The 111937-nt window shown below is 63.3% G+C and carries 107 protein-coding genes and 4 tRNA genes (2 of these 111 only partly in view); 59 read left to right on the top strand and 52 right to left on the bottom strand.

Annotated elements, in window-relative coordinates; all coding sequences use genetic code 11:
• Positions 1-1108, top strand: the end of a protein-coding gene (locus AC1D1Y_RS00905) for an autotransporter family protein (protein ID WP_477680676.1). It extends 1736 nt beyond the left edge of the window; only the last 1108 of its 2844 coding nucleotides appear in the window; the start codon falls outside the window, past its left edge; the stop codon is at positions 1106-1108.
• A gap of 27 nt (positions 1109-1135) precedes the next feature.
• On the opposite strand, the gene AC1D1Y_RS00900 is transcribed toward AC1D1Y_RS00905, so the two are convergent.
• Positions 1136-2479 carry a type II toxin-antitoxin system HipA family toxin gene (locus AC1D1Y_RS00900; protein WP_477680675.1) on the bottom strand — a complete coding sequence of 448 codons (1344 nt, stop codon included), beginning with the start codon at positions 2477-2479 and terminating at the stop codon, positions 1136-1138.
• Between the two features lie 52 nt (positions 2480-2531).
• Positions 2532-2921, bottom strand: coding sequence for a helix-turn-helix domain-containing protein (locus AC1D1Y_RS00895; RefSeq protein WP_477680674.1), 390 nt, complete (start codon positions 2919-2921; stop codon positions 2532-2534).
• A gap of 226 nt (positions 2922-3147) precedes the next feature.
• Between AC1D1Y_RS00895 and AC1D1Y_RS00890 the strand changes: the two genes are divergently transcribed.
• The 7 genes from AC1D1Y_RS00890 (at position 3148) to AC1D1Y_RS00860 (ending at position 8840) form a co-directional block, all read left to right on the top strand.
• A complete protein-coding gene (locus AC1D1Y_RS00890; RefSeq protein ID WP_477680673.1) occupies positions 3148-3684 on the top strand; it encodes an Lrp/AsnC family transcriptional regulator in 537 nt (178 codons plus the stop codon).
• Positions 3685-3734: 50 nt separating this feature from the next.
• Entirely contained in the window at positions 3735-4535 is an 801-nt protein-coding gene (locus AC1D1Y_RS00885; protein WP_477653108.1) for an ABC transporter substrate-binding protein, read from the top strand.
• 120 nt (positions 4536-4655) lie between these two features.
• Positions 4656-5324: an amino acid ABC transporter permease gene (locus tag AC1D1Y_RS00880; protein ID WP_477680672.1), complete on the top strand. Its 669-nt coding sequence runs from the start codon at positions 4656-4658 to the stop codon at positions 5322-5324.
• A gap of 11 nt (positions 5325-5335) precedes the next feature.
• Entirely contained in the window at positions 5336-5986 is a 651-nt protein-coding gene (locus tag AC1D1Y_RS00875) for an amino acid ABC transporter permease (RefSeq protein ID WP_477680671.1), read from the top strand.
• A 16-nt stretch (positions 5987-6002) separates the two neighbouring features.
• Entirely contained in the window at positions 6003-6728 is a 726-nt protein-coding gene (locus tag AC1D1Y_RS00870; protein WP_477680670.1) for an amino acid ABC transporter ATP-binding protein, read from the top strand.
• 68 nt (positions 6729-6796) lie between these two features.
• Complete coding sequence (locus AC1D1Y_RS00865) at positions 6797-8074, top strand: NAD(P)/FAD-dependent oxidoreductase (protein WP_477680669.1); 1278 nt, start codon at positions 6797-6799, stop codon at positions 8072-8074.
• 46 nt (positions 8075-8120) lie between these two features.
• Entirely contained in the window at positions 8121-8840 is a 720-nt protein-coding gene (locus AC1D1Y_RS00860) for an aspartate/glutamate racemase family protein (protein WP_477680668.1), read from the top strand.
• An 11-nt stretch (positions 8841-8851) separates the two neighbouring features.
• Here the strand turns inward: AC1D1Y_RS00860 and betA are convergent, their stop codons facing one another.
• The 3 genes from betA to AC1D1Y_RS00845 form a co-directional block, all read right to left on the bottom strand.
• A complete protein-coding gene (gene betA, locus AC1D1Y_RS00855) occupies positions 8852-10516 on the bottom strand; it encodes a choline dehydrogenase (RefSeq protein ID WP_477680667.1) in 1665 nt (554 codons plus the stop codon).
• Positions 10517-10689: 173 nt separating this feature from the next.
• A complete protein-coding gene (gene betB, locus AC1D1Y_RS00850) occupies positions 10690-12153 on the bottom strand; it encodes a betaine-aldehyde dehydrogenase (RefSeq protein WP_477680666.1) in 1464 nt (487 codons plus the stop codon).
• Between the two features lie 162 nt (positions 12154-12315).
• On the bottom strand, positions 12316-13350 hold the full coding sequence (locus tag AC1D1Y_RS00845) for a GlxA family transcriptional regulator (protein ID WP_477680665.1): 1035 nt from the start codon (positions 13348-13350) through the stop codon (positions 12316-12318).
• 253 nt (positions 13351-13603) lie between these two features.
• On the opposite strand from AC1D1Y_RS00845, the gene AC1D1Y_RS00840 reads away from it, so the two are divergent.
• From AC1D1Y_RS00840 to AC1D1Y_RS00800, 9 genes are all read left to right on the top strand, one after another.
• A complete protein-coding gene (locus AC1D1Y_RS00840) occupies positions 13604-14575 on the top strand; it encodes a choline ABC transporter substrate-binding protein (RefSeq protein WP_477680664.1) in 972 nt (323 codons plus the stop codon).
• A gap of 159 nt (positions 14576-14734) precedes the next feature.
• Positions 14735-15811, top strand: a complete 1077-nt coding sequence (locus AC1D1Y_RS00835) for an HAD family hydrolase (RefSeq protein ID WP_477680663.1) — start codon at positions 14735-14737, stop codon at positions 15809-15811.
• A gap of 66 nt (positions 15812-15877) precedes the next feature.
• On the top strand, positions 15878-16915 hold the full coding sequence (phnD, locus tag AC1D1Y_RS00830; RefSeq protein ID WP_477680662.1) for a phosphate/phosphite/phosphonate ABC transporter substrate-binding protein: 1038 nt from the start codon (positions 15878-15880) through the stop codon (positions 16913-16915).
• A 530-nt stretch (positions 16916-17445) separates the two neighbouring features.
• Positions 17446-18195: a hypothetical protein gene (locus tag AC1D1Y_RS00825; RefSeq protein ID WP_477680661.1), complete on the top strand. Its 750-nt coding sequence runs from the start codon at positions 17446-17448 to the stop codon at positions 18193-18195.
• A gap of 253 nt (positions 18196-18448) precedes the next feature.
• Positions 18449-20725, top strand: coding sequence for an RHS repeat domain-containing protein (locus AC1D1Y_RS00820; protein ID WP_477680660.1), 2277 nt, complete (start codon positions 18449-18451; stop codon positions 20723-20725).
• A gap of 24 nt (positions 20726-20749) precedes the next feature.
• On the top strand, positions 20750-24655 hold the full coding sequence (locus tag AC1D1Y_RS00815; protein ID WP_477680659.1) for an RHS repeat-associated core domain-containing protein: 3906 nt from the start codon (positions 20750-20752) through the stop codon (positions 24653-24655).
• Positions 24631-25119 (top strand): hypothetical protein, encoded by a 489-nt coding sequence (locus AC1D1Y_RS00810; RefSeq protein WP_477680658.1) that lies wholly within the window; start codon positions 24631-24633, stop codon positions 25117-25119. Before AC1D1Y_RS00815 ends, AC1D1Y_RS00810 begins: the two co-directional genes overlap by 25 nt.
• Positions 25120-25433: 314 nt before the next feature.
• On the top strand, positions 25434-25649 hold the full coding sequence (locus AC1D1Y_RS00805; RefSeq protein WP_477680657.1) for a hypothetical protein: 216 nt from the start codon (positions 25434-25436) through the stop codon (positions 25647-25649).
• Positions 25650-25950: 301 nt separating this feature from the next.
• The gene (locus AC1D1Y_RS00800; protein ID WP_477680656.1) at positions 25951-26880 is read left to right on the top strand and encodes a hypothetical protein; all 930 of its coding nucleotides are present in this window, start codon (positions 25951-25953) and stop codon (positions 26878-26880) included.
• 118 nt (positions 26881-26998) lie between these two features.
• Here the strand turns inward: AC1D1Y_RS00800 and AC1D1Y_RS00795 are convergent, their stop codons facing one another.
• The 10 genes from AC1D1Y_RS00795 to AC1D1Y_RS00750 form a co-directional block, all read right to left on the bottom strand.
• The gene (locus tag AC1D1Y_RS00795; RefSeq protein WP_477680655.1) at positions 26999-28219 is read right to left on the bottom strand and encodes a siphovirus Gp157 family protein; all 1221 of its coding nucleotides are present in this window, start codon (positions 28217-28219) and stop codon (positions 26999-27001) included.
• A 53-nt stretch (positions 28220-28272) separates the two neighbouring features.
• Positions 28273-29313 (bottom strand): nSTAND3 domain-containing NTPase, encoded by a 1041-nt coding sequence (locus AC1D1Y_RS00790; RefSeq protein WP_477680654.1) that lies wholly within the window; start codon positions 29311-29313, stop codon positions 28273-28275.
• 332 nt (positions 29314-29645) lie between these two features.
• Positions 29646-29720 (bottom strand) — tRNA-Arg (locus AC1D1Y_RS00785).
• Positions 29721-29787: 67 nt separating this feature from the next.
• A complete protein-coding gene (locus AC1D1Y_RS00780; RefSeq protein WP_477680653.1) occupies positions 29788-33747 on the bottom strand; it encodes a translocation/assembly module TamB domain-containing protein in 3960 nt (1319 codons plus the stop codon).
• Positions 33747-35687: an autotransporter assembly complex protein TamA gene (locus AC1D1Y_RS00775; protein WP_477680652.1), complete on the bottom strand. Its 1941-nt coding sequence runs from the start codon at positions 35685-35687 to the stop codon at positions 33747-33749. Before AC1D1Y_RS00775 ends, AC1D1Y_RS00780 begins: the two co-directional genes overlap by 1 nt.
• Positions 35688-35801: 114 nt before the next feature.
• Positions 35802-37016: a vWA domain-containing protein gene (locus AC1D1Y_RS00770; RefSeq protein WP_477680651.1), complete on the bottom strand. Its 1215-nt coding sequence runs from the start codon at positions 37014-37016 to the stop codon at positions 35802-35804.
• A gap of 25 nt (positions 37017-37041) precedes the next feature.
• Complete coding sequence (locus AC1D1Y_RS00765) at positions 37042-37629, bottom strand: GNAT family N-acetyltransferase (protein WP_477680650.1); 588 nt, start codon at positions 37627-37629, stop codon at positions 37042-37044.
• Between the two features lie 31 nt (positions 37630-37660).
• Entirely contained in the window at positions 37661-38437 is a 777-nt protein-coding gene (locus AC1D1Y_RS00760; RefSeq protein ID WP_477680649.1) for a hypothetical protein, read from the bottom strand.
• Positions 38438-38464: 27 nt separating this feature from the next.
• Positions 38465-38686: a hypothetical protein gene (locus AC1D1Y_RS00755; protein ID WP_477680648.1), complete on the bottom strand. Its 222-nt coding sequence runs from the start codon at positions 38684-38686 to the stop codon at positions 38465-38467.
• 15 nt (positions 38687-38701) lie between these two features.
• Positions 38702-39556, bottom strand: a complete 855-nt coding sequence (locus AC1D1Y_RS00750) for an AAA family ATPase (protein ID WP_436156569.1) — start codon at positions 39554-39556, stop codon at positions 38702-38704.
• Between the two features lie 135 nt (positions 39557-39691).
• On the opposite strand from AC1D1Y_RS00750, the gene AC1D1Y_RS00745 reads away from it, so the two are divergent.
• On the top strand, positions 39692-40351 hold the full coding sequence (locus AC1D1Y_RS00745) for a c-type cytochrome (RefSeq protein WP_477680647.1): 660 nt from the start codon (positions 39692-39694) through the stop codon (positions 40349-40351).
• 173 nt (positions 40352-40524) lie between these two features.
• Here the strand turns inward: AC1D1Y_RS00745 and AC1D1Y_RS00740 are convergent, their stop codons facing one another.
• Positions 40525-40959, bottom strand: coding sequence for a DUF1841 family protein (locus AC1D1Y_RS00740; RefSeq protein ID WP_477680646.1), 435 nt, complete (start codon positions 40957-40959; stop codon positions 40525-40527).
• 193 nt (positions 40960-41152) lie between these two features.
• On the opposite strand from AC1D1Y_RS00740, the gene AC1D1Y_RS00735 reads away from it, so the two are divergent.
• Positions 41153-41374 carry a hypothetical protein gene (locus AC1D1Y_RS00735; protein ID WP_436156572.1) on the top strand — a complete coding sequence of 74 codons (222 nt, stop codon included), beginning with the start codon at positions 41153-41155 and terminating at the stop codon, positions 41372-41374.
• Positions 41375-41506: 132 nt separating this feature from the next.
• Here the strand turns inward: AC1D1Y_RS00735 and AC1D1Y_RS00730 are convergent, their stop codons facing one another.
• Complete coding sequence (locus tag AC1D1Y_RS00730) at positions 41507-42310, bottom strand: IclR family transcriptional regulator (RefSeq protein WP_477680645.1); 804 nt, start codon at positions 42308-42310, stop codon at positions 41507-41509.
• A gap of 111 nt (positions 42311-42421) precedes the next feature.
• Here AC1D1Y_RS00730 and AC1D1Y_RS00725 point away from each other — a divergent pair, with 111 nt between their 5' ends.
• The 6 genes from AC1D1Y_RS00725 to AC1D1Y_RS00700 all read left to right on the top strand — a co-directional run bounded on the left by AC1D1Y_RS00725 (position 42422) and on the right by AC1D1Y_RS00700 (position 49422).
• Positions 42422-43138, top strand: coding sequence for a 3-oxoacid CoA-transferase subunit A (locus AC1D1Y_RS00725; protein WP_477680644.1), 717 nt, complete (start codon positions 42422-42424; stop codon positions 43136-43138).
• Positions 43135-43785, top strand: a complete 651-nt coding sequence (locus AC1D1Y_RS00720) for a 3-oxoacid CoA-transferase subunit B (protein ID WP_477653140.1) — start codon at positions 43135-43137, stop codon at positions 43783-43785. The genes AC1D1Y_RS00725 and AC1D1Y_RS00720 overlap by 4 nt, the downstream gene beginning before the upstream one ends.
• A 28-nt stretch (positions 43786-43813) precedes the next feature.
• A complete protein-coding gene (gene pcaF, locus AC1D1Y_RS00715) occupies positions 43814-45016 on the top strand; it encodes a 3-oxoadipyl-CoA thiolase (RefSeq protein ID WP_477680643.1) in 1203 nt (400 codons plus the stop codon).
• Positions 45017-45149: 133 nt separating this feature from the next.
• A complete protein-coding gene (locus AC1D1Y_RS00710; protein ID WP_477680642.1) occupies positions 45150-45905 on the top strand; it encodes a sulfite exporter TauE/SafE family protein in 756 nt (251 codons plus the stop codon).
• A 281-nt stretch (positions 45906-46186) separates the two neighbouring features.
• A complete protein-coding gene (locus AC1D1Y_RS00705; protein WP_436156578.1) occupies positions 46187-47077 on the top strand; it encodes an adenylate/guanylate cyclase domain-containing protein in 891 nt (296 codons plus the stop codon).
• Positions 47078-47250: 173 nt separating this feature from the next.
• Entirely contained in the window at positions 47251-49422 is a 2172-nt protein-coding gene (locus tag AC1D1Y_RS00700; protein ID WP_477680641.1) for a serine/threonine-protein kinase, read from the top strand.
• Positions 49423-49481: 59 nt separating this feature from the next.
• Here AC1D1Y_RS00700 and kefC read toward each other — a convergent pair whose 3' ends face one another.
• Positions 49482-51332, bottom strand: a complete 1851-nt coding sequence (gene kefC / locus AC1D1Y_RS00695) for a glutathione-regulated potassium-efflux system protein KefC (RefSeq protein ID WP_477680640.1) — start codon at positions 51330-51332, stop codon at positions 49482-49484.
• Positions 51332-52036, bottom strand: coding sequence for a glutathione-regulated potassium-efflux system oxidoreductase KefF (gene kefF, locus AC1D1Y_RS00690; protein WP_477680639.1), 705 nt, complete (start codon positions 52034-52036; stop codon positions 51332-51334). Before kefF ends, kefC begins: the two co-directional genes overlap by 1 nt.
• A 71-nt stretch (positions 52037-52107) precedes the next feature.
• On the opposite strand from kefF, the gene AC1D1Y_RS00685 reads away from it, so the two are divergent.
• Together AC1D1Y_RS00685 and AC1D1Y_RS00680 are read left to right on the top strand one after the other, a co-directional pair.
• On the top strand, positions 52108-52725 hold the full coding sequence (locus tag AC1D1Y_RS00685) for a nucleotide-binding protein (RefSeq protein ID WP_477653146.1): 618 nt from the start codon (positions 52108-52110) through the stop codon (positions 52723-52725).
• A 72-nt stretch (positions 52726-52797) separates the two neighbouring features.
• Positions 52798-53253 (top strand): MaoC family dehydratase, encoded by a 456-nt coding sequence (locus AC1D1Y_RS00680; protein ID WP_477680638.1) that lies wholly within the window; start codon positions 52798-52800, stop codon positions 53251-53253.
• A 20-nt stretch (positions 53254-53273) separates the two neighbouring features.
• On the opposite strand, the gene AC1D1Y_RS00675 is transcribed toward AC1D1Y_RS00680, so the two are convergent.
• The 3 genes from AC1D1Y_RS00675 to AC1D1Y_RS00665 all read right to left on the bottom strand — a co-directional run bounded on the left by AC1D1Y_RS00675 (position 53274) and on the right by AC1D1Y_RS00665 (position 54887).
• Entirely contained in the window at positions 53274-53594 is a 321-nt protein-coding gene (locus tag AC1D1Y_RS00675) for a hypothetical protein (protein WP_477680637.1), read from the bottom strand.
• Positions 53595-53774: 180 nt separating this feature from the next.
• Entirely contained in the window at positions 53775-54251 is a 477-nt protein-coding gene (gene trmL / locus AC1D1Y_RS00670; protein ID WP_477680636.1) for a tRNA (uridine(34)/cytosine(34)/5-carboxymethylaminomethyluridine(34)-2'-O)-methyltransferase TrmL, read from the bottom strand.
• A gap of 15 nt (positions 54252-54266) precedes the next feature.
• Positions 54267-54887: a ComF family protein gene (locus AC1D1Y_RS00665; protein WP_477680635.1), complete on the bottom strand. Its 621-nt coding sequence runs from the start codon at positions 54885-54887 to the stop codon at positions 54267-54269.
• A 215-nt stretch (positions 54888-55102) separates the two neighbouring features.
• Here AC1D1Y_RS00665 and AC1D1Y_RS00660 point away from each other — a divergent pair, with 215 nt between their 5' ends.
• The 8 genes from AC1D1Y_RS00660 to AC1D1Y_RS00625 all read left to right on the top strand — a co-directional run bounded on the left by AC1D1Y_RS00660 (position 55103) and on the right by AC1D1Y_RS00625 (position 61719).
• Positions 55103-56005, top strand: a complete 903-nt coding sequence (locus AC1D1Y_RS00660) for a methyltransferase domain-containing protein (protein ID WP_477680634.1) — start codon at positions 55103-55105, stop codon at positions 56003-56005.
• Between the two features lie 187 nt (positions 56006-56192).
• Positions 56193-56693 (top strand): DUF2244 domain-containing protein, encoded by a 501-nt coding sequence (locus AC1D1Y_RS00655; RefSeq protein WP_477680633.1) that lies wholly within the window; start codon positions 56193-56195, stop codon positions 56691-56693.
• Positions 56694-56830: 137 nt separating this feature from the next.
• The gene (gene coxB / locus AC1D1Y_RS00650) at positions 56831-58009 is read left to right on the top strand and encodes a cytochrome c oxidase subunit II (RefSeq protein WP_477680686.1); all 1179 of its coding nucleotides are present in this window, start codon (positions 56831-56833) and stop codon (positions 58007-58009) included.
• Between the two features lie 102 nt (positions 58010-58111).
• A complete protein-coding gene (ctaD, locus tag AC1D1Y_RS00645) occupies positions 58112-59746 on the top strand; it encodes a cytochrome c oxidase subunit I (protein ID WP_477653153.1) in 1635 nt (544 codons plus the stop codon).
• Positions 59747-59768: 22 nt separating this feature from the next.
• Positions 59769-59882: a cytochrome oxidase small assembly protein gene (locus AC1D1Y_RS00640; protein WP_477653154.1), complete on the top strand. Its 114-nt coding sequence runs from the start codon at positions 59769-59771 to the stop codon at positions 59880-59882.
• Positions 59883-59903: 21 nt separating this feature from the next.
• Positions 59904-60515, top strand: coding sequence for a cytochrome c oxidase assembly protein (locus AC1D1Y_RS00635; RefSeq protein ID WP_477653155.1), 612 nt, complete (start codon positions 59904-59906; stop codon positions 60513-60515).
• On the top strand, positions 60512-60724 hold the full coding sequence (locus AC1D1Y_RS00630; RefSeq protein ID WP_477675963.1) for a DUF2970 domain-containing protein: 213 nt from the start codon (positions 60512-60514) through the stop codon (positions 60722-60724). Before AC1D1Y_RS00635 ends, AC1D1Y_RS00630 begins: the two co-directional genes overlap by 4 nt.
• Positions 60725-60801: 77 nt before the next feature.
• Positions 60802-61719, top strand: a complete 918-nt coding sequence (locus AC1D1Y_RS00625; RefSeq protein ID WP_477680632.1) for a cytochrome c oxidase subunit 3 — start codon at positions 60802-60804, stop codon at positions 61717-61719.
• Positions 61720-61802: 83 nt separating this feature from the next.
• Here the strand turns inward: AC1D1Y_RS00625 and AC1D1Y_RS00620 are convergent, their stop codons facing one another.
• Positions 61803-62033, bottom strand: coding sequence for a twin transmembrane helix small protein (locus tag AC1D1Y_RS00620; RefSeq protein ID WP_436156594.1), 231 nt, complete (start codon positions 62031-62033; stop codon positions 61803-61805).
• 18 nt (positions 62034-62051) lie between these two features.
• Between AC1D1Y_RS00620 and AC1D1Y_RS00615 the strand changes: the two genes are divergently transcribed.
• The 5 genes from AC1D1Y_RS00615 to AC1D1Y_RS00595 all read left to right on the top strand — a co-directional run bounded on the left by AC1D1Y_RS00615 (position 62052) and on the right by AC1D1Y_RS00595 (position 66271).
• Entirely contained in the window at positions 62052-62813 is a 762-nt protein-coding gene (locus AC1D1Y_RS00615) for an SURF1 family protein (RefSeq protein WP_477680631.1), read from the top strand.
• A gap of 86 nt (positions 62814-62899) precedes the next feature.
• A complete protein-coding gene (locus AC1D1Y_RS00610; protein WP_477680685.1) occupies positions 62900-63532 on the top strand; it encodes a hypothetical protein in 633 nt (210 codons plus the stop codon).
• A 39-nt stretch (positions 63533-63571) separates the two neighbouring features.
• Complete coding sequence (locus AC1D1Y_RS00605) at positions 63572-64705, top strand: COX15/CtaA family protein (protein ID WP_477680630.1); 1134 nt, start codon at positions 63572-63574, stop codon at positions 64703-64705.
• Positions 64706-64714: 9 nt separating this feature from the next.
• Positions 64715-65635, top strand: coding sequence for a heme o synthase (cyoE, locus tag AC1D1Y_RS00600; RefSeq protein WP_477680629.1), 921 nt, complete (start codon positions 64715-64717; stop codon positions 65633-65635).
• Positions 65636-65641: 6 nt separating this feature from the next.
• A complete protein-coding gene (locus AC1D1Y_RS00595) occupies positions 65642-66271 on the top strand; it encodes an SCO family protein (RefSeq protein ID WP_477680628.1) in 630 nt (209 codons plus the stop codon).
• A gap of 18 nt (positions 66272-66289) precedes the next feature.
• Here AC1D1Y_RS00595 and AC1D1Y_RS00590 read toward each other — a convergent pair whose 3' ends face one another.
• The 14 genes from AC1D1Y_RS00590 to AC1D1Y_RS00525 form a co-directional block, all read right to left on the bottom strand.
• Entirely contained in the window at positions 66290-68089 is a 1800-nt protein-coding gene (locus AC1D1Y_RS00590) for a 7TM diverse intracellular signaling domain-containing protein (protein ID WP_477680627.1), read from the bottom strand.
• 212 nt (positions 68090-68301) lie between these two features.
• On the bottom strand, positions 68302-69237 hold the full coding sequence (gene rpoH / locus AC1D1Y_RS00585; protein ID WP_477680684.1) for an RNA polymerase sigma factor RpoH: 936 nt from the start codon (positions 69235-69237) through the stop codon (positions 68302-68304).
• Between the two features lie 410 nt (positions 69238-69647).
• A complete protein-coding gene (locus AC1D1Y_RS00580) occupies positions 69648-70637 on the bottom strand; it encodes a D-2-hydroxyacid dehydrogenase family protein (protein ID WP_477680626.1) in 990 nt (329 codons plus the stop codon).
• Positions 70638-70729: 92 nt separating this feature from the next.
• Positions 70730-71701 (bottom strand): Bug family tripartite tricarboxylate transporter substrate binding protein, encoded by a 972-nt coding sequence (locus tag AC1D1Y_RS00575; RefSeq protein WP_477680625.1) that lies wholly within the window; start codon positions 71699-71701, stop codon positions 70730-70732.
• Between the two features lie 117 nt (positions 71702-71818).
• Positions 71819-73198 carry an MmgE/PrpD family protein gene (locus AC1D1Y_RS00570; protein ID WP_477680624.1) on the bottom strand — a complete coding sequence of 460 codons (1380 nt, stop codon included), beginning with the start codon at positions 73196-73198 and terminating at the stop codon, positions 71819-71821.
• Positions 73199-73310: 112 nt separating this feature from the next.
• Entirely contained in the window at positions 73311-74282 is a 972-nt protein-coding gene (locus AC1D1Y_RS00565; protein ID WP_477680623.1) for a Bug family tripartite tricarboxylate transporter substrate binding protein, read from the bottom strand.
• A 91-nt stretch (positions 74283-74373) separates the two neighbouring features.
• Positions 74374-75129 carry an FCD domain-containing protein gene (locus tag AC1D1Y_RS00560; protein WP_477680622.1) on the bottom strand — a complete coding sequence of 252 codons (756 nt, stop codon included), beginning with the start codon at positions 75127-75129 and terminating at the stop codon, positions 74374-74376.
• A gap of 368 nt (positions 75130-75497) precedes the next feature.
• Complete coding sequence (locus AC1D1Y_RS00555) at positions 75498-75791, bottom strand: hypothetical protein (protein ID WP_477680621.1); 294 nt, start codon at positions 75789-75791, stop codon at positions 75498-75500.
• An 82-nt stretch (positions 75792-75873) separates the two neighbouring features.
• Complete coding sequence (locus tag AC1D1Y_RS00550) at positions 75874-76338, bottom strand: Mpo1 family 2-hydroxy fatty acid dioxygenase (protein ID WP_477680620.1); 465 nt, start codon at positions 76336-76338, stop codon at positions 75874-75876.
• 135 nt (positions 76339-76473) lie between these two features.
• A complete protein-coding gene (locus AC1D1Y_RS00545) occupies positions 76474-77448 on the bottom strand; it encodes a Bug family tripartite tricarboxylate transporter substrate binding protein (protein WP_477680619.1) in 975 nt (324 codons plus the stop codon).
• A 26-nt stretch (positions 77449-77474) separates the two neighbouring features.
• Positions 77475-78485 carry an Ldh family oxidoreductase gene (locus AC1D1Y_RS00540; RefSeq protein WP_477680618.1) on the bottom strand — a complete coding sequence of 337 codons (1011 nt, stop codon included), beginning with the start codon at positions 78483-78485 and terminating at the stop codon, positions 77475-77477.
• Positions 78485-79411 carry a hydroxyacid dehydrogenase gene (locus tag AC1D1Y_RS00535; protein WP_477680617.1) on the bottom strand — a complete coding sequence of 309 codons (927 nt, stop codon included), beginning with the start codon at positions 79409-79411 and terminating at the stop codon, positions 78485-78487. The genes AC1D1Y_RS00540 and AC1D1Y_RS00535 overlap by 1 nt, the downstream gene beginning before the upstream one ends.
• A 12-nt stretch (positions 79412-79423) precedes the next feature.
• Entirely contained in the window at positions 79424-80599 is a 1176-nt protein-coding gene (locus AC1D1Y_RS00530; protein WP_477653173.1) for a UxaA family hydrolase, read from the bottom strand.
• A gap of 149 nt (positions 80600-80748) precedes the next feature.
• Positions 80749-81030, bottom strand: coding sequence for a UxaA family hydrolase (locus AC1D1Y_RS00525; protein ID WP_007862870.1), 282 nt, complete (start codon positions 81028-81030; stop codon positions 80749-80751).
• Between the two features lie 113 nt (positions 81031-81143).
• On the opposite strand from AC1D1Y_RS00525, the gene AC1D1Y_RS00520 reads away from it, so the two are divergent.
• Genes AC1D1Y_RS00520 through AC1D1Y_RS00510 form a run of 3 tightly spaced genes read left to right on the top strand, consistent with a single transcriptional unit; the run spans position 81144 to position 83790 of the window.
• A complete protein-coding gene (locus AC1D1Y_RS00520; protein ID WP_477680616.1) occupies positions 81144-81944 on the top strand; it encodes a GntR family transcriptional regulator in 801 nt (266 codons plus the stop codon).
• On the top strand, positions 81941-82726 hold the full coding sequence (locus tag AC1D1Y_RS00515; RefSeq protein WP_477680615.1) for an inositol monophosphatase family protein: 786 nt from the start codon (positions 81941-81943) through the stop codon (positions 82724-82726). The genes AC1D1Y_RS00520 and AC1D1Y_RS00515 overlap by 4 nt, the downstream gene beginning before the upstream one ends.
• A 50-nt stretch (positions 82727-82776) precedes the next feature.
• Entirely contained in the window at positions 82777-83790 is a 1014-nt protein-coding gene (locus tag AC1D1Y_RS00510) for a YeiH family protein (RefSeq protein ID WP_477680614.1), read from the top strand.
• Between the two features lie 8 nt (positions 83791-83798).
• On the opposite strand, the gene ftsY is transcribed toward AC1D1Y_RS00510, so the two are convergent.
• Positions 83799-84917 (bottom strand): signal recognition particle-docking protein FtsY, encoded by a 1119-nt coding sequence (gene ftsY, locus AC1D1Y_RS00505; RefSeq protein ID WP_477680613.1) that lies wholly within the window; start codon positions 84915-84917, stop codon positions 83799-83801.
• A gap of 73 nt (positions 84918-84990) precedes the next feature.
• On the opposite strand from ftsY, the gene AC1D1Y_RS00500 reads away from it, so the two are divergent.
• From AC1D1Y_RS00500 to AC1D1Y_RS00480, 5 genes are all read left to right on the top strand, one after another.
• The gene (locus AC1D1Y_RS00500; RefSeq protein WP_477680612.1) at positions 84991-86487 is read left to right on the top strand and encodes a M16 family metallopeptidase; all 1497 of its coding nucleotides are present in this window, start codon (positions 84991-84993) and stop codon (positions 86485-86487) included.
• Between the two features lie 19 nt (positions 86488-86506).
• On the top strand, positions 86507-87898 hold the full coding sequence (locus tag AC1D1Y_RS00495) for a M16 family metallopeptidase (protein WP_477680683.1): 1392 nt from the start codon (positions 86507-86509) through the stop codon (positions 87896-87898).
• Positions 87895-88548 (top strand): 16S rRNA (guanine(966)-N(2))-methyltransferase RsmD, encoded by a 654-nt coding sequence (gene rsmD, locus AC1D1Y_RS00490; protein ID WP_477680611.1) that lies wholly within the window; start codon positions 87895-87897, stop codon positions 88546-88548. The genes AC1D1Y_RS00495 and rsmD overlap by 4 nt, the downstream gene beginning before the upstream one ends.
• 90 nt (positions 88549-88638) lie before the next feature.
• Complete coding sequence (gene coaD, locus AC1D1Y_RS00485; RefSeq protein ID WP_477680610.1) at positions 88639-89139, top strand: pantetheine-phosphate adenylyltransferase; 501 nt, start codon at positions 88639-88641, stop codon at positions 89137-89139.
• Positions 89140-89141: 2 nt separating this feature from the next.
• Positions 89142-89411, top strand: a complete 270-nt coding sequence (locus tag AC1D1Y_RS00480) for a YfhL family 4Fe-4S dicluster ferredoxin (RefSeq protein ID WP_477680609.1) — start codon at positions 89142-89144, stop codon at positions 89409-89411.
• An 11-nt stretch (positions 89412-89422) separates the two neighbouring features.
• On the opposite strand, the gene pth is transcribed toward AC1D1Y_RS00480, so the two are convergent.
• From pth to AC1D1Y_RS00445, 7 genes are all read right to left on the bottom strand, one after another.
• Positions 89423-90046, bottom strand: coding sequence for an aminoacyl-tRNA hydrolase (pth, locus tag AC1D1Y_RS00475; protein WP_477680608.1), 624 nt, complete (start codon positions 90044-90046; stop codon positions 89423-89425).
• 150 nt (positions 90047-90196) lie between these two features.
• A complete protein-coding gene (locus AC1D1Y_RS00470; RefSeq protein WP_477653184.1) occupies positions 90197-90892 on the bottom strand; it encodes a 50S ribosomal protein L25/general stress protein Ctc in 696 nt (231 codons plus the stop codon).
• 111 nt (positions 90893-91003) lie between these two features.
• The gene (locus tag AC1D1Y_RS00465; protein ID WP_477653185.1) at positions 91004-91978 is read right to left on the bottom strand and encodes a ribose-phosphate pyrophosphokinase; all 975 of its coding nucleotides are present in this window, start codon (positions 91976-91978) and stop codon (positions 91004-91006) included.
• A gap of 231 nt (positions 91979-92209) precedes the next feature.
• A tRNA-Gln gene (locus AC1D1Y_RS00460) sits at positions 92210-92286 on the bottom strand.
• An 85-nt stretch (positions 92287-92371) separates the two neighbouring features.
• The gene (locus tag AC1D1Y_RS00455; RefSeq protein WP_477680607.1) at positions 92372-93292 is read right to left on the bottom strand and encodes a 4-(cytidine 5'-diphospho)-2-C-methyl-D-erythritol kinase; all 921 of its coding nucleotides are present in this window, start codon (positions 93290-93292) and stop codon (positions 92372-92374) included.
• Positions 93293-93327: 35 nt separating this feature from the next.
• The gene (locus AC1D1Y_RS00450; protein ID WP_477680606.1) at positions 93328-93849 is read right to left on the bottom strand and encodes an outer membrane lipoprotein LolB; all 522 of its coding nucleotides are present in this window, start codon (positions 93847-93849) and stop codon (positions 93328-93330) included.
• Positions 93850-93864: 15 nt separating this feature from the next.
• Positions 93865-95646 (bottom strand): tetratricopeptide repeat protein, encoded by a 1782-nt coding sequence (locus AC1D1Y_RS00445; RefSeq protein WP_477680605.1) that lies wholly within the window; start codon positions 95644-95646, stop codon positions 93865-93867.
• Positions 95647-95782: 136 nt separating this feature from the next.
• Here AC1D1Y_RS00445 and mutM point away from each other — a divergent pair, with 136 nt between their 5' ends.
• From mutM to mutY, 3 genes are all read left to right on the top strand, one after another.
• Entirely contained in the window at positions 95783-96598 is an 816-nt protein-coding gene (gene mutM / locus AC1D1Y_RS00440) for a bifunctional DNA-formamidopyrimidine glycosylase/DNA-(apurinic or apyrimidinic site) lyase (RefSeq protein WP_477680604.1), read from the top strand.
• A 78-nt stretch (positions 96599-96676) separates the two neighbouring features.
• Complete coding sequence (locus AC1D1Y_RS00435; RefSeq protein WP_477680603.1) at positions 96677-98653, top strand: dynamin family protein; 1977 nt, start codon at positions 96677-96679, stop codon at positions 98651-98653.
• Between the two features lie 62 nt (positions 98654-98715).
• Positions 98716-99798, top strand: coding sequence for an A/G-specific adenine glycosylase (gene mutY / locus AC1D1Y_RS00430; RefSeq protein ID WP_477680602.1), 1083 nt, complete (start codon positions 98716-98718; stop codon positions 99796-99798).
• 16 nt (positions 99799-99814) lie between these two features.
• On the opposite strand, the gene rapZ is transcribed toward mutY, so the two are convergent.
• The 3 genes from rapZ to AC1D1Y_RS00415 are packed head-to-tail and all read right to left on the bottom strand — an operon-like array spanning position 99815 to position 103217.
• Positions 99815-100681, bottom strand: a complete 867-nt coding sequence (gene rapZ, locus AC1D1Y_RS00425) for an RNase adapter RapZ (RefSeq protein ID WP_477653192.1) — start codon at positions 100679-100681, stop codon at positions 99815-99817.
• Positions 100681-102324, bottom strand: coding sequence for a DNA repair protein RecN (gene recN, locus AC1D1Y_RS00420; RefSeq protein ID WP_477677598.1), 1644 nt, complete (start codon positions 102322-102324; stop codon positions 100681-100683). The genes rapZ and recN overlap by 1 nt, the downstream gene beginning before the upstream one ends.
• Before the next feature lie 17 nt (positions 102325-102341).
• Complete coding sequence (locus AC1D1Y_RS00415; protein WP_436156629.1) at positions 102342-103217, bottom strand: NAD kinase; 876 nt, start codon at positions 103215-103217, stop codon at positions 102342-102344.
• Between the two features lie 48 nt (positions 103218-103265).
• Between AC1D1Y_RS00415 and hrcA the strand changes: the two genes are divergently transcribed.
• From hrcA to greB, 5 genes are all read left to right on the top strand, one after another.
• A complete protein-coding gene (hrcA, locus tag AC1D1Y_RS00410) occupies positions 103266-104285 on the top strand; it encodes a heat-inducible transcriptional repressor HrcA (protein WP_477680601.1) in 1020 nt (339 codons plus the stop codon).
• 46 nt (positions 104286-104331) lie between these two features.
• Positions 104332-104408, top strand: a tRNA-Ile gene (locus AC1D1Y_RS00405).
• Positions 104409-104435: 27 nt separating this feature from the next.
• Positions 104436-104512: transfer RNA gene (locus AC1D1Y_RS00400), tRNA-Arg, on the top strand.
• Between the two features lie 139 nt (positions 104513-104651).
• Entirely contained in the window at positions 104652-104906 is a 255-nt protein-coding gene (locus AC1D1Y_RS00395) for a hypothetical protein (RefSeq protein ID WP_477680600.1), read from the top strand.
• 44 nt (positions 104907-104950) lie between these two features.
• Positions 104951-105520 carry a transcription elongation factor GreB gene (gene greB / locus AC1D1Y_RS00390; RefSeq protein WP_477653196.1) on the top strand — a complete coding sequence of 190 codons (570 nt, stop codon included), beginning with the start codon at positions 104951-104953 and terminating at the stop codon, positions 105518-105520.
• A gap of 8 nt (positions 105521-105528) precedes the next feature.
• Here the strand turns inward: greB and AC1D1Y_RS00385 are convergent, their stop codons facing one another.
• From AC1D1Y_RS00385 to AC1D1Y_RS00370, 4 genes are all read right to left on the bottom strand, one after another.
• Entirely contained in the window at positions 105529-107775 is a 2247-nt protein-coding gene (locus AC1D1Y_RS00385) for a RelA/SpoT family protein (RefSeq protein ID WP_477680599.1), read from the bottom strand.
• A gap of 109 nt (positions 107776-107884) precedes the next feature.
• On the bottom strand, positions 107885-108088 hold the full coding sequence (rpoZ, locus tag AC1D1Y_RS00380; protein WP_348046396.1) for a DNA-directed RNA polymerase subunit omega: 204 nt from the start codon (positions 108086-108088) through the stop codon (positions 107885-107887).
• Positions 108089-108129: 41 nt separating this feature from the next.
• Complete coding sequence (gene gmk / locus AC1D1Y_RS00375) at positions 108130-108750, bottom strand: guanylate kinase (protein ID WP_477677593.1); 621 nt, start codon at positions 108748-108750, stop codon at positions 108130-108132.
• 65 nt (positions 108751-108815) lie between these two features.
• The gene (locus AC1D1Y_RS00370) at positions 108816-109733 is read right to left on the bottom strand and encodes a YicC/YloC family endoribonuclease (RefSeq protein ID WP_477680598.1); all 918 of its coding nucleotides are present in this window, start codon (positions 109731-109733) and stop codon (positions 108816-108818) included.
• Positions 109734-109805: 72 nt separating this feature from the next.
• Between AC1D1Y_RS00370 and AC1D1Y_RS00365 the strand changes: the two genes are divergently transcribed.
• The 3 genes from AC1D1Y_RS00365 to rph form a co-directional block, all read left to right on the top strand.
• Entirely contained in the window at positions 109806-110813 is a 1008-nt protein-coding gene (locus tag AC1D1Y_RS00365) for a serine/threonine protein kinase (RefSeq protein WP_477680597.1), read from the top strand.
• The gene (locus AC1D1Y_RS00360) at positions 110810-111712 is read left to right on the top strand and encodes a PP2C family protein-serine/threonine phosphatase (RefSeq protein ID WP_436156659.1); all 903 of its coding nucleotides are present in this window, start codon (positions 110810-110812) and stop codon (positions 111710-111712) included. Before AC1D1Y_RS00365 ends, AC1D1Y_RS00360 begins: the two co-directional genes overlap by 4 nt.
• A 103-nt stretch (positions 111713-111815) precedes the next feature.
• Positions 111816-111937 carry the start of a ribonuclease PH gene (rph, locus tag AC1D1Y_RS00355; RefSeq protein WP_477653200.1) on the top strand. The gene runs 607 nt beyond the window's last position, so 122 of the gene's 729 nt are visible here — the first part of the coding sequence; the start codon lies at positions 111816-111818; its stop codon lies beyond the right edge, outside the window.

Raw genomic sequence — 111937 nt, 5'->3', positions numbered from 1 at the left:
CCAGCTGGCCGGTGGTTACGCGGCGGCCGGGCCCTACCAGTACCAGCTGCGGGTGTTCGGCCCCGCAAGCTCGGCCGCCAGCCAGGCGGACCCTTTGCTGGGGGCTGTGCCGTTTTATGACTACCGCCTGCAATCGGTGGTGGACGCCAGCGGCAGGCCTGTTGCCGTGCCGCAGATCGCCGGCTACCAGGCCATGCCCACGGGCGCCGTGCGTTATGGGTCGTCGCTGCTGGATTCCGTGCACAAGCGGCAGGGCGAGCTGCGCGATGTGGCGGCAAGCCGAGGCAGCAACGGTGAACCAGGCGAGCGTGCATTCTTCGTGCGTGTGAATGGCTCCCGCAGCGAAGTCGCCGGCAACCGCGCGTCGGGCTACGACCAGGACATCGACTACCTCCAGGCCGGGGCCTATGTGTTCGGGCGTGACATGGAAGACGGCGCCGCCTTGCGCATCGGTGGCGCGCTCAGCCGCGGAAAGTCCAAGCTCCGGGTTGCCGCATCCGGCGCCCAGGTGGACCTGAAGGGCACGACACTCGCCCTGACCTCGACCTACCAGACGCCGGCCGGCTGGTATCTCGACGGCGTCGCACAACTCACGGACTATTCCACCAGCATCCAGACCCGCGAGCGCGGCCGGGTGGGAGCGCCCGATGGACTGGGCTTGGGCCTGTCGGTTGAAGGCGGCTACCCCATGGATATCGGCGGCGGCCTGGTCGTCGAGCCTCAAGCGCAGCTGTCCTACCAGAAGATCAAATTCGACACCTTCGTCGACGTGGACCGCATCACGGTCGACCTGCAGGACGGGGAAAGTTTGCAGGGACGCGTAGGTGCCCGTATCAAGAAGGCCTTCAACCCCAACACCAGCCGTCAATGGACGCTGTACGCCGAAGGCAACCTGGTCCATGAGTTCCTCAAAGACCGCGGCATCACGGCCAGCGGCGTCTCGTTCGCCTCGGATTCCCTGGGCACCAGCATGCAACTGGGGGGCGGCATCAATGCCCAGCTTGGCACGAACACCACACTGTTTGCCAGCGTGAGCTACAGCAAAGGCTTGAGCAGCGGAGCCGCGGACACCTGGAGCGGAAACCTGGGCATGCGCTTCGCTTTTTAAGCAAGAGAAGCGTTCAGGTGCGGCGCATCAAGGCAACAGCTTGCGTGTATCCGCGGTGCTGATGTCGTCGAGGTGCCTGAACGCCGGTGCGATCCTGGCAATGTCGTCCGCCGTGGCGCCCGAGTGCTCGAACGACACCTTCCATTCCCGGACGACTCGCCAGACTTCATCGATCAATTCGCCGGCGCGGGTCTGGCTCAAGGAGAACGCCGCGTGCCCGTTGAGCGCGTTGTCGAGTGTCGCGAGGCGGCCCTGGGGTCCGATTCCCAGGTGAAGAAAGCGCTCGGTCGCGAGGCTCGGCCGCGGCAGCACGTCGTACAGGGGACTGAGCCGCCAGCCGGGCAAGCGCGGGTCCCATAAGAATCCGTGGTTGCGCAGGTGGTCGTCGTCGTTGCTGGCGAAGATGTTGAACACCATGCGCTTGAAGAGTTCTTCGTTGTCCGCGCGAATCACGTCCGGATGGCAATACCGGCGCACGGCGGCGGCCAGGTCGGCGTAGGATTTTGTCCGCGACTCCGTCTCGTCACATCCCACCAAGGTCAGGCCGCTCACGAAACCCATGCGGCGCTCGGTCAAGCCCTCTGCGGGTGCCAGCAGCAAGTCCGTTGCCGCGGTGGGAAGCGTTCCGTGTGCCAGCCAGTAGCGGTCGAAACGCCGGATCATCATGATGCGGCGATCGCCGAGGAGGCGCGTGGCCACAGGGGGCACGTTCAGGCCCGCCTCCCGTGCGAGCACCAGCGAAGCGCATTCGACCGCGGGAATGTCGAAGGCGTCGTTTTTGCTTGGAAACTTCGCGAGCCAGAGGGCGCCGCTCTCATCGCGCACGGACGCTTTGGGCCGGGCGCCGCCGAGTGCCGTGCCCCCCTCGAAGATGTACTCAAGGTTGGCGGGAACTTCCTCTCCGGCCTCGATGCGCTCCGCCGCCTCCATTAGGTAGGCGAGCGCATGAACGCCACCGGCGACCCCTGCGGGCCCGTCAGAGATGCTGGAACGGATGTCCAGCGCGCCCACCCTCTCGCTGCCCGCATGCAGCAGGTACTGCGATTCGGCCAGGCTGTTTGCGGGCACCTTGAGCTTGGCCTCTATGACCCGGCGCCCCCAGGAATCCGGTGCGGCATCGCGGATGCCGCCGAAACTCACGAGCTTGTTGACCGGCAGCAGCAGCTTGCCTTTGACGGGCTCCGGCCCACGGATCGCCAGGCTGACCGGGTCTACCTCCAGGGCATCGGTGCGAGCCAGGTAGTTCGTTCCGTAGGCGAAGCGCGATGCCAGGAGTTCGGAACCCTGCTCGGTCATCGTGAGCTGCCCGCAAGGCGCCCAGGCTTCGCTCAGGTACGCGAAGCTCATCAGCTTCAGTTCTTTGGCCGCCATAAAAATTCCGCTTTAGATGAAGATAAAAGGCACTGCCGGTGCGAGCGTGAATTCAGAAGTTCAGCTCGGCGAGCTCGGCGGCAGTCAGGTCACGAACGCGCTTGGTCGATTCGCGGGCTTGGAGGGCGGTCAGCGCGGGGTCGGCCTGTGTCAGCAGGTCTGCCAGCGTGGCCCCTGGCGCGATGGCATCGAGGTAGCGAAGCACTTGTCCAATCGCCAGGCCGGGGTCACCCTTTTCCAGGCGGTAGGCGGTATTGCGCGAGAAGCCCGCACGCAGCGCCGCATCGGCCTGCTTGACCTTGCGCGCCTGGCGCAAGCGCGCGAGAAGATGCCCGAGATTGGCCATCTCCCGCGCGAGCTGCGGGCTAAGCATTACGGATTGATCTACTTTCATATTCGTTAAATCATCCATTAAGTTGATAAAGATCGATTTAACGACCATTTTATCTGAAGGGCGGCTAGTAATCAATCAATGATCGATTAATCAATCCTTAACGTAATAATGATTTATTTAACGAGCATTTTTGCTGCAATGCGGAGACGCAGAGCACGGCCTCGCAGTAGGTATAAACGCCAATATATCGCAGTGAATTTACTAATAAAGTAATTAACATGCCATTTATTTTTCATTTGGAAAAATAGGCGATATTGGTTTTTCAATTAACTCTATGCGTGAACTCCTTGATTCCACCGATCGCCGGCTGACCCGGCTGCTTTCCGACGACGCGCAAGACGGCGTGAACCAGCTGGCCGAAAAAATGCAGCTGAGCCCGCCCACGGTCCGCACGCGCCTGAAGGCCTTGATCGAAAAAAATGCTCTCAAAATCGTCGGCCTGCTGAACCTGTCGGAGCGGCCGGAACTGATTGGCGCCATCGTCGGCATCAGCGCCAACGCGCAGGGGCATCTTGACGAACTCACGCAAAAGCTCGCGGAGCTGCCCTTCGTGACTTCCGTGAGTGTGGTGACCGGCCGTTTCGACCTGATCGTCGAAGTGCTGGTGGCCGGGGATGTCCAGGACCTCTACCGGTTTACCAGCGAGCTGCTTCCCCGGGTTGCCGGGCCCGGGATCATCAGCCGCAGCGAGACCTTTGTGGTCATGAAGTCGCGCAACAAATGGGTCAACCTGCCGCGCGGCTGCTGGGAGCAGGGCGCCGACGGCGGCGCTGAGCCGCCGCCCCCTCAGCCCGCAGCGGCTGAGAAATGAGCTCGTCCCCGGCGGATGTTCCTCCGGGGAGATTGTCAAAGGAGAAAGCAATGAAGATCTCGAATTCCCTGGCCACGGGGCTGCTGGCCTGCGCGGGTTTCCTCGGTGTGTGCGCCGCCGCCCATGCCGCCACCCTTGAAGACATTCAAAAACGCGGCGAGCTGCGCATTGCCGTGCAAACTCAAGGCCCTCCGTTTTCGATGATCGACAAAAACGGCGCGCGCACCGGCAGCTCGGTGGAGCTTGCCAAGTTGATGGCCCAGGAAATGGGCGTCAAGGTGGTGTTTCTCGACCTCGACTGGGACGGGCTGCTGCCGGCCCTGATTTCCGGCAAGGCCGATCTGCTTGCGGCCGACATGACGCCCACGCTGGCTCGTGCGACCAAAGTCGCCTTCACCAAGCCCTTTATGTATATAGGGCCCGTTGTGGCGTCTAAAGAAGGAAGCAAATTCACTTCCACGAATGCCTGCAAGGCGCCCGGTACCAAGATCGCGGTGCTCTTCGGCAGCACCGGCGAGAAGCTCGCCAAAACCGTGTTTCCCAAAGGCGAGATCAAGAGCTACAAGGGCGGCGGAACCTTGCTGCTGGACGCCGTGAAAAATGGCCAGGCCGACTGCCTGCTCAACGACAGCTCAGCGGTGGCCGGCCAGGCGGCCGGATATCCCAAGGGCACCTTCAAGGTCATGCCGGAACTGCTGGCCAAGGAACCCCTGGCCTACGCCACGCGTTATGACTCCATGGATCTTCTGAGCTGGATCAACCTGTTCATCGACCAGACCACACTGGACGGCCGCCTTCAGCAAAACCTCGACTACTGGGTCAACACGCCCAAGTGGAAAGAAGAGCACTGATTCCCGGATGTTCCCGGATATTCCAGGAACTGAGCACGGGCCCGGCCTCATGACCATGGCGTCGATTCCCGTGCCGCAAGGCCTTCAAGCCCATCAAGCGCTTTACCCCCGGGCTGGTCCATGCTGTTAAACCTGAACTTCAGGGTGATAGGGGAGACCCTGCCCGATTTCTTCGGGGGCTTTGTCTCCACCCTGTCCATTTCGCTGGCCGCGTTCGCGGGTGCCGTCGTTATCGGCGTGCTGGCCTGCGTGATGAGCCTCCAGTCTTCGCGGATTGTCCGGGCGCCGGCGGTCGTGTATGTGGATGTGATCCGGGCGACGCCTTTGCTGGCCCAGCTGTATTTTCTGTATTTCGGGCTGCCGAATTTCGGCGTGATCATGCCGGAAATCATGATCGGCATCATCGCCCTGTCCATCAACAGCGGCGCCTACGTCAGCGAGATCATCCGCTCCGGCATCCATTCAATCCCTAAGGGCCAGCTGGAGGCGGGCGCCAGTTCGGGGATGACGTACTGGCAGCAGATGCGCCTCATCATTCTTCCGCAGGCTGTGCGGCCCATGGTGTCGCCGCTGATCGGGCAGGCCATCGTGCTGGTCAAGGACTCGTCCCTGCTGTCGCTGATCTCGGTCCTGGAACTCACGCGTGTGGGGCAGACATTGGCCAATGACCGCTTCATGCCGGTCGAAGGCCTGGCAAGCACCGCCGTCGGCTACCTGATCATCTATTTCGGTCTCAAGCTCGCGGCCGCCGCATGGGTCCGCATCGGGCAGCAGCCCGGGCGATGCTGAAAGCCACGACCATGACTATATTCTTCGAGCAGCTGTACGGCATGGCCCAGTACTACCCGGTCGTGCTGAAGGGCGTGGGCGTGACGCTGGCGCTGTCCTTCATCGGGATTTTTGCCGGAACGGTGCTGGGCTTTGTGCTGGGCATAGGCCGCGCCAGCCCGCGCAAATGGCTGTCGTTCGCCGTCGGGGCCTACACCGACCTGTTTCGCGGAACACCCGTGCTGGTCCAGGTGTTCGTCGTCTTTTTTGTATTGCCAGAGGCGGGCATAGAGCTCGACTCCTTCACGGCGGGCGCCATTGCCTTGTCCAACATCGCGGCCTGCTTCATCTCGGAAATCGTGGCCGCCGGGATCAAGGCCGTGCCCACAGGGCAGATGGAGGCAGCTGCTTCCTCGGGGCTGAGCCGCTTCCAGCAACTGAGGCTGGTGGTGATGCCGCAGGCCACCCGCATGATCGTTCCGTCCCTGGTCGGGCAATACGTGTTGCTGGTGAAAGATTCGTCGGTGGTCTCCGCCATCGGGCTGCTCGACCTGACGCGCTCCGGCTGGGTGATCGTGCAGTCCGTTCCCAACGGGCTGCTGGTGTTTAGCGCGGTGGGTGTGGGCTACTTTTTGATCTGCTATCCGCTGCTTTACCTGTCGCGGCGGCTGGAGAAGGCTTGATGAAGGAATACCCAGGATGATCCAATTCAGCGAACTCAACAAATGGTATGGCGCGCACCACGTGCTGCAGAACATCAACCTTGATGTGGCAAAAGGCGAGGTGGTGGTAGTCTGCGGGCCCAGCGGCTCCGGCAAAAGCACGCTGATCCGCTGCGTCAACGGCCTGGAAAAATTCCAGGCCGGCGCGCTGACGGTCGACGGCATGCCGGTCGCCAGCGAGGCCAATCTGCGCAAGCTTCGCATGGAGCTGGGTTTTGTCTTCCAGCAGTTCAATCTCTACCCCCAAAAAACCGCGCTCGAGAACGTCACGCTGGCGCCGATTCACGTGCGCAAGCTCTCCACGAAAGAAGCCGTCGACCGCGGCCGCGAGCTCCTCGAGAAAGTCGGCCTGGCGGACAAGTGCGACGCCTATCCGCAGCAGCTGTCGGGAGGGCAGCAGCAACGCGTCGCCATCGCCCGCAGCCTGTGCATGCAGCCCAAGGTCATGCTGTTCGACGAGCCGACCTCCGCGCTTGATCCCGAAATGATCAACGAGGTGCTGGACGTGATGGTGGCGCTGGCGAAAGACGGCATGACCATGATTGTGGTCACTCACGAGATGGGTTTTGCCCGCAAGGTGGCCGACCGCGTGGCCTTTATCGACAAGGGCGTCATGGTCGAGGTGGCCAAACCCGAAGCCTTTTTTACTGCGCCGCAGAGTGAGCGCACGCGTGAATTCCTCGGAAAGATTCTTCATCACTAGCCAGGGCGGGTGATCAACAGTCATCACGGCTGCCGCACATGGCGGCAGAAACTTTAGAAAGACATTGGATGACTGACACGGGCAGGCAGGAAACACAGGGCGGGCGATCCATCGCCATCGTGGGGGGCGGCGTGGTCGGCGCGGCGACGGCCTTGGCGCTCGCGGCCCGGGGCCACGCCGTCACCGTCATAGACCGCGGGGAAGTCGGCGCCGGGACCAGTTCCGGCAACGCCGGTGCCGTCGTGACCGGCGCCGTCACGCCAAGCGCCACGCCGGGCGTGATCCGTTCCATTCCTTCCTACATCCTCGACCCGAACAGCGCCGCTGTGTTGCGACCGGCGCATTTTTTTCGCGGCCTTCCGTGGCTTCTCCGTTTTATGGCGGCAGGACGGCCCAAGCGGGTGGCGGGCATCGCGGCGGCCCTGCACCCGCTCGTGTCCAAGTCCCTGCAGGCCCACTTCGCATTGGCCGACATGAGCGGCGCCCGTGAGCTGATCCGGCCCGGCGGCTGGCTGAAACTCTACACATCCGCCGCCGGATTTTCGGCCAGCGCGCTGGAGCGTGAATTGATGACGCGCCACGGCGTTCATTTCTCCGTCCTCAAGCCCGCCGAGGTTGCCGAACTGGAACCCCGGCTTAATAAAAACGCCTACACCCGCGGTTTGTTCCAGCCCGACAGCGGCTTCGTCAACTACCCCAGGGCGCTGGCGCAGTCTTACTTTGAATGCGCGCGGCAGCGGCAGGCGCTTTACCTTCAGGAGACGGTGCTGGAACTGCGGCCCATCGACGGGGGCGGTGTGTCCATCCGGACGGACAAGGCCACGCGGCAGTTTGATGCGGTGGTCGTCGCGGCAGGCGCATGGTCCAAACAATTTGCCGCACAGGTCGGCGACAAAGTCAGCCTGGACACCGAGCGCGGGTATCACCTGTCATTTGCCTCGACCGGTAAATCCCTGCTGGGCCGTCCCGTGTGTTTCCCTGAAAAGCAGTGCGTGCTCTCGCCCATGCACGACGGCATTTCGCTGAGCAGCGGTGATGAACTCGCGGGCCTTGTTGCGCCGCCGGATTTCCGGCGCATACGCGCCCTGGTTCCCTTTGCCCGCAACGTGCTGCCGGCCATCATGGGCCAGGCTATACAGCGCGAATGGATGGGCTATCGTCCCTCCACGCCCGACTCCCTGCCCGTGATCGCGCGCTCACCGCGCTGCGCCAACGTGTTTTATGCCTTTGGCCACGGCCATCTCGGATTGACCCTGTCGGCGATCACCGCCCAGCTGGTCGCCGGAATGGTCAATGGCGACCCTGAACCCTTTGACCTGTCGCCCTACCGGATCGCCAGGTTTTGAATCGAAGAAACATGAACAACAACAAAAACATCCGCGAGAGCATCCCATGCCCGCTGTAACTGATGAAGCGGCAAAAATCGGCGTCCTGTGCTGGGAGACCGGGCAAGTGCCCCGAGGGCTGCAGCAACTTGAAACCCTGGTCGGCAACAGCACCAATCCCGCGTCCTACGCCTACCCCGTCAGCTTCCATCCCGTGCGCGGCGCCAACGTCCATACGATTCTGGAGAACCCGGACCCAGGAGTGCTAGCGACCATGATTACCGACGCCGCAGCCATGGTGTCCGAAAAAGGCATCAAGGCCATTACCACGAGCTGCGGCTTCAACGCCATCTTCCAGCGCGAACTGGCCCAGGCGGCCGGTGTACCGGTGCTGACCTCCAGCCTTCTGCAGGTCCCCTTCGTCAGGCTGCTCCACGGCCCGCGGAGCGAGATTGCCATCATCACCGCCAACGCGCGCGCCCTCGGCCCGCGGCACCTGAGGGCCGCCGGCATCGAGAGCATGGACGGCCTGCACATCCTGGGCCTGGAGCAATGCCCGGAATGGAACAGGATGTTCGCCGAACCGCAGGCCGAGATCGACCTGCATGTCATCGAGCAGGAAGTCTTGGGCACGGCGCTTGGCGCGCTTCAGAAGCATCCCGGCATCCGGGCTTTTGTCCTGGAATGCACCGACCTGCCGCCTTATTCGGAAGCGATCCGGCGCCGGTCAGGGCTTCCGGTGTTTGACTTCATCACCATGGTCAATTTTTTGCACTCGGCTATTTGAGACAGGCGTGATCAACGCTGGTGGGTCGCGTAGTTTGAAGCCATATAAACCGGCGCCGCCTGCGGCGGCAACGGTGATTTCCCCCGAATCAGGTCCGCGATTTTTTCCGCGATCATGATGGTCGGCGCATTCAGGTTGCCGCTGACGACATTGGGCATGATGGAGGCATCCACCACACGCAGGTTCTGGATTCCGTGCACGCGGCCGGCGCCGTCCACCACCGCCATGGGATCGGTATCGGTCCCCATACGGCAACTGCAGGAAGGATGAAAAGCGCTTTCGGCCTTGTCGCGGATGAAGGCGTCGATTTCGGCATCGGTCTGGACCTTGGCGCCGGGCGAGATTTCGCCACTGCGGAAAGGCTCGAATGCCGGTTGGGAAAATATCTCGCGCGTCAGGCGCACACCCGAGCGCATTTCCTTGCGGTCCTGCTCGGTCTGCATGTAATTGAACAGGATGCGTGGATGCGCTTTGGGGTCGGCCGAGCGCAGTGTGATGTGGCCGCGGCTGGTCGCGCGCATCGGCCCGACGTGCGCCTGAAAGCCGTGCTGCGTGGCCGGTGCGCTGCCGTCGTAGCTGACCGCCATCGGCAGAAAATGGTATTGCAGATCCGGATGCGCCACCCCCGCCTCACTGCGGATAAAACCGCCGGATTCGAAATGATTGGTCGCGCCCAGGCCTTTTCCGGCGAACAGCCATTGCACGCCGATTTTCAATTTGGCCAGGGGGTTCATCGCGCTGTACAGGGTGATCGGCTGCTTGCTGGCGTACTGCACGTAGACCTCGAGATGGTCTTGCAGATTCTGGCCGACCCCCGGAAGATCGACCCGCGGCTGGATGCCCAAGGCGCGAAGTTCCGCCGCCTTGCCGATCCCGGACAGCATCAAAAGCTGCGGCGAATTGATCGCGCCGCCGGACAGGATCACCTCACGCGCCGAATACACCTGATGCAGGCGCGACCCTTGCGCGTATTCGACACCGGTCGCGCGCGTGCCCTCGAACAAGACCCGCGTGACCCGCGCGCGCGTCACCACGCGCAGGTTCCCGCGTCTGGCCGCCGGGCGCAGGTAGGCCTGCGCCGTGCTCCAGCGCCGGCCCTTGTAGACCGTCATGTCCATCGGCCCGAGGCCTTCCTGCTGGTAGCCGTTCATGTCCTCGGTGTAGGGGTAGCCGGCTTGTTGCCCCGCCTCGATGAAAGCGCGATACAGCGGGTTCCTGCAGGCGGCGGTGGAGACATACAAGGGGCCGTCGTTGCCGCGATAGGCGTCGCCGCCTTTCAGGCGGGTTTCGGATTTCTTGAAGTACGGCAGGCAATGCGCGTAGGACCACTGCTCCAGTCCCGGCATGCCGGCCCAGGCGTCATAGTCAAACGCATGCCCGCGGATGTAGACCATGCCGTTGATCGACGACGACCCGCCGAGCACGCGGCCGCGCGGGCAGTGCATCCGGCGCATGTTCATGAAAGGTTCCGGCTCGGTGTCGTRGAACCAGTTGTACTTGTCGTTGGCCAGCGGATAGGCGAAGGCCGACGGCATGTGGATGAAGATGCTGTGGTCCGCCGGGCCGGCTTCCAGCAGCAGGACGCGCGCGCCGTCGTCCTCGCTCAGGCGGTTGGCGAGGACGCAACCGGCTGAACCGGCGCCGACGATGATGTAATCGTATTGTTCTTGTTTCATGTGAATTCCTGATCGGGAGTCAGCTTGCCGCGAGGCCGGGCTGTGAACGCTTTGGGTGTCCGTGGAATTATTCTTGCCTCCGGAAATTTTCCGTACCGTCCGATGTCCGCGGGGACGGCATAAGAGACTAGTGAGGCTGGGGCCGGCCACCGGTCTTTGGCTGCCGGACATGCCTATTCATAAGGGCAGGCCACTTCGCCGAGTTCGACGTACACGCTCTTCAATTGCGTGTAATAGTCAATCGTCACCATACTGTTTTCATGGCCGATCCCCGATTCCCGGATACCGCCAAACGGCATCTCGATGGGCGTGATGTTGTAGTTGTTGATCCAGCACACGCCCGCCTGCAATTGCGCCGCCACCCGGTGTCCGCGCGCCAGGTCGGCGGTGAACACGCCGGCTGCCAGGCCGAAGCGCGTGTCGTTGGCGCGCGCCACTGCTTGCGCTTCATCACTGAAGCTAAGCACCGACATCACAGGCCCGAAGATCTCTTCGCGCACGATGCTCATGTCGTCGCGGCAATCGGCGAAAATTGTCGGCTCGACAAAATTCCCCTCGGCCAGTCCGCCGGTCTTGAGCTGCTTGCCCCCGGCGACCAGCCGCGCGCCTTCAGCCACGCCTTTTTCGATGTAGTCGAGCACGCGCTTCATATGCGGGCGTGAAATCAGCGCGCCGACCTGCGTCGCCGGATCCATCGGGTCGCCGATGCGCAGCTTTCGGGTACGCGCCTGCAGCTGCTCCAGAAACGCATCGTGGATGTCCTCATGCACAAAGACCCGTGTGCAGTTGGTGCAGACCTCGCCCTGTGTATAAAAATTGCCGAGCATCGCGGCGGAAACCGCCTGCTTCAGGTCGGCATCGGGGAACACCAGCAGCGCCGATTTTCCGCCCAGTTCCATGGTCGCGCGCTTCAGGGTTTTGGCGGCTTCCGCCATGACGGCCTTGCCGGTGCCGACCGAACCTGTGAGCGACACCTTGGCCACCGCCGGGTGCGTCACCAACAGCCGGCCGGTGCGGCCATCGCCCTGCAACACGTTGAACACGCCGTCCGGCACACCGGCCTCGGTGTAGATTTCCGCGAGCCTGGCGGCGCTGCGCGGCGTCAATTCGGAAGGCTTGAAAATCATGGCATTGCCGCAGGCCAGGGCCGGCGCCGACTTCCAGCATGCGATCTGCAGGGGATAGTTCCAGGCGCCGATGCCGACGCAAATGCCGAGCGGCTCGCGCCGCGTGTACGCAAAAGCGTTTTTGAGCCCGTAATGGTGGCCGTGAATCGTCGGCGCCAAGCCGGCAAAGTACTCGATGCAATCGGCGCCACTGGCGACGTCGACCACTTCGGCCTCCTGGATCGGCTTGCCGCAATCCGCCACCTCCAGTTCGGCCAGTTCGCGGTTGCGCGCGCGCAGCAGTTGCGCCGCCCGGTACAGGATGCGGCCGCGCTCCGCACCGGTCATCGCCGACCATGTGGCCAGCCCGGCTTGTGCCGCCTCGATCGCACGTTCGACTTCCGGTGCCAGCGCCAATTCGACGCGGCACAAAACCTGGCCCGTGGCCGGATTCAGGTTTTCCAGTGTTTCCGAAGCGGTGCCGGGATGGTAAGCGCCGCCTATGTAGTTGCGTAGTGTCTGGGTTGTCACGAGCTCACCTTGTTCCGATGTTTTGCCGTGCAATCGTCGATTGCTGTCGATTGCCTTGACGGCTCACTATAGGTTCAGGGTACCCGGTGCTCTTGATGTATTACGACCGCGGGATGGCGCAAATTTCCGGGACCCGCCAAGCGGCGGGCAGCGGTGGGCAAGTCATTTGCGTGTCGGTGAAACGGCCTGCCGCATCACCGGCGCCTGCACGGACTGCAGCCGGTCCGCCCTGGGCGGGCAGCCGAACTTGTCCCGGTAGACGCGCGAGAAATGTTCAAGCGACGAATAGCCGGCACCGACCGCCACCTGCGCCACGCTCATGTCGGTTTGCTGCAGCAGCTTGTGCGCGCGCGCCAGCCGCAGGTTGATGTAGTACTTCAGGGGAGGCAGCGATGTGTAGTGCTGGAACAGGCGCTCCAGCTGGCGCCGCGACAAGCCGACCCTGGTTGCGATCTCGTCGCAGGGCACGGGGTCTCCCACGGTTTCCTGCATGAGGTTTATCGCGGCCTGAACATGCCTGCTGCCCTCGCCGGGGCGCTTGTTGGCGCCGCTCAGCAAGGAGTCCGTCGGATAGCGAACCTGCGTGTACTGCATGTGCTGGGAAACCTCGTGCGCCAGGTCGGCACCTTCGCGCTCGCCTATCCATTGCAGCATCATGTCCAGCGTTGACGTGGCGCCCGCACAGGTCAGGCGGCGCCTTTCTATCGTGTAAAACTGGTCCTTCGCGTTGACGTTCGGGTACAGCTCCTGGAAGCCCTCCAGGTTGTCCCAATGGATCGCCGCGCTATAGCCATCCAGCAAACCGGCGGCTGCCAGGATTTCGGCGCCGGTTTCGATGCCCGCGAGTTCCGCGCCGAATGCCGCCTGCCGCCTCAGCCAGTTTTTGATCTTGCGGTTCTTCGCATACCGCTTGGCCTCAAAGCTGGCGATGACAAAAACCGCGGAGAACTCCATGTCATCGGATAACTCCGCATCGACCGGCACATGCATGCCGTGCGTCCCGACCACCGGCTCACCGTCGACCGACAGCGTGGTCCATTCGAAGAGTTTGCGCTGCATCAGCCAATTGGCCAGCACCAGCGGCTCCATCACCAGGGCCAGACCCAGATTGGAAAACTGCGGGATTAGCAGCAAGCCAACCTTGCGCGCCGCGGGTGTGGCTTTCGGCGAAATGCGCTCCCTGTTTTCTTCCCTCATATGGACCCACCATGCGTTGACAAACAGCCTATAAGGTATTTCGCGCGGCCCTTATTCGTTTGTGGTAATACGACATATGTTAGTCGCAATACGTCAATATTGACCGTTTTCCTAAACCTATAGTTCGTCAACGGAAGAGCCCTGCTTCCCGGCATGCACCACTCGCCTCGCACCGGGAGCGGCAAAAAAAGCATGCGGTGGGCAGGCCCGTTTCAGCTCGAGAAAATGCGCTATCCAACAAGGAAAACGTGACATGAGGTCTCTGTACATACTCGGCCCGACTGCGGTTCTTGCCCTCGCCCTTTGCGCCGGCCCCGCAAGCGCACAAGGCAAATTGCCGAACGGCGCAAAAGAGGCGGAAAGCTGCCGCACGGTGCGTTTTGGCGATGTTGGCTGGAGCGACATCGCCGCCACCACAGGGCTGGCATCGGTGGTCCTGGAAGGCCTGGGTTACCGCCCGAAGACGACGCTGGCTTCGGTGCCGATTACCTTCACAGGCATCAAGAGCAAGCAGATCGATGTTTTCCTGGGCTACTGGAACCCGAGCATGACGCCCATGATTGAGCCCTTCGTCAAGGCGGGCCAGATCAAGGTGCTGGACCAGCCCAACCTGGTCGGCGCCAAATACACGCTGGCCGTCAACAGCACCGCTTTTGAAGGTGGCTTGAAGACCTTTGCCGACATCGCGAAATTTCGCAAAGAGCTCGATGGAAAAATCTACGGCATCGAAGCCGGCAACGATGGCAATCTTCTGATCCAGCGCATGATCGACAAGAACGAATTCGGCCTGAAGGATTTCAAGCTGGTCGAGTCGAGCGAAGCCGGCATGCTGTCCGAAATGCAGCGCTCGTCGCGCCTGAAAAAATGGATCGTGTTCCTGGGCTGGGAGCCGCATCCGATGAACGTGCAGCTGAAGATGAAATACCTGGAAGGCGGCGACGCCGTGTTCGGCCCGAACTTCGGCGAGGCCAAGGTGTACACCGCGACCGCCACCGATTACCAGGCGCGCTGCCCGAACGCGGCCAGGCTGATCGGCAATCTGCAATTCACGACCGACCTGGAAAACCAGGTGATGGTGCCCATCACCAACAAGGTCAAGCCGAACGACGCGGCCCGTGACTGGTTGAAGAAGAACCCGGATGTGCTCAAGAAGTGGCTGGCCGAAGTCAGCACCTTTGACGGCAAGGATGGGTTGGCGGCGGTCAACAAGCACCTGGGTCTTTGACCGCGCTGCCACCGAAAAATTCACGGGGGCCGGGTTTCGCCGGGCTGGCGGATCCATGGAGAAAAACTGAAGCCGGCCAGTAGCAAGGCATCGGAAATTTAGCGGAAATTTATCGAAAAGTTGTCGGCAGTCTCATCAAAAAAACTGAATGGAGTTCGTATGAATAGGGTTAAAAAGCTGTTGTCCGGCCTGCTGCTGGCGGGTGTTGCCTTCGGCTGCTCAGCCGTCGAATTGAAACACTGGCCCGCCGATGCCGCGGCCAAGCTCAATGCGCTGGTCAAGACGCATGCGAACAAAGGGGAGTACGCCGTGTTCGACATGGACAACACGAGCTACAACTTCGACCTGGAAGAGTCCCTGTTGCCTTACATGGAAATGAAAGGCCTGCTGACGCGCGAGAACATGGACCCTTCGCTCAAGCTGATCCCGTTCAAGGATGTCAACGGCCACAAGGAAAGCCTGAACAGCTATTACTACCGGCTGTGCGAACTCGACGACATGGTTTGCTACCCCTGGGTGGCGCAGATTTTTTCGGGTTACACGCTCAGGGAGTTGAAAACGTTCGTCGACGAATTGATGGCTTACGGCAAACCTATTCCGGCGACCTACTATGAAGGCGACACCGTCAAGACCATCGACATCCAGCCACCGCGCATCTACCAGGGCCAGCGCGAACTGATGAACCATTTGATGGAGAACGGCATCGAGGTCTACATCATGACCGCCGCGCATGAAGAACTAGTGCGCATGGTGGCATCCGACCCCCGCTACGGCTACAACGTCAAGCCGCAAAATGTGATCGGCGTGGCGACCATGCTGAAGGATCGCAAGACCCAGGAACTGACCTCGTCCCGCCTGCAAATCCAGAAAGGCAAATACGATCCCGCCAAAAATATGGATCTGCAGATGCATCCTTACCTGTGGACGCCGAACACCTGGATGGCGGGCAAGTATGCGGCGATCCTGACCTACATCGACCAGTGGAAAAAACCCATCCTGGTGGCGGGCGACACACCGACCAGCGACGGCTACATGCTGTTCCACGGGACGGACATCGATCGCGGCGGCGTGCGAGTCTGGGTCAATCGCAAAGCCAAATACATGACACAGATCACCGATATGTGGACCAAGAACGCGGCGCGCCAAAAGGAGTTGGGCCTGCCCGTCACGGCCGACAAGAACTGGATTGTGGTCAAGCCGGAAGATATTCATCCGCTGCCTGCCGGCAACAAGTAAGCCGGCCTTCTCCATCCGTTTATCCGTCCCACGTTCCCTCGTCCGCCCATCGCCAGGAGGTGTTGAATGAACCCTGATCGCCTCCGCCCCGGGAATCTCTCCTGGGCCCGGCGCGCCCTGTGCGCGGCTTTGTGCACGACCTTCGTAGCTGGGCTGGGACTGTTCCCGGTTCACGCTGCTGACAACCCGGCGCCTTTGACGCTGGGGCTCATTGTCACGGGCGATACCGTGGAGAAGATGCTGGAGAACTGGAAGCCTTTCACCGACGCGCTGGCCAAGGAGATGCAGCGGCCGGTGCGGGTTCTGGCTTCGAAAGACTTCGCCGAAGTCTCCGGCGCCTTGAAGAATGGGCAAGTGCAGGTGGCCTGGATCAACAACAAGCTGGCGATCGAACTGGTTGAAACCGACCAGGCGCTGGTGTTTGCGCAGATGGTCGGGCTGGATGGAACGCGCGGCTACAGCTCGGTGCTGCTTGCCCGCAAGGACGGCGCGCCCCAGACCCTGGCGGAGGTGATCGGCCATCCCGGCAGCTACACGCTGGGGGCCGGCAACAAGGAGTCCATCTCGGGTTTCCTGGCGCCGAACTACTACGTGTTCGCCAAGAACAAGATCGATCCCGAGAAGCACTTCAAGAAGATCAACCGCACCAGCCACCGCGACAACTTCCTCGCGGTAGCCGGCGGCCAGGTGGACCTGGCGACCAACAACACCGCGGACATGCAGCGCTACCAGGCGGAGTTCCCGGACAAGATGGCGCGCGTGAAAGTGATCTGGGAGTCCCCGCTGATTCCCAACGACCCTATCCTGTACCGCAAGGACCTGCCGGCGGCAACGCAGCAACGCATCAGGAAGTTCTTCCTGGCCTACGGCCGCGACGAGACCGAAAAGGCCACGCTGAAGAATATGTACGACCTGTCGGCGTTCAAGGCTTCGTCGAACTACCAGCTGCGGCCTGTGGTGGACCTGGCTTTGTTCCAGGCGCTGACCAAGGCGATGAGCGGCCCCCAGGACGGCGGCGATTTCAGTGTCGTGCTCCAGCAGCTGACCAAGCGCGCCGCCCGCCTGGACTCATTGCTTAATTCCACGCGCATTGAGAGTCAGTAGGCGGTGCCGGGAGATCTGGTGCACCGGCCAGGGGTCGATGCAGAAGCATCCCGGCATCCGGGCTTTTGTCCTGGAATGCACCGACCTGCCGCCTTATTCGGAGGCGATAAGGCGCCGGTCAGGCCTGCCAGTTGATTTCATCACCATGGTCGATTTTTTGCGTTCGGCTATTTGAGGAAGTTGTGCCGGGTTGACGCTCCAGCGACCTAGCCTTCAAGTCGGCCGCATGCTTCACACGACGTGCGCCAAAACGACAAGCTCTCACCCGTTTGTAGGGACGCTCATAACAAGCTCAGCGCATGCACATGGTTAACTCCTTTGGGCGACATGCAGGCTTATTCGCACATCGGCTTGGTTCTAAATGAGGAGGTTTGGGTTACTGATGCCGTTCGACGTTGTCAAGCCTTGCCTGGACTGAGTGTGCATTGCGATGCATAGCGCAATGCGCTTTGCACAACGGGATTGACAGGACTTATGTGTCCACTGACACTCGATTCAAATAGATAAAAGATAAAGAATTCCGAGGGGGGATGCAGTTGATGGTTTTCCGTGGCTATACGCCCGTCACCTCTATACAGGTGACTTCGCCCGGCTTTTCAGCCTGGGTTTCTCCGGCAGTCGTGTTTTTCAAGTTGGTTGCGGCCAAATGGATGCTCGCGCTGCTGGCCGTGCTTGTTCCGGCACTATTTAACTTGTCTGCGGCACAGGAACGTTCCACTAAAGCTTCCTCCAATTTGTCCCCGCCGGGCTGCGCGATCGGGAATTGCGGTTTGCGTTCGTCGTCCGCGTACGCGGAGCTGGTGATTGGTGTTTTCCAGCATGTCTATGACGACAGCGAAATGCGCCAGCTCTACCGTTGGGGAAAGACGTCCAATGTCTGGCGCGATTTCGATGACGATCTGGATGACTTTCTGGCGCGCAACCGGGTCCTGCTCATCCATGTCGGGAAGGCCCGGGAGCCTTTTATCCTGATTACCAGCAAGGCCGAATACGACGGCGCTCCTCCTCTTCCCGGTGATCTGGTGCGATATGTCCCGTTGCGGCCACATCATGACGCAGAGGGCCGCAAAGCCCCTTCGCGCTTTAGTGTGCTGTCCGGGTGTATCGCCATCCTGTGCCGGACAACTGATGGACCTTGTTTCAAGAACTATGAGGAAGGTTTTTTTAACAAGAGCACCGGCGTTGAAATCAATTTACGCACCGGCAAAACGGTTCCTTCCGGAAAAGTGGTGGATCCGATGACTGCCTTGCCTGTCAAGGCTGTGAAGAGTGCTCTTTAAATTTTAAATGCGGATGGGGGAGTGGAAAATGGTTTCGAAGATCTTGCAGAGCCGGTTCAGCCGATGGAATTCATTTGCTGCCGGGTTCATGCGGCGTTCTCTGTCCGTCTTGCTGCGGTCACTCCTGGTGGCGGTAGTCGCATGTGCAGGTACGGGGGCCAACGCGGGCCCGACCGGCCCGAGCAAAGCAGGCTCCAATACGCCTGATTCGCCCGGTAACGGTGGTAACGAAGGATCGGGGTGTAGCAAGGGTATGCCCACCTACACCGTTAATGCGCCCCTGGTAAGCCTGCGCATCACGGATACGCCGATCGGCTGCAGCGCGCCCATTGGCCCTGCCGTGCCGATTGCGCTGAGCTACACGCAGGACAACAGCACCCAGCCCGCAACGCAAAACTTCGGCAATATAGGTCCGCGCTGGTATCTCAATTGGGTTTCCTACATTCAGGACAACCCGCTCTCGCCGGGCAACGGTATCGTGAGAGTGCCCATGGGCGGTGGTGCGATTCCCTACACGGGCGCCTACAACGCGAGCACTGGCGCTATCAATCCCGACGGTTTCACCCTGGGCTCGACCCGTGACCGGCTGTATCTGGCTTCGGCCAGCCCTGTGCGCTATGAATTGCGGAAGGCGGATGGGTCAAAGCAGGTTTTTTCCCACTCTGACGGATCAACAGCTTCGCCACGCAGGGTGTTCCTGACCCAGGTTGTGGATTCCGTGGGCAATGCGCTCAGCCTGACCTACGACAACAATCACCGTTTGGTGCAGCTGACCGATGCCATCGGGCGCAGCACCACCCTGCAATACAACAAGGCAGGCAGTAGTTTTCTCATCACGGACATCTACGACCCGTTTGGGCGGCATGCGCAGCTGGGATACGACGCGAGCGCCCGGCTGAACAGCATTACGGATGTCATCGGCATGACGTCCACCTTCACCTATGACGGCTCCGGAATTATTTCGGCGATGACCACGCCGTACGGGACCACCACCTTTTCCTACGGCGGTTCAGTGCCGAACAACTGGATCAATGTGACCGATCCATTGGCGAAGACGGAGAGGGTGGAATTTAACCAGGGGGTGTCTGGCATTCCGTATGGCGATCCGCTGTATCCCAGCCTCGCATCGCGTGGCCTCAATCCACAGAACGCCTGGCAGAACTACCGTAACGTTTATTTTTGGGATAAATCCGTCCACGCGCTATATCCGGGCGACTACACCAAAGCCCGTATCCAGCACATGTTGCATGACGGATCGAATTCGTCGGCCACCAATATGCTTGAAAGCACCAAGACGGCGACGGGCAACCGCGTGCTTTATCTGTACCCGGGATTGATCGACGGTGGACTGCGCTCGGGAGGGACTGATTTGCCCTGGCTGATTGCACAGCGTCTGCCCGATGGAAGCACCGCGGTGACTGAAAAGACCTATAACGCACTGGGCAACGTGATTCGCATCATTGACCCCATGGGGAAAAAGACGACCTATACCTACGCCGCCAATCTGATTGACGTGCTGCAGAAAAGTGAAACCGGCCCCGCCGGCCTCGATGTGGTGACGGCTACCTACACCTATAACAGCCAGCACCTTCCCTTGACCTATACCGATGCGGCCGGCCTGACGATTACCTACACCTACAACAGCGCGGGGCAGGTCACCAGCGAGACGGATTCGAACGGACGCGTCACCAGCAAGGCCTATGACAGCAATGGCTACCTGTTGAGCGTCACACGCCCCGATGGAATCGTTTCCGAGAGTTATATCTATGACGCGGTGGGGCGCGTTGCCTCCGAAACCGATGCCGTGGGCTACACCCGCAGCTACAGTTATGACAATCTGGACCGCATCACGCGCATCACCCATCCAGATGGCAGCCACGAAGACCAGACGTGGAATCGGCTTGATCGTGCGACTTACAGTGACCGTGCCGGCCAGCTTACCAGCTACAGCTATGACGCTTTGCGTCGTCTTGTGTCGGAAACCAATCCCTTGGGACAGGTCACCGGGTATAGCTACTACCCCGGCGGCCAACTCAAAACCAAGACCGACGCCAATGGGAAAGTTGAAAACTGGTCGTATGACGTTGAAGGGCGCGTTGTCTCGTATACGAACGCGGCGGGGCAGATCACTGCCTATGCTTATGACAGCGCTGACCGGCTTTCAACGACAGTCGCGCCTACAGGGCAGGCCACGACCCGGACCTACGACGCGAGCGGCCGTCTTACCCAGACAAGCCTCAGCGCATCCGGTATGGCAGCGCGGATCACCACCTATTCGTACACACCCGGCGGGCAATTAAAAAGTACGGTTCAGCCGGATGGACGCAGCACCAACTATACGTACGACAACACGCTGCGCCTGATTGCGGTGACGGACACGCTGGGAAACAGCATCAATTACATCCTGGATAACACGGGTAATCAAATCAAGGAAGACATCAAAGACCCCGGTGGCGTATTGCAACGCTCCATCGACAGAAGCTTTGATGTCTTGAACCGGCTGCAACAAGTCAGTGGCGCAGCGCAATAAAAGAACAGTACCGGGAGCGAGCAATTGAAAACAGCAACAAACAAAAGTTTGATAGGCAAGGCGTTCGGCAAGAGCTTTGCCGCATGGACATGCGCCCTGGCGCTGCTTGCGGCGGCAGCGCCCGGCTGGGCCACACCTACTGTCAGCACCAATACCTCCTTGGCGGCCAGTGCCAATCCGGTGCTTGTGGGCGACCCCGTGACCTTCACCGCCACGGTCAGCGGCAGCAACCCCGGTGGCATGGTCACCTTCAAGACCGACGGCGCTATCCTGGGTGTGGCCGCTCTGGCGGGTGGAGGTGACAGCCGCACGGCCGGCTACACCGCCACTTTCACCACGGCAGGCACCAAAAACATCACGGCCGTGTACGGCGGTGATGCGCTCAACCTCGTTAGCACTTCAGCCGTGCTGGGCCAGATCATCAACAAAACCAGCCCGACGAACACCCTGGTGTCCAGCGCGGCATCAGCCGTCCTCGGCGAGCCTGTGACCTTCACCGCCACCGTCACCGGCAACAATCCCACAGGCACTGTCACCTTCAAGGACGGCACGGTGACCAAAGGCACGGTTGCCCTGAGCGGCGCGGGCAATACCCGCAGCGCCAGCTTTAGCACCAGTTCCCTGGTCGCCGGCAGCCATAGCATGACGGCCGTGTATGCCGGCAACGCCCTGAACAACGCCGCGACATCCGACGTGCTTGTCCAGACGGTCAACAAAGCCACGCCCGGCATTGCGCTGGCTTCCAGCGCCAACCCGTCCGCTGTCGGCGCAGCCGTGACCTTCACCGCCACCGTCACCGGCAACAACCCCACGGGCAATGTCGCCTTCAAGGATGGCACGGCGACCAAAGGCACGGTTGCCCTGAGCGGCGAAGGCAATACCCGCAGCGCCAGCTTTACCACCAGTGCCCTGGTCGCCGGCAGCCGCAGCATCACGGCCGTGTATGCCGGCAACTCCCTGAACAACGCCGCGACATCCGATGTGCTTGTCCAGACGATCAACAAAACCACGTCCGGCATTGCGCTGGCTTCCAGCGTCAACCCGTCCGCCGCCGGGGCGGCCGTGAGCTTTGTCGCCACCGTCACCGGCAACAATCCCACGGGCGAGGTCGCCTTCAAGGATGGCACGGCAACCCTAGGCACGGTCGTGCTGGACGGCACCGGCGACACGCGTACGGCCACCTTCAGCATCAGCACCTTGGCCTCCGGCAGCCGCAGCATCACGGCGGTGTATTCCGGCAACGCCCTCAACAGCGCCGCGACATCCGATGCGCTCATCCAGGCAGTGAACCCGGCGCCCAGACCCACCAGCGTGGGGCTTTCGAGCAGCCTCGGCGTCGCCCCGCTCGGGCAGAGCATTGTCCTGACCGCCAGCGTCAGCGGCGCCGCCCCCACCGGCAACGTCACCTTCAAGGACGGCGCCGCCACGCTGGGCACCGCAAGCCTGGCCGCCGGCGTCGCCACCTTCAGCACCAACGCCCTGGCCCTGGGCAGCCACACCCTGAGCGCCGACTACGCAGGCGACACCAACAACGACCCCTCCACCTCCGGCCCGGTGATGGTCGCCATCAATAGCGGCACCCTGACCTGGCAGTACGGCTATGACGCCATGGGCCGGCGCACCACCGTGCTTGACCCCAATGGCCTGGCCAGCTACACCTACTACGATGGCCTGGGCCGGCCGATCCAGACCCAGCAGCCCGCGAACATCGGCGCGTCCACCCCGACCACCGTGGGTTTTGCCTACAACGCCCGCGACGACCTGACCCAGGTCAACGACCCTCGCAACCTCGCGACCACCTACAGCCCCAACAGCGTGGGCGATGTCACGGCGCAAACCAGCCCTGACACCGGCGCCAGCCAGTACAGCTACGACCCCGTCGGCAATCTGCTGACCAAAACCGATGCCCGGGGCAAGCTCACCCAGTACGCGTATGACGGCCTCAACCGCGTGACCAGCATCAGCTATTCCACAGGCACACCCAGCACGCTCGAATACGACGGTGGCGCAACACCCCTACCCGCCGCCATTGGCAAGCTGACCAGGATCACCGACGCCTCGAGCGAAACCGTCTATACGTATGACAGCCTGGGGCGCAAGGTATCGAAGGCACAGACCCTGGGCGGCAAGACCTTCACCGTCGGCTATACCTGGGGCAATACGGGGGGCGCCATGGACAAGGTGACCGCCATCACCTACCCCAGCGGCGCTCGTGTCAACTACAGCTACGACGTCCAAGGCATGGTTAACAGCGTCACGGTCAATCCGCCCAACGCGAACGGCGTGGGCACCAACACGGCATCCAGTCTCCCGCTGCTGTCGGGTGTCACCACCAACGCCGAGAGCAAACTCACGGGCTGGACATGGGCCAGTACCAAGACCCAGGCGATTGCCTATGACAGCAACGGCCGGATCAGCGCCTACAACCTAGGAGACCCGACAAGCACGGGTGTCCGCCGCACCATCATTCGCGACAGTGCAGGGCGTATCACCGGTTACACGCACACCAGCAACGGAGTCCCGGTTCCTGCGCTGGACCAGAATTTTGGTTATGACAACCTGAACCGCCTGACCGGCGGCGCCCTGGGTAGCAGTGCGGTGCAGTACAGCTACGACGCCACCGGCAATCGCACGGCCAAGGTCATCAGTGGAACCAGCTACGCCAACGCCATCTCGGCCACCAGCAACCGGCTGGACCAGACCCAGGACGCCACCGGTACGGCCACGGTGCAGCACGATGCGGCCGGCAACATCACGAGTGACGGCACCAACACCTATAGCTACAGCGACCGCGGCAGGCTGGCGACGATGACCAATGCCGGTGGCGTGGTTGCTTACAGCTACAGCGCCCTCGAGTTGAGGATGAGCAAGAGCGGGCCGACGGCGCTGGTGCCTACCGGTGCGGCTTACTATGTCTATGACGAGTCGGGCCAGCTGCTCGGTGAGTACGATGCCAGCGGAACACCGCTCTACGAAACCATCTACCTGGGCACGCCGGTCGGGGTGATCAAGCAGACGGGCATGGCGGCAACCAGCGACGTTGCCATCAGCCTGTACAACGTCTGGGCGGATCAGCTCGGTGCACCCAGAGTGATCACGCGGCAGAGTGATGAAGCGATTGCCTGGCGCTGGGATATGGCGGAGCCCTTTGGCGCGACGGCGCCGGACCAGAATCCGAGCAGCCTGGGAGCCTTCACATACAACCAGCGACTGCCGGGGCAGGTGTTTGATTCAGAGAGCGGACTCTTCCAGAACTGGAACCGGGAGTACAACCCTCGCATTGGGCGCTATATGCAGTCCGACCCGATTGGACTTGGAGGTGGCATCAATACCTATGGCTACGTTGGCGGCAACCCAATCAGCGAAATAGACCCGAGTGGTCTTCTTTTCGACCCGCAAGGCTTCCAACAAGCTGCCCCGGCAGCAGCACAGGTTGCGGCCGCAGCCATAGCTGCTGCGGCCGGTAGCGGAGGCGCGGTAGCAATTCCCGCGGCAGCAATCGCTGGGGCAGGAGCCGTCGGGGCTGTTGTCGGAGTCGCCGGGGGGCTTGTGATCAATCACCTATTCGAGCGCATTGTCGGGGATACCGTTGGAGGTAAGATTTTCGATACGCTGCATCCAAATCCCCTGGCTCCTCCGGTTGTTCCGACACCGAGTAAACCTGTGCGCTCACCGGCAGAGGAGAAACAAGCTCAGGCAGAGCATGACTGGTACAAATCCAAGTGCGAAGACAAGAAGATTCCGACGGGTGACAAGTGTCAAGATCTTCTCAATGAGGCAAACAGGAACCTGATATGCGCGCAAGCAATGTCTGATTGGGATGAGCGCTGGAATCCAGGTAGACATGCCGGTGATATTGCGAATAAAACCAGAAACTGGCTGAAATACTTTGAAGAGTACAAAGAATGCAAAAAGAACTGCCCCAAATGATTAGTTCTACCCGAGAAGTACCCTCTGAAAAAGACTGGGGCGATCTGGCTGGCGATTTTGATGCCAGAGATGCATACAAGAAATTTCACGGGCTTTCCAAGCAGGACACCAAAAAGCTTTTTGCGGAGGATGTGCTTGCTCGCGCGCAAGACGTTCGATTTATGCCGGCACTTCCCTTCATCTACTACTTCGAAGGATTTTGCGAATTCGTACTGGAGGGTGTCTATGGTGATTCTCCCGCGTGGGCGGTTGCCGATAGCTTTATCAGCGTGCTGACTTCCAGAGCGGAAGCCGATCCGGAATTGCTGGTTTCCAATTTGACTCTGCTGACCAGTGCAGTAAGGTTTGTCGTAAAAAATCAACAGGCCTTTGGCGCCAGTGAATCCATTTACGGAGATTTTCACGCGCGCACGGAACCCGTACTGAAATCCATAAACGAAGCCGCGGGTAAGTCGTCGGCGTAGTGCTTGCATTCAAGACGCAAGTACAGCCCGCGCGCCCTGCCGTTCCGGTGTCTGGGCCGTGCTGGAAGCCAGACTTCGCAACGGTGAGCTGGATTCCAACAAGTTGGCTTACGAGGTCTGCCGAAAAGCTGTTCCAGCGCAGTCGGCTCACCTTTTTGCAATTCATTCTTCAATGCGGCCAAATCGATTTGACCTTTGGACTGAAGACGAGGGCGGTCAGATTTAGCGCTCGAATGTACTTTCGTTGATCGCGGCGGCGAAGCATTGACGGCTTGCATATCCTGGGCTTGGAGCAGTGTCCGGAGTGGAACAGGATGTTCGCCGAACCGCAGGCCGAGATCGACCTGGATGTCATCGAGCAGGAAGTTTTGGGCACGGCGCTTGGCGCGCTTCAGAAGCATTCCGGCATCCGGGCTTTTGTCCTGGAATGCACCGACCTGCCTCCTTATTCGGAAGCGATCCGGCGCCGGTCAGGCCTGCCGGTGTTTGATTTCATCACCATGGTTAATTATTTGCATTCGGCTATTTGAGGAAAGTGGCAAGTTGTCTGGGCTTGTGCCGTGGTTGGGTTGGGGCCATTCACGGAATCGAACTGTTCTTTATCGAAACGGCCGGCGCGCGAAGGTTCTTCATGCTCTGAAGAGTCCAAGCCATGTACATTGAGTCGCAGATGAACCGTTGAAGGTGCGGCGGGCCAGGGAGATTGAGATGGAGTGCCCGTCAATTCTGAACCAGGCGGCGCGCAAAGAGCTTGATCATCTGCTCTACAAAGGTGCCTGAACTCAATTTGAGGGCGTACCATTAACGTTGATGAAACCAACAATTTTCGCCGTGGGTGACGAGCCATACTGCCTCTGGGAAATCGATGTTTCTGAACGCACGCGTGACTTCCTTGCTGGCTTAGACTCCGAGTTTTTTTCATATGTTCTCCAGGCCCACATGGAGACAGAGGACGAAAAGCGCGCATCTGTCGCGATTCGTGTTGCTCTGCACCACGGGACCGAGACGCTGTTCTCCCTCCTAGGCGCATTCGTTCAGGCCCCTGACTGCCCATATGCGTGGATAGCACAGTGCAGGACCGAAGAATTGCGAAAAGTGGTATCACGGATCAGCGATGGCGATGACTCATTGATAACCAAATGGGGAAAACCGATTTTGAGCTGGGCGGATGTGTCAGCGGCCGTTTTACAGAGCTGCCAACCGGGAACCGAAAAGCATAAACACAACATCTCTGGCTTTGGAATGGCGTGGGCTGCCCTTGCCGACGAAGTGCAAGACGAAGTGGTGAATCATGAGTACAACGCGATAAAACATGGCTTTCGAACTCGCTCGGGTGGTTTCACATTGGCGGTTGGGCTTGAGGAGACCACGGGCGTTCCCGCGCCGGAGTCCGCCATCAACGTGTTGGGGGGATCTCAGTTCGGCTCTATGTTCTACAAGATTGAGAAGTTGAAGGGACACGGGGGACGCCACCTTCGTTCTCGGAGAACCTCAGTCAATTGGTCGCTGGAGCGCGACATTCTTCTTCTGCAGCTGATCCAGATTTCTATCAACAACGTGATATCTGCTCTCAAAGTGGCAAACGGTGTGCCTGCTAGCGAGTGTCGATTTCAGATTTTTAGTGAAGATGAGGACTTTATGCGTGCGTGGAGCCACAGCACGGGCGTGACGAATATCAACTTTGACTTTGTACTGGATGAGAATAAGTTGCCAGAGGTCACGAAGGCCGATATTTTGAAGCAGCTACGAGAACCTAAGTAGTCTGTGCGTTGGCAGTAACTTCTCCGCATCTCGATCTAAAGGTTGCCAGTTTATTCGCGAGAGCGATGCGAGTTTTAAGTCTCGCGAGATTCGTATCCCAGGTGTTTTAGCCGCGTCCCTATGGGGAAATAAGTGCTTGGAACATCTCCCGTACCTGATCTTGAGTGAGTGCATCATCCTGAACAGAATGGCGCGCGGTAGCCGGTTGATCACCGGCTCCACTCTTCAGTCGATCCTTGTCCTCTTCTGCTTCCTCAATCTGTTGCTGAAGTTTTTGGATCATTTCTGTAAATTTGTTTTCGACTTTTCCATCCAAAGCTTCGAGCGCGTTAGCGAGGGTCTTTTTTTCTTCGATATCAGTGCAATCCAGTAGTTCCTGCTTGAGACCCAGCGTCGAGTAGTCTTGAAAAAATGCCGCTAATGTTGCTCTATCGGCATCGGTAAGGTAATCGAGCTTGCTCACCGCATCATGTAGCTCAACCCAGTCCTCCGCCCCCGCTTCTTTCGCTGCAGCGAGCAGGCAATCCGTAATTTCCCTCCTCACGGCCAATCCGCCATGAGCTAGGAACCACGGTAGATCAGAAAGCTCTATTAATAATCGAATCGTCGACCAGACCCCGATATATGAACGCTTGAATTCACCTAATGTGTGTTCAGTCATCGAAGCAAGGTTTTGAATTATTTCCAGCCGTTTCTCACGTTCACAGCACTCGGCAATGAATGAAAGTCTGTCCGCGTTGGAGAGGTCAATAATGAATGCAAGTGGTCGACCGTCCGGTCGCGTATCCCATCGATAAATCGGGGCAGCCTGCAAGCTATTGACCCGTAAGATAAAGCCTGCAAGATTTCTCATTAGGAGCTGAGAAAGATCACTCTGCGGTCGAGCCCTTGATAATTTCCAAAGCTCAGCTAATTGCCTTAAGCGTATGGCGGCGACCATTAGGTCTTCTACAGTCTGTACCTGTGAGGCAATCACACCGGCTGCATACTCTTTTACAGAAGGGTTTAAGAAGCTCACTCGCCCGTGAGAAAACGTGAGGAAAGCGCCGTCTAATTCAGTTAGTGCATCTCGAAAGTCAGTAGCACTCATCTTAAAGTTGTACTTCCGAGCCCGTGCTGTGTGCAATGCCAAGAATTCAGGCTCAAAGTCTACTTGGTCGCGCCAATCACCGACCGTGTAGAGGCACAAAATGGCAGACTTAGCCGCTTCCGATATCTGATTTCGGAATGCGTGCTCCCACAGTTGTTTGAGATCTTCTAAAAGTTCAGATATGTATTGCTGATAGCCTTCCGCTGGTATTGATCGGACGCGAGTAAAGCTGGTTAGCCATTCGATCAATCGAGGACTGAAATGCCGATGTCTAATGATCTTGAGGAAGAATCCATCAGCTGTTATCTGCTGTCTGTGTGAATGAGGTAAGTCACTGAATACACATGGTTATAGAGCATTCGAGCGCGATGACCGAATGAGTATTCGGACATGGCTAAGACAATGCGCTCGTCCATTACGTGACTATGGCTTAACCGCTCCGAGAGGCGTACGGCGTTCCGAAGAATATGCTCACGCGTAGTAAGAATGAACCGGGATTTCTTTGAGTTCCGGATCATTTCCATGAAATCTACTATTGCTTGATCCTGGTTTCCACCGAGATAGTCGCGCGAGTCTCCAAGAAAAGTTTGACCGAGGAAGTCATCAAAATAAAAAACTTGTTTGTCATTTTGCCTAAACAGTCTCTTGCCTTCTTTGACCTCAGATGCGATAACCACGGGCTCATAGCCCATACTCAAGTGCACGTACAGCAGCATTTCTGCGAGAGTCGTTTTACCTATTCCCGGTGGACCTGAAATGATCAAAGTGCTACTTGCTTCCAACATCTCTTTAGCCTGATCGAAAGCTGCGCTTTGGACGAACAGCGGCAATTTGCGCTGCACACGGCTAACTTGAAAGTCGGTCTGACAGCGTTCGGCGTTATGTAGTACGTTTTCGAGTACTGTGGTGCTCGTGAGCCAAAGCTTGAAGTTCGCCCGTTCCACTTGAGGATGCCGGGCCAAGAGGCCTTCAAGATCGTCACCTCCGAGGATATCGGAGGGTGACTGTATGAAGGGGTGCATAGCCTCCAATATCGAGTCCTTATTGCCTGGACTTAACCGGACAGTAGTTGCGACCAGATATCGAGCAGGGTTGAGTTTGACCACCTTGGGTAATTCCCGATCTCGGAGGTGAGCAAGTAACTTGAGAAATCCAGATTTCGCGAAGTGCTTGCATTGCACAATGGCCTGCGAGTCGGCAGTCGACGCGTAGCGCAGATCAATTCCACCATCACGTCCGTTGCGAAAAGCCTCTATTGCGACTCCCCATTCGGCTTGTAGGAGGTCTCGCGTTAGCTTTTCGAAGTCGTGCGGTGAAAGCACATCGAAATTGCATATGGGCATGCTGGCCGTCTTTCTCACGCGAGTTGATGTTCCGCGCTGTATTTTGATCTAGCTACAGGTAGCGATGCATGATTAATCACCGATTCACCGCTCTAGAGTAACCCGAACCTTAAGGTTGAAGAGGGAAAGTTGTTGAAATTCCGTCGACATAGGGTACCGGTTGGACTCGTAATTTTCCATTCAAGCTCGACCCACATAGGCGCTACTTCGCACAAGGCGAGTCAATACCAACAATTGGTTGGTATTGACTTGATTGAGATGAGGTAAAAAAACCCGCCATGCAATGAGCATGCGGGTTGTGGGCTGCCTTGAAAAGATCTGAAGCAAGGTCTTGGTGCGGCCAAAGGGAATCGAACCCCTATCTGCCCCTTAGGAGGGGGCCGTTCTATCCATTGAACTATGGCCGCACTTCTCTTGGAGAGAGCCGTGATTGTATTCGGTGGCGAACGCCGCCCTTTCGCCCGGGATGGGGCCTCAGTCGTAAGGCACTGTGAAGATCAAATCCACCGCACTTTGCTGGCCGGCCTGGGCGCGTACCGTGAAGCGCTGCGACAGGTCGTAGAACACATAGAGCGTGCCGAGCGCGCCCGAGATCGTGCGTTCATACGCCGCATAGAAGTTGCGTGAAAAGCGCTTGCCCAGGGTCAGGGCGCTTTCGGTGGTGCTGCCGTCGGTGTTGCTGGAGGCGCCTCGGTACGAAAGTTCATCGAGTCCCAGCGAGGCGGCCAGGCCGCCGGACATGCCGCCGCCACCTTTGCTGCCGAGCAGGGCGAGGGCGGCTTGCTGCAGCAGGGCGGCTTCGGCGCCGCCGGAGGCGGAAGATCGCCCCACCACCAGCCAGGAGAGTTTTTCGGCGTCGGGCAGTTCGGGCTGGGCGTAGAGGCGCACGCGGGGCAGTAGGGCGGTGCCGGTGATCTGCACGCCGACGCGCTGCGTGAGGTTGGGGCGTATCGCCAGGATATCGAGCGTGGGGTTGTCGATGGCGCCGGTGAAACGCAGCATGCCTTGCTCCACGTCCAGGCGCTGGCCGTAGGCGCGGTACTGGCCGCCCGCGGTGTTGATGGTGCCGTTGAGGTGGGGGTCGCGCAGGCTGTCGCCGCTCAGGGCCAGGGTGCCGCGCACGCGGGTGTCTATGCCCTTGCCCTGGATGCGGAAGTCGCGGCCCAGGTCGAGCTCGACGGCGAGCTTGACGGGACGCGCGTCGCGGTCGGCGGTGTCGCTGCCGGCCTGGGCCGGCGCCTTCTGGCCGGCCGCCGCGCCGCGTGTGCTGCGCACCACCACGTCGTCGCCTAGCTGCGGTGTGCCTTCGTCGGGCAGGATGATGCGGGCCTGGTCGACCACCAGCTTGCCGGTGAGTTCGCTCTGCTGGCCCTTGAGGCCGGCCTGCACCTCGCCCGAGACCGTGAGCTGGCGGTCGGTGCGTATGCTGGCGCGCAGGCGTTCGAGCTTGGCGCTGAGCTGCACCTGCGGTTTGCCTTCGACCCAGCCGGCCTCGCCCTGGGCCGTGAGGACGCCGCCCGTGCCCTTGTCGCCGGCGCCCTGCAGCGTGAACTCATTGATGCGCATGCGGGTGCCGTCGAGTTTGGCGCGAAGCTTGCCGTTGCCGAACTCGATGCCGTCGACCACGGAGCGCAGGGCCAGGTCGTCGGCCTGCAGGTCGCCGGCCAGTTGCGGCGCGGCGCGTGTGCCGCTGATGGCGACGTCGGCGCCCAGCGAGCCGCGCAGCCGCCAGCCCGGGGGCGCGAGCACCGACCACACGCCTATGCGTGGCAATTGCGCGCGCAGCTGGCCGGCCAGGGGCGCGTCGGCGGGCCAGAGCCAGCCGCCGCCGGCCGTGGCGGGTGCGCGCGCCAGGCGTGTGCGCAGCTGGCCGTCGGCGGTGCCGGCGCGTTCGCTGTCCCAGCGCAGCGCCAGCGTGACGGCCTCGCCTTCGCTTTGCAGCGAGAGCCGTGCTTCCTTGACGCCGGCCGCCACGCGCGCTGAGGTGCCTTGCGCGGTTTCGGCCTGCACGGTGATGTCGCCGCTGCTGCGCGCCAGGCTGGCCTTGAGGCGCAGCGTGTCGCCCAGCGTGGCGTCCCACTCGCCGTCGAGCAGCAGGGTGCCGCCCAGGCCGGCGCCGGCCATTTGCGGGCCGGCGAAGAGTTCTATCCAGGCCAGGGGCAGGCCGCTGAGCTTGCCGGCGGTGACGAGTTCGCGGCCCGGCCGCCAGCGCACGGGCTGCCAGGCCAGTGTGGCTTGCGAAGGTGCGGCGGTGCCTGAAGCACCGGAAGCCGGCGCGGCCAGCAGCGCTTCGCCGGCGCCGCTTTCAAATGCGCCGCCGTTGCGTGAGGGCGTCCATTTGAGCGGGACGGCCGCGCGTGTCTTGAGCTGCCAGGCGCCTGTGCCGAGTGCGGGGTCTTGCACGCTGAGGCTGAGTTGCTGGAGCAGGCCTTGCCAGGCTGATTCGGCCAGCGGCGTGTGGCGTGATGCGGCGCCGCGCCCGCCTTCGGCTGCGAGCTGCAGGGTGTAGCGGCGCGCGCCGGCCTCGACGCGGCCCTGGGTGTTGAGCTGCGCCTGGCTCAGGCGGCCCGAGAGGGTGGCCTGGAAGGCGCGGATCTTGACCAGTTCGGTATCTGCCGTGGAGGTTGTTGTTGTGCTTGTTGTTGCAGCGGTGGGCGTTGGCGCCGCCATGCGCCAGTCCATCGAAGGCAGGTCCAGCCGCGCCTGCAGGGCCGGGTCTTGCCAGCCGCCTTGCCAGCTGGCCTGCAGCTCGGCGCTGCCGGCGGCCGAGGCGGATTTGAGTGAGGCTGGCATGCCGGGCAGCTTTTGCAGCCAGCGCAGGGCCTGCGCCATGTCGCGGCCGCGCAGGCTCAAGTCGCCTTTGCCGCTGGCGGGGCGCAGCTCACCCTGTACTTGCGCATCGAGTCCGGGGGCGGTGAGCGTGAGTTTGCCTTTGCCGCCTTGCGCGGCGGGCTGGGCTTCGAGCTGGCCGTTCAGTTCGGCATCGTCGCTGCGCACGCGCAGGGCCGAGAGCAGCAAGGTGCCGCCGGCCTGCTCGGCGTTCCAGCTGCCGGTGGCGCTGGCGTCGCGCAGGCGCAGCGCGCCCAGGGGGTTGTTCTTCGCGTTGGCATCGTTGCGCGCGGCCTGCAGGTTCGCGTCAAAGGCAATGGCTGCCCCCTGGCTGTGGGCCTGGGCCTTGCCGTCCAGCGGCAGCGGCGCGAGCTGGCTGTGCAGCAGGGCGGGGTTGACCTGTTGCAGGCTGGCTTGCAGTTTCCAGGCGGGGGTCTTTGGCGCTGTGGAGGTGGCCGGTGTATCGGCCCATTCACCGCTGGCCAGCAACTCGCCGCCGCCCAGCCTGGCCTTGAGCGTGCGCACCAGGGCCGCGCCGCCGCGCCATTCGCCCTGGCCCTCGAGCCGCTCCAGCGGGAGTTTGTGCTGGTCCCAGGGGCCGGGCTGGGCATTGGCGAGCTGCAGTTGCAAGCCCCAGGCGGAAGCGGATGACACAGGGGCGCTGTCGGCCGGCCGCACGCTGGCGCTGCCTGTCAGTTGGGTGAAGGGGCCTTCGGGCCAGAAGGCGGCGACATCGAGGTCGCGGAAGTTCGCGTCGGCTTGCGGCAGCGGCTGCGGGGCCCAGGGCATGACGCGGGCCGTGGCGCTGGCTTGCGGTTGCGGCTGGCCTTTGCGTGGCGGCGTTTGCATCTGCAAATCGGCCTTGAGCAGCAGCTCGGTGAGCGGGCCCTTGGCCGTGGCCTTGAAGGCCAATGGCACGGTGGCCTTGCCGCCTGGCAGGGGCGCATCGAGCGCGCCGTTGAGGCTGGCGTCCAGTTGCAGCGCGCCGCGCGAAGACAGCGAGGCTTTGCCGCTGTAACGGCCTTGCGCGAACTGCGCGCTGAGCAATTCGAGCTGGTGCGACAGGCCGTTGAAGGCGTAGTGGCCGCTGATGCTGGAAGCGGAGAACGCCGCGCCGCCGGTCCATTGCAGCCGGCCGACGGAGAAGCCTTCGAGCAGCACCGGCAGCGGCAGGCCCAGCGCCGAAGGCGGCACCGAGGGTGTGGTGGAGGGCGGGCGCTGGTCGTCGACCTGCACGCTGGCGGCGGCCAGGCGATTGACCTTGAGCGTGCCGTGCAGCAGCGACCAGGGCTGCCAGGCCAGGGTGAGGTCGCGCACGTCCACACGCAGGCCGTCCTGCTGCCAGACCAGCTGGTCGATGTGGCCACCGCCGCGCAGCGAACCGGTGACGCGTTCGGCGCTCAGGGGCTGCGAGCGGGCGATCCAGGCCAGCGCGGTGGCCAGCGAGCCGTCGGTGCCGGCCCACCACCAGGCGCCGCCTGTGATGGTGACGGCTAGCGCGGCGACACCGGCCGCGGTCCAGGCCGTGGCGCGCAGCCAGCGGCGCGGCGGGCGTGACGGTGCCGCTGCTGGTGTGGAAGCACTGGGTTGGGTAGGCGTGTCCATCAGAAAACAAATCCCACGCTGACGTGCAGGCGCAGCTGCTTGGGTTTGACGCCGTAGGCCAGGTCGATCTGCAGCGGGCCTATGGGGCTGCGCCAGCGCACACCGGTGCCGATGCCGACGGAGGGTTTCATGTCTTTGGGGTTGTCGGCGACGGCGCCGGCGTCGATGAAAAAGGTGTTCTCCCACTCGCTGGGCCGGCCGTCTTTCAGCATGGGGCGCTGGTATTCGACGCTGCCGACGGCCAGGTAGCGGCCGGGGGCTATGACGCCGTTGTTGAGCTTGATGCCGATGTCGCGGTAGCCGTAACCGCGCACCGTGGTGTCGCCGCCGGTGCGGAACAGCAGGGTGCCGGGAATGCGGGCCGAGTCTTTGGCGATGACGGCGCCGCCTTCGGCGCGCAGCGCGATGCGGCCGCGCTCCAGCGGCACGATGCCGAGCCAGCGGCCCACGGCGCGGCCCAGGGGCAGGTGCTGTGAGCCCATGGTGCTGCCGGCGCCCAGCTCAAAGCCCAGGCCGTAGCCTTTGTTGGGGGCGATCAGGCTGTCGAAGTAGCGCCCGGTCCAGACGTAGTTGGCGGTGAGGGCGGAGCCGTCGCCGACGTCGGCGGCGGAGCTGTTGATCTGGCCGCTGCCGCTGACGCTGGCCCTGTCGTACTGCAGGTAGACGTTGCGGTCTATGCGGTCGCCGGCCTGGGTGCGGCCGAAGCGCAGGCGGCCGGAGCGTGTGACGAGTTCGTTGTCGTCGACGCGCTCGGCGCGCGCCAGTGCCACCCAGCGCCAGTTGGATTCATCGGGAATGGAGGTCCATTCGGTCTGCGCGAAGGGGGCTTTCTTTTCAAGCTGCAGCTTGGTGACGGCGCGCCAGTTGGTGCCGGGCACGCGCAGGTGCGTGTGCTCGACCGAGGCGCGCGGGCCGCTGTCGGTGGTGACACCCACGCCGAGGATGATTTTTTGCAGCTTGGCCTCGCGCACCTGCACCTGAACCGGCGCGGCGTTGGGGTCGCTTTCGGGGTCGACAAAGATGTAGGCCGAATCGAAGTAGCCGCTGGCGGCCAGGCGCTGCTGCGCCTCGATCAGCTGGTACTGGTCATAGGGCGCGCCGGTGGTCAGGCGCGCCAGGCGCGGCACCAGCACCGGGTCGTAGCGTTCGACGCCGGTGACCTGCATCGGGCCCAGGCGGTACAGCGGGCCGGAGTCGAGCTTGAGGCTCAGGGCCGCGCTGTGTTCGGGCGCGTCCACGTCGGCCAGACTGCCGGCCAGCTTGCCGGCGGGATAGCGGCGCGCCACCAGGTCGCGCAGGGCCTGCGTCTTGGCGCTGTCCCAGGCGTCCTGCGTGAAGCGCTGGCCCACGGACAGGCGCCAGTCGCGCTGGATGCCGGCGCGCTGGGCTTGCGCGTCGCGGTCCGGCGACTCGGCGATGTCGCCCGCGAAATCGATGGCCACGGTGCCTATGGTGGTGGCCTGGCCCGGTTCCACGGCCACCACGATGGTGGGCCGCTGGCCGGAGGCGACGGTGCCGCCCTCGCGTGTGATGGTGATGGTGGGGCTGAAATAGCCCAGCGTGCCGACCAGGTTGCGCACATTGCGTTCGGCCAGCACGATCAGCCGCGCGAGTTCGGCCTCGTCGAGGTCGGTGACGGCGCGGTAGCGCTGCAGCTCGAGGTGTTTTTCGAGCAGGCCTTTGACGGGCTGCGGCGCGCGCACCGCGATGTCGAAGGCGGTGACCTCGGGCTGGGCGCTGGTCGGGCCGGTGGCGCCTTGGGGCGTGGGTTCGGGTGTGACTTTTTCAGGGGGCGGGGGCGGGGCGGGCGCGGTCTGGGTGACGCCTGAGGGCGGCGCCGTGCTGCTGTCCATGGGCGCAGCCGTCTGCGCGCCGGCCGGGGGCGCCAGCAGGGCCGCAAAGAGGGCGAGGGCAGGGATGAGGCCGGCGCTGGCTGTCATCAGTCCTGCCGGGGTGGCCGTCCGTGCGCACTGGAAACTGTGGGTGCTGGGAGGGGTCACGGGGGCAGTTTACTTGAGCACCTCCGCGTGCCCGCGTAGGAGGTGGGCGCTTGTTTATTTGGACAGCAGGCGCATCGCTTCCTCAAGCCCCTTGATGGTGAGGGGGAACATGCGCTGGTTCACCAGTTGCTGGATCACGGCGATGCTTTGCCGGTATTGCCAGACGCCTTGCGGCTCGGGGTTGATCCAGGCGAACTTGGGGAAGGYGYTGGTCAGGCGCTGCAKCCAYTCGGCGCCGGCTTCCTCGTTGTTGTATTCCACGCTGCCGCCAGGCTGCAAAATCTCATAGGGGCTCATGGTCGCGTCGCCGACGAAGATGAGTTTGTAGTCCTTGTTGTACTTGCGGATGATGTCCCAGGTCGGGAATTTCTCGCTGAAGCGGCGGCGGTTGTTCTTCCACATGAAGTCGTAGACGCAGTTGTGGAAGTAATAAAACTCGAGGTGCTTGAACTCGGCTTTCACGGCCGAGAACATTTCTTCGACGCGGTGGATGTGCTCGTCCATGGTGCCGCCCACGTCCATCAGCAGCAGCACCTTCACRTTGTTGTGGCGCTCGGGCACCATCTTGATGTCCAGCCAGCCGGCATTGGCGGCGGTGGAGCGTATGGTGTCGTCGAGGTCCAGCTCCTCGACATTGCCCTGGCGCGCGAACTTGCGCAGGCGGCGCAGCGCGACCTTGATGTTGCGCGTGCCGAGTTCCTGGGTGTCGTCGTAGTCCTTGTAGGCGCGCTGGTCCCAGACTTTCACGGCGCTCTTGTTGCGGCTTTTTTCCTGGCCTATGCGTATGCCCTGGGGGTTGAAGCCGTTGGCGCCGAAGGGCGAGGTGCCGCCCGTGCCTATCCATTTGCTGCCGCCTTCGTGGCGTTCCTTCTGTTCCTCAAAACGCTTTTTGAGCGTTTCCATGAGCTCGTCCCAGCCCATTTTTTCGATCTTGGCCTTTTCCTCGGGGCTCAGTTCGAGCTCGAGGTTTTTGCGCAGCCATTCGAGCGGGATGTCCTTGGTGAAGTCGGCCAGCATCTCGACGCCCTTGAAGTAGGCGGCGAAGGCGCGGTCGAACTTGTCGTAGTTTTTTTCGTCCTTCACGAGCACCGTGCGGCTCAGGTAATAGAAGTCGTCGATCTTCCAGGCGCCTTCGCCCGCATGGGCCTCGAGCTTGTCGCTGTTCGGGCCGACCACGCCGGCCTGCAGCGCTTCGAGCAGCATCAGGTATTCCTTGACGGAGACCGGCAGCTTGGCCGAGCGCAGGGTGTAGAAGAAATCGATGAGCATGGAGGACTCCTTGGCGGCAAGCGCTTCAGGTTCGGGGTTTGTCCAGCAGGTAGAGCAGCTGTGCCTTGACTTCCGGCCATTCGCCGGCGGCCAGGCTGTACATCACGGTGTCGCGTATGGTGCCGTCGCGGCGCAGCGCATGGCCGCGCAGCACGCCGTCCTTGCGTGCACCCAGGCGTTCGATGGCGCGCTGCGAGGCGAAATTGAAGTTGTCGGTGCGCCAGCCCACGATGTTGCAGCCCAGGGTGTCGAAAGCATGCGTGAGCATCAGCAGCTTGCAGGTGGTGTTGACGTGGGTGCGCTGGCAGCGCGCGGCGTACCAGGTGTAGCCGATCTCGACGCGCTTGAGGTTGGGCACGATGTCGTGGTAACTCGTGGAGCCCAGCACCTCGCCGCTGGCCGCGTCGGTGACCGCGAAGGCGAAGCGGTTGGCGGTGGCCAGCGCGGTCTCGATGTAGCCGCGGGTTTCATGCGGCTCGGGCACGGAGGTGATGCGCAACTTCCAGAGTTCGCCGTCGGCGGCCGCGGCCTGGAGGCCGGCTTCGTGGTCGAGCGCAAGGGGCACCAGCTTGACGCCGCGCGCCGTAAGAGTGACGGGTTCTACGAAGGCCATCCTGCAATCCTTTTCCTGTTGGGCAGTGTGTTCACGTGGACTGCAGCCTGGCACAGGCCGCGGCGGCCTGGCCGCGCGGATTGTCCCGGCACAGTTTGTTGAGTTCGTTCCTGGCGCCGGCGTGGCCAGCATGGGCCGCGCGCACCAGCAGCTCCACGGCATGCCAGGGAACGTCCGCCGCCGGGCGATGCGGCGGTACCGGCCGCGCGGCGGCGGCCTTCTCGGATTCGAGGGAGACCTTGGCGCGCCGGCTCGGCGGCCCGGCGGCGGGCCGGCCTTCCAGCAGCTTCACGTAGTCATGGACCATCAGGTCGGCATCCGTGGCCGTCAGCTGCTTGCGCGGGAGCGACAGCCAGGAGCGTGTGCCGGCGTCAGGCACATCGCTGAGCTTTCGGCCGGGCGCCGTCAGCATGGCGGCGACTTCGTCGGGCACGGCTTTGCCGAGACCTGAGGCGCGCGACAGTTCGTCGGCGCTCATCGCGCCGGCCGCCGCATTGCGTTCGGCGGCGCCGGCCGCGGCTGCCGCATCGCCCGCGCCCAGCTCCACCGCGCCGGCGGCCTTGCCTGCCTTCGCCGCCGCATTGGCGCCCTGCGTCACCTCGACGGCGCCGGCCACACCCGCTGCGCCGGCCGCGCCTTTGCCGGCAGCACCGGCGGCGGCTGTGCCTTTTCCGGCAGCGGAGCCGAGCTTGCCGAGGGCGCCCCAGAAGGCATGTGATGGGGCGGGGAGCAGTGCCAGGGCCAGCAATGCGGCCAGGCAACTGCCGTGCAAGGCCGCGCGGCGGACGGGTGCTGTTGAGTGCTGCATGGGCGTCTTCCGGTCAGGTGCTGCGGGTCAGTCGGCTTTCTTGCGGCGCGCGCGCCAGGCCCGCGCAACTTGCAAACCGCCGCCGCCGCCCAGGCCGACCAGCACGATGCCGGCGATGGCGCCGTTGCCGTAGCCGGATTCAAAAATATCGAAGCCGAGCAGGTGGCCGGCCCAGAAGCCGAGCAGCGCACCGCCGACAAAACCAACCGCGTCGGACAGGCCTTCGACCAGCAAGGATTTTTGGGTCATGTGTGAATCCCGTGCTCAGCGATTGTTGCGCTGCATGAAAACCAGCTTCTCGAACAGGGTCACGTCCTGCTCGTTCTTGAGCAGCGCGCCCACCAGCGGCGGCACGGCAACCTTGTCGTCCTTGCTTTGCAGGGCGTCCAGCGGGATGTCTTCGGCGACCAGCAGCTTGAGCCAGTCCAGCAGCTCGCTGGTCGACGGCTTCTTCTTGAGGCCGGGCAGGTTGCGCACGTCGTAAAACGTTTTCATCGCGGCCGTCAGCAACTCTTTCTTGAGATCCGGGAAATGCACGTCGACGATCTGCTTCATGGTGTCGGCGTCGGGGAACTTGATGTAGTGGAAAAAGCAGCGGCGCAAAAACGCGTCGGGCAGTTCTTTTTCGTTGTTGGAGGTGATGAACACCAGCGGGCGGTGCCTGGCCTTGATGAGTTCGCGTGTTTCGTACACGTAGAACTCCATGCGGTCGATCTCGCGCAGCAGGTCGTTGGGGAATTCGATGTCGGCCTTGTCGATCTCGTCGATCAGCAGCGCGACCGGCGTTTCCGAGGTGAAGGCCTGCCAGAGCACGCCCTTGACGATGTAGTTGTGGATGTCCTTGACTTTTTCGCCGCCGTCGACGGTGGACAGCTGCGAGTCGCGCAGGCGCGACACCGCGTCATATTCATAGAGGCCCTGCTGCGCCTTGGTGGTCGATTTGATGTGCCATTGCAACAGCGGCAGGCCCAGCGACTCGGCCACTTCCTCGGCCAGCATGGTCTTGCCGGTGCCGGGTTCGCCCTTGACCAGCAGCGGCTTTTTCAGGGCGGCGGCGGCGTTCACGGCAAGCATCAGGTCCTGGGTGGCGACGTAGTTCTTGGATCCTTGGAATTTCATGGTCTGGCGTCAATGTGGGCGGGTTTGGGGGGCTATTCTCTTGGTTTGAAAAACAGCCGGTGCTTGGGGGCAACAGGCCCAGATATAATCCGGGGTTGTTTATAAGATGAATTCCCACCTGATTGTGCGCGCAAAATGAATAAGCTGTTCACCACGATATTCGCCGTTGCTGTCTCTTGTGCGACGGCTGCCAGCCTGGCCCAGGAGATCAAGGGCGACGCCAAGGCCGGCGAAACCAAGAATGCCATGTGCATAGGCTGCCACGGCATCAAGGGCTACCAGGCCTCCTTCCCCGAGGTCTACAAGGTCCCGATGATTTCCGGCCAGGGCGCCAAATACATCATCACCGCGCTTAATGAATACAAAAAAGGCGAACGCAAGCATCCGACCATGCGCGCCATCGCCGACTCCCTGACCGACCAGGACATCGCCGACCTCGCAGCCCACTACAGCGCCGACGGCGTGGTGGCCGCAGCCGAGCCCGCCAAGGCCAGGGAACCCAGCGCTGAAGTCAAGGCCCTGCTGAACAAGGCCAATTGCGCGTCCTGCCACGGCGACAACTTCAGCAAGCCTATCGACCCGGCCTATCCCAAGCTGGGCGGCCAGCACGCCGATTACCTGTTCGTGGCGCTCAAGGCCTACAAGACCGAGAACAACCCCAAGGTCGGCCGCGGCAACGCCATCATGGCCGGCATGGCCAAGCAGTACACCAATCCGGAACTGAAGATGCTGGCCAATTACCTGTCCTCGGTGGACGGCGACCTGAAGACCATTCCGCAGAAGAAATTCCGCTAAACCGGAAGATCCCGCCCAACAAAAAAGCCGCTTCATCAAGCGGCTTTTTTTATTGCTCGATCTGCTCTTCTCCTGTCTTCACCAGCAGGGGCCGCGGGACTGGCTTTGCCAGACCGCAGGCGCAGCGGCCCCCTCGGGGGGCAGCGGCTACACGTAGTGAGCAAGCGTGGGGGCTAATCCTTTGTTGCCCGGCGTTGAACGCAGTCTATGTAAGCCGCGCCATCGGGCGGTCGCCCCGCGCGCTGGCTCTCCCAGACCATCTGCCCCAGGCAGTCCATGGTTTCATGGTGGGCGTCGTGCAGGGAGTTGCGCCTGGCCGTCAGCAGTTCCACAGCCTGGCGTATGCCGCGCGGCTGGTCGATGGAGCATTGCTCGCTGATCGACAGGTGCATGGACAGATGCAAAAACGGGTTGGTCTTGCCGGTCTCGACGTCGTACATCTTTTCGAGCGCGCCGTCGGCATCGGCGAAATCGGCATGGTATTCGGGGTGCTCTTCGATCCACTGGCTGGCGATGGTTTCAATCGCCTCCATGGGCTGGCCGGCGCGGGCCTTGGCATAGACGGAACAGAAGAAGCGGCGAACGTCGGCTTGCGAGGGCGTGAACATGGGCGAAAGCGTATCACGCGGGTGTTTTCCAATGCCGGCCTGGGGTTGTGCTTTTCAGCGCTCGGGCCACAGGGCTGGCTGGCCACGTCCTACAGACAGCTTCTCTGCCCCTGCCTACATTACGAAGCACAGTGGCGAAGTTCCGGGGCAAGGCCACTCCATAACCATTCACAGCCCGGCGAGGAGATTTCAGATGAACGCAGCACGCATCACAGGCATTGTCCTGATCGTTTTGGGCCTGGCCGGATTTTTCACCGGCGGCTTCAGCTTCACCAAGGACACGACGGCCGCCAAGCTGGGCCCCATCCAGCTGACCGTGAAGGAAAAAGAGTCGGTCAACATTCCGCAGTGGCTGAGCCTGGGGGCTATTGTTCTCGGTGCGGTTGTCCTGGTCGTGGGCTTCAAGAAAAGCTGATCTGACTTCATCTGCGGATTTGAAGAATTTATCCGCAGATTTCGCAGATGAACGCAGATTGAAAACAAGACCTCAATAATCCCTTGAGGGGGAAGTGTCTCCCCGTCGCGTCGTAAATAGCGTTAACACGCCCTAGTTGCGTTGAACGCTCAGCAGGCGCGAGATGGTTTGAGCCGCTTCGAGCAGCTGCGGCAGCATGCTCTCCTGCATTACCTTGGCGCTGGTGCGGTTGGCCTGGCCGCTGATGTTGAGGGCGGCCACCGTCTGGCCGGCGCGGTTGGTGATGGGCGCGGCCATGGACACCAAGCCCTCTTCGAGTTCCTGGTTGACCAGCGACCAACCCTGCTTGCGCGCCTGGGCCACCTTGGCCGCCAGCTCTTTCACATCGGTCACGGTGTATTTGGTGCGGGCCGTCAATGTTGAGGCCTGCAGGCATTTCATGAGTTCGGCTTCGGGCAGGGCCGACAACAGCATGCGGCCCATGGACGTGCAATAGGCCGGCAGGCGCGAGCCCACGCCCAGGCTGATGCTCATGATCTTGTGTGTGGGCACGCGAAGCACGTAGACGATGTCCGTGCCGTCCAGCACCGCGGCCGAGCACGACTCCTTGACCTCGCCGACCAGCGCTTCCATCACCGGCTCGGCCAGGTTCCAGATCGGCATGGAGGACAGGTAGGCAAAACCCAGATCCAGGATGCGTGGCGTGAGGCTGAAGAGTTTGCCGTCGTTGTGCACATAACCCAGCGTTTCCAGCGTCAGCAGAATGCGGCGCGCGCCCGCGCGGCTCAGGCCGCTGCGCCCGGCGACTTCGGTCAGCGTCTGCCGCGGCGCATCGGTGCTGAAAGAGCGTATGACCTCCAGCCCTCGCGCGAAGGACTGGACGTAGCCGTCGCCCGGCTTGTGGGCTGTGGCGGGTGTGGATGCGGCGTTTGCCATGGTGCGGGAAATCTCCTAAAATTCATTATACGAACTCTTGTTCTAATGTCGAACAATATTTGGCGCGGCCTTCATTCAATTCGGGCAGCCGCCGTACCTGGAGACTTCTGGATGATCAACAAGATTGCCGCTTCCGTCGCCGACGCGCTGGCGGATGTGAAAGACGGCTCAACGGTGCTGATAGGCGGCTTCGGCACCGCGGGCATTCCCAATGAGCTGATTGACGGCCTGATCGCGCAGGGCGCCAAAGACCTCACGGTGGTGAACAACAACGCGGGCAATGCCGAAGTCGGCCTGGCCGCGTTGCTCAAGGCCGGGCGCGTGCGCAAGATCATCTGCAGCTTTCCGCGCCAGGCCGACAGCCAGGTGTTTGACGGCCTGTATCGCAGCGGCAAGCTGGAGCTTGAACTCGTACCGCAGGGCAACCTGGCCGAGCGCATTCGCGCCGCGGGCGCCGGCATAGGCGCGTTCTTTTGCCCCACGGGCTATGGCACCGAACTGGCGTTGAACGCCGACGGCAGCGCCAAGGAAACCCGCGAGATCAACGGCCGGCAGTACGTGCTCGAGATGCCGATCTACGGCGACGTGGCCCTGATCAAGGCCGAACGAGGCGATCGCTGGGGCAACCTGACTTACCGCATGGCGGCGCGCAACTTCGGCCCGGTGATGGCGACGGCGTCCAAAAAGACGATTGCCGCCGTGCACGAGATCGCCGAACTCGGCGACCTCGATCCCGAAACCATCGTGACGCCGGGCATCTTCGTCCACCACGTCGTCAAAATCCCACGCATTGCCACCCAAGCCGGTGGACTCAAGAAAGCGGCATGACCATGACTTACCAACGCCGTAGCAAGGACCAGCTCGCCGCCCGCGTCGCGCAGGATATTTTTGACGGGGCCGTCGTCAACCTCGGCATAGGCCAGCCTACGCTGGTGGCCAACCATTTGCCGGCCGGGCGCGAGGTCATCCTGCAAAGCGAGAACGGCATCCTCGGCATGGGCCCGGCGCCCGCCGAGGGCCAGGAAGACTACGACCTGATCAACGCCGGCAAGCAGCCGGTGACGCTGCTCAAGGGCGGTGCCTTTTTCCACCACGCCGACAGCTTCGCGATGATGCGCGGCGGCCACCTCGACATCTGCGTGCTGGGTGCCTTCCAGGTCTCGGCCACCGGCGACCTCGCCAACTGGAGCACCGGCGAGCCCGGCGCGATCCCGGCCGTGGGCGGCGCCATGGACCTGGCCATAGGCGCGCGGCAGACCTGGGTCATGATGGATTTGCTGACCAAGCAGGGCGCCAGCAAGCTGGTGAGCCAATGCAGCTACCCGCTGACCGGCATAGGCTGCGTCAAGCGTGTGTATTCAGATCTGGCGACACTGGAATGCACGCCGCATGGCCTGAAGCTGATCGACACCGTCGAAGGCCTCACGCACGCGGAACTCGAAACACTGGTCGGCCTGCCGATTGCAACCGCCTGAACTTCACTTCCTTCGGAAACCACACACCATGACCCAAGCTTTTATCTGCGATGCGATCCGCACCCCCTTCGGCCGTTACGGCGGCGCCCTGAGCAGTGTGCGCACCGACGACCTGGGCGCGATCCCGCTCAAGGCGCTGATGGCGCGCAACCCGAATGTCGACTGGCAGGCTGTCACCGACGTGATCTACGGCTGCGCCAACCAGGCCGGCGAAGACAATCGCAACGTGGCGCGCATGGCCGCCTTGCTGGCCGGCCTGCCCATGGACGTGCCGGGCGCCACCATCAACCGCCTGTGCGGCTCGGGCCTGGACGCACTGGGCACGGCCGCGCGCGCCATCAAGTCGGGCGAGGCCACCCTGATGATCGCCGGCGGCGTTGAAAGCATGAGCCGCGCGCCCTTTGTGATGCCCAAGGCCGAAAGCGCCTTCAGCCGCGCCAACGCGGTCTATGACACGACGATTGGCTGGCGCTTCATCAACAAGCTGATGAAAGAAAAGTACGGCGTCGACGCCATGCCCGAAACCGCCGAGAACGTGGCGACCGATTACAAGATCAGCCGCGAAGACCAGGACAAGATGGCGCTGGCCAGCCAGCTGAAAGCCGTGGCCGCGCAAAAGGCCGGCTACTTCGACGCCGAGATCACGCCGGTGACGATTGCCCAGAAAAAAGGCGACCCCATTGTGGTCAGCAAGGACGAGCATCCGCGCGAGACCTCGCTGGAAGCGCTGGCCAAACTCAAGGGCGTGGTGCGGCCCGACGGCACGGTGACCGCCGGCAATGCCAGCGGCGTGAACGACGGCGCCTGCGCGCTGCTGCTGGCCGATGAGGCCACGGCCGCAAAGAACGGCCTCACGCCGAAGGCGCGAGTGGTTGGGATGGCGACGGCCGGCGTCGCGCCGCGCATCATGGGCATAGGCCCGGCGCCGGCCACGCAAAAAGTGCTGGCGCTGACCGGCCTCACGATGGCGCAGATGGACGTGATCGAACTCAACGAAGCTTTTGCCGCGCAAGGCCTGGCCGTGCTGCGCATGCTGGGTGTGCAGGACGACGACCCACGCGTCAACCCCAACGGCGGCGCGATCGCGCTGGGCCATCCACTGGGCGCCTCCGGCGCGCGGCTGGCGACCACGGCCGTCAACCAGCTGCACAAAGGCGGCGGGCGCTATGCGCTGGCTACCATGTGCATAGGCGTGGGGCAGGGCATCGCGGTGATTCTCGAGCGCGTCTGAGCGGCTTCAGTGAATTCCCCGCGGCCTGCCCTGTGGTGGGCCGCGTTGCCGGATAACATGGCGCCTCCCGTTCCTTTGCCTTTTCGCGCCTGCACGCCACGGCGTTGAGCGTTGGTAAACCGAAAGACACGCCGTGAGCTTCCCGCTGATCTCCGACCCCTTTTTCTACGCCGTGGCGATTCCCGCCGTGCTGATGCTGGGCGTCAGCAAAAGCGGCTTCGGCGCGGGCTTCGGGTCCCTGGCGGTGCCGGTGATGGCGCTGGCGGTCACGGTGCCGCAGGCCGCCGCCATCCTGATGCCGGTGCTGCTGCTGATGGACCTGCTGGGGCTGGCGGCCTTTCGCCGCGACTTCGATTTCAAGTTCCTCAAATTCCTGGTTCCCTTCGGCCTGGTGGGCACGCTGGTGGGGGCGCTGCTGTTCAAGGTGCTGGACGCCAAGGTGGTCGCGGCCCTGGTGGGAATATTCACCTTGTTGTTTTTGGCGCAGCGCCTGCTGTTCCCGCCCCGGCCCGACAGCCCGCCGCCGCCGCGCTGGCTGGGAGCGATCCTGACGGTGACCTCGGGGTTCACGAGCTTCGTTTCCCATGCCGGCGGGCCGCCGCTGAGCGCTTACGTGATCCCCATGCGCCTGAGCCCGGTGAAGTTCACGGCCACCATGGCGGCCTTCTTTTTTGTCATCAACCTGTCCAAGTGGATTCCTTACGCCTGGCTGGGCCTGCTGGATCTGCGCAACATGGCGACCTCGCTGGCCTTGCTGCCGCTGGCGCCGCTGGGTGTGTGGATGGGCGTGCGCATGGCGCGCAGCATCAGCCCGGTGTTGTTTTACCGCCTGCTCTACGTCGGCATGCTGTTGACCGGCTGCAAGCTGCTCTGGGACGGCTTCCATTGAGAGAGGGACCGCTCAAAAACCCTCCTGGCGTTGTTGCGCCGCCTTGCCGTGCTGTAGCACTGTCTGCGGCGACGCGCCTAGCCAGGACCGCTTCGCTGGGTTTTGTGAGCAGTCCCTTAGCTCGAATCGCCTCTCGCGTCCAGTGTGACGCCAGTGCGGCCCCATGCCTCAATAGGTTTTAGCCCGGCCCCAGGGACTTTTACCGGCATGCATTTCGCGAATTTCTGTGAGAATCGCGGGCATGAGAACAATATGCTTACATTGCAGTTGACCTTCCCTTCATGACCACCGTTGTCTTTGCCGATCTCGTGGGCAGCACCAGCATGTTCGAACGGCTGGGCGATGAAACCGCGTCGCGTTTCGTGACGCAGCTCATCGGCGTGCTCAGCCAGGTGTTCCAGCAGCACCAGGGCCGGGTCGTCAAGCTGCTGGGCGACGGCCTGTTCGTGGTGTTCCCGAATGAAGGCGACGCGCTCTCGGCCTGCATCAGCATCCAGAAGCGCCTGCAGGAAAAGCCCATCAAGCCCGGCGGCAGCGGCGCACCGGTGCAGATGCAGATGGGCATTGAGTCGGGCGAAGTGGTCGAGATCGACGGCGACTGCTTCGGCGACACCGTGAACTCCGCCGCCCGTCTGGCCGACCTTGCCGGCGCCGCGCAAATCCTCACCACCGAAAACGTCTGGACGGCGCTGCTGCCGGTGCAGAGGGCCGCGCTGCGCAGCATGGGCCCGATGTACCTGCGCGGCCGGGCCGAAGCCAGCCACGTCTACCGGGTCGAATGGCAGACCGGGCGCGACGAAGACGCCACCATGGCCGGCCGCTCCATGTTCGCCTCGCCCAGCCAGGCTTTTCTGGAGCTCAGCTTTGCCGGGCAGACTGTGCGGCTGGACGCCAAAAGCAGCAAGCTGGCGCTGGGCCGGGGCGCCGACGCGGCGCTGAACCTGAACGACCCGCGCGTCTCGCGCATGCATGCCACGCTGGAGTGGCGCGGCGGGCAATTTGTGCTGACGGACGCCTCCAGCTACGGCACCTGGGTCTACCTGGGCAACCAGAGCGAAGCCGTGGTGCTGCGGCGCACCGAGTGCTATCTGGTCGGCAGCGGCCACATCGTGCCGGGTTGCGACCGCAAGGACGACAACGCGCCGCTGGTGGCGTTTTCGATACGCACCTGATCGCCGATGGCTGCGGCGGGCCGGAAAAAGTTACCGTTTTTCAAAGGTTTGCCCGCCCGGCGATGCAAGCTAGAATCGATTTTTGTTTCAAGACGTAGCCGGGCTTCTGGGCAGCCCGCAGGCCATCCCGCCTTTTTTGCCACCCAGCCCATTTCGCCCAATTCCATCTCCTCATGAGTCTCAAGAAGCTTGGCCGATACGATCTGATCAGCGTCCTCGGCAAGGGCGCGATGGGGCTGGTGTACGAGGGACGCGACCCGAACCTGGACCGGCGCGTGGCGATCAAGACCATCAAGGTGGAGAACCTCTCGGAAGAAGCGGCCGCCGAATACGAAGTGCGTTTTCGCACCGAGGCCCGCTCGGCCGCGCGCCTGCAGCACCCGCACATCGTCAGCGTCTACGACTCCGACCGCGACGGCGATATCGCTTTCCTGGTGATGGAGTTCGTCGACGGCGACGACCTTAAACACCACCTGGACAGGGGTGACCTCTACACCTTGGAGCAGACCCTGGGCATCATGGGCGACCTGCTGTCGGCGCTGGATTACGCGCACCGGCAAAGCATCGTCCACCGCGACATCAAGCCGGCCAACCTGCTGATAGAGACCAGCGGGCGGGTCAAGCTCACCGACTTCGGCGTGGCGCGCATCCAGGATTCGGGCGAGGCCACGCGCACGCAGGGCTCCATGGTGGGCACGCTCAAATACATGTCGCCCGAGCAGGTGCAGGGCCGCCCGATAGACGCGCGGGCCGACCTGTTCGCCGCCGGCATCGTGCTATACCAGCTGCTGACGGGCAAGCGGCCTTTCGACGGCGACACCGATTTCTCCACCATCCAGCAGATCGTGGGCCACACGCCCGCCTCGCCCAGCAGCTTCAACCCCAAGCTGCCCGCCGCGATAGACGCGGTGGTGGCAAAGGCCCTGGCCAAGTCGCGCGACCAGCGTTATGCGAGCGCCCAGGACTTCCTCGCCGCGCTGCAGGCCGCGGCCCGCGAAGCGGCCGACACCAAGGTGCTGCCGCCGGCGCTGCCGCCCGGGCCGGGCACCAACTCGACCTGGACGTCGACGCTGCTGGCCGGCGAGGCGCTGGTCGACCTGCAGTCCGGTACCAGCGCCAACATCTCGGTGGTGACGCAGGAACTCGAGCTGGTTTACTGGAAAGAGATCAAGGAGTCCATGGATGTCGAGGACATCCAGGGCTTTCTCACCAGGTTTCCGTCCGGTATCTATGCCGATCTGGCGCGCCGCCGCCTGAAGAAGATGGGTGTGCCCGGCGGTGAGGATTCCGACATCGGCAGGCGCCTGGGCACCGGCACCTTGATCGTTCCGCGTCCAGCGGGCCAGGACGCGTCCGTCCCCGGGGCAAGTGCTTCGGGCACGTCGACCGACATGGCCTGGCAGGCGCTGGAGGAAGCCGCGGCGCAGGCGCCGGTGACATCCCCCGCCATGCCACCCGCACCCGCCGTGGACGACCCGGATGCCACGCGCCTGGGTACGCCGGTCATGGCCATGCCGGCGCAGGCCGAGCCGCCAGCGCAGCCTCAAGTACAACAGCCGCAAGTGCAGGAAGAAGCTTCCGAGTGGCCTGAAACCGTGTTCAGCGACGCCGCCCTGGCACCAGCGGAACCCAAGGCTGCCGCGGCGGCAGTTGCCGCAAACAAGCCTGCGGCGCCGGTTGCCGCCACCGAGCCCTCCGCCAGGCCGGCGAAGACGGAGTCCAGGCGCAAATCCCGCCCGGCCGAGCCGGTTGCCGCCACCGCTAAAACATCCGTACCGACGTCGCGCTACCTTGCCTTGGGCGTGGCGGGCCTGGTGGGTCTTGCAATTCTGGGCATCGGCATCAAACAGTTCAGCAAACCGAAGGCGCCGGTTGCCGAGTCCGTCCAGCCGGCGGCTGCGRCCGACGCCGGTGCAGCGCTCGCGCCGGCGAAGGCTCCGGAGCCGGTGGTGCAGGCCGCGCAGGCTCAGCCCGCGGCGGCGCCGGTTTCGGCCCCGGTGGCGGCTGCCGCGCCCCTGTCACCGGCATCCAAGGCCGCGGCGGCCCAGGCCCTCGCGGCCAGGAAGGCTGCCCTGGAGAAGGAACGGCTTGCCAAACAGCAAGCCGCGCAGGCCAAAACCGGTGGTACCGCAGCTGTGCCCGCAGCCGCCGAGCATGCCGCCGCACCGGCGCCGTCCGTGTCGTCCGGCGACCCGCGCAAGGCCTGCGAAGACCGCATGCTCATCGGTTTCCAGATCTGCATGAACGATCAATGCGCCAAGCCGGCTTTCACCAACCATGCGGTGTGTGTGGAGCGCCGCGCGATGGAGCAGCGGCGGCGCGAGGCCGAACAGCTCAGGCGCTAACTCAGGCGCCAAGCGCGAGGCGGGGACCTCTAAACAGGCTCTTCCCGCCGCCTGCCTGTTTATTCCGCGTTCGGCGCTTCCGGGCCGTCTTGCCAGCCGGCGGGCCGGCGCTGCGCCTGTTGCTGGCGCTCCTGGGCCAGTTGTTCTTCCAGCTGCAGCCGTCCCTGCGTGGCCACGGCGATGACCTTGGTGCGGTCCTTGCGGTGCGGGTACATGCGTTCAAACAGGTCGAGGTTGTGCTGGCGAAAACGCATGGCGGCCTGGCGCGCCTCGTGCGGCGGCTGGCCCAGCAACTCGAGCACGCTGCGCGCGCTGCGCAGGCTGGACTCGAAGACCTCGCGTTCGACCAGCATCACGCCGCGGTCGCGCAGCGCGTTCCAGTGCGTCACGTCGCGCGCGCGGGCGACGATCTGCATCTGCGGGAAGTTCTCGCGCGCGATGTCGACGATCTTGAGCGACTGCTCCATGTCGTCCACCGACAGCACCAGGATCTTGGCGGTGGCCGCGCCGGCGGTGCGCAGCAGGTCCAGGCGTGTGGCGTCGCCATAGAAGACGCGGTAACCGAAAGCGCGCACGGTTTCTATCATCTCGGCGTCGTGGTCCAGCACCGTGGCCGGGATGCCCTGGGCCAGCAGCATGCGGCCGACGATCTGGCCGTAGCGGCCGAAGCCGGCGATGATGATGGGCGCTTCCTGCTGCTCGGAGATTTCCTCCATCTGGGGCAGGTTGCAGTTGGCGTAGCGCGGCACCCAGAATTTGTCGACAGCCACCAGCAGCAGCGGGCTCAGCAGCATGGACAGCGCCACCGCGCCTATCAGCAGCGATGCGGTCTCGGCGGAAAACACCTGGGCGCCGGCGGCTGCCTGGAACACCACGAAGGCGAACTCGCCGCCCTGTGCCAGCAGCACCGCGAACACCGGGCGCTCCTGGAAGGGCAGTTTCATGAGTTTGGCCAAGCCGTAGATCACGGCCAGCTTCAGGCCCAGAAAGCCCACCAGGATGACGGCCATCAAGCCGGGCGAGCGCCACAGCACGCCGAAATCGATGCTCATGCCCACGGCGATGAAAAACAGGCCCAGCAGCAGGCCCTTGAAGGGCTCGATGTCGGTTTCCAGCTCGCGCCGGTATTCGCTTTCCGCCAGCAGCACGCCGGCCAGGAAGGCGCCCAGCGCCATGGACAGGCCGACGAACTGCATCAGCGCCGCGATGCTGACCACCAGCAACAGCGAGGCCGCCGTGAAGATTTCAGGCGTGCCGCTGTTGGCGATCCAGCGCAGCAGCGGGCGCAGCAGCAGGCGGCCGCCCAGGATGATGGCGGCGATGGCGCCGACGATTTTCAGCGCTTCGAGTGCCCGGCCGCTGTGGCTGACGGCCTCGTTGTCGCCGGCCATGGCGCCCAGCAGCGGCAGCAGCGCCAGGATGGGGATGGCCGCCACGTCCTGGAACAGCAGGATGGAAAAGCCCGCCTGCCCGCTCGAGGTCGGCATCAGGTGGCGCTCGCCCATGGCCTGCAGCGCGATCGCGGTCGACGACAGCGCCAGGCCCAGCCCGGCAACCAGCGCCGTCTGCCAGCCCACGCCGAAGGCCATGGCCGTGCCGGTTAGCAGGGCGGCGCAGCCGAGCACCTGCGCGCTGCCCCAGCCGAAGATGGGCCGGCGCAGGTTCCAGAGGCGTTTGGGTTCGAGTTCAAGGCCGATCAGGAACAACATCAGCACCACGCCGAATTCGGCGAAATGCAGGATGTCCTGCACGTTGGTGACCAGGCCCAGGCCCCAGGGGCCTATGCCTATGCCGGCGGCCAGGTAGCCGATGATGGAGCCCAGGCCGAGTTTTTTGGCCAGGGGTACCGAGATCACCGCCGCCGCAAGATAGATAAAGCTGTTGACCAGCCAGGTTGGCGCGTGCTCCATCAGAGGGCCCTCACGGCAGCAGCGCCGGCTTCGTGCTCGACAAGCCGGTCTTTCATGGGCACCACGCAGGCGGCGCACTGCTCCAGGTCTTCGAGTTCGGGCCAGTCCGGGTAGCTTTGCAGGCGCTGGCTGAAGGTGGCGATGTGGCTGGCGACGATCTGCCGGTCGACGCTATGGGCGCCGTGCAGCACCAGCGGCGGCAAAAAGCGCATGCCGCACAGCGCCGCACTTTGTTCATACGGGGGCAGGAAAGCGTCAAAAAAGTAGCGGTTGTAGCCTTGCGGGTGGTAAGACTCCTCGGGGCCGCCGGTGGTGGCGACCAGCCACAAGTCCTTGCCTTGCAGCGCCCGGCCCTTGCCGTGGTTCTCGTCGCCGTGGCCTTCGCCGTAAGCCCAGCCGTAGCTGAAGACGTCGTCGAGCCAGAGCTTTTGCAGCGGGGGCATGGAATACCACTGGATGGGGTGCAGCAGCACCACCAGCTGCGCGCGTTCCAGGGCGGCCTGCTCCCTGGGCACGTCGATGGCGTAGTCCGGATAACTCGAGTAAAGGTCTTGCACCCGCACGCGGGGCTGGGCCCGCGCGGCCTCCATCAGGGGGCGGTTGACCCGCGATTCGCGCCAGGCCGGATGGGCTGCAATGACATAAATGTCAGGGTTGGCGGTCTGGCCCGTGGGTTTTTCTGTGGTTGTGATAACGCTGTCCATGCCGTTACCATAGCGGAAAAGCAAGACCAAGAGTTCCCAGGAACGACAAGTTCCAAACTGAGGAGATTCGCATGCCCGTGGTTGTGATCGCCAATCCGAAGGGGGGCGTCGGCAAAACGACGCTGGCCACCAACGTTGCCGGATATTTCGCCAGCCAGGGCCATTCGGTCATGCTGGGGGATGCCGACCGGCAGCAGTCTTCGCGGCTGTGGCTGGGCCTTAGGCCGCCGGCCGCCCGGCAGATCGCCACCTGGGATGTGAACGCCGACCTGATCGTCAAGCCGCCCAAGGGCACGACGCACGTGGTGCTGGACACCCCCGGCGGCCTGCACGGCTGGCGCTTCAACGACGTCCTCAAGCTGGCCGACAAGGTCATCGTGCCGCTGCAGCCCAGCGTGTTCGACATCTTCGCCACCCGCACCTTCCTGGACCAGCTCGCCGAACACAAACACGCCGGCAAGATGCAGGTCGGCATCGTCGGCATGCGCGTGGACTCGCGCACCATTGCCGCCGACAAGCTGCGCGGCTTCGTCGAAGGCCTGGGGCTACCGGTGCTGGGTTACCTGCGTGACACGCAGAACTACATCCACCTGGCGGCCCGCGGCCTGACGCTGTTCGACGTGGCGCCCAGCCGGGTCGAAAAAGACATGGAGCAGTGGAAAGCCATCTGCCAGTGGCTGGACCGCTGAGAGCGGGTTTTTGCGCGGCGGCTTGTCGCTGAGCCGACAAAGCGCGCGCATGGGTGCCGTTACAGTGGCGCCATGAGAATTTTTGCAACACTGGCCGAGCTGGCCGCCTGCACCGGCCAGGAGGTCGCCGTCAGCGACTGGATCACCATTACCCAGCAGCAGGTCAATCTGTTTGCCGAAGCCACGGGCGACCACCAGTGGATACACGTCGATGTCGAAAAAGCCGCTGCCGGGCCGTTTGGCGGGCCGATCGCGCACGGCTTTTTGACCTTGTCGCTGCTGCCGCGCTTTTTTGAGTCGTCTTTTGACATCACCGGCTCGCGCATGGGCGTGAACTATGGCCTCAACAAGGTGCGCTTCACGGCGCCGGTGCCGGTGGGTAGCCGCCTGCGGGGGCGCATGAAGCTGCTGGCGGCCGAGGCCATTGCCGGCGACGGCATGCAGATGAACTGGGAAGTGACGGTGGAGCGTGAGGGCTCCGCCAAACCGGTGTGCGTGGCCGAGTCGCTGGTGCGGCGCTATCCCTGAGCAGGCGGGAGACCGGGCGCCTAGATGCGCAGCAGCTGGCCGGCCGGCAGCCAGCCCTCAAACACCTCGATCAGGCTGTTGATGCGCTCAGCCGCTTCACCCTGGCTGTGCGCCTGGGCGATGCACTGGTGAAGGTCGCTGCGCAGCAGCCACAGCTCGGCCGGCGTCTTGGCCACGTTGATCTGGTAGATGACACGCTGGGAGCGCATGTCGCGGCAGTCGTGCAGCAAGGCCAGCAGGCTTTCGCGGACCTGTTCCAGCGGTACGCGGTCGACGGGGCGCCCCGAATCGGAAAAAGCAGGCGCCGCCTTGCCAAAAATACGCTTGATGACCATGTTCACTGAAGACTCCAGCCAGTCTTGTGAACTGGGGCTATGGGAAGGGATAAGGCCGGAATCGCCGGGTGTCGGCATCCACGCGCTTAAAAAAGTCGAAGGGTGAATCATAGGGTTTGTACCTAGTTCCTGGCAAGGCGTTTGGGCCGCCCTCAGATGGACGGTCGCCAGGCTGTCAGCCGGCCGTCAGCCTTGCGCCGCGCCGCCAAAACCATTCTGCCGCCAGGCCTCAAACACCGTGACGGCCACGCTGTTGGAGAGGTTCAGGCTGCGCTGGCCGGGCCGCATCGGCACTTTGAGGCGCTGGGCGGGGGCAAAGGACTCCCGCAGTTCCGGCGCCAGGCCGCGGGTTTCCGCCCCAAACACCAGCCAGTCGCCGGGCTGGAAACGCACGTCGTAGATGCTGCCCGAACCCCGGGTGGTCATGGCAAACAGGCGGTCCGCGGGTGGTTGCTCACTTTCGAGCATGGCCTGCCAGCTGGCATGGCGCAGCAGCTGGGCGTACTCGTGGTAATCGAGCCCGGCGCGGCGCATGTGCTTGTCGTCCATCGAAAAACCCAGCGGCTCCACCAGGTGCAGGCGGCAGCCGGTGTTGGCCGCCAGCCGGATCACGTTGCCGGTGTTGGGAGGGATTTCGGGTTCGACCAGGACAATATTGAACATGCGGAGACCGGGATTCTAGGCGTGTGCTGTGCGTGCGAGCACCACGGCGGTGATGTGCGCGGCGCCCGCATCGCGCAAAGCCTGCGCGGCGGTGTACAGCGAGGCGCCGCTGGTCATCACGTCGTCCACCAGCAGCACGCGCCGGTCCCGCAGTTCCGCCGCGCGCAGCGGGTCGACCTGGAAGGCGCCCCTGACGTTGGCCAGCCGCTCCTTGCGTTTGAGCTGGCTTTGCGGGCGCGTGTGCCTGACGCGCAGCAGCAGCCCGGCGGCGGGGCGGGCGGATGTCTGTGTCTGCCGGGCCAGCGCGGCGCACAGCTCCCAGGCCTGATTGAAGCCGCGTACCTGCAGGCGTTCCGCCGACAGCGGGATCGGAAGCAGCCAGTCTTCGGGCCCCAGTTCGCCGAACACCTGGGCAAGGCCGGGCGACTGCAGCAGCAGGCCGGCAAAAAAGCCGGCCCAGCCGTGGCGCTCGCCGAACTTGTAGCCGGCGACCAGCGTGGACCAGGGATAGGCATAGGCCACACCGGCGAAGGCGCGGTCCAGCGGGGGCGCTTCTATGGCACAGGCGCCGCATAGCGGCGGGCCTGTTCGAATGCCTCCGGAAAGATCGGCCGGCAAGGCAAGGGCGCAGCGCATGCAGCGCAGTGCCAGCGGCGCAAAACGGGCCACGCAAGGCCCACACACCTGCCGCGCGGGCCAGCTGCGGCAGACCGCGCATTGGCTCGCGATGCCGGAGGCAAAGCCGGAAAGGGAGGAGAGGAATGCGGAGGGAGCAAGCAGGCGTGTGAACACCGTGTCAATATACTCGCGTACTTTTCAGCGATACACGTTCTCTTCCTTTGCCTTCTTCCATGACCCCCACCGAACGCCCGCCCACGCTGGACCCGATTGCCGTGGGCCGCTGGGAGCGCAGCGCGCCTTTGGCCTCGCCGTGGCTGCATGAGGAAGTGGCGCGCCGCATGATGGACCGCCTGCAGTGGATCAAGCTGCAGCCCCATGCCTGGGTGCATTGGGGCGCGCTGCGCGGCGGACTGCAGGCCCATGCGCAACTGGCGAAAACCTATCCGCGTGCGACGGCCTTCGTGCTGGAAAACGGGCCGGAGCGCCAACAGCAGGCCATAAAGCACATCGTGGCCCCCTGGTGGAAGCCGCGGCGCTGGACCGCCGTCCCGGTGCGCTTCGAAGCACCGCCGGCCGGCAGCGCCGACATGCTGTGGGCCAATATGGCGCTGCATGAATCGGCCGACCCGCAGGCCTTGCTGGCGCAATGGCACCAGGCGCTCAAGGTCAACGGCTTCCTGATGTTTTCCTGCCTGGGCCCCGACACCGCGAAAGAGTTGCGCGAGGTCTATGTGCAACTGGGCTGGCCGCCCGCGGGCCACGAGCTGACCGACATGCACGACTGGGGCGACATGCTGGTGCAGACCGGTTTTGCCGAACCGGTGATGGACATGGAGCGCATCACGCTGACCTATGCAACGCCCGCACGGCTGCTGCAGGACCTGGCCGAGCTGGGCCGCAATTTCCATCCCGCGCGCTTTCCGGCCCTGCGCGGACGGGCCTGGAAGGCGCGGCTTGAAGACGCGCTGGGCCGCCATCTCGTCAAAGGCGAAGACGGGCGCCTGTCGCTGACCTTCGAGGTCATTTACGGCCACGCTCTGAAGGCGCCGCCCAAGGTCAAGGTCAGCGCGCTCAGCGCGGTGTCGGTGGCCGACATGCGCAGCATGCTGCAAGGCGGACGACCCGGCGCTTGAGAACTTGCTTCGGGGCCGGGCCGTTGCGCGGGCGCCCACAGCGCCTGCCGCGAGCGCCGGTTCAGGGGCTTTTTCAGGGGAGCGGCAGGTCAAACCGGCTACAATTCAGTACAGAATTTTGGGGATGTTCCCAAGCCTCATGCGGCCCGTGCCCGGCACAGACCGTTGTTTTTTTGGGGGGTTGCGCATGCTGCAGCCAACGCCAGCGTTTCGTTTTGCCACCCTGCCCGCGCAGGGCACCCACAGCCACGATGCTGTGCTGTGGCTTCTCAAGCGTCACTGTTCACTCACCCCGGCCCAGCTCGGGTGGCTTTACGTGTCGCTGTGCGGCGTTTCGCTGGGCATCGCGGCGTTCTTCTGGGCCCAGGGCGCCACCATGGTGATGCCTTTTGCCTGGGCCGAACTGCTGGCGGTGGGCGCGGCTTTTGTTGTGTATGCCCGTCACGCGGGGGACGGTGAAAAAATCGTCCTCGAAGGCGGGCAGCTGGTGGTGGAACTGGAAACGGCGGGGCGCACCGAGCGCGCGGAGTTCAACCGCGAATGGGTGCGGATCGAGCCCAAGGATGGAGACGGCTCGCTGATCGAAGTGTCGGGGCAGGGGCGGTCGGTGCAGGTGGGGCGGCATGTGCGGCCCGAGTTGCGGCCTGCCTTGGCCCGCGAGATCCGGATGGCGTTGCGGGGCGGTTGAAGAGGCGCTGAAAGTCTCGCGTCAGTTCAGGTGCGGCGGGGGGACCCGCCGCTAACTTTATAATCAGCCGGTTAATTTGGTCGGTAATTGAAGCAGAAAAAGTGATCACGATGAACGTAAGCAACACCATGAGCAAAATGACACGGCTTGGCATGCAGCATGCAGGCGCAATTCTGGTATCTGCGGCCGCCTGGGTCAGCACCGCCGCTTACGCCGTCAACGACCTGAAGGGCGGACCGGCCGTCAATCAGCTGAACCTGCACCCGGCCGTGACCAAGATCGCCGAAGAGCAGCAGTGGCTGCACTGGTTCATGATGGCCATCTGCCTCGTGATCTTCGTGGCGGTCTTCGGGGTGATGTTCTATTCCATCTTGAAGCACCGCAAGTCGGTGGGCCACAAATCGGCCAACTTCCACGAATCCACCGCCGTTGAAATCGCCTGGACCGTCGTTCCCTTCATCATCGTGATCGCCATGGCCCTGCCGGCCACCAAGGTGCTGGTCGCCCAGAAGGACACCACCGCCGCCGACCTCACCATCAAGGCCACCGGCATTCAGTGGAAATGGGGCTATGACTACATCAAGGGCGAAGGCGAAGGCATCGGCTTCGTTTCCACGCTCGACAACACGCACCGCGAAATGTCCGACAACGGCGGCCCCAAAGCCGGCGAAGCGCCTGACAACTACCTGCTCAAGGTCGACAACCCGCTGGTCGTTCCCGTCAACAAGAAAATCCGCATCATCACCACCGCCAGCGACGTGATCCACGCCTTCGCGGTGCCGGCCTTCGGCATCAAGCAGGATGCGATTCCCGGCTTCGTGCGCGACACCTGGTTCCGCGCCGAGCAAGTGGGCGACTACTACGGCCAGTGCCAGGAACTCTGCGGCAAGGAACACGCCTACATGCCCATCCACGTGAAGGTCGTGTCCGCCGCCGACTACAGCGCCTGGGTCGCCGTCAAGGCCAAGGAAGCCGCAGCCAAGGCCGATGATCCTTCCAAAGTCTGGACCCTGGTCGACCTCAAGGCCCGCGGCGAAAAAGTCTATGCCGCCAATTGCGCCAGTTGCCATTTGCCCACCGGCAAAGGCGCCGGTCCGGTCAAGCCGCTGGACGCCTCGCCCATCGTGCTCGATGCCAACCACGGCAAGCAGATCGAAATCGTGCTGAACGGCAAGGGCGGCCCAGGCGGCATGCCTTCCTGGAAGACGCTCAGCGACACCGACATCGCCGCCGTGATCAGCTACTCCAAGAACAACTGGTCCAACCAGACCGGCCAGATCGTCCAGCCCGCCGAAGTGCAGGCTGCCCGCAAGTAAGCCGATCCGCCCCCCCACGACCAGAATTCGCCGGCGCCATATTCATATGTGCGCCGGCCGCCAAGATAAAGCTACAGGCCAAAGCCACCAAAGGAAGCCAAGATGAGTGCAGTTCTAGACCATCACGACCACGCGCATGATGACCACCACGACCACGCCCCAGCGGGCTGGCGCCGTTGGGTCTTCGCGACCAACCATAAAGACATCGGAACGCTTTACCTGCTGTTCAGTTTCTTCATGTTGATGTTCGGCGGCGTGCTGGCCCTGATGATTCGCGCCGAGCTGTTCCAGCCCGGCCTGCAACTGGTCAATCCCGAACTGTTCAACCAGCTCACCACCATGCACGGCCTGATCATGGTGTTCGGCGCCATCATGCCGGCCTTCGTGGGCTTCGCCAACTGGATGATCCCGCTGCAGATCGGCGCGGCAGACATGGCGTTTGCTCGCATGAACAACTTCAGCTTCTGGCTGATGATTCCCGCCGGCCTGATGCTGGGCGGCTCCTTCTTCATGCCCGGTGGCGCTCCCGCCGCGGGCTGGACGCTCTATGCGCCGCTCACGCTGCAGATGGGCCCGTCCATGGACGCCGGTATTTTTGCAATGCACATCCTGGGCGCCTCGTCCATCATGGGCTCGATCAACATCATCGTCACCATCCTGAACATGCGCGCTCCCGGCATGACGCTGATGAAGATGCCGATGTTCTGCTGGACCTGGCTGATCACCGCCTACCTGCTGATCGCCGTGATGCCGGTGCTGGCAGGCGCCATCACCATGACGCTGACCGACCGTCACTTCGGCACCAGCTTCTTCAACCCCGCCGGCGGCGGCGACCCGGTGATGTACCAGCACATCTTCTGGTTCTTCGGCCACCCCGAGGTCTACATCATGATCTTGCCGGCCTTCGGCATCATCAGCCAGATCATTCCCGCCTTCTCGCGCAAGCGCCTGTTCGGCTACGCCTCCATGGTGTACGCCACCGGCTCCATCGCCATCCTGAGCTTCGTCGTGTGGGCGCACCACATGTTCACCACCGGCATGCCGGTCACGGGCCAGCTGTTCTTCATGTATTCCACCATGCTGATCGCCGTGCCCACGGGCGTGAAGGTGTTCAACTGGATCGCCACCATGTGGCGCGGTTCCATGACCTTTGAAACCCCCATGCTGTTCGCGGTGGGCTTCATCTTCGTGTTCACCATCGGCGGCCTGACCGGTGTGATCCTCTCGGTCGCGCCTATCGACACGCAGCTGCAGGACACGTATTACGTCGTGGCCCACTTCCACTACGTGCTGGTGGCGGGCTCGCTCTACGCCTTGTTTGCCGGCTATTACTACTGGTCGCCCAAATGGACCGGCGTCATGTACAACGAAACCCGCGGCAAGATCCACTTCTGGTGGTCGCTGATCTCCTTCAACGTGACCTTCTTCCCGATGCACTTCCTGGGCCTTGCCGGCATGCCGCGTCGCTATGCCGACTACCCCATGCAGTTCGCCGACTTCAACGCGGTAGCCAGCGTGGGCGCCTTCTTCTTCGGCTTCGCGCAGCTCTATTTCTTCCTGTTCATCGTGGTGCCCACGATGCGCGGCAAGGGCGCACCGGCCAAGCAGAACCCCTGGGTGGACGAAGGCGGCAAGGGCGCCGAAGGCCTGGAATGGGAAGTCCCATCCCCCGCGCCTTTCCACACCTATGAAACCCCGCCCAAGCTGGATGCCTCGGCAACCCGCGTGATCGGCTGATTGAACCCATCGGTAAATAGCCATGGCGACACCTGAACAAAAGAAAAGCAACCGGAGGCTGGCCCTGATACTGGCCTCGGTCGCGATCGTCTTTTTTCTGGGCTTCATGGCCAAAATGATTTTTCTGGGCCGCTGAGCCAAAACCGGTACCACTGTGATGCGGCTCAAGCGCGAAAACTTCAACATGATGGGCAAGCTGGGCGTGATCGTGCTCGGCATGTTTGCCTTCGGTTACGCGCTGGTGCCCATTTACAAGGCGATCTGCGAGATGACCGGCATCAACGTGCTGGCCCTTTCCGACCGTCAGATCCCCGGGGCGACGTCCAGCCAGCCGGCGAATACCCAGGTGGATTTCAGCCGCACCATCACGGTCGAGTTCGACGCGAACTCGCGCGGTCCCTGGCATTTCAAGCCCGCGAAAAACACGCTGCAGGTGCACCCGGGCGAGCTGACCACGGTGATGTACGAGTTCCAGAACGTGCAGAACCGGACCATGTCGGCCCAGGCCATTCCCAGCTATGCCCCGGCACAGGCCGGCGCGCATTTCAACAAGCTGGAATGCTTCTGCTTCAGCCAGTACACCCTGGCGCCCGGCGAGAAAAAGCAGTGGCCGGTGGCTTTTGTCATCGACCCGAAACTGTCGAAGGACGTGAGCACCATCACGCTGTCCTACACCTTCTTTGAAGTCGGCGGCAAGACGCCTGCCGCGCCGGCCACGTCCAAGGCGACAACCGCCGCCGTGGTCCCTGAAAAGCAGGCAGGCGCATGAGCATGGCCGCCGCACCTGCCAAAAAACCCTCCTTCTGGCGCACGGTCAAGGCCGTGGCCTGGTCCTTCGTAGGGTTGCGCGCGCGCGGCGACTACGAAGAAGACGTGAAGAATTTGAACCCCCTCCACATCATTGTGGTCGGGCTGATCGCCGTGGTGGTGTTTGTCACCGTCCTGGTGCTGCTGGCCAAATGGATGGTCGCGCACTGAGGCCGGGCACCCGCCAGACCATCACGGTGTGAATCAAGAAATTATTGGAAATTCGAGAGAAAAACAGGAGTCGAGCGATGTCATCAGCAACCCACGGGTCAACCCCCCACTATTTCGTCCCCAGCCCATCGAGCCACCCGGTGATGGCGTCTATCGGCCTGTTTTTTGTCATTCTCGGTGCCAGCCAATGGATCAACGGCCATGAGTGGGGCCAATGGTCGCTGGCTGTCGGCATGGTGTGGTGGCTGGTGACGCTATTCCGCTGGTTCAGCCAATCCATCGGTGAAAGCGAAAGCGGCATGTACGGCCGCAAGATCGACATGTCCTTCCGCTGGAGCATGAGCTGGTTCATCTTCTCTGAAGTGATGTTCTTCGGCGCCTTTTTCACCGCCCTGTGGTGGGCCCGCGCGCATTCGCTGCCTGCGCTGGGCAGCCTTGAGAACGCACTGCTCTGGCCGGACTTCAAAGCCGTCTGGCCTTCCATCGTGGCCGGCGCCACGACGTCACCCGCAGACATCGTCGAACCCTTCACGGCCATGAAGCCGCTGGTGATTGGCGGTGGTATCTGGGCCAGCATCATGGGTTCCCTGCCGACGGTCAACACGGCGCTGCTGCTGAGCTCCGGCGTCACCATCACCATCGCCCACCACGCGTTGATCGAGGGCAAGCGTGCCCGCACCATCGGCTTCATGTGGGCGACGGTTGTGCTCGGCGTGGTCTTCCTCTTCGTGCAGGGCTATGAGTACTTCCATGCCTACCATGAGATGAACCTGAAGCTGTCTTCCGGCGTGTACGGCTCGACCTTCTTCCTGCTCACCGGTTTCCACGGTTTCCACGTGTTCGTCGGCATGCTGATGCTGCTGTTCATCACCTTGCGCCTGCAAAAAGGCCACTTCACGCCTGAAAAGCATTTCGGCTTTGAAGGCGCCGCCTGGTACTGGCACTTCGTGGACGTGGTGTGGCTGGGCCTCTACATCCTGGTGTACTGGCTGTAAGGCGGAACCAACGGCGGTGAAAGCCGCTCAACCAAAGGCCGCTTGATGCGGCCTTTGTTCTTTTTTGTCAGTGTGAGTGGCGCTTATTTGCCCACCGGTATGCCGGTAGGCTGGATATAACCGAGTTTCCAGGCGATCAGAATGCAGATGAACAGCAACACCGAAAACCCGATGCGGAACGCCAGTGCGCGCGCCATGTTGCTGGTTTTGCGTTTGCTGCCTTCGGGATCCTTGCCGCCTTTGAGCATGAAAAAAAGTGCGGAAGCCAGGCTGGCGAAGATGGCGATGAATGCCAGTGCAACGAGGTAAGTCATGAACAGGATTATCGGCGCATGACACCGGCTTTGCACTCTCCGCGCTTCTGGCTGCTGACCGCGGCCGCCGTGCTGGTGGCCGGCACCACGTTTTCGCTGGGCCAGTGGCAGCTGCGCCGCGCCGCGCAAAAAGAGGCGCTGCAGGCCGCCATCGAGTCCAAGAGCCGGCTTGCCGCGCTGGATGCGCAATCCCTGCTCACTGCCAAAAACATCACCGACGACATCCACCGGCTGGCCGTGCTCAAGGGTGTCTGGCGGGCGGAACACACGGTCTACCTCGACAACCGGCCCATGAGCGGCAAGACGGGTTTCTGGGTGCTCACGCCGCTGGTGCTGGAAGGCACGACCCAGGCCATCATGGTGCAGCGCGGCTGGGTGCCGCGCAATTTCGCCGACCGCACCCGCCTGCCCGAGGTGGCGACGCCCGCGGGTACCGTCACGGTGGAGGGCCGCATTGCCCCGCCGCCCTCCAAGCTTTATGAGTTCCAGGGCATAGAGACCGGCCGGATACGGCAAAATCTCGACTTGCCTGCCTACCGGTCGCAAACCGGCCTGCCGCTGCTGGAGGTTTCGCTGCTGCAGACCGGCGCGGCCGGCGAAGGCCTGTTGCGCGAATGGGCGCCTCCCAATCTCGGTGTGGACAAGCATTACGGCTATGCCTTCCAGTGGTTCGGCCTCTGCGCCCTGGTGTTCATCCTCTATGGCTGGTTTCAGCTGGTTCTTCCCTTTCGTGCCCGTACTTCTTCACGCCGCCCAAAAAGCCGCGATCAACTGCCGTGACCACTACGCCTACGCCTGACACCTCTCCCAAGCCCGCAGCGGCGCCTGCCCTGCAGGACCAGCCCCTGGGCCTGACCGTGCACACCATGCCCGTGCCGGACCAGTCCGCCACGCGCGCGCCGAGCACCGTCGCCGGTCGCTGGAAGATGCTGGCCGTGCTGCTGATATGCGCCTCACCGGTGATCGCCTCCTACTTCACCTACTACGTGGTCCGGCCCGAAGGCCGCCGCAACTTCGGCGAGCTGATCGACCCGCAGCGGCCTCTGCCGCCGCTGGCCACGCGCGCGCTCGATGGCCGCGCCGGCACGCTGACGGCGCTCAAGGACCAGTGGCTGCTCATCAGCGTGGCCGGCGGCGCCTGCGATGCGCGCTGCGAGCAGAACCTGTATTTCCAGCGCCAGCTGCGCGAGTCGCTGGGCAAGGAAAAGGAGCGGCTGGACCGCGTCTGGCTGGTGGCCGATGATGCACCCGTGCGCGATGCTTTGCTGCCCGCGCTGGCCTCGTCGGCCGTGCTGCGCGTGGCGCCGGCCGAACTCGCGAAATGGCTGGAGCCCGCCGCGGGCAAGCGCCTCGAGGATCATCTGTACCTGGTCGACCCGATCGGCAACTGGATGATGCGTTTCCCGGCCGACATGGATGCCGCCGCAGCGGCCAAGGCCAAGCGTGACCTGGAGCGTCTGTTAAGAGCCTCCAGCAGCTGGGACAAGGAAGGTCGTTGAGCCGGCAAAGCCGGCTCAACGTCTAAATCCCGCATCACCATGTCAAGCACCGCACTCTACGACCTCAGCCCCGCCCTGCGCCTGATGATCATGGGCCTGGCGATCGCGCTCGCGCCGCTGGCCTGGGTGTGGGTGCACAACAAGAATGCGCCGTGGGCGCAGCGCCTGCGGGTGCTGACGCTGGTCACGCTGTTCCTCACCTTTGACCTGGTGATCTTCGGTGCCTTTACCCGGCTCACCGATTCGGGCCTGGGCTGCCCGGACTGGCCGGGCTGCTACGGCAGTGCAAGCCCGGTGGGCGCCCAGGTACACATCGAGGCCGCGCAGACCGCCATGCCGACCGGACCGGTCACGCATTCCAAGGCCTGGATCGAAATGATCCACCGCTACCTGGCCACCGGCGTCGGGGTGTTGATCCTCACGCTCACGGTGACCAGCTGGTTGGAGCGCAAGCGCATATCCGTGTCACCCTGGTGGCCCACCGTCACGCTGGCGTGGGTGTGTTTGCAGGGTGCGTTTGGCGCGCTGACCGTCACCATGAAGTTGTTCCCCGCCATCGTCACGCTGCACCTGCTGGGCGGCCTGGTGTTGCTGGCATTGCTGCGGGCGCAGGCTGTGCGGTATGCGCAGGTGCAGGGTGCAAACGCCACCACTCTTTCCAGCGGCCTGTGGCTTGCTGTCGTGGCGGCTTTTGCGCTGCTCTGGATCCAGATCGCCCTGGGCGGCTGGGTCAGCACCAACTACGCGGTGCTGGCCTGCACCGACTTTCCGGTGTGCCAGGGCTCGCTGTGGCCGGCCATGGACTTTCGCCAGGGTTTCACGCTGTGGCGCGAACTGGGCGCGGGCCATGACGGCGCCAACATCAGCTTCCAGGCGCTCACCGCCATTCACTATGTGCACCGCCTCGTGGCTTACCTCGTGTTTGCCGTATTCCTTGCGCTGGCCTTTTTCCTGCACCGTGTCCCGGCCTTCCGCGTGTCCGCGCGCTGGCTGGCGGGGCTCGTGCTGCTGCAGGCCGTCACGGGCATCAGCAATGCTGTTCTGGGCTGGCCCCTGCTCGCGGCTGTGTCGCATACCGGCGGTGCCGCGGCCCTGGTCATTGTGCTCAGCGGCGTGGTCTTTGCCGGCCGTAGCAGGTCTCCTGCGCCACATGCGTCAAAATTGAATGCCTAGCGACTCCCCATGAACCCCAGCACCCCGTCCGCCGCCCCGGCTTCCGCCGCGCCCCACGTTCCGTCGAAGTTTGCGCAGTTCTACGCGCTGACCAAACCGCGCGTGGTGCAGCTCATCGTGTTCTGCGCGCTGATAGGCATGGTGCTGGCCGTTCCCGGCGTGCCCGGCTGGGCCGATGTTCGGCTAGCGCTAATCGCCTGTGCCGGCATCTGGCTGGTCGCAGGCGCTGCTGCGGCCTTCAATTGCCTGGTCGAGCAGCAGATCGACGCGCGCATGCGCCGCACCGCCTGGCGCCCCACGGCCAAGGGCGAACTCAGCAACCCGCTCACGCTGTCCTTTTCAGCGGGGCTGTGCGCGCTGGGCTCCTGGATCCTGTATGTGTGGGTGAACCCGCTGACCATGTGGCTGACCTTTGCCACCTTCATCGGTTACGCGGTGGTCTACACCGTGATCCTCAAGCCCATGACGCCGCAGAACATCGTGATTGGCGGCGCTTCGGGTGCCATGCCGCCGGTGCTGGGCTGGGCCGCGATGACGGGCTCGGTCGGCCCCGAGGCTTTGATCCTCTTCCTGATCATCTTCCTGTGGACGCCGCCGCATTTCTGGGCGCTGGCGCTCTACCGCGTCGAGGACTACCGCAAGTCCGGCCTGCCCATGCTACCCGTCACCCATGGCAACGAGTTCACGCGCCTGCAGGTGTTTTTGTACACGCTGGTGCTGTTTCCCGCCTGCCTGATGCCCTTCATCTTCAAGATGAGCGGCTGGCTCTACCTGGTGGCCGCCGTGGCGCTGAGCATCGGTTTCAGCTGGTACGGCTGGCGCCTGTGGCGCAATTACTCCGATGCGCTGGCGCGCAAGACTTTCCGTTTTTCGCTGATCCATCTTTCGGTCTTGTTCGCGGCCCTGCTGCTGGACCACTACCTTGTCTGATACCGCATGAAAATCCCAAGCACCTTGCCCACGCGCCGCGGCGCCGTCAAAACCCTGGCCGGCGCCGCGGCGCTTGCCGCCACGGCCGGCCTGCTGACCGCATGTGCGCCCGACAAGCCTCAGTTCAAAAGCATAGACCTGACAGGGGCCGACTACGCCCAGGGCTTCACGCTGGCCGACCACAACGGCCAGGTGCGCACGCTGAAGGATTTCCCCGGCAAGGTGGTGGTGGTGTTCTTCGGTTTCACGCAGTGCCCCGACGTCTGCCCGACTTCCATGGCCGAGCTGGCCCAGGTCAAGAAATTGCTGGGTACCGACGGCGACAAGCTGCAGGCCATCTTCATCACCGTCGACCCCGAGCGCGACACGCCGGAACTGCTCAAGGCCTATATGGGCAATTTCGATCCGGCTTTTCTGGCGCTGCGGCCCACCATGGCCCAGCTGCCCGAGGTCGCCAAGGACTTCAAGGTTTACTACAAAAAGGTCGACGGCAAGACCCCCGGCAGCTACACCATGGACCACTCCGCGGGCAGCTACATCTTTGACGGCAGGGGCCGCATACGCCTCTATAACCGCTACGGCGGCGGCGCGGAAGCGCTGGCGTCCGACATCCGCCTGCTGCTGAAGAACGCCTGAACGATCTGAGCGGCCGGGTTAAAAGTTCACCGTCTTGATGGACTTGCGCGTATTGGCCGGCATCTCTCGCAGGGACTTGAGCATATAGGCCAGGTGCGGCGCCGCGTCCGGCTGCGCGCCGCACTGCGCGTCCGGCACCATGGCAATCGCCWCATGCAGTTTCAGGTGCGAGCCCACCGGCAGCAGGTCAGAGGGTTGCAGCGCGCGCGCCGCCAGCTGCGTGGCCGCGGCCACGGCCTGCGCGGCGGTCACCGGCCCCTCGATCAGCAAGGCAAATTCACTGTCGCCGACGCGCGCCGCGATGTCGATGTCGCGCGCCAGCTTGCGCAGGCAGGAGCCCGTCAGCACCAGCGCGTAGTCGGCGATCTGCCGCCCGTGCTCCTTGGCGAACCAGCCGTGGTTGGAAAGATCGATCATCAGCAGTGCGCTGCGGTGCCGGTAGCGGCTGGAGCGCAACAGCGCCTCCTGCAGCCGTGCCTCGAAGGTGTGCAGGTTGCTCAGGCCGGTCAGCGGCTCGGTCTGCGCCAGCGCAGCGGCGCGTGCCCGGGCTTCGCGACGCTGGGCGGCCCGCTGCAGCAGGCCGTAAAACAGCAGCGGCGCCTCCAGCGCCGCACCCAGCGTGAGACCGTATTGCGTGAGGAAGCTGATGGGAATCAGGCCGAGGTTGCGCAAGAGGGGGAAAGGCACCATCACCGCCATCGGCACAAAGCCCAGCGCGATCCAGCGCATGGTGGGGTCACCGCTTCGCCACGCCATGAAGACCATCACGCAGATCAGCGCCATGGCCACGATGATGACGGCCGTGACGGCGAGGAAGCCCGCGCGTGTCGGGAACAAGGTATCCAGCGTGCCCAGCAACGCCAGCACGGTGACCAGCTTGAGCGACAGCTGGTCCAGCACGACCGAGAACTGCCGCGGCCGGGTCACCACACGGGCAAACCAGATGCCGCTGCAGGCGGCCAGCACCGGTAGCAGGAAGGCCGACAAGTCGTTCCAGACCGCCGAGTCCGGCCAGAGGTATTGCCCGCCTATGCCCAGCAACGCGGCCTGCGCCCCGGCCAGCGCGGTGATGTACACGGCGTAGGCGGTGAAGCTCCTGTCCCTGAAGGCCACGGCATTGGCGGACGCCACCAGGGCCATCAACAGCGCGAGGCCGAAATAGGCGCCCAGCAGGAATTGCTCCTGCATGCGCTGCGCCAGCAAGGCGGGGTGCTTGTAAATAAACAGAGGTGCAGAAAACGGCCTGCGCGCATGTTCGATGCGTATGAAGTAGGTGACCGGCCGGGCTTGTTCGCTGTCCAGGTCAAAAACCGGGAAGCGGTCGGGGCGCGGCCACTGGCTCACCGGGATTTTGTCGCCCGCTGTTTGCTCGACCCAGTTTCCGGCGGCGTCGCGGTAGTGCAGGCTCACGCGGTCGACGCCGGCACTGCTGACCTCCAGCGCCCAGCGCTGCGACAGGTCCGGCTGCATGGCGTTAAAGCGCAGCCACATCACCTGGCCGTCCAGCATGACGGTATGGCCGGCCGGGCGCATCGCGAACGGCAGGTCGTACTCCCAGGCCTCCACCTGCTCCAGCACGGCCTGGCCGGTCGTATCGATCCAGAACTGGCTGTGTTCAGCCAGGGGAATCTGGCCGTCGGGCGCGTTGAGCTGGAGCACCGGCAGCCGCGCGTCGGCGCCGTGCTGCGCCCATCCCGGCATGACGCAAGCCAGCAGGCACGTTGCCAGCACTCCCCTGATGCCGTTGCCGCAGAGAAGGGCGCGCACGAACTGCTGAAAGCGTCCGGGCTTGCCGGTGAGCGCGTGGTAGATCAGCACAAATTCATTGTGCGGCCGCGCGTGGGTAAAAAAGTTTTAAATTTTCACCGGCTTTCCACGCCTGCGCGAAGTGGCGTTCGTGCGCAACGGCAATTTATTGCAGCAAAAACCRAATCAGGCGAGGCGCGGCCACAAAAAAGCCCGCACTGGGGAGAGTGCGGGCTTGGTGAAAGCGGGCGGGCCTGGCGGGCCCCGGCTTTATGCGTCTTCGCTTATGCGTAGGCCGCAAGCACTTTTTTCATCTTCTTCATCGCGGCGACTTCGATCTGGCGAATGCGTTCGGCGCTGACTTTGTATTCGGCGGCCAGGTCATGCAGCGTCATGCCGCCTGAACCGTCGTCGTTTACCTTGAGCCAGCGCTCTTCCACGATGCGACGGGCGCGCGGGTCCAGTTCTTCCAGCGCGGCCGTGATGCCGTCCGAGGCCAGGTTGTCGCGCTGGCGCGATTCCATCAAGGCGGTCGGTTCCTGCGTCGCGTCGGCCAAATAGGCGATGGGGCCAAAGGCGTCTTCGCCATCGTCGCCGGGGCTCGGGTCCAGCAGCACGTCGCCACCCGACATGCGCTGCTCCATCTCGATGACTTCCTCGCGCTTGACGTTCAGCGTCTTCGCCATGGAATCGATCTGGCCTTCGGTCAGGGTGTCGCGGTGCGTCGCCACGTCGGCGTCGTCCTTGAAACCCTGCTTCATGGAGCGCAGGTTGAAGAACAGCTTGCGCTGGGCCTTGGTCGTGGCAACCTTGACCATGCGCCAGTTTTTCAGGATGTACTCATGGATCTCGGCTTTGATCCAGTGCATCGCATAGCTCACCAGGCGCACGTTCTGGTCCGGGTCGAAGCGCTTGACGGCCTTCATCAGGCCGATGTTGCCTTCCTGGATCAGGTCGCCGTGGGGCAGGCCGTAACCCAGGTATTTGCGTGAAATCGACACCACCAGGCGCAAGTGAGAGAGCACCAACTTACCGGCCGAGTCAAGATCGTTGTTTTCCTTGAGGTTTTTGGCGAACTCCTGCTCCTGCTCCAAAGTGAGCATGGGCAGGCGGTTGACGGCGGAAATGTAAGCGTCCAGGTTGCCCAGGGGGGGAACCAGCGACCAAGGGTTGACGGCTGCGACGGCGCCCGAACTGGGTACGGCCACGGCAGCGGTCAGCGATTGGGGGGAAAGAGCATATGACACTGCAGAACTCCTTTTCTCTAGTGCTAAATATTAGCACTCTGTTGGAGAGAGTGCTAAGCAATAGGTTCAATGACTCGGATAGCGCAAGGCTAATAAGTAGTAACCCTTGGTATGAGCGTGCTACAGCCCATTGGTTCAGAGGGAGTAGTTTCTGCCTTGTAAAGGCACGGTATCGATTTGTACCGGTGCCGCAAAAGTGGGCTACCTGCTATTTCTTTTACAGCCGCTTGTGCCTGCGTTGGTGGGTCTGGGTACTCGATTTGATGCGCAATTGAGGCTCGCTACGCCCATAAAAGCCGTTCGCCAGTTTAAACAGCGAAATAGGCCTTTTGACCATGGAGGACCGGCGAAATAAGCTATGAATTCAGTAGCGAATTAGTACTTCAGCCTGCTGCAGCCACCACCCGAACCAAGCCCTGGCCGTTCAGCCAGGCCTGCAGGCATTCGGTGACCCCGGTTGCGAAGCGCTGGAACACCGGCTCTGTCACAAAACCCAGGTGTGGTGTCAGCAGCACATTGGGCAGTTGGCGCAGCCGGTCGTCTTGCGGCAGAGGTTCCACATCAAACACGTCCAGCGCCGCAAAGCCAGGCCGGCCTTTTTCCAGCGCTTTGACCAGGGCGGCGCCATCCACGAGCGCGGACCGGGACGTGTTGACGAGCAGGCTGTCAGGCTGCATCAGCGCCAGCCGCTCGGTATCGAGCAAATGCCGGGTGGTTGGTGTGGGCACCAGGTGCAGGCTGACGACTTTGGCTGTCGCGAGCAGCGCTTCCAGCGAAACGGACACGGCGCCTTTTTCTGCCGCGCGCTCGGGGGTCATGCGCGGGCTCCAGGTGACAACCTTCATGCCCAGCGCCTGACCGACCTTGGCCACGCGCCCGCCGATTTCACCCAGGCCGATCAAGCCCAGCGTCTGGCCGTGCAGCACGCCGGCGAGTGGCGCGGCGCTGTCGGGGCGCCACTGGCCGCGGCGCAGCAGGGCGGTTTGCTGCTCCAGCTGGCGCGTGGCGGCCAAAATCAGCGACCAGGTCATCTCGCAGGTACTGTCCTTGGAAGGGCCCCATTCGGTATGGCTGACGGGAATGTTCCGCGCGGCCAGCGCCGCCAGGTCCAGTGTGGTGTTGCGTGTGCCGGTGAACACCAGGTAGCGCAGCCGGGGCAGTTGCGCCAGCAAGGCCGCGTCGAAGGGCGTGCGGTCGCGCACCAGCACGATCACCTCGGCATTCCTGAGCGCCTCAACCAAGGCCGCGCCGGCCAGGGGCGCATGGTGGATGGTGACCTCCGCCCGGGCTTGAATGCCGCGCCAGTCGGCCAGGCGCTGTAGCGCTCGCTCGCTGTCACCGAGGACGACGATGTGGGGCTTCGTGCGGGTCATGGTTGCTCCGGGCAGGCGGCGTGCCTGTGCATGGGTGTTAGAGGAAGTGTCGTGCTGCGGGCTTGACCAGCGGTGTCAAAGGCCGCACCGCGTTAGCTGTCGAGATGGATGTTGCGCTGCTTGGCCAGCTTGGTCCACCGTGCGATGTCCACCTGCATGAAAACGCTGAAGAAATCCGGCGCCATCTGGACCAGTTCGATCGCCTCGGTGGCCAGTTTGATCTTCATGTCGGGTTGGGCCAGCACCTGGGCCAGCGAGGCGCTGAGGGTTTTCACAATGGCTTCAGGCATCTTGGCGGGACCGACCACGCCGTACCACTGAATGGCATCGAAACCCTTCAGACCCGACTCCTCCATGGTGGGGACATCCTTGAGCAGCGGGTGGCGTTTTCTTCCGGTCACGGCAAGCGCCCGCATGCGTTCACCTTTGAGATAGGGCAGTGCCGCGGCAAGCCCCGGAAACACGGCTTGGGTCTGCCCGGCGATCAGATCGTTGATGGCCGGCGCGATGCCCTTGTAGGGCATGTGCAGCATGTTGGAGTCGGTGGCCTGGTTGAACAGTTCCGCCGTCAGGTGCGTCAGTGAACCGGGGCCCGACGAACCATAGCTCACCTTGCCGGGATTTTTCCGCAGGTAGTCAATGAATTCCTTGACATTTTTAACCGGTAAATTCGCATTGACCATCAGCACATTGGGTGTGGCGCCAATCATGCCGATCGGCGTGAAGTCCCTGACGGGGTCGTAGGGCACTTTGCGCGTGGCGGGGCTGGTGCCATGCGTGGCCACGTAGCCCTGCATCAGGGTGTAGCCGTCCGGCGCGGAAGCGGCGGTGGCCTGGCAGGCGATCACCCCGCCGCCGCCGCCCTGGTTGTCGACCACAAAGTTCTGGCCGAGCACCCGGCCCCAGCGCTCGGTGATCGCGCGTCCGACCAGGTCGCTGCCGCCACCGGGCGCCACCGGAACGATGTATCGGATCGACTTGCTGGGATAGGCTGTCTGGGCCAGCACGAGGCCGGGTGCGTAAACCAGGGCGGGTGCTGCTTGCAGCAGGGTGCGTCTTTTCATCATCTCTTCCGTTTTATCCGTGAGTTGTGTATCGGTGGCGTATCGCTGTGGGCTATCGGCTATCGGTATGGCAGCGGGTTTTATGCAGTTATCGCAATGACTGTCGGCGGCGCCGTGTCATGGGCGTGCCTGTGCGGTCAACGCGCGCACATCGGCAGCGCCGCCGACGGCCCAGCAGGCCTTGATGAGGTCCGCGGTTTTGGCTGCGCCGAGCACAGCATCCGACAAGCCATGGAATTTGGCGTCCAGCATGGCATCGGTCATCGGGTTCTGCAGCGAGCCGATGGCGTGCTCGACAAACACATGGATGCGGCGACCGTCGCCGAGCACGGCCGTCACGTCGGCGCTGGCCTCGTCAATCGAATCGTCCACCGTCGCCACCACCTTGCGGCGCAGCGCCACCATGTCGGCGCGGTTCACCACCTCGTCGGAGAACTCTTCTTCGGCGGCGCGCCCGAAAGTCAGGCCGGCCGCGCAGCCGTGGTAGACGCTGAACTTGGCCTGCAGGCCATCCTGGGGCTCCTTCTTGCCGGTGAGCTCCAGCACCAGAGAGTGCACCTTGAGCTCGATGCGCTCGATCTGCTCCGGCGTGACGCCCTGGGCGCGCAATTGCGCGCAGGCATCGATGCTGGGATGGATCACGATGCCGCAGGCAAAGGGCTTGTAGCTGTTGAACGATATTTCAAAACGCCGGCCCAACTCGCCTGTGATTTCATTCCAGTCGTTCTTGGTCGAGACGGTCTGCATCATGCCGCGCGGCGCTTCCAGCGCTTTCGGGCTGGCGGTGTAGCCCTGGCTGGCCAGCAGCGCCGACATCAGGCCGGCGCGCGCGGCGGCGCCCGGGTGAAAGGGCTTGGTCATGGTGCCGAACTGCTCGCGCATGCCGACCGGTTGCGAGGCGGCGATGCCCAGCGCCATGGCGGTCTTTTGCACGTCGAGTTTGAGAAGTCGCGCGCAGGCCGCCGCGGCGCCCAGGGTGCCGGTGGAGCCGGTGATGTGCCAGCCGCGGTCGTAATGCTCGGGGTACATCGCGTTGCCGACGCGGCAGGACACGTCGATGCCCAGCACCAGCGCGTCGATCAGCTCGCGGCCCGAAGCCCCGGTGTGCTCGGCCAGCGCCAGCACCGCCGAAGCCACGGGGCCGGCAGGATGGATGATTGTTTTCAGGTGCGTGTCGTCGAAGTCAAATGTGTGGGAGGTGATCCCGTTGACCAGCGCCGCGCTGGCCATGTCGACCTTTTCGCTACGGCCCAGTACGCTGGCCTGCGCGGCGGGCTGCAGCATGCGGACGGCAGCCAGCGCCGCATCGGCGGCTTCATGCTGCGCCGCACCGACGGCGCAGCCGAACCAGTTCATGAAGGTGCGGTGCGCTTCATGGTCGACCGCATCGCTCCAGCCGCCGGCCAGGTAACCGGGATGGGTGGCGACGAACTTCGCGAGGATTTGCGTGACGGGAGGGGCGTTGTGGTCGGCGGCGACCTGGGTATTGCGGGCCATGGTGTCTTTCGGCAGGATCTGCCAGGGTTAAAGTTTTGCTATCAATAGAGGAGCCGTTTGCGGGAACTCTGTGTGGGCTGAAGGCCAATCCCGCTTATGGCGTTGTGCCTTTTCAGCTATCGAGCTGGATGCCTCGTGCACGCGCAAGCTGTGTCCAGCGGGCGATGTCGGCCTTGATGAAGTTGCCGAATTGCTCCGGCGTCATGACCTGCGGTTCGACTGCTTCCACCGAAAGCTTCTCGCGCAGGTCGGGCGCGCGCAGCACGGTGGCCAGCGTCTCGTTGAGCTGCTTGACGATGGGCGCAGGCATGCCGGCAGGACCGACCACGCCATACCACTGCTGGGCATCGAAACCTTTAAAGCCGGATTCGTCCAGCGTCGGCACGTCCTTGAATTGCGGGTGGCGCTGCAGGCCTGTTACGGCAAGGGGCCGTACCCGGCCCGAGCGGATATGCGGCACCGCCGCGGCAAGGCCGGGGAACATCGCCTGGGTCTGGCCGCCGATCAGATCGGTGAAGGCCGGCGCAATGCCGCGGTAGGGAATGTGCACCATGAAGGAGTTGACCTGTTGCTTGAACAGCTCCATCGTCAGGTGAGTCAGCGAGCCGGCCCCGGCCGAACCATAGCTCAGCTTGCCTGGGTTCTTCTTGATGTATTCGATGAATTCCTTGATGTTGTTGACCGGCAGCGCGGCATTGACCACCAGCACGTTGGGCGTGCCGCCTATCATGCCGATCGGCGTGAAGTCCTTGATCGCGTCGTAAGGCAGCTTGCGGGTGGCCGGGCTGGTGCCGTGGGTTGCCACATAACCCTGCATCAGCGTGTAGCCGTCAGGCGCGGCGCGGGCCGTGGCCTGGGCTGCCAGCACGCCGCCGCCGCCGCCCTGGTTGTCGACGATGAAGCTCTGCTTGAGCAGGTTGCCCCAGCGTTCGGTCACGGTGCGGCCCACCATGTCGCTGCCGCCTCCGGCGGCCACCGGAACGATGTAGCGGATAGGTTTGTTGGGATAGGCGGGTTGTGCCAGCGCCAGGCCGGGGGCATATATCAGGGCGGGTGCCGCATGCAGCAGGGTGCGTCGTTTCATGGTGTGGTTTCCAGGGCTAGGGGCTTGTGGGCGTTGAAGAAGGCAAGGGCTCCGCCTGCCAGTAACTGTCTTCAGGGGCTGTCCTGTTCGCTCAGTCGGGTGCGACGAGGTAAGGTGTTGTCCCTGTGGTTGCGGGGCCGGGCTTTGAGGCATCGGCTTGTTGCAACCGCTGGTACGCGTCGCCCACATGATGGGACATCAGTGTTTCGCAGCGCTGTGCATCGGCGTCCCGCAAAGCCTGCGCGATCTCCCTGTGCTCGGTGATGGAGACCTTCATGCCGATGTCCTGTGACAGGTTTTTCAGCCGTGACAGATGCAGCTTCTGCACGATCCCGCGGTAAGTGTCGGAGAGCTGGCGGTTGCCCGCGGCCTCGACGATGGCCCAGTGAAAACGCAGGTTCTCCGAGTAGTAGCGCTGCACGTCATGCTGTGCGGCCGCTTGCTGCATGGCCTGGTTGGAGGTGTCCAGCAGCTTAAGCAGCGCATAGCGCTGAGCGGCCGGAAGGTGCGCGGCGCAGCGCCCGGCAAAGCCGTCCAGCAGGCCGCGCATTTGATAGAGGTCGCGCACTTCGGCGGCGTCCAGCTGGCGCACAAACACGCCGGAGTGCTTGCGCGAAATCACCAGCCCCGAGCTTTCAAGCTCGCGCAAGGCTTCACGTACCGGCACTCGGGAAACCTGCAGGCGACTGGCCACGTCCGGTTCATTAATGCGCTGGCCCGGAACCAGCACCCCCTTGAGGATCAGCGCCAGCATGTCGTCGCGAACCAGCTTGGACAGCGAGATGTCGCGCACGGTATCGAAATGCGCGGCGGGAAATTCCGTCAACCATGGGAGCGGGGAAGTCATGCTTGGATTCGTTATTTCGTATACGAAAATGAATTCTGCCAGTAAACATTCGCTGCAAACCAGGTGATGAAGGCCTTTTTCTAAGGGTTTACGCGAGTGACTCACCGCCACCGCGGTGGGGGTTGTCGCTCTGACTGGTTGCCAGAGCGTGACGTTGGATCAGGGGGAGGTGAGAGCTGCTGGATATGCCAGTTGGCCCAAATCAGTGAGCAAGGCAGCGTTGATGGCCCTAACGCGGTCCTGCCAACACCGCATCGGTGGCCGACGACACCAGCGAAGCGGGTCATGCGAAAAGTACCGCCTGAAACCAGTGGAGCAGCGAGGAAGAAGAAAAGAAAGAAAAAAAGGGGCGAGGCGCTTGCCCGTGTTTACGGCAGGCGCTTGTCGTCACGCACTTCACGTACTTCGACGTCCACCACGTCGCCGGCACGAGGGTTGGCCGGGTTGCCTTGGCTGGCGCCACCCGGCCACATACCCTGGGGCGAGTAGCGCTGGAAGCGGCCGAACACCACGGCGGGCGCCGGCTTGCGACCGGTGACCAGGGACTTCAGCAGGCTGAGGGCAACGACGATCAGCGCGGCCACCAGCAGGCTGACGGCGAACACCGCCGCAAACAGGCCCAGCACCAGTTTGAGGAAAAAACGCAAAATTTTGCTGATCAAAGCGGAGCACCCGTTAAAAGGTTTAAACCTCCTACATGGAGCCGGGAAGCGCTATTTCAAGCTGGGAGGCATGCTGGATGGATCACCAGCGAATGCCCAGCTTGACAAACAGCTTGCTCAGCACAAACAGCGGGCCGACCCACAGATACTGGATGTCTTCAAAGAATGAGGGCTTTTTGCCTTCTATCTTGTGGCCGATGAACTGCAAGATCCAGGCGCCGACAAAAATGGCGATGCAGATCGGCAGCACCAGCGAGCCCATGGCAAATATCACGCCCAGGAACACCGCAGACCACAGCGCCATGGTCGCAAAGAACACCGCGGACAGGCGTGCGTAGTACACCATGCTGGCCGCGACAAAGGCATAGGCTACATAGGGATGCAGTGCAAACAGCATGCCGACCAGGCTCAGCATGATGAGCGGGATGGCGATGAAATGGATCAGTTCGTTGCGCGGGTTCTGGTGGCTTTCGCCATAGTGCGCCAGCAATTGGTCAACCTTGCGCGGTCCGGCAACGGCATCGGGGATGTCCGCTATGTCGTTCATGTATGTCTCCAGCGGCGGGGATCGCCTATGGGCGGATTTTCCGCCAGGCCGCCAGAACCGGAGCGGCGATTTACACAAGGTAACGCAGGCCGGGAGTGGCCTGCGAACTTTGTACTTAGCGGCTGTGCTTGCCGATCAGGTCGGCGTGATTTTCGCGGTCTTGATAATCCGGCTCCAGCGGTCTATTTCGCTTTTCAGGAAGCGGCCGAATTCTTCTGAACCCTTTTGTGAGACACGAAAGCCTTGCTGCTTGGCGCGCTCTTCCACTTCCGCGCTGTACATGATCTTGATCATCTCGCGTGAGAATTTATCCACGATGTCATCCGGTGTCTTGGCCGGGAGCATGGCGCCCGTCCAGTTTTCGACAAAGAGGCCAGTCATACCGGCCTCGAAAGCAGTCGGGACATCAGGCACCCCCGGGTGCCGGCCCAGGCTGCAGATCGCGATCGCGCGCAGTTTTCCACCTTTGACGTGAGCGATCGATTCCGGATAGTTGGAAAAAATCACGTCCAGCTGGCCACCGATCAGGTCGACCATCGATGGCGCGCCGCCGCGGTAGGGCACATGGATCATCTTCGTTTTGTTCAGCTCGCAGAACAAGGCCATGGTCAGGTGTGCCGGAGTACCGTTGCCGCTCGAGCCCGCGCTCAGCTGCTTGGTTTTAGACACCGCCATCAGGTCCTTGAAGTCCTTGATCGGACTGGCAGCGGGAACAACCACAAGCATCGGCGAATTGGCCAGCAGGGCGACAGGGCGCAGGTCCTTGGTGAAACTGTAAGCCGCATTGGGATAGAGAGACACGTTCGCGGCGTGCGTCAACGTGATGGCCAGGATGGTATTGCCGTCGGGTGGTGATTTGGCGACCAGTTCGGCGCCGATCTGCGCGTTTCCGCCGGCCTTGTTTTCGACAATCACTGAAGTTTTCCACGCTTCAGACAGCTTTTGGGCGACCGTGCGGGCCATCATGTCGGTCAGGCCACCGGGCGTGAACGGGACTACATACTTGATGGTGCTGCCTGGTTTGGGAAAGGTCTGTTGGGCCAGTCCCAGGCCCGGAACGCCCGTCAGGGCTGCACCTGCTGATGCCAATACGATGTCGCGACGTTTCATGCCTGCTCCTGTTGATTGAATAATTGTTAACCCACTAACTGATCCAACTGAGATTTGAGTGCATCGGGAATGCTGAGTCCCGTCTGTAGTGCTTTCGTTTCGAGCGCGAGGCGCCGCGCGCCGGCCAAGCGTACGCCGTCATCCAGCAGCATTTCGGCGATTACGGTTTCCATGCGTTCAAAATAAGTGTCTGTGCCTGCAAGCGCGCCCGGGTCAATCAGGATGAAAGCCTGGCCGATGCGCGGCTGATTACCTTCATCGACAAAAAACGATGATGCCTCAAAAGCAAACTGCGCGCCAATCACGGCTGTCACCAACAGCTCCACCATCAACGCCAGCATGGAACCTTTGGGGCTGCTCACGGCACCCAGCGGTAGCATGGAGCCCTCCAGGGCCGCCTGTGCGTCCGTTGTGGGCCGGCCTTGTGCATCCAGCGCCCAGCCCAGCGGAATGGCCTTGCCTTCCTTGGCCGCAACCATGACCTTGCCGCGCGCTACTTCGCTCAGTGACAGGTCAATCAACAGGGGGTCGGCATTCCTGCGGGGAAACGCGGCGGCAATCGGGTTGGTCCCAAAGACCGGGTGCTTGCCGCCTGCCGCCGGCATGGCCGCCGGCGCATTGGCAAAGCCCAGGCCCACCAGGCCCGCATCGGTTGCGGCGCGCAGGTGGTCCACCAAGACGCCGCAATGGTGGCTGTTGGTCACTCCGGCAAAACACACGCCCAGTTCCCGGGCGGTTGTGATGGCGGTGGAGATTGCCAGGTCGCAGGCGGGGAAGGCGAGGCCCTGCCTTGCATCCACCAGCACGGCCGCACCTTTTTTGTGCGCCACGACGGCGACGGCATGGCCGTCTGCCCGGCCGTTGCGAAGATGGGTGGCGTATTGCGGCACGCGGCTTAAACCATGCGAAGCGAGCCCTTGCGCTTCGGCGCGAACCAGTGCTCTCGCGGTGGTGGCCGCCATGGCCTCCGCCGCGCCCGCCTTGCGCAGCGCCAGCGTGGCAAGACGGGTTGCTTCCTCAATAGACAGTTGGACCATTACTTCAAGTTCTCCAGCACCTTGTCTGCAATCATGAACGATACGCGTTCATTTGATTGCATGCTGACACCCGAAATGTGTGGTGTAAGCAACAGGTTGGGGCAGCTTTGCAAGGCCGCGCTCATCGGCAGGGGCTCGACGTCAAAGACATCGATGGCCGCACCGCCCAGGTGCCCCGACCGCAGTGCCGCGCTGACAGCTGCGATGTCCACGATGTGGCCCCGCGACGTATTGATCAGCACGGCCCCTTTTTTCATCCGGCCGATGCATGCCGCGCTAAACAGCCCGCGCGTCGTATCAACCAGGGGCACGTGCAATGTGACGGCATCCGCGTTGCTGATGAGTTCGTCCAGCCCGGCATAACGAACGCCGGCCTGCGCGAAGAGGGGCGCATCGGGCGCCAGCATCGCGTCGTAAGCGATCACTTGCATGCCAAGGCCGCGCGCCAGCCGCGCCGTGGTCTGGCCTATGGAGCCGAAACCTATGATGCCCAGCGTCTGCCCGGCGGTTTCGCGCCCGTTGCCCAGCGCCGCCCGCGGCCACTCGCCGGCGGCCACCGCCGCGCTGGAAGCAAAGGCGCCGCGCAGCAGCAGCATGGTGCTGGCGATCACGTATTCGGCCACGCTGAGGGCATTGGCGCCGGTGGCGGGGATCACCTTGATGCCTTTGGCTTCGCAGGCCGGCACGTCGATGTTGTCCAGCCCGACACCGAGCCGGCCCACCACCTTGCAGTGTGTGAGCGCTGCGAGCAGCTCGCCGCGTACCTGCGTCAGGTTGCGCACGACCAGCGCATCGGCTTTGGCCGCCTCGGCGCGCAGGCGGGTGGCATTACCCACCAGTTGCGGGTCGTAGAGCACCTCGTGTGCCGCCTCAAGCCGCGCCACGGCGCGCTCGTCCATGAATTCACAGATGACTATGCGCGCCATGCGTCCTCCGCTTTACGCTGATTCGAACAGGCGGGTCAAGACGAACTCACGGTGGCCCAGTGCCTCGGCGGCGGTCAGGCGGCCGTTGGCCGTGCGCAGCATGTTTTCCAGCAGCTTGTCGCCGGCCTGGTCCAGCGTGATCTCGCGTTGCAACAGGCCCGAGGTGTCCACGTCGATGTGCTCGCTCATCAGGCGCACGGTGCGCGGGTTCGAGCAGATCTTGATCACCGGAACGATGGCGTTGCCGATCACATTGCCCTGGCCCGTGGGGAAGAAGTGCACGGCATAACCGGAGGCTGCGCACAAGGTCACCATTTCGGCGGCGGCGCTGGATGAGTCCATGAACCACAGGCCGGGGTGCGTGGGCTTCTCGGCCTTGTCGATGACGCCGTCCACGGTGCAGACCTTGCCGATCTTCTGGATGTTGCCCAGGGCTTTTTCCTCGATGGTCGTGAGGCCGCCGGCGATGTTGCCCTTGGTCGGCTGCGAGTCTGAGAGGTCGCTGGTCTTGTGGCGGTTGATCATGTCCTGGTAGCGGTTGAACATGAACATGAACTGGTCGCGCACCGCGTCACTGGCGCAGCGGTCGGCCACGATTTTTTCGCCGCCCGTGATTTCCGAGGTCTCGCCGAAGCACAGGTAGTTGCCCAGCGGGTGCAGCTTGTCGAAGGCGTTGCCCACCGTGGGGTTGGCGCCGCAGCCGGACGTGGTGTCGGACTCGCCGCACTTGGTGGAAACCCAGAGTTCGGAGATGCCGCAGACCTCGCGCTGCTTCTCGCTGGCCCACTGCACGTATTCGCGCGCCGCCTTGGAGGCCTTCATGATGGTTTCGTGGTCGCCGTGGCCTTCGATGCCGAAGCCGATCACCGGCTTGCCGGTGGTCGCGATGCCGTCGACCACCTTTTTGGTCCAGCTGTCTTCAATGCCGATCACCACCACGGCCGCGACGTTGGGGTTGCAGCCCGCGCCTATCAGTGTGCGGAAGTGCAGCTCCAAGTCGGCGCCGAATTGCAGGCGACCGTAGGGGTGCGGGATCGCCATGCTGCCCTTGATGTTGTGGGCCACGGCTTCGGCCGCCGCATTGGACAGGTCGTCCAGCGGCAGGATGATGACGTGGTTGCGCACGCCGACTCGGCCGTTCTCGCGGCGATAGCCCAGGAATGTGGTGTCTTTGTTAATGACTGACATGAGGAATCCTTTAAAAAATTGATCGGATTGATGGTGCGCCCGGCGTAGCGAGCGGGCGGCAGGCTAGGCGCAAACCACAGCCGGGCTTTGGCCCGGCGAGGATTTGCAACGACGCATCCCGCCCGCGCAGTAGCCGGGAGCGCCATCAATCACCAGCGTTTGGTTTTGATGTTATGGACATGCGCATGCTGGCCCGCCTTGATGTTGGCGACGACCTTGCCCATGTCGATGCCGTACTTCAGCACCGTATCGCCGACGGCCATGTCCTTGAGCGCCACCTTGTGGCCTATGGGGATGTCCTGCTGGGCCTGCACGTTGATCATGCGGTCCTCGTCCATGATCCAGCCGGTCATGGCGGTTCCTGCTTTCACACCTTCCACCACCACAACGGCCACGGTGTCTTTGGCGTCATGCAATACAAAATGAATCATGGGTTCTCCATCAAGGGGCCTGGGTTAATTCGAGCCGCCAGTTTTATGGACGCCCACGACCTTGTCAATTGACTCATATATATGACTTGTACGACCCAGCCATCGGTGTTTCAATGGCGGCCGTGACCGAAAAAAAACTATCCACTCCCCTGCGCCCGCTGGCGGGCGGGGACACGCTGCCGCTGTACCGCCAGGTCAAGCGCGAGCTGCAAAAGCTCATAGAAGCTGGGCACTACGGTCCGGGTAAACCCCTGCCCAGCGAAGCCGAAATCGCCGGGATTTTGCAGGTGAGCGTGGGCACTTTGCGCCATGCGGTGGACGAACTGGTGCATGAGCACGTGCTGGTGCGCAGGCAGGGCAAGGGCACTTTTGTGGCGCCGCACACCAGTGCGCGCTTCATGTTCCAGTTTTTCCATGTGGAGCCGCGCTGGAACTTCGGTGACGAAGAAGAGGCGCTCGAGCGTGACTATCCCGAAATCGATTGCATCGCCTTTGCGCGCGAACGGGCGACCGAGTTCGAAGCCTCCGCCCTGCGCATCAAGGCCGGCGAGGCCGTGTTCAGGGTAGAGAACCGGCTCGCTTTGCGCGGCCGCGTGGTGATGCACGACAGGCTCTCGATTTCGGCGGCTCTCTTTCGCAACCTCACCGAAAAGCGCTTCGTCGAAAGGCCCAGCACGATTTACGCGCTTTACCAGACCGACTTCGGCATCACCGTGCTGCGCGCCCAGGAGCGCGCACGCGCGGCGGCGGCCGACAAGGCCACGGCTCGCGTGCTGGGCGTGGCGGCGGGCGCCCCGGTGATGGAGGTGCACCGGCTGGCCTTGACCTTTGGCGACAAGCCGGTCGAGTACCGCGTGTCGACCATCAACACCCAGGCGCACGACTACGTCAGTGTGCTGTCCAAGAAAGCATGAGCATGGACCTTGGTTTTCTGCTCGAAAAAGCCCGGCTGGCCGGCATGGAAGCAGCCATCCGCATCAAGCAGGCGCGCGCCGCCCTGCAGCCGGCGGACGTCAGCCAGAAAGCACCCGGTGACTGGGTCACACGCTTTGACCGCGAAGTGGAAGAGGACCTGCAGGAAGCCTTGCAGCAGGCCCTGCCGGAAGGCCGCTTTGTCGGCGAAGAGGGCGGCGGCGAGTTGACGGACGAGCCCACCTGGCTGGTGGACCCGATTGACGGTACGGCGAATTTTGCGCGCGGCTATCCGCAGTACGCGGTGTCGATTGCACTCTGCGTGGGCCGCGAGCCGGTGCTGGGCGTGGTGGTCGATCCTTCGCGCGACGAAGTTTTCACGGCCGCGAACGGCCTGGGTGCGTGGCTGAACGGACAGCGCATCGCCTGCGCCGGGCCGCACCTGCCGGGCCAGTGCCTGGTCGCCACGGTGTTTCCCAAACCCGGCGCGCCCTTCATGGACGACTACCTCGCCGAATTCGGCCGCGTGCTGAAGACCTTCGGGCAGGTTCGCCGCAGCGGCGCGATGGTGCTGGAGCTGGCCTATGTCGCGGCCGGCAGGGCCGACGCTTTCTGGGAGCGCGGCATGGGCGCCTGGGACGCGGCGGCCGGCGCGGTGCTGCTGCGCGAAGCCGGTGCTGTGATGCATGCGATGGACGGCCTGCCGCTGCTGGAAAGCCGCATGCTGGTGGCCGGCAGCCCGGCCGGCGCCGCCTTGCTCGAAGGCGTGCTCAAGCACCCATGAGGCGGGCATCGCCTCGCTGATCTCTTCCTGATTATTTTGACTGGGTCCCGATGATTCTCAAATGGCGCTTGCAGCTGGTTTCGTATTTCCCGGGTGTGCTGGTGTGCATGGTGATTGCGCTGGCGGCCACCTTTGTGTCCGAGCACTACGGCGGGCCGCAACTGCTGTATGCGCTGCTGATAGGCCTGGCCTTTCATTTCCTGAACAGCAACCCGCAGACGGCCAAAGGCATAGGTTTTTGCGGCCGTGTGGTGCTGAGGGTCGGCGTGGCGCTGCTGGGTGCGCGCATCACCTTTTCGCAAGTGGCCCAGCTGGGCCTGGGGACCGCGGCGGTGATCGTGCTGGCGGTGCTGCTCACGATAGGGCTGGGCCTGCTGCTGGCGCGCTGGTTCAAGTGCTCGCGCGACGAAGGCCTGCTCTCGGGCGGTGCGGTGGCGATTTGCGGCGCGTCGGCGGCGCTGGCGATTTCGTCCGTGCTGCCCCAGACCAAGGAGAACGAGCGCTTCACCTTGCTCGCCGTCGTGGGCGTCACGGTGCTGTCGACGCTGGCCATGGTGGTCTACCCCTTCAGTCTCCAGGCCTTAGGCCTGCTGCCGGGGCAGGCCGGCATCGTGCTGGGCGGCTCCATCCACGACGTGGCACAGGTGGTGGCGGCCGGCATGATACTGGGCCCGCAGGCCGGCGACACGGCGACGGTGGTCAAGCTGTTCCGCGTCATGATGCTGATGCCCGTGGTGCTGGCGGTGGCGGTGATGTACCGCAAGCATCCGGCCGTGAAGGTGCCGGAAACCGAGGTGCCGCTGGTGCCGGGCTTTTTGCTGGCTTTTGTTGTGCTGGTGATGCTGGCCAGCGCCGGCCTGATCAGCCCGCCACTGGTTCAACTGGCCGGTGATGCCTCACGCTGGATGCTGGTGACGGCGATTGCCGCCGCCGGTGTCAAGACCAGCTWCGAGGACTTGCTCAAGCTCGGCTGGAAGCCAGTGGCGTTGCTGGTCACCGAAACCGTCTTTATCGTGGTCTTTGTGGTGGCCGCGGTCTTGCTGCTGCGGCTCGGCGGCGCCTGAAGAAGCGTTCAGCCCAGCAAGGCCTGCGCAAACTCGCGCGCGTTGAAGGTTTCCAGGTCTTCAAGCTGCTCGCCCACACCGATGAAATACACCGACACGGGGCGCAGCGCCGGCGAAGCCAGGGCGCGCTCGCGGGCCCACAGCGCGATGGCGGCAAGCACGCCGCCCTTGGCCGTGCCGTCCAGTTTGGTCACGATGAGGCCCGTCAGCTGCAGCGTGTCGTCAAAGGCCTTGACCTGGGCCAGAGCGTTCTGGCCGGTGTTGCCGTCGATCACCAGCAGTATTTCGTGGGGAGCCGTGGCGTCCGCCTTTTGCACCACGCGCTTGATCTTGCGCAGCTCTTCCATCAGGTGCAACTGCGTGGGCAGGCGGCCGGCGGTATCGACCAGCACCACATCCTTGCCGCGCGCCTTGCCGGCACTGACGGCGTCGAAACTCACGGCGGCCGGGTCGCCGCCTTCCTGGCTCACGATCTCGACGGTGTTGCGGTCGGCCCAGACGCTGAGCTGCTCGCGCGCGGCCGCGCGAAAGGTGTCGGCCGCTGCCAGCAACACCGAGGCGCCTTCGCTGGCGAGGTGGCGCGTGAGCTTGCCGATCGACGTGGTCTTGCCAGCGCCGTTCACGCCGGTCACCATGATCACGGTGGGCTGGTACTGGCCAATCACCAGCGGCTGCTCCAGCGGTTTGAGCAGTTGCGCGATGGAATCCACCAGCGCGTTCTTGACGGCCACGGGGTGGGTCATGCCGCCTTCGCGCACCCTGCGCTTGACGTCGGCCAGCAGGTGTTCGGTGGCCTTGGTGCCGGCGTCGGCCATCAGCAAGGCGGTTTCCAGATCTTCGTAAAGCGCATCATCGATGCGGCTGCCGGTGAACACGGTGGAGATGCTGGAGCCGGTCTTGCGCAGGCCGGCCTGCAGCTTGCCCAGCCAGCGCTCACGCTCCGGCGCGATGGCGCCCGGGACCGGAATGGCGATGGGTGTGACCAGCGCGCTGCCTATCAACCCACCCCCGGCAGGCGCCGGCGCGGGGGCGGCCGCGTCTGCGCCGTCCGCAGCGGGCGGGGCGGCAGGGGCCGGAGAAGGCGCGGCGGCGGGGGGCGGGGATTTTTTCTTGAAAAAACTGAACATTGGGTATGCTTGCGGAGTCCTAGTGGGCTGTTGCACCATTGCGGGGCAATGTGCGGCGCCACCCAGCTATTCTATGAAACACCCCAGACAAACCCTTTTGACGCCACCAGTACCCCTTTCCCACCCTGTTTTCCGCTTTCCCCGTGTCCCGGCCCTTCTGCTGGCGCTGTGCCTTGCTGGCACCGCCTTTGCCCAGGCCGCCGCCCCGGCGCCGGTGGAAAAATTCACGCTGGCCAACGGCCTCACGGTGATTGTCAAACCCGACCACCGCGCGCCTACGGTGGCGCACATGCTGTGGGTGCGGGTCGGCTCCATGGACGAGGTGGACGGCACCTCCGGTGTGGCCCATGCGCTGGAGCACATGATGTTCAAGGGCACGCCGACGGTGAAGCCCGGCGATTTTTCCAAGCGGGTTGCCGCGCTGGGCGGCCGTGACAACGCCTTCACCAGCCGCGACAGCACCGGTTACCACCAGCAGATTCCCGCCGGCAAACTTGAAGAGGTGATGCGCCTGGAGGCCGACCGCTTTGCCCACATGCAGTGGCCCGACGAAGAGTTCAAGCGCGAGATCGAGGTGGTCAAGGAGGAGCGCCGCCTGCGCACCGAGGATTCGCCGCGCGCCATGTTGTACGAGCAAGGCACGGCCATGGCCTTCATGACCTCGCCCTACCGGCGCCCTGTCGTCGGCTGGATGAGCGACCTGGACGCCATGACGCCGGCCGACGTGCGCGATTTCCACCGGCGCTGGTATGTGCCGGCCAATGCGGCCGTGGTGGTGGCGGGCGACGTGGAAGTCGCGCAGGTCAGGAAACTGGTCGAGAAATACTACGGTGGCATCCCCGCCCGGCCGGTGCCCGTGCGTAAGCCTCGCGATGAGCCAGAGCAGGACGGCCTGCGCCGCCTCGACTACAAGGCCCCGGCGAGCCAGGCTTACGTCGGCATGTCTTTCAAGGTGCCCAAGCTGGAGCCGGCCGACCTCGCGGATGCGGTCGCCGGCGTACCGGCCTCGCCGACGGCTGCGGGTAGCCGCGACGCTTTGGCACTGACCGTGCTGGCCGCGGTGCTCGACGGCTATGGCGGTGCACGCCTGGAGCGGGCCCTGGGGCAGGGCGATAACCGGGTGTCCGACGGCGCGGGTGCCTCCAATGGCCTGATGGGGCGAGGGCCGCAGCTTTTTGTGCTCGACGGCGTTCCCGCGGACGGCAAGACCACCCAGCAGGTGGCCGAGGCCCTGCACCGCGAAGTGGCGCTCATCGCGCGGGAAGGCGTGAGCGAGGCGGAACTCAAGCGCGTCAAAACGCAGTGGGTGGCCAGCGAGATCTACAAGCTCGACTCCGTCTTCAGCCAGGCGCGCGAACTGGGCTCCAACTGGGTACAGGGCTTGCCGCTGGACGGCAGCGAACGTGTGATTGCCGGCCTGCGCCGCGTCACGGCCGCCGAAGTGCAGGCGGTGGCGGCCAAATACTTCGGCGACGACCAGATGACCCAGGTCACCTTGCTGCCGCAACCCGTAGACCCCAATCGCAAACCGCGCAAGCCGGCACTCCCCATCCGCCATGACGGCTCCTGAACCCGACACCCGAATCCTCATGAACATCGCCACGAAAAAAAGGGCTCACAGCCCTCTCACCCTCTGGGTTGCCGGCTTTTTGTGCCTGTGCCTGCAGGCAACGGCCGGCGCGGCCATCCCCATCCAGCAATGGACGCAAGCGAACGGCGCGCAGGTTTACCTGGTTGAAAGCCCGGCCATCGCCATGCTGGATGTGCAGATCGACTTCGATGCCGGCACCCGGCGCGACCCGGCCGCCCAGGCGGGCCTGGCGAGCATGACCATGACCATGCTGGACAAAGGCGTGCATGCGTCCGGACCAGAAATATGCGAGGGGCTGTGCGCTTCGGAGCCGGCGCTTGACGAGAATGCGCTCAGTGAGGCCTGGGCCGACCTGGGCGCCCAGTTCGGCGCCAGCGCCACGGGTGAGCGCCTGGGTTTTTCGCTGCGCTCCCTGACCGATCCCGAATTGCTCGACAAGGCCGTGGCGCTTGCGGCGCGCCAGATCGCCGAGCCGTCCTTTCCCAACGCCATCTGGCAGCGTGAACGTGAGCGCATGGTGGCTTCGCTCAAGGAGTCCTATACCCGGCCCGGCAGCATCATTGCCCGTGCCTACGCCAAAGCGGTTTACGGCACTCACCCCTACGGCTACGAAGTGACGGAGGCCACGCTGGCGCGCATCAGCGTGGCCGACATGCGCGCTTTCTACAGTGTCGGCGTGGCGGCTTGCCGCGCGCGCGTCAGCATGGTGGGCGCCGTGACGCGCGCGCAGGCTGATGCGATCGCGGCGCGCCTGTTGTCGCGCCTGCCGCAGGTGGCGTGCGCCGGCCTGCCGCCCTTGCCGGAGGTGGCCGAAGTGGCGCCGCTGGCCCAGGCCGAGGAAAAGCGCATTCCCTTTGATTCGGCGCAGGCCCATGTGCTGATAGGCCAGCCCGGCTTCAAGCGCGCCGACCCGGATTATTTCGCGCTGACCGTCGGCAACTACATCCTGGGCGGCGGCGGGTTTGTCTCGCGCCTGACGCGGGAAGTGCGTGAAAAGCGGGGGTTGACTTACGGCGTTACCAGCTATTTCTCGCCCGGCCTGCATGCCGGCAGCTTCACCGTGAGCCTGCAGACGCGGCCCGACCAGGCCGACCAGGCGGTGAAGCTGGCGCGTGAGGTGGTCAAGGACTTTGTCGCCGATGGCCCCACCGAGGCCGAACTGAAGGCCGCCAAGGACAACCTCATAGGCGGTTTTGCGCTGCGCATCGACAGCAACCGCAAGCTGCTGGACAACATCGCGAGCATCGCCTGGAACAAGCTGCCGCTGGATTACCTGGACACCTGGACGCAGCAGGTGGACAAGGTGACGGTGGCCGACATCAAGGCCGCTTTTGCGCGCAAGCTGCAGCCTGAGAAAATGGTCACTGTTATCCTCGGCGCCGCACCATGAAATACACCCCCGCACCCACAGAAACCCCCGCCGGCAAAAAACCGCGTCCCAAGGGCGGCAAGGTGGTGGGCCGCAAGACCGTGCCGCCCGGCGAAATTCGCATCATCGGCGGGCTGTACAAACGCACCAAGCTGCCGGTGCCCAGCAAGCCCGGCCTGCGTCCCACGCCCGACCGCGTGCGCGAAACCTTGTTCAACTGGCTGGGCCAGGACCTGACGGGCTGGCGCTGCATGGACGTGTTCGCCGGCACCGGTGCGCTGGGTTTTGAGGCCGCCTCGCGCGGCGCCGCCGACGTGCTGCTGTGCGAGCAGGACCCGGCCCTGGTGCTGCAGCTCAAGGCGGTGCAGGCCAGGCTCAAGGCCGACATGTGCCGCATCGAGCGCGGCGACGGGCTCAGTGCGCTCAAGCGCGTTTCCCCCGGCAGCCTGCAACTGGTGCTGCTGGACCCGCCCTTTGAGTCCATGCTGTTCGAATCCGCGCTGCAGGCCGCGGCGCGGGCCATAGGCCCGACCGGCCTGGTGTACCTGGAATCCCCCAAAGCCTGGACTGACGAGGAATTGCTGCCACTGGGCCTCAAGCTGCACCGCAACGGCAAGGCCGGCGCCGTGCATTTCCACCTGCTGGCCGGGCTGGGCGCGCCCGCGGCCTGATACCGTTCACGAGTCCGGCGGCCTTGCCTGCCGCGTGGTTACAAGAGACCAGCCGGCCGGTTGCAGCGGTGGGGCGGGCATAATTCCAGCATGGCCACCCCGCGCATCGCTGTCTATTCCGGCACTTTTGACCCTTTCACGCTGGGCCATGGCGACGTGGTGCGCCGCGCGGCTGGGCTGTTTGACCAGATCGTCATCGCCGTGGCCGCAGCCCACCACAAGAAAACCCTGTTCTCGCTGGAGGCCCGCGTGGCGCAGGTACAGGCCGAAACAAGGGGCATTGCCGGCGCGGCCGTGCTGCCTTTTGACGGCCTGATCATGGATTTTTGCGCGGCGCAAAAGGCCTCGGCCGTGGTGCGCGGCATCCGCAACCTGACGGATTTCGACTACGAGGCCCAGATGGCGGCCATGAACCGCAAGCTGCGCCCGCAGGTGGAAACCGTGTTTTTGCTGCCTGACGCGCCGCTGCAATGCATCAGCAGCACGCTGGTGCGCGAGATCAGCAAGCTGGGCGGCGACGTAGCCCAGATGGTGAGCCCCGCGGTGGCGACAGCCCTGGCGGCCGCGCACCGGGCGGCGAAAGGAGGCTGAACATGGCCTTGATGATCACCGACGAATGCATCAACTGCGACGTCTGCGAGCCCGAATGCCCCAACCAGGCTATCTACCTGGGCCAGGAAATCTACGAGATCGATCCGCACAAATGCACCGAATGCGTCGGCCATTTCGACGAACCGCAGTGCGTGCAGGTCTGCCCCGTGGCCTGCATTCCCCTGAACCCGCAGCACATTGAAACGCGGGAAACTCTGTGGGAAAAATACCAGCGCCTGCAGGCCGTGATTCCTATCGTGACAGCCCGTTGAGGGCTTGATCCTCAGTCTTCCGATTCGGGCTCGACGACTTTGCGCGGCGGTTTGGGCCGCGGCGGCGTGCTGGTGTGAATCATCATCGTGGCCTTTTCCATCTCGCCCTTGAGCAGTTCCGGCACGGCTTTGATGCAACGGGCGATGCAGTCCTCGATCGCCACGCGGTGCTCCTGCGAAGGTTTTTTCAGCACCCAATTGACCACCTCGGCCTTGACGCCGGGGTGGCCCACGCCTATGCGCAGGCGCCAGTAGTCGGGCGTGCCCAGCTGCGCGTGGATGTCGCGCAGGCCATTGTGGCCGGCGTGGCTGCCGCCGAACTTGAGCTTGACCTGCCCCGGCACGATATCCATCTCGTCGTGCGCGACCAGCACTTCCTCAGGCGCGACCTTGAAAAACCGCGCCAGCGCCGCGACCGACTTGCCCGACACGTTCATGAAAGTCAGCGGCTTGAGCAGCCAGACGTTCTGGCCGTTCACCGTGATGCGGGCAACCTGGCCGTGATAGCTTTTTTCGAGGCTCAGAGGGGCCTTGAGCTCGCGCGAGAGGGCGTCTATCCACCAGAAGCCGGCGTTGTGGCGCGTGGCTTCGTATTCAGGGCCGGGATTGCCCAGGCCGACGAACAATTTGATCATTTGGAGATTTCCATCCGCTCGATTCTAGGTGCGCATAGCCCGGCGTTTTGCGGAGGCTTGCGGTTCAGATTCGCCGTGGCAAGAAAAACGGCCCTTGTCCCGCAAGAGGACAAGGGCCGTGGGCCTTTTCAGGCCTGCGCGCGAAGTGGATTACTTCTTGGCGGCAGGCTTGGCGGCGTCAGCCTTGGCGCCGGCTTTGGCTTCCTTGGCGGCGGCGGCCTTGGCGGCTTTCGGGTCCACCGGTGCGGCTGCTGCAGCGGCTGCTGCGGCATCGGCCTCGGCTTCGTCGGAAACGGCGGACACGGACACCAGAACCGGGTTTTCCTGGCCCTTGGCGACAAACTTCACGCCCTTTGGCAGCGTGATGTCCTTGACGTGCAGAGGCGAGCCCTTCTTCAGGCCCTTCAGGTCGACGGCGATGAATTCGGGGATGTCGGCCGGGAAGCAGGAGACGGTCAGCTCGGTGATCACGTGGTTGACCAGGCAGTTCTCGGTCTTGACGGCCGGCGACTCTTCTTCACCGCTGTAGTGCACGGGCACCTTGACGGTCATCTTGGTCTTGGCTTCCACGCGCTGGAAGTCGATGTGCAGGATCTGCTGCTTGTATGGGTGCATTTGCAGGTCGCGCAGCAGAACTTTTTGTTCTTTGCCGGCCAGTTCCATCTCGAGGATGGAAGCATGGAACGCTTCTTTCTTGATGGCGTGGAACAACGCGTTGTGATCGAGTTCGATCAGCGTGGGTTCACCGGTGCCACCATAAACAATACCGGGCGTGCGGCCCGTGATGCGGAGACGGCGGCTCGCACCCGTGCCCTGCTTTGCGCGCTCAAAAGCGACGAATTTCATAATCAACTCCAATAAAGAACGGACCGCGACCAGTCTCGTTCTGGTTTAAAAAGCTGCTTTTGCCTCATGACAAATATCACGGGGCGAGGGCAGCTACCTTTTGGTCTCAGATCAGAACAGGTTGTCCTGGTCCGAAAACAAACTCATGACCGACTCTCCCTTGGCGATGCGCTGTATGGTCTCAGCGATCAGCGGCGCCACGGAGAGCTGGCGAATCTTCTTGCAGCCTTCTGCATTGGGGCTCAGCGGAATGGTGTTGGTGATCACCACTTCATCGAGCGCGTCGCCCTTGGCGATGCGGTCTATGGCCGGGCCCGAAAAAATCGGGTGCGTGCAATACGCGTAAACCTTCTTGGCGCCGCGCTCCTTGAGCACTTCGGCCGCCTTGACCAGCGTGCCGGCCGTGTCGATCATGTCGTCCATGATCACGCAGTTGCGGCCTTCGATGTCGCCGATCACGTGCATCACTTCCGACACGTTCGCCTTGGGGCGGCGCTTGTCGATGATGGCCATGTCGCAGCCCAGCTGTTTGGCCAGCGCCCGGGCCCGCACCACACCGCCCACGTCGGGCGAAACGACCATCAGGTCGGCGTAATTCTTCTGGCGCAAATCGCCCAGCAGCACCGGCGACGCATAAATGTTGTCGACCGGGATGTCGAAAAAGCCCTGGATCTGGTCGGCATGCAGGTCCATCGTCAAGACACGCGACACGCCCACGGCCTGCAGCATGTTGGCCACCACCTTGGCCGTGATCGGCACACGCGCCGAACGCGGGCGGCGGTCTTGCCGCGCATAGCCGAAATACGGGATCACCGCGGCGATGCGCTCGGCCGAAGCCCGCTTCAGCGCGTCGACCATGATGAGCAATTCCATCAGGTTGTCGTTGGTCGGCGCGCAGGTCGACTGAACCACAAACACATCGCGAGCCCGCACGTTCTGCTGAATCTCTACGGTGACCTCGCCATCCGAAAAACGACCCACATGGGCCGCACCCAGCGAAATGCCCAGGTGCTGGGAGATCTCAAGGGCCATGCTCGGGTTGGCATTGCCGGTAAAAACCATGAAGTCGGGATGGTGCGTTTGCATGTGGGGCCCAGCTGCTACAAGGACTTGAACGTGGCTGAAATTTCTGATCGAAGCAAAATACGCACGGGGACAACACGTGGCAACGGGGCTTGGCAGTGAGCGCCGCTTGCCTGCCGTGTTTCCAAAAACACACAGACCCGCTGATACACATCATGCGGGTCTGTCAGGAGTCATGCGGGCCCGCGCCGGGCGGGTCCGCAACACCGGGGCTGTGGCCCTCAGTCTTAAATTTGGCAGGGGTGGAAGGATTCGAACCTGCGAATGCCGGAATCAAAATCCGGTGCCTTAACCAGCTTGGCGACACCCCTACACAGGACAGTTGTTGTTGCCAACAACAGACCTATAACTTATTCATTTATGGTCGCTTGGAAACACATTTCGAGAGCGGTTATTTTACCAACCGGCCAGGGGATGCGCCTCCAAATTACCGCATTTGCGGACTTTCCAACCCTCAGGCAATCCTGAGGTATCCGGCAAATCCATTTCATGCGGCAGTTGCGCAAATACAGCACTTCCGGAGCCGGTCATGCGCCCTTGAAGATGTCTGCTTTTGAGCCAATCGAGCGATTGGCCTATCTGCGGGCACATCTCCTGCGCTACCGGCTGCAAGTCGTTGCGGCCGAATCCGAAATCAAACGATTTCGACTGGCCTTCAGCATTTGCAGCAAAGCCTTGGATTGTAGCAGTTTCTGTGTCGCGTTTGAGCCCGGGCGCGCTGAAAATACCTTGCGTAGGGAGCCCGGCCGCCGGTTTGACCACCAGGAAACGAGCCGACGGCAAGGCCAGCGGCGTGATTTTTTCGCCTATGCCCTCCACCCAGGCATGGCCGCCCGAGAGAAAAAAGGGCACGTCGGCACCCAGCGAGAGGGCCAGGGCATGCAATTCTTGCGGCGGCAGGCGCACGCCCCACAGCCGCTGCAGGGCCAGCAGGCAGCTGGCCGCATCCGATGAGCCGCCGCCCATGCCGGCCTGTGAAGGAATCCGCTTTTGCAGGCCGATGTGGACGCCCAGCGAGGTGCCGCAGGCGGCCCGCAACGCCCGCGCGGCCCGCACCGCAAGGTCGTCCGCGGGCAAAGCTTCTACCGTGTGGCCGTCCGTTTCCAGGTCCTCCCGACTGATCCGGCCGTCGGTGCGCAGCTCAAAGTGCAGGGTGTCGCACCAGTCGATCAGCATGAAAACGGACTGCAGCAGGTGATAGCCGTCAGACCGGCGGCCGGTAATGTGCAGAAAAAGATTGAGCTTGGCGGGTGCCGGCACGTCATACAGGGCCTTGAGCGGCGGCACGGTGCCTGAGGAGGGAGCGATGGAGGCCATGAAAAAAGCGACGACCGGGCAGGGCGGCGGAGTAATTACTGGTCAAGCACGACACGCAGGTCGGCTTGCGGCGCCGGCTGGGACCTTTTGGCCGAGATGCGGCCTTCCTGGTGGCGCGAAAGGTCTGCCGACCAACCGGCGGCGGCGGCATTGTCGCCGCGCAGCCAGGCAAACAGCGCATCTATCGGCACGGCAGCGCCCGTGGCCTGGGCCATCAACTCATCGACGGAAGCAAAACGCTGGACTTTGCCGCCGCCCGAGTCCAGTACCGCTTCGCCGGGCGACCAGCGCAGCACGCCCAGCACATTGCCCAAGGGACTGATCAGCGTGAGTTCACCTCGTTCGGCCCGGCCTTTGAGTTCGAAGCTGGCGGAAAAAGACTGCGCCGGCTCGCTCTGCACCTGCAGGCTGATGCGGCCGGTCCAGAAATCGTTTTTCGGCCCATCCTGGGCCGTGGCCCTGGGCATCTGCGCGCAGCCGGCAATGAAAAACACGGTGAAGAGGGTCGCAAAAACAAGAGCCAGCCGGGCCAGGCGCATATGAAGGGTGAGCGGCAAGATGGATGTCCCGGCTTACAGCTTCACGCGCAGGCGCTTGAGCGTTTCCTGCAGCGTTTCGTTCTCGGGATTGAGCAATCGGCCTTCCTTCCAGATGGCGATGGCGCGGTCGCGCTGGCCCATGGCCCATAGCACTTCGCCGAAATGCGCGGCGATCTCCGCATCGGGTTTGGCCTTGTAGGCGGCCTCGAAGATCTGCGCGGCTTCTGCCTTGTTGCCCAAGCGGAATTCCACCCAGCCCAGGCTGTCCCGGATAAACGGGTCGGCGGGGGCAAATTCCAGCGCCTTGCGGATCAACTCGCGCGCCTCGGGCAGCCGCACGCTGCGGTCGGCCAGCGAGTAGCCCAGGGCGTTGTAGGCGTGGTGGTAATCGGGCTTGAGCTGGATGACCTTGCGAAGCAGGCTTTCCATCTCATCGAGCTTGCCCAGCTTTTCGGCCATCATGGCCTGGTCGTAGATCAACTCGGTTTCTTCTGGCGCCTTCACCAGCGCCTCGGCCAGCACCTTATGGGCCAGCTGGTACTGCTTGAACTCGCGCAGCAGGGACACTTCCGCATTGAGCTTGACCCTGGCCTCGGCCGGGTTGCGCTCGGGCAGCTTGCGGATCAGCTGGCGGCCCTCGTCGAGCTTGCCCTGGCTGGCCAGGATGGAAGCGCGCCGCGTCTGCGCCAGCGCCAGGTCGGAGGCGTTGTCAATCTTGGCCAGCCAGCTTTCCGCCGCGGCGTAATCCTTGCGTTTTTCCGCAATTTGCGAGAGAGACAAATAAGCCTGGGCCAGGCCGCGGTTGCGCTCGCCTTCGGCAGTTTGTTGCTGCGCCAGGCCGACATAGCGCTCCAGCGAGCTTTGCGCCTGCGCCAGCTGGTTGTCCTGCAGTTGCAGGGAACCCAGCACCAACCAACCCTCAGGGAGGTCGGGCTTGTCGCGCGTCACGACCTGCAACTGGGCGGAAGCCTCGGCATAACGCTGGGCGTCCAGCAGCGCCCGGGCATAACCCATCCTGATTTCAGGCATGGCTTTGGGGTTGCCTTCGAAATAATTGCGGATCACGGTTTCCGCTTCGGGCAGCTTGGGGTCCATCAATTCAAGCGCCACCAGCGCCGGGCCTTCGGCACGTGGGGCGGTGGCCTGGCCGCGCCGGGCTGCGGCAAGCGCGCCGCTGGCATCGCCCGCGGCCAGGCGCATGCGCGCGACGGTGGTCCAGGCGGCGCCCGCGGTGGCGGGATTGCCCAGGTAGTCGGCCAGGGCCTCTTCCACCACGGTGCTGGCCAGTTTTTTGTCTGTTGCGCGGGCATACACGCGCGGTACAGACGTCAGGACGGACGGCCGCTCCACATCCGGGGCCAGTTTGATTTCGGTTTGCAGAGGCTCCACCGTGTCGGCAATCCGGTTGAGCGCCACCAGGATCTGCAGCACGTAACGGTTGGCCTCGCGCGAGGTGGGTTGGTCCTGCTTCCAGGCCCGGGCCGACTGCAGGGCGGCGTCGCCCGAGCGCGACTGCAGGGCGATGTCGGTGGCGCGCTGGTAAAGCTGGGCGTCGCCGGTTTTCCGGGCGGCATCCAGCATGAGTGCGAAGCCGGCGGCGGGCTCGCCGTCCTGCAGGGTCATTTCACCGACCAGCAGTTGGTAAAACAGGGCGCTGTCCAGAAGCGAGGACGGGGTGGATTCCTGCGCCGCCTTGGCTTCGACCAGTGTGGCGGGCGCGGCGGAAACCGGCTCGTCGGTCTGCGCCAGAGCCAGGGGTACGACAAACCACAGGCCGCTGAGGGCAAGGCCGGCAAGGCCAGATTTTTTCTTCATCGAACCATGATAATTGATGCTTCCGGGTCGCGCTCCCGCTTTACCCTGCCGCCTTGAAAGCTTTTGTGGCCGGCCTTGCGTGATGCCGTGAACCGTCCCTTGCGCCAGCTGACCGGCGCCCCTAACTGCCATCCCTATGCCTGAACTGCCGGAAGTCGAAGTCACCCGCCTGAGTTTTGCGGACCGCATCGCGGGCGCGCGCATCGAGCGGGTCGAAATGGGCAAGCCCCTGCGCTGGCCGTTGGGCTGTCAGCCGCGCCAGCTGGTCGGCCGGCAAGTGCTCGCGGTTCGCCGGCGCGGCAAATACCTGCTGGTGGACTTGAGCGACGGCCTGTTGATGATCCACCTGGGCATGTCCGGCAGCGTGAGTTTTGGCGCCGGCTTTCCCGCGCCGGGCAAGCACGACCACTTCGACATGGTGACCAGCCTGGGAACCCTGAGGCTTAACGACCCGCGCCGTTTTGGTGCGGTGGTCTATGCCAGTGGCGAAAACGCCCCGGCCGCGCAAAAGTTGCTCGGCCGCCTGGGTGTGGAGCCGCTCAGCGACGCGTTTGACGCGGCCGGTTTCCACCAGGCACTCAAACTGCGGCAAACGCCCATCAAACAAGTCCTGCTGGGCGGCGAGGCGGTGGTGGGCGTCGGCAATATTTACGCCTCCGAGGCCTTGTTCCTGGCGGGCATACGGCCCACCACGCGGGCCAGCCGCATCAGCAAGCCGCGCGCGGCGTTGCTTCACGCGGCCATACGCCAGGTGCTGGCGCAGGCTGTTACAAAAGGCGGCAGCACCTTGCGGGACTTTTCGAATGCCTGGGGCGAGTCGGGCTATTTCCAGCTCGAAGCCATGGTCTACGACCGGGCCGGCCAGCCTTGCCGGGTTTGCGCCGCGCCCGTCAAAAGCATCCGCCAGGGCCAGCGCTCGACTTTTTATTGCGCGACCTGCCAGAAACCCTGAACCCGGATACGTAGAGGCGCCAATAGGCCTTTCGGGGCGGCGATGCTATATTGACCGATCACACTTAACGGAAGACCGATGTCTTTTAACGAACAATTTGACCAGCATGGCCAGTGGCGGCGTGAATTTGCGCTTCGCCTGAAGCTGCTTGCCGAGTGGATGAAAGACCATGACCTGCTCGACGCGGCCGTTGAGGAGCGTTTGCAGCGGCTGGAGTCCCAGGTGCGTTCCGACAAGGTCATGGTGGCTTTTGTGGCGGAATTCTCGCGCGGCAAGTCCGAGCTGATCAACGCAATCTTTTTTGCCGGCTACGGCCGCCGCATCATGCCGGCAAGCGCCGGCCGCACCACCATGTGCCCGACCGAGCTCGGTTACGACGCGGACGTGCCGCCTTGCCTGCGCCTGCTGCCCATCGAGACGCGTTTGCAGAAACAGGCGCTGATGGAGTGGCGCTCGGCCCCCGAAAAGTGGACCCGGCTGGACCTGGACGTCAACGACCCTGCCCAGCTGGCCCAGGCCCTGGAAAAAGTCGCCGAAGTGCGCCATGTCACCAAGGACGAAGCCCGCGCGCTCGGCTTCTGGCACGACAACAGCCCGGACGACAACCCGCTGGCCGGCCCCGACGGCCTGATCGAAGTGCCCAAGTGGCGCCATGCCCTCATCAACATCGCTCATCCGCTGCTCAAGCAGGGGCTGGTGATCCTCGACACGCCCGGCCTGAACGCCATAGGCGCTGAGCCCGAACTGACGGTGAGCCTGATCCCCCAGGCGCACGCCGTGGTGTTCATCCTGGCCGCCGATACCGGCGTCACCAAGTCCGACTTGGCCATCTGGCGTGAGCACCTGATCACCGAGGGCGAGGGCAGCGACGCGCGCCTGGTGGTGCTCAACAAGATAGACACGCTCTGGGACGCGCTGAGCACGCCCGAGCAGATCAAGGCGCAGATCGACCGGCAACGCGCGACCTCGGCCGAGATCCTGGGCCTGCCGGAGTCCCAGGTCATCCCTGTCTCGGCCCAGAAGGGCCTGGTGGCCAAGGTGACCCGCGACAAGGCCTTGCTGGAAGCCAGCCACCTGCCGGCGCTCGAGCTCGCGCTGGGCCAGGGCGTGATGGGCCAGCGCCAGAAGATCCTCCGCTCGGCGGTGGCCGCCGGCATCGGCGAACTCCGCACGGAAGCCGGACGGGCCATGCACATACGCCGGCGCGACCTGGCCGAACAGATGATCGAGCTGCGCGGCCTGCGCGGCAAAAACGTTTCGGTGATCAAGCACATGCGCAGCCGCATCGAGCAGGAACAGGCCGAGTTCGACACCAGCGGTTCGAAGATCCACGCGGTGCGCTCGGTCCACCTCAAGATGCTGCGCGACCTGTTCAACCTCCTCAGCACGCCGACCCTCAAAGCCGAGCTGGCTGAGCTCACGCAGGCGCTGAAGCAGCCGGGTATCAAGCTGGGCGTCAAAAAAGCCTACGGGCAGACCTTCTCGCGCTTGCGCGAGGGCTTGCAAAAGTCCCAGATCCTGAGCGGCGAAATCCAGTCCATGCTGACCGCGTCCTTCCGCCAGCTCAATGCCGAATTCAGTTTCTCGCTGCAGGCGCCCAAAGAGCCGGAACTGATCCGCTACGAGCACGACCTCGAGCTGATAGAGCGCAGCCACCTGCAGTACCTGGGGCTGAGCAATGTGATCAAGCTGTCCCAGGCGGACTTTTCCGAGCGTCTGGTGCGCGCGCTGGCCACGCGCCTGCGTGTGGTCTACGAGACGGCTCTCGGCGAGGTCGAGCTCTGGAACAAATCTGCAGCCTCGCAACTGGACGCCCAGTTGCGCGAGCGGCGCCGCAATTTCGGGCGCAGGCTGGAGGCCATTGAGCGCATCCAGCAGGCGGCATCGGGCCTGGACGAGCGCATCGCCGAGATCGACGAGCAGGAAGGCGTGCTCAACGAGCTGGACAACAAGCTCACCGAGCTGACCGCCCATCTGATGGGTGGCACTTCTGCGCAAGACAAGGCGCAGGCCGCCGCGGCCGTCCAGAATGCGGCTGTTCCCGAGGCAGCCTGAGCTTTGCCGGCAGGTCAATCAGCCATCCAGCGCCTTTTCCCCCTCAGGGCGCAAAGCCGGTGATGAAGCAATCCGCCTTGCAAACCCTGCCTCCCGGTTTTTCCGGGGAAATCGTGCGCTGGCAAAGCACGCATGGGCGCAATAGCCTGCCCTGGCAGAACACGCGCGACCCTTATCGCGTGTGGCTGTCGGAGATCATGCTGCAGCAGACCCAGGTCGCCACAGTCCTCGATTACTACGCGCGCTTTCTTGAGCGCTTCCCCACGGTCGCCGAACTGGCCGCCGCGAGCGAAGACGAGGTGCTGGGCCTGTGGAGCGGGCTGGGCTACTACAGCCGGGCGCGCAACCTGCATCGCTGCGCCAAAGATGTCATGGCCTTGCACGACGGGCAATTTCCGGGCACCTCGGAGCAATTGCAGACATTGCCCGGCATAGGCCGCTCAACGGCGGCAGCCATTGCCTCTTTCTGCTTCGCCGAGCGTGTCGCCATCCTGGACGGCAACGTCAAGCGGGTGCTCACCCGGGTGCTGGGTTTTTCCGCCGACCTGGCGCAAGGCGCCAATGAAAAAGCACTGTGGAACCATGCAACGGAACTGCTGCCCACGCGCAAGCTGGCGGACACCATGCCGCGCTATACCCAAGGCCTGATGGACCTGGGCGCGACGATTTGCGCCGGGCGCCAGCCGCAGTGTCTGCTGTGCCCGGTTCAGAAGCTGTGCCGCGGTTTTGCCGAAGGCGACCCCGGCAAGTATCCCGTCAAGACACGCAAGCTCAAGCGCAGCGCCCAGGGCCTGAGCCTGTTGTGGGCGCAGCGGCCCGACGGCTCGGTCTGGCTTGAAAGGCGTCCCGGCCGGGGCGTCTGGGGCGGCCTGTATTGTCTGCCGGTATTCGACAGTGACGACGAGCTGAAAGCGGTGCTGCCGCCCGGGCTGCAATCGCGGCTAGCTCCCTTGCCGCAATTTATGCATGTGCTCACCCACAAGGATCTGTATTTGTCGCCGTGGGTCGCGGGCTTTGGCGCCGGCCAGGCGCTGCCCAAGGCCGTGGTGTCGGAAGAGCGGCCGGGTGCCTGGTTTGGCCCCAGTGCCTGGCCCGCCCTTGGCCTGCCGGCGCCTATACGCAAGCTGCTCGCGCAGGACGGCTGACCGGCGTCTCTCTCTCTCAGCCGGCGTCGAGCTCGCGGTGCCGCTTCAGCGTGCGCCAATGCGGGCTGAAAGCCGTCGCCAGTTCCTCGACCAGGTAGACCGAACGGTGCTGGCCGCCCGTGCAGCCGATGGCGACCGTCACGTAGCTACGGTGGTCGCGCACCAGCGCGTTCAGCCAGTGGCTGAGGAATTGCTCGATGTGCCGGAACATGTCGCCGACCTCGGGATGCGCCTTGAGGTAATCCATCACAGGCTCATCCCGCCCCGTCAGGTGGCGCAGGCCGGACTCATAGTGCGGATTAGGCAGCATGCGCACGTCGAAAACATAGTCGGCGTCCAGCGGCACGCCGCGCTTGAACGCGAAGGATTCGAATACCAGCGTCAGCTGGGTGGTGGGCGCGGAAATCAGCGACTTCACATAGCCTTGCAACTGCGAGGACCGGATCATGCTGGTGTCCAGCACATGGGCCTGCTCGCGCATTTCGCCGAGCAGTTCGCGCTCCAGTTCGATGGCGTCTACCAGCGCGCGGTGCTGGTCGGAGGCGTCTATGCGCGACAGAGGGTGCAGCCGGCGCGTTTCCGAAAAGCGGCGCACCAGGGTCTCGGTGTTGGCGTCCAGGAACAGCGACTGCACCACCACGCCGGACTCGCGCAGCTGCCGCAACTGCTGGGGTACCAGCGGCAGCGAGGTCGCGCTGCGCACGTCCATGGCAATCGCCACCTTCTGCGCGCCGTGCTTCTGTTCCAGCGCGACGAAAGGCGTGAGCAGCTCGGGGGGCAGGTTGTCGACGCAGTAGTAGCCGGCGTCCTCCAGCGCATGCAGGGCGACGGATTTCCCCGAGCCCGACATGCCGGTGATGAGGACCATTTCCAGCGTCGCCATCACTGCCCCAGCATTTCCTTGGCGTGTGCCAGCGTGGTGCCGGAAAGGCGTTCGCCGCCCAGCATGCGGGCGATCTCGGCCACGCGCTGCTCGCCGTTGACATGGTCGACGGCGCTCAGGGTGACGCCGTTCTCGGAGCGTTTGGCGACCACCAGGTGCTGGTCGGCGCAGGCCGCCACCTGGGGCAAATGGGTGACGGCCATGACCTGGCGGTCCTTGCCCAGCTGTTTCATGAGGCGGCCCACGGTTTCGGCGACGGCGCCGCCCACGCCTGAATCCACCTCGTCAAAAATCAGGGTTTCGGCCTGCCCGAGCTGGCTGGTGGTGACGGCAATGGCCAGCGCGATGCGCGACAGYTCGCCGCCSGAWGCCACCTTGCCSACGGGGCGCGGCGTGCTGCCGCTGTGGCCCGCCACCAGGAATTCGGCTTGTTCGAGGCCGTGCTGGGCCGGTTGTTCGAGCTTGGCCAGTGCCACGTCGAACTTGCCGCCCTGCATGCCCAGGCCCTGCATGGCCTGGGTGATGGCCTTGGCGAGCTTGGGAGCGGCCTTGGCGCGGGCCTTGGACACCTGGCCGGCTTCCTCGAGATAGGCGGCCTTGGCAGCGGCTTCGTTCTTTTCAAGCTGGGCCAGGTCGGCCGCGGCATTGAGTTTTTGCAGTTCGGCCTGCCAGGACGCCAGCAGCTCGGGCAGCTCGGCCGGCGTGCGCTTGTAGCGGCGCGCCAGGCTGACCCACTGCGACAGGCGCTCGTCCAGTTCGGCCAGCCGCTGCGGCTCGAGTTCGGCATGGCGTGCATAGCCGTTGAGCGAGTGGACCGTGTCTTCCATCTGCGCCAGCGCGCCGTTCAGGACTTCCACCATGGCCTTGAACTCGGGCTCTATGTGTTCCTGGTTTTGCAGCGCGGCGATCGCGCGGCCCAGCAGCGCGTTGGCGTTGTCGTCGGATTCCTGCAATGCATCGACGGCGGTTTGCACCGCGTCGCGCAGGGCCTGGGCATTCGACAGGCGCCCGTGCTGGGCATTGAGTTCGTCCCACTCGTCGGCACCGGGCGCGAGCTTGTCGAGTTCGCCGATCTGCCAGGCCAGGCGTTCGCGTTCGCGCTGCAGGCTGTCCTGGGCGTCGCGCGCTTCCAGCAGCGTCTTCTGGGCCAGGCGCCACTGCTGCCAGCGGCGCGAGAGTTCATCCGTGGAAACGTCCGCATAGGAGTCCAGCAGGCCGCGCACCGCGTCGGGCCGCGTCAGGCTTTGCCAGGCATGCTGGCCGTGGATGTCCACCAGCTGGTCGGCGATCTCCTTGAGCTGCGTGGCGGTCGCCGCGCTGCCGTTGATCCAGGCGCGGCTTTTGCCTTGCACGTCTATCGTGCGGCGCAAGAGCAGGCTGTCGCCGCCGTCGAAGCCGGCTTGCTCCAGCCAGGCGGCCAGGCCCTTGGGGCTGTCGAACTCGACGCTGATCTCGCAGCGCGCCGCGCCTTCACGTATCACACCGGCATCGGCACGCGCTCCCAGGGCCAGTTGCAGTGCGTCGATCAGGATGGATTTGCCGGCGCCGGTTTCACCGGTGAGCACCGTGAACCCGCCGGACAGGTCCAGCTCGAGTTCGTGGACGATGACGAAATCGCGAAGCGAGATGCTTTTGAGGCTCATAAATAAATCCGTGCCGTTCAGGCCACGCCTTCATTCCAGTGAAGTTTTTTGCGCAAGGTGTCGAAGTAGCTCCAGCCCTTGGGGTGCAGAAAGCGCATCTGGTGCTCCGAGCGCCTGACGGTGATGCGGTCGCCGTGCAGCAGGCTGGCCAGCGACTGCATGTCGAAGTTGGCGCTGGCGTCCCGGCCGGCGACGATCTCAATCGTGATCTCGCCGGAGTCCGACAGCACGATGGGCCGGTTCGACAGTGTGTGCGGCGCGATGGGCGCCAGCACCCAGCCGGCAATCGAGGGATGGAGCAGGGGCCCGCCGGCGGACAGCGCGTAGGCCGTGGAGCCGGTGGGCGAGGCGATGATCAGGCCGTCGGCGCGCTGGTTGGCCACGAAGCGGCCGTCGACCTCGACGCGAAGCTCCACCATGCCGGCGGTCGCGCCGCGGTTGACCACGACGTCGTTCATGGCGGTGGCGCTGAAGACGCAGCGCCCGTCGCGCACGACCTTGGCCTGCATCATCCATCGGCGGTCTTCCTCGTACTCGCCGCGCAGCATGGGAATCAGGGTGTTCTGGTAGTCCTCGAAGGCGATGTCGGTGATGAAGCCGAGTCGGCCCTGGTTGATGCCCACCAGCGGGATGCCGAACTGCGCCAACAGCCGGCCTATGCCCAGCATGGTGCCGTCGCCGCCGACCACCAGAGCCAGGTCGCACTGGGCGCCTATGCCGGCCGCGTCCAGCGTCGGGAATTGCGTAAGGCCAGTGTTGCTGGCGGTGTCCTGCTCGATTGCCACCTCGCAACCCTGGGTGCCCAGGAAATGCGCGATGTCCTCCAGCGCCGACCGGGAACCCTGTGCGTGGTACTTGCCGATCAGTGCGACATGGCGGAATTGCGATTTCATCGGCAAATTACATCACAACATCCGCCCCAAGCTTCGTAGAATGTCGGCATGCTTGATGATCGTGCGCGGTTGCTTCTCAAGGCGCTGGTGGAGCGCTACATTGCCGATGGGCAGCCGGTGGGTTCACGCACGCTGTCCAAGGCCTCGGGCCTGGAGCTGTCCCCCGCCACCATACGCAACGTGATGAGCGATCTCGAGGAGCTCGGCCTGATCGTCAGCCCGCACACTTCGGCCGGCCGTATTCCCACGGCGCGCGGCTACCGCCTCTTCGTCGATACCATGCTGACCACGCAGCGCGACCCGTTCTCCGCCGCGGGCCAGATAGGCGCCCCCCGGCTGGCGCCCGACCAGCCGCAAAAAGTGCTCAGCAATGCGGCGCACATGCTCTCCAGCCTGTCGCAATTCGTCGGTGTGGTCATGGCGCCGCGCCGCACTTCGGTGTTCCGCCACATTGAATTTTTGCGCCTGTCCGAAAAACGCTTCCTCGTGATCATCGTGTCGCCCGACGGCGACGTGCAGAACCGGGTCATCTTCACCGAGGCCGACTACAGCCAGTCGCAACTCGTGGAGGCCGCCAATTTCCTCAATTCACACTACGCCGGCATGGCGATAGAGGAAGTGCGCGAGCGCCTGAAAAACGAGGTCGAGGCGCTGCGCGGCGAGATTGCCACGCTGATGCAGGCCGCGGTCAAGGTCAGCTCCGAAGCCATCGAATCGCGCGACGAAGTCGTCATCTCAGGGGAGCGCAACCTGCTGGCCGTCAGCGATTTCTCCGGCGACATGGGCAACCTGCGCAAGCTATTCGACCTGTTCGAGCAAAAGGCGCAGCTGATGCGCCTGCTCGACGTGTCCAGCCGCGCCGAGGGCGTTCGTATCTACATAGGCGGCGAAAGCCAGGTCATTCCCTACCAGGAGCTGTCGGTGGTGACGGCGCCTTACGAGGTCGACGGCCAGGTGGTGGGCACGCTGGGCGTCATCGGCCCCATGCGCATGCCCTACGAAAAAATGATCCAGATCGTCGACATCACCTCCAAACTGGTCAGTACGGCCCTCAGCCATAGCAAGTAGGCTCGTGAGCAGGTCCCCGCAGGCCCTTACAATCTCCCTCTTGTGTGGGGCGTTAGCTCAGTTGGTTAGAGCAGAGGACTCATAATCCTTTGGTCGAGTGTTCAAGTCACTCACGCCCTACCATTTAAATAAGCTATAATTTGAGGCTTAGCGGCTGTAGCTCAGTTGGATAGAGTACTTGGCTACGAACCAAGGGGTCGTGGGTTCAATTCCTGCCAGCCGCACCACTTTTATTAGTGATTTCAATAGCTTAGAGGCTTACCCCTCTAGGCTATTTTTCTTTGCGCAGGGCTTTTTAGTGGTTTTCCGGGGCTGTACGTCCACCAGCCGCTCCGCTATTCTGGAGGCTCATTCCGGAGGAGAAACATGGGATCACTGAACGTCGAGGACCACGGCGACTGGCTGAGTTTTGGCCTGTCGCACGCAGGCAGCACCATTCCGGTCAGGATTTCGCGCGAGGCGATGGAGGAGTTCTTCGGCGCCGTGCCGGAGCCGGACTCCCTCAAAAAGGCCTACGAGCGTGATGCTGAAATGATTCACGCCCGGGCCGCCGACATGGTCGTGGCGGGCGTCAACTACACAGCCGACAATCCCCTGACGCTGAAGATGGAAGATTTTTAGAGGCATTCACGGCCGGCCGCCATGAATGCTATGGTGGCCGGAGCATGAACAAAGCCTTTACCAAAGAAACCGATGAGTCCGAGGACGACGAGCCCGCGCTCGCCCCCTTGCCTGCGGGCGGCAAAAACTACATCACGCCGCAGGGCTATGAGCGCCTGCGCAGCGAACTGCTGGACCTGATCGACAACGAGCGGCCCAAGATGGTGGAAATCGTCCACTGGGCGGCCAGCAACGGCGACCGCTCGGAAAACGGCGACTACCACTACGGCAAAAAGCGCCTGCGGGAAATCGACAGGCGCATCCGCTTCCTGACGCAGAGGCTGGAGATCGCGGAGATCAGCAATCCCTCTATCCACCACGGCAGCGACCAGGTCTTCTTCGGCGCGACCGTGAGCTATGCCGATGACAGCGGCGCAGAGCGCATGGTGACCATCCTCGGCATCGACGAGGCCAACAGTGCCCTGGGGCAAATCAGCTGGATATCGCCCGTCGCCAGGGCACTGCTCAAGTCGCGAGTGGGGGATGAGGTGAGCCTCGTGACACCGCAAGGCTTGCAAACGCTGGAGGTGCTGAAGGTGGACTACCCGGCGCCCGACGAACGCACGGCCGGTTAAGCGGCAGGCTAGCCGGTCGACTTGGCTCGCTGAACCCGCAGGACTGAGGGTGTGCGCTTGACACTGCGCAGGGCCGAAGCCAGGTGCACGCGGTCACGCACCGCCACGCCAAAACGCAGGTCGGTCGCATCGTGCGAGGGCTCTTGCTCCATGTCGACGTGGGTGATGTCGGCCTCGGCGCTGGCCAGCGCGGCCGCAACGCGTGCCAGCACGCCCTTGCCGTTGGACACCGTGACCAGCAGGTTGGTCTCAAAAGTGCGCACCGGTTCGTCCGACCAGTCGACCGCGATGAAGCGCTCACTGTCGCGATGCTGCAGGCGCTTGGCGACGGCGCAGTCGTCAGTGTGTATGACCAGGCCCTCGCCGCGGCCCAGGTAGCCGACGATGCCGTCGCCTGGAATGGGCCGGCAGCAGGGCGCGAATTGCACCGAGGCGCCTTCGCTGCCGTCGATCACCAGGGCGCCTTGCGACACCGACTCATGGGCGGTGTAGCGCTCACGGCTCATCAGCAGCGCATTGGGCTTTTCGCCGGTCTCGGCGAGCAAGGTCACGATGCGTTTGGCGACCATGCTGGCGATCCGCTTGCCCAGGCCGATGTCGGTCAGCAGGTCGGCGCGCGTGCGGTTGCCGGTAAAACGCAGGATTTTTTCCCAGGTGCCGTGATGGGCCTCGTCGTCCTCGGGCAGGCGATCGCGCTCTATGCCCTCGGCGCGCAGCGCCTGGGCCAGCATTTTTTCGCCCAGGTCCTGCGATTCCGACAGCGCCATGGTCTTCAGGTGATGGCGAATTTTGGAACGCGCCTTGCCCGTGCGTACAAAGCCGAGCCAGCCGGGGTTGGGGCTGGAAACCGAGGCCGTGATGATCTCGATGACGTCGCCGTTGTGCAGTTCGGAGCGCAGCGGAACCTGCTCGCCGTTGACCTTGGCAGCCACGGCGCGGTGGCCCACGTCGCTGTGGATGGCATAGGCGAAATCCACGATGGTTGCGCCGCGCGGCATGGCCATGATCTGGCTTTTCGGCGTGAACACATAAACCGCCTCGGGGAACAGGTCGATCTTGACGTGGTCCCAGAACTCGGCCGCGTCACGCGTTTCATGCTGGATGTCGAGCAGCGACTGCAGCCACTGCGTGCCCAGGCGCTGCGAGGCGTCGCTGTCCGGGTCCGTGGCCTTGTACAGCCAGTGGGCTGCCACGCCGGATTCGGCCACCACGTGCATGGCCTCGGTGCGCATCTGGAATTCGATGTTCGTGCCGAAAGGACCGACCAAGGTGGTGTGCAGCGACTGGTAGCCGTTGATCTTGGGGATCGCGATGTAGTCCTTGAACTTGCCGGGCAGGGGCTTGTAGAGCTGGTGCAGCACGCCCATCGCCGTGTAGCAGGCGGTCAGGTCCTTCACGATCACCCGAAAGCCGTAGAGGTCGGTGACCTGGGCGAAGGACAGGTGCTTCTCGTCCATCTTGCGGTAAATGGAATACAGGGTCTTTTCGCGCCCCGAGATCAGCACGGGTACCTTCGCGCTGGAAAAAGCCGACTCGACTTCGCCCTGAACCCGCTTGATCACGTCGCGCCGGCGGCCGCGGGCCTTTTGCAGTGCCTTGGTCAGGGTGGCGTAGCGCCAGGGGTGCAGGTGCTGGAAGGACAGGTCCTGCAGTTCGCGGTAGGTGGTGTTCAGGCCCAGGCGGTGGGCAATGGGCGCGTAAATGTCGAGGGTTTCGCGCGAAATGCGGGTCCACTTGGCGCGCGGGACGTCGCCCAGCGTGCGCATGTTGTGGGTGCGGTCGGCCAGTTTGATCAGGATGACCCGCACGTCGCGCGCCATGGCCAGCAGCATCTTGCGGAAGGATTCGGCCTGGTTTTCCTCGCGGGTGTTGAATTCCAGCTTTTCGAGCTTGGTCAGCCCGTCCACGAGTTCGGCCACCGGGGCGCCGAAGCGCTCTATCAATTCCGGTTTGGTAACGCCGCAGTCTTCAATCGCGTCATGCAGCAGGGCGGCCATGAGGGCCTGCGCGTCCAGCTTCCATTCGGCGCACTGTTGCGCCACGGCGATCGGGTGGGTGATGTAGGGCTCGCCGCTGTTGCGCAGCTGGCCCAGGTGGGCCTCATCGGCAAAACGGTAGGCGCGGCGGACATTGTCGATGTCGGCGGCGCTCAGGTAGTCCAGCCTGGCCGTGAGCGCGGCAAAACTCGCGGCCGCGGCATTGGCGGCGGCCGGGGTCGATTTGCTGGCAACAACGGGCGAAAGCATGGCGCTCATGCCTTAAATGTATCGCGGCATGAAAAAAATCTGGAAAAAATGGACTTTAGACACTCGGAAATGAAAAAAGCACCGATATTCGGTGCTTTTTGCGAGCCTGAACAGTATTTCAGGAGGGGACTTTTTTCAGCATTTCAAGGCCGATCTTGCCGTCGGCGATTTCGCGCAGGGCGGTCACGCCGGGCTTGTTCTTGCTTTCGATCTTGGGGGCATGGCCCTGGCTCAGCATGCGCGCGCGGTAGGTCGCGGCCAGCACCAGCTGGAAGCGGTTCGGGATTTTTTCGAGACAATCTTCGACGGTAATGCGGGCCATGGTGATCTCCGGTGTGATCGATAAGGTGAAAAGCGCTGAAATCAGGGAATTTGAAGGGCCTGGAAGGTCTCGGCACGGGCGCGTCGCTGGGCCGAAAACTTGAGCCGCTGGGCATGCACAATGGTTTTCAGGTCGAAAACTGCCCGCTCAAACAACTCGTTGATTATAACGAAGTCGAATTCCCGGGCCTGGGCCATCTCGGTGCCGGCGTTTTTGAGCCGCAGCTCGATGACCTCGGGGCTATCCTCGCCGCGCCGTTGCAGGCGGGAGCGCAGTTCTTCCCAGCTGGGCGGCAGGATGAAGATCAGCACCGCATTGGCAAAAATCCGCTTGATGTTGATGGCACCCTGGAAGTCGATCTCCAGGATCACATCGGCGCCATGGGCCACCCGTTCCTCGATTGTCTGCCGCGAGGTGCCGTAGCGGTGGCCGTGCACATGGGCCCACTCCAGGAAGGCGTCGCGAGACACCATGCCGTCGAATTCCTCGGGCGACAGGAAAAAGTACTCCCTGCCGTGCTTTTCCTGCCCGCGCGGAGGGCGGGTGGTGTGCGACACCGAAGGCTGGATGCGTGAATCCAGCTCCATCAGGGCCTTCACCAGGCTGGATTTTCCCGCCCCGCTGGGGGCGGCCACGACAAAAAGGTTTCCGGGATAGTCCATGCGTACAGGTCGTTGAGTGCTTATTTATTAGAGGGGCGCGAGGGGCTGTAGGGCGTTACGGGGGCTTATTCGATGTTCTGAACCTGCTCGCGGATCTGCTCGATCAGCACCTTCATGTCCACGGAGATACGGGTCAGTTCCAGGGAGGCGGATTTGGAGCCCAGTGTATTGGCTTCGCGGTGCAGTTCCTGGATCAGGAAATCCAGGCGCTTTCCCAGCTCCCCGCCGCTGGCGAGCAGGCGGTCGATTTCGTCGAGGTGTGACGACAGCCGGGTGATTTCTTCCGCCACGTCGATCCGGATGGCGAAGGCCGTGGCCTCTGTCAGGGCCCGGTCCTGGGCGATTTCCGGCAGTGCGCCGCCGTCGGACAGGGCCATGGCCTCTTTCCAGCGCTCCAGGAAGCGGTTTTTCTGCTGCTCCACCAGCTTGGGAACCATGGGTACGGCCAGCGCGGCCAGTGCCCGCAGTTGCGCCGTGCGGTCCAGCAGCATCTCCGCGAGGCGGGCGCCTTCGCGTTCGCGGGCCGCCATCAGCTCTTTCAGGGCCTTTTTGGCCAGCTTGAGCAGTTCGTCGCTGTAGTCGTGTGGTTTTTTGTCTTCATTCGTCGCAATTCTGAGAATATCTGCGACGCTGAGCGCCCCGGCCTGAGGCAGCCAGGATTTGATGCTGTCTTCCAGCGAGCCCAGGCGCTGCAGGGTGGCTGACGAGGGCGCGCGCAGGTTGCCCGACGAGGCGCTTTCCAGCGACACCCGCACTTCGACCTTGCCGCGCTTGAGCTTGCCGGTGAGCAGTTCGCGCAGGGCCGGTTCGGCCTGCCGCAGTTCGTCGGGCAGGCGGAAGGCCAGGTCCAGGAACCGGCTGTTGACGGAGCGTATTTCGACGCCCAGACGGGAGCTGGCGTCCGGGCCCGATTCAGTTTCCGGGGCGGACTGCGCCATSCTCGATTGCACGGTTGCATAACCCGTCATGCTGTAAACTGACATTTGTAGATACGCTTTACTAGAGAGAGAACCAAGACCCAGGCCGACATTGTCACGCCCGGGCAGCCCCAAATTATGTCAAAGGTCAAGCCTGCACCGTTGCCGCCCGACACCGTGATTGGTGGCTATCGTGTTGTGCGAAAGCTTTCGGCCGGAGGCTTCGGGGTAGTTTACTTGGCCGTCGACAACGAGGGCCAGCAGGTTGCCATCAAGGAATACCTGCCGTCTTCCCTGGCCAGCCGCTCGCCGGGCGAGCTGCTTCCCCAGGTCCAGCCTGAAAAACTCTCGCTGTACCGCCTGGGCCTCAAGAGTTTCTTTGAAGAGGGCCGCTCCCTCGCCCAGATTTCCCACGGTTCCGTCGTCAGCGTGCTGAACTTCTTCCGCGAGAACGAAACYGTCTAYATGGTGATGAACTACCTGGAGGGTGGCACCCTGCAGGACTTCATCATCACGGCCCGCGAGCTCAAAAAGCAGAAGGTTTTCCGCGAGTCGACCATCCGCTCGCTGTTCGACGAAATTCTGCGCGGCTTGCGCATCGTGCACCAGCACAAGATGCTGCACCTGGACATCAATCCCGCCAACATCTTCATYACCGACGACAACCGCKCCGTGMTRATYGAYTTYGGYGCCGCCCGCGAGGTGCTGAGYAARGARGGCAACTTCATYCGCCCCATGTACACRCCCGGCTTCGCTGCGCCCGAGATGTACCGCCGCGATTCCTCCATGGGCCCCTGGACTGACATTTACGCCATCGGCGCCTGCATTTACGCCACCATGCAGGGCTACCCGCCCAACGACGCGCCCCAGCGCCTCGAAAAAGACCGTCTGTCGCTTGCCCTGTCGCGTTTGCGTGGTGTCTATTCCGATAACCTGATCGAGGTTGTAGAGTGGTGCATGTCGCTCGACCCGCTGTCCCGCCCCCAGTCGGTTTTCGCCCTGCAAAAAGAGCTGAGCCGGGAAGGCGAGCGCCGCTACACCAAGCTCACCGTCAGCGAAAAGGTTCGCCTGCAGTTTGACAACATGGTGTCCGACACCAAAAAATCCGCGCGCAAGGCCACCGGCTACGCGACCAAATTCAAATGAAATTCTCAGTCTTTCAGGTCAGCCGCAAAGGCGGGCGCGAAAAGAACGAAGACCGCATGGGCTATTGCTACACGCGCGAATCGGGCCTCTTCGTGCTGGCCGACGGCATGGGCGGCCATCCTGAAGGCGAAGTGGCGGCCCAGCTCGCCCTGCAGACCATCTCGGCGCTCTACCAGAAGGAAGCGCGCCCCGTCATTGAAGACACCACCGAATTCCTCTCCACCGCCCTGATGGCGGCGCACCACCAGATCATCCGCTACGCCAGCGAAAAAGGCATGCTGGACACCCCCCGCACCACGCTGGTGGCCGCCATCTTGCAGGGCACGGGCGCCACCTGGGTGCATTGCGGCGATTCGCGCCTTTACGTCGTGCGCGACGGTGAGCTGCTCACGCGCACCCGCGACCACTCCTACCTGGAGCAGCAAAGCGCCGGCGTGATCAAGCTCGAGCGCATCAACCGCAATATCCTGTTCACCTGCCTGGGCTCGCCCACCAAACCCGTCTTCGACGTCGCCGGCCCCGTCACCCTGCAGCAGGGCGACAAGCTGCTGCTGTGCTCCGACGGCCTCTGGGGCAGCCTCAGCGACGCCGAAATCGTGCGCCAGCTGGCCAGCAAGGGCGTGTCCGACGCCGTGCCCGACCTGGTCGAGAATGCCCTGCGCACCGGCGGCGAGCACAGCGACAACGTCACCGTGCTGGCCATGGAGTGGGAAACGCCCGACGCCTTCGAGTCCACCCGCGGTGTCTCCACCGACAGCATCATGGACGGCGTGTTCGCCTCGACGATCCAGGCCGGCGTGCTCGACACCATGGTCGACGACCTCGACGAGGCCACCATCGAACGCTCGATCGCCGAGATCAACGAAGCCATACGCCGCTCGGCCGCCAGAAAAGCCTGATACCGGGGCCGGCGCCGCAAGGCGCCTCGTTCCCTTCTCTCCTTTTCGTTTTACCTTTTCTTCCGCTTTATCTTCTCCGGCGTTTTGCCAGAAAGCCATTTCCATGAGCCAGTTTGAACGAAGCGGCGCGCGCGCCGCCGATGCCCTGCGCAGCGTGCGCATCACCCGCCACTACACCGCCTACGCCGAAGGCTCGGTGCTGATCGAGTTCGGCGGCACCAAGGT

The sequence above is a fragment of the Polaromonas sp. P1_G1 genome (assembly GCF_056405595.1).
This window is presented reverse-complemented; position numbering and strand designations above follow the sequence as displayed.

What these genes read in the sequence shown, in the direction of transcription:
- AC1D1Y_RS00900 (WP_477680675.1), bottom strand. Translation starts at nt 2,479, where the DNA reads ATGGCGGCCAAAGAACTGAAGCTGATGAGCTTCGCGTACCTGAGCGAA.
- AC1D1Y_RS00500 (WP_477680612.1), top strand. Translation starts at nt 84,991, where the DNA reads ATGAAACACCCCAGACAAACCCTTTTGACGCCACCAGTACCCCTTTCC.
- AC1D1Y_RS00455 (WP_477680607.1), bottom strand. Translation starts at nt 93,292, where the DNA reads ATGGCCTCCATCGCTCCCTCCTCAGGCACCGTGCCGCCGCTCAAGGCC.
- AC1D1Y_RS00480 (WP_477680609.1), top strand. Translation starts at nt 89,142, where the DNA reads ATGGCCTTGATGATCACCGACGAATGCATCAACTGCGACGTCTGCGAG.
- cyoE (WP_477680629.1), top strand. Translation starts at nt 64,715, where the DNA reads ATGAACCCCAGCACCCCGTCCGCCGCCCCGGCTTCCGCCGCGCCCCAC.
- AC1D1Y_RS00515 (WP_477680615.1), top strand. Translation starts at nt 81,941, where the DNA reads ATGAGCATGGACCTTGGTTTTCTGCTCGAAAAAGCCCGGCTGGCCGGC.
- gmk (WP_477677593.1), bottom strand. Translation starts at nt 108,750, where the DNA reads ATGGACTATCCCGGAAACCTTTTTGTCGTGGCCGCCCCCAGCGGGGCG.
- AC1D1Y_RS00895 (WP_477680674.1), bottom strand. Translation starts at nt 2,921, where the DNA reads ATGGTCGTTAAATCGATCTTTATCAACTTAATGGATGATTTAACGAAT.
- AC1D1Y_RS00550 (WP_477680620.1), bottom strand. Translation starts at nt 76,338, where the DNA reads ATGAACGACATAGCGGACATCCCCGATGCCGTTGCCGGACCGCGCAAG.
- greB (WP_477653196.1), top strand. Translation starts at nt 104,951, where the DNA reads ATGAACAAAGCCTTTACCAAAGAAACCGATGAGTCCGAGGACGACGAG.
- AC1D1Y_RS00630 (WP_477675963.1), top strand. Translation starts at nt 60,512, where the DNA reads ATGAGCATGGCCGCCGCACCTGCCAAAAAACCCTCCTTCTGGCGCACG.
- AC1D1Y_RS00535 (WP_477680617.1), bottom strand. Translation starts at nt 79,411, where the DNA reads ATGGCGCGCATAGTCATCTGTGAATTCATGGACGAGCGCGCCGTGGCG.
- AC1D1Y_RS00625 (WP_477680632.1), top strand. Translation starts at nt 60,802, where the DNA reads ATGTCATCAGCAACCCACGGGTCAACCCCCCACTATTTCGTCCCCAGC.
- pcaF (WP_477680643.1), top strand. Translation starts at nt 43,814, where the DNA reads ATGACCCAAGCTTTTATCTGCGATGCGATCCGCACCCCCTTCGGCCGT.
- AC1D1Y_RS00395 (WP_477680600.1), top strand. Translation starts at nt 104,652, where the DNA reads ATGGGATCACTGAACGTCGAGGACCACGGCGACTGGCTGAGTTTTGGC.
- rsmD (WP_477680611.1), top strand. Translation starts at nt 87,895, where the DNA reads ATGAAATACACCCCCGCACCCACAGAAACCCCCGCCGGCAAAAAACCG.
- AC1D1Y_RS00360 (WP_436156659.1), top strand. Translation starts at nt 110,810, where the DNA reads ATGAAATTCTCAGTCTTTCAGGTCAGCCGCAAAGGCGGGCGCGAAAAG.
- mutY (WP_477680602.1), top strand. Translation starts at nt 98,716, where the DNA reads ATGAAGCAATCCGCCTTGCAAACCCTGCCTCCCGGTTTTTCCGGGGAA.
- AC1D1Y_RS00655 (WP_477680633.1), top strand. Translation starts at nt 56,193, where the DNA reads ATGCTGCAGCCAACGCCAGCGTTTCGTTTTGCCACCCTGCCCGCGCAG.
- AC1D1Y_RS00750 (WP_436156569.1), bottom strand. Translation starts at nt 39,556, where the DNA reads ATGAAATTCCAAGGATCCAAGAACTACGTCGCCACCCAGGACCTGATG.
- AC1D1Y_RS00385 (WP_477680599.1), bottom strand. Translation starts at nt 107,775, where the DNA reads ATGAGCGCCATGCTTTCGCCCGTTGTTGCCAGCAAATCGACCCCGGCC.
- AC1D1Y_RS00810 (WP_477680658.1), top strand. Translation starts at nt 24,631, where the DNA reads ATGCAAAAAGAACTGCCCCAAATGATTAGTTCTACCCGAGAAGTACCC.
- AC1D1Y_RS00525 (WP_007862870.1), bottom strand. Translation starts at nt 81,030, where the DNA reads ATGATTCATTTTGTATTGCATGACGCCAAAGACACCGTGGCCGTTGTG.
- AC1D1Y_RS00865 (WP_477680669.1), top strand. Translation starts at nt 6,797, where the DNA reads ATGACTGACACGGGCAGGCAGGAAACACAGGGCGGGCGATCCATCGCC.
- AC1D1Y_RS00860 (WP_477680668.1), top strand. Translation starts at nt 8,121, where the DNA reads ATGCCCGCTGTAACTGATGAAGCGGCAAAAATCGGCGTCCTGTGCTGG.
- ctaD (WP_477653153.1), top strand. Translation starts at nt 58,112, where the DNA reads ATGAGTGCAGTTCTAGACCATCACGACCACGCGCATGATGACCACCAC.
- AC1D1Y_RS00745 (WP_477680647.1), top strand. Translation starts at nt 39,692, where the DNA reads ATGAATAAGCTGTTCACCACGATATTCGCCGTTGCTGTCTCTTGTGCG.
- AC1D1Y_RS00870 (WP_477680670.1), top strand. Translation starts at nt 6,003, where the DNA reads ATGATCCAATTCAGCGAACTCAACAAATGGTATGGCGCGCACCACGTG.
- AC1D1Y_RS00880 (WP_477680672.1), top strand. Translation starts at nt 4,656, where the DNA reads ATGCTGTTAAACCTGAACTTCAGGGTGATAGGGGAGACCCTGCCCGAT.
- AC1D1Y_RS00415 (WP_436156629.1), bottom strand. Translation starts at nt 103,217, where the DNA reads ATGAAATCGCAATTCCGCCATGTCGCACTGATCGGCAAGTACCACGCA.
- AC1D1Y_RS00570 (WP_477680624.1), bottom strand. Translation starts at nt 73,198, where the DNA reads ATGGCCCGCAATACCCAGGTCGCCGCCGACCACAACGCCCCTCCCGTC.
- AC1D1Y_RS00470 (WP_477653184.1), bottom strand. Translation starts at nt 90,892, where the DNA reads ATGAAATTCGTCGCTTTTGAGCGCGCAAAGCAGGGCACGGGTGCGAGC.
- ftsY (WP_477680613.1), bottom strand. Translation starts at nt 84,917, where the DNA reads ATGTTCAGTTTTTTCAAGAAAAAATCCCCGCCCCCCGCCGCCGCGCCT.
- AC1D1Y_RS00610 (WP_477680685.1), top strand. Translation starts at nt 62,900, where the DNA reads ATGCCCGTGCCGGACCAGTCCGCCACGCGCGCGCCGAGCACCGTCGCC.
- AC1D1Y_RS00805 (WP_477680657.1), top strand. Translation starts at nt 25,434, where the DNA reads ATGTTCGCCGAACCGCAGGCCGAGATCGACCTGGATGTCATCGAGCAG.
- AC1D1Y_RS00640 (WP_477653154.1), top strand. Translation starts at nt 59,769, where the DNA reads ATGGCGACACCTGAACAAAAGAAAAGCAACCGGAGGCTGGCCCTGATA.
- AC1D1Y_RS00845 (WP_477680665.1), bottom strand. Translation starts at nt 13,350, where the DNA reads ATGAGGGAAGAAAACAGGGAGCGCATTTCGCCGAAAGCCACACCCGCG.
- AC1D1Y_RS00835 (WP_477680663.1), top strand. Translation starts at nt 14,735, where the DNA reads ATGAATAGGGTTAAAAAGCTGTTGTCCGGCCTGCTGCTGGCGGGTGTT.
- trmL (WP_477680636.1), bottom strand. Translation starts at nt 54,251, where the DNA reads ATGTTCAATATTGTCCTGGTCGAACCCGAAATCCCTCCCAACACCGGC.
- AC1D1Y_RS00780 (WP_477680653.1), bottom strand. Translation starts at nt 33,747, where the DNA reads ATGGACACGCCTACCCAACCCAGTGCTTCCACACCAGCAGCGGCACCG.
- AC1D1Y_RS00725 (WP_477680644.1), top strand. Translation starts at nt 42,422, where the DNA reads ATGATCAACAAGATTGCCGCTTCCGTCGCCGACGCGCTGGCGGATGTG.
- hrcA (WP_477680601.1), top strand. Translation starts at nt 103,266, where the DNA reads ATGCTTGATGATCGTGCGCGGTTGCTTCTCAAGGCGCTGGTGGAGCGC.
- AC1D1Y_RS00580 (WP_477680626.1), bottom strand. Translation starts at nt 70,637, where the DNA reads ATGACCCGCACGAAGCCCCACATCGTCGTCCTCGGTGACAGCGAGCGA.
- AC1D1Y_RS00605 (WP_477680630.1), top strand. Translation starts at nt 63,572, where the DNA reads ATGTCAAGCACCGCACTCTACGACCTCAGCCCCGCCCTGCGCCTGATG.
- AC1D1Y_RS00495 (WP_477680683.1), top strand. Translation starts at nt 86,507, where the DNA reads ATGAACATCGCCACGAAAAAAAGGGCTCACAGCCCTCTCACCCTCTGG.
- AC1D1Y_RS00740 (WP_477680646.1), bottom strand. Translation starts at nt 40,959, where the DNA reads ATGTTCACGCCCTCGCAAGCCGACGTTCGCCGCTTCTTCTGTTCCGTC.
- AC1D1Y_RS00875 (WP_477680671.1), top strand. Translation starts at nt 5,336, where the DNA reads ATGACTATATTCTTCGAGCAGCTGTACGGCATGGCCCAGTACTACCCG.
- AC1D1Y_RS00595 (WP_477680628.1), top strand. Translation starts at nt 65,642, where the DNA reads ATGAAAATCCCAAGCACCTTGCCCACGCGCCGCGGCGCCGTCAAAACC.
- AC1D1Y_RS00755 (WP_477680648.1), bottom strand. Translation starts at nt 38,686, where the DNA reads ATGACCCAAAAATCCTTGCTGGTCGAAGGCCTGTCCGACGCGGTTGGT.
- mutM (WP_477680604.1), top strand. Translation starts at nt 95,783, where the DNA reads ATGCCTGAACTGCCGGAAGTCGAAGTCACCCGCCTGAGTTTTGCGGAC.
- AC1D1Y_RS00665 (WP_477680635.1), bottom strand. Translation starts at nt 54,887, where the DNA reads ATGCGCTGCGCCCTTGCCTTGCCGGCCGATCTTTCCGGAGGCATTCGA.
- AC1D1Y_RS00565 (WP_477680623.1), bottom strand. Translation starts at nt 74,282, where the DNA reads ATGAAACGACGCACCCTGCTGCATGCGGCACCCGCCCTGATATATGCC.
- AC1D1Y_RS00890 (WP_477680673.1), top strand. Translation starts at nt 3,148, where the DNA reads ATGCGTGAACTCCTTGATTCCACCGATCGCCGGCTGACCCGGCTGCTT.
- AC1D1Y_RS00660 (WP_477680634.1), top strand. Translation starts at nt 55,103, where the DNA reads ATGACCCCCACCGAACGCCCGCCCACGCTGGACCCGATTGCCGTGGGC.
- AC1D1Y_RS00530 (WP_477653173.1), bottom strand. Translation starts at nt 80,599, where the DNA reads ATGTCAGTCATTAACAAAGACACCACATTCCTGGGCTATCGCCGCGAG.
- AC1D1Y_RS00765 (WP_477680650.1), bottom strand. Translation starts at nt 37,629, where the DNA reads ATGGCCTTCGTAGAACCCGTCACTCTTACGGCGCGCGGCGTCAAGCTG.
- AC1D1Y_RS00885 (WP_477653108.1), top strand. Translation starts at nt 3,735, where the DNA reads ATGAAGATCTCGAATTCCCTGGCCACGGGGCTGCTGGCCTGCGCGGGT.
- AC1D1Y_RS00825 (WP_477680661.1), top strand. Translation starts at nt 17,446, where the DNA reads ATGCAGTTGATGGTTTTCCGTGGCTATACGCCCGTCACCTCTATACAG.
- coaD (WP_477680610.1), top strand. Translation starts at nt 88,639, where the DNA reads ATGGCCACCCCGCGCATCGCTGTCTATTCCGGCACTTTTGACCCTTTC.
- AC1D1Y_RS00560 (WP_477680622.1), bottom strand. Translation starts at nt 75,129, where the DNA reads ATGACTTCCCCGCTCCCATGGTTGACGGAATTTCCCGCCGCGCATTTC.
- AC1D1Y_RS00790 (WP_477680654.1), bottom strand. Translation starts at nt 29,313, where the DNA reads ATGCCCATATGCAATTTCGATGTGCTTTCACCGCACGACTTCGAAAAG.
- AC1D1Y_RS00540 (WP_477680618.1), bottom strand. Translation starts at nt 78,485, where the DNA reads ATGGTCCAACTGTCTATTGAGGAAGCAACCCGTCTTGCCACGCTGGCG.
- AC1D1Y_RS00680 (WP_477680638.1), top strand. Translation starts at nt 52,798, where the DNA reads ATGAGAATTTTTGCAACACTGGCCGAGCTGGCCGCCTGCACCGGCCAG.
- kefC (WP_477680640.1), bottom strand. Translation starts at nt 51,332, where the DNA reads ATGGAGCACGCGCCAACCTGGCTGGTCAACAGCTTTATCTATCTTGCG.
- pth (WP_477680608.1), bottom strand. Translation starts at nt 90,046, where the DNA reads ATGATCAAATTGTTCGTCGGCCTGGGCAATCCCGGCCCTGAATACGAA.
- AC1D1Y_RS00735 (WP_436156572.1), top strand. Translation starts at nt 41,153, where the DNA reads ATGAACGCAGCACGCATCACAGGCATTGTCCTGATCGTTTTGGGCCTG.
- AC1D1Y_RS00635 (WP_477653155.1), top strand. Translation starts at nt 59,904, where the DNA reads ATGCGGCTCAAGCGCGAAAACTTCAACATGATGGGCAAGCTGGGCGTG.
- coxB (WP_477680686.1), top strand. Translation starts at nt 56,831, where the DNA reads ATGACACGGCTTGGCATGCAGCATGCAGGCGCAATTCTGGTATCTGCG.
- AC1D1Y_RS00720 (WP_477653140.1), top strand. Translation starts at nt 43,135, where the DNA reads ATGACCATGACTTACCAACGCCGTAGCAAGGACCAGCTCGCCGCCCGC.
- AC1D1Y_RS00445 (WP_477680605.1), bottom strand. Translation starts at nt 95,646, where the DNA reads ATGAAGAAAAAATCTGGCCTTGCCGGCCTTGCCCTCAGCGGCCTGTGG.
- AC1D1Y_RS00435 (WP_477680603.1), top strand. Translation starts at nt 96,677, where the DNA reads ATGTCTTTTAACGAACAATTTGACCAGCATGGCCAGTGGCGGCGTGAA.
- AC1D1Y_RS00820 (WP_477680660.1), top strand. Translation starts at nt 18,449, where the DNA reads ATGCCCACCTACACCGTTAATGCGCCCCTGGTAAGCCTGCGCATCACG.
- AC1D1Y_RS00730 (WP_477680645.1), bottom strand. Translation starts at nt 42,310, where the DNA reads ATGGCAAACGCCGCATCCACACCCGCCACAGCCCACAAGCCGGGCGAC.
- rapZ (WP_477653192.1), bottom strand. Translation starts at nt 100,681, where the DNA reads ATGGCGACGCTGGAAATGGTCCTCATCACCGGCATGTCGGGCTCGGGG.
- AC1D1Y_RS00520 (WP_477680616.1), top strand. Translation starts at nt 81,144, where the DNA reads ATGGCGGCCGTGACCGAAAAAAAACTATCCACTCCCCTGCGCCCGCTG.
- AC1D1Y_RS00840 (WP_477680664.1), top strand. Translation starts at nt 13,604, where the DNA reads ATGAGGTCTCTGTACATACTCGGCCCGACTGCGGTTCTTGCCCTCGCC.
- AC1D1Y_RS00685 (WP_477653146.1), top strand. Translation starts at nt 52,108, where the DNA reads ATGCCCGTGGTTGTGATCGCCAATCCGAAGGGGGGCGTCGGCAAAACG.
- AC1D1Y_RS00575 (WP_477680625.1), bottom strand. Translation starts at nt 71,701, where the DNA reads ATGAAAAGACGCACCCTGCTGCAAGCAGCACCCGCCCTGGTTTACGCA.
- phnD (WP_477680662.1), top strand. Translation starts at nt 15,878, where the DNA reads ATGAACCCTGATCGCCTCCGCCCCGGGAATCTCTCCTGGGCCCGGCGC.
- AC1D1Y_RS00615 (WP_477680631.1), top strand. Translation starts at nt 62,052, where the DNA reads ATGACACCGGCTTTGCACTCTCCGCGCTTCTGGCTGCTGACCGCGGCC.
- AC1D1Y_RS00545 (WP_477680619.1), bottom strand. Translation starts at nt 77,448, where the DNA reads ATGAAACGTCGCGACATCGTATTGGCATCAGCAGGTGCAGCCCTGACG.
- kefF (WP_477680639.1), bottom strand. Translation starts at nt 52,036, where the DNA reads ATGGACAGCGTTATCACAACCACAGAAAAACCCACGGGCCAGACCGCC.
- AC1D1Y_RS00705 (WP_436156578.1), top strand. Translation starts at nt 46,187, where the DNA reads ATGACCACCGTTGTCTTTGCCGATCTCGTGGGCAGCACCAGCATGTTC.
- AC1D1Y_RS00760 (WP_477680649.1), bottom strand. Translation starts at nt 38,437, where the DNA reads ATGCAGCACTCAACAGCACCCGTCCGCCGCGCGGCCTTGCACGGCAGT.
- AC1D1Y_RS00620 (WP_436156594.1), bottom strand. Translation starts at nt 62,033, where the DNA reads ATGACTTACCTCGTTGCACTGGCATTCATCGCCATCTTCGCCAGCCTG.
- AC1D1Y_RS00465 (WP_477653185.1), bottom strand. Translation starts at nt 91,978, where the DNA reads ATGCAAACGCACCATCCCGACTTCATGGTTTTTACCGGCAATGCCAAC.
- AC1D1Y_RS00775 (WP_477680652.1), bottom strand. Translation starts at nt 35,687, where the DNA reads ATGACAGCCAGCGCCGGCCTCATCCCTGCCCTCGCCCTCTTTGCGGCC.
- rpoZ (WP_348046396.1), bottom strand. Translation starts at nt 108,088, where the DNA reads ATGGCCCGCATTACCGTCGAAGATTGTCTCGAAAAAATCCCGAACCGC.